Raw genomic sequence first — 115,343 nt, 5'->3', positions numbered from 1 at the left:
ATTTTCACTATCGCGGATTTCATAGAGTGGGTCTAGCAAACCTGTAGGACGGATGATTTGCTCGGCAATATGATTGCCACTAAGCTCCAATTCTTTTTGGGCTGGGGTAGCAGACACAAAAAGAAAATGCGGGGGCTTGTTGATAAACTCCTCAAACTGCAGAGGGCGATTGTCCAACGCACTAGGCAAACGGAATCCATACTCCACTAGCACTTCTTTGCGACTGCGATCCCCTGCATACATTCCTCCAAATTGAGGCAAACTTACATGGGATTCATCAACGATGACAAGATAGGGCTTCTTTTTTTGTTCAAAATAATCCAACAAACAATAAGGGGTTTCACCCGGCTTTTTGCCTGTGAGGTGGCGTGCATAGTTCTCAATCCCCTTGCAAATCCCACTTTGGCTCATCATCTCCAAATCAAACTCCGTGCGGCTTTTGAGGCGTGTGGATTCTACTTCTTTGCCTTGCAGGGCAAACTCTTTGAGGCGTGCGTCAAGCTCATCCTCAATGTCTTTGAGTGCTTGGTTTAGGCGATTGGCTCCCACGATGAACTGATTGGCAGCATAGAGGACATAGGAGGGGAGCTTTTTGAGCAATGTATTGCTGAGTGCTTCTTGAATACTGATACACTCAATTTCATCGCCAAAAAATTCGATACGAATGTATTGGGATTGATTGTATGCAGGGAATATGTCAATCACTTCGCCATTGACTCTGAAGTTCCCCCTTTCAAACGCCGTATCATTGCGTGTGTATCCCATTTCAACAAGTTTGCTCAAAAGATGTTTTTGTCCATAGCTTTTGCCCACCTCAAGCTTTTCGATGACTTCTAGATATTCTTGTGGATTGCCCAAACCATAATTAGCAGACACTGAAGCGACGACAATCACATCATCATAGGCTAGCAGTGAAGTCGTTGCACTCAATCTCAAACGCTCCAAATCCTCATTGATCGCACTATCTTTTTCGATAAACAAATCGCGTCTTGGGATATAGGCTTCGGGTTGATAATAATCAAAGTGAGAGATGAAATACTCTACGCGATTGTTTGGGAAAAACCCCTTAAACTCACTATAGAGCTGTGCGGCTAGGGTTTTGTTGTGAGTCATAATCAAAGTGGGCATATTGAGTTTGGCAATAATGTTTGCCATACTAAAAGTTTTGCCACTCCCTGTCACCCCAATCAATGTCTGATAGCGATTGCCTGCAAGGATACTCTCACAAAGCTTTTCAATCGCTTGAGGCTGATCTCCTGAAGGGGCGTATTTGCTATGGAGTTCAAATGTTTTCATCAATGCTCCTTTTGATGTATGAGTGTTTTGGCATAGGCAATGGCATTGAGATAACTTCGCGTTTTGGCTTGATTGCTATAAGCAATGTCAAAAGCGACGCCGTGATCTACAGAGGTGCGTAAAATGTCAATCCCCAAAGTGACATTGATACTTTCATCAAAATACAAAGCCTTGAGGGTGGAGAGTGCAATATCATGATACATTCCCACCCATATTTGAAACTCTTGGCGTTTGGAGGGGATAAATGCACAATCACAAGGGATAGGTCCCACAAAATAATCACCACCAAGCCAAGCATTGCTCTCTTTGATCGCCTGTGCGATGATACTATCCTCATCGCCGATAATCCCACCATCGCCACAATGAGGATTGAGTCCCATTACACAATATTTTTGTGCTTTTAAGCTCTGAAATAGACGCACAAAAAACCTTTGCAAATCCTCTTGCTTGATATGAGAAGCCACCTCTTTGAGTGGGATATGATCACTGAAAAGTGCGACAAACATTTTTTCACACCCAAGCATCATAATGCCTTTTTGCTTGTAGCGTTTGCTCAATGCTTCAGTGTGTCCAATCTCTGTGATTCCTGCGAGATTCCAAGCTTTTTTGTGGATAGGGAGCGTTGTGATGGCTTGAGCTGCATGTGTCTCACAAAGTGTGCAAGCAAGGATAAAACTTTCATAACTATACAATCCACTCTCCTTGCTGATAAGAGAGGGGGTGATTTGGGGGATTGGTGCTGGGGGTGGGAGGCAGTGCGTCGGTTTGAGAGTGTCAGGCATTGGGAGATTGAGGCGTTGGCTTGCTTGTTGGAGTAGCTCAAAATGCACACAATAAATCGGCTCTACTTGATCAAGGATTGCTTGATGGGATTTGAGCAAGATTTCCAATCCTACACCATTGATGTCCCCACAACTGATTGCGATTTTGGGGCGTGGGTGGCTAGATTGATTCATTGATGATACTCTGCATTTCTCTAATCGCTTCAAAAAGCCCTACAAAAATGGCTCTTGCGATGATGCTATGTCCGATGTTGAGTTCTCTGATTTGGGGGATTTGGGCGATGGGCTTGACATTTTGGTAGTTCAAGCCATGCCCTGCACACACTTCTAGCCCCTCTCTCTCTCCCAAAATGGCACATTCTTGAATCTGCTTGAGTGTATTGCAAATCTTGTCTTGAAGAATGGGGTAGGGGAAATCAAGCGAGGTGATTTTGTGCTGTGTGTGTTTGAGATTGCTAGAAGCCATTAGGTTGAGGTTAGCCCATTCTCCTGTGTGCAACTCAATATGTCGCACCCCAAGTGCCAAAGACTGCTCTATGGAGGGTAGATTGGGATCGATGAAAAGTGAAGTGATGATTCCAGAGTCTTGGAGTTTTTGGATAGTTTCTTGAAGTTTGGGGGATTTGAGATTTAGTCCGCCCTCTGTGGTTACCTCTTGACGCTTCTCTGGCACGAGTGTAACCTGTTGGGGTTTGAGCTCACAAGCTAGAGCGATGATTTCCTCAGAGGTGGCACACTCAAGATTGATGGGTAGTGGGCTGTTGGCGATGATGGCTTGCAAGTCATTATCGTGGATATGTCTTCTATCTTCACGCAGATGAAGTGTGATGTGTGCAGCCCCTGCGTTTTTGAGGACAAAGATCGCTTCTAATGGACTAGGTTCATTGATTTTTCGTGCTTCTCTGAGGGTGGCGATGTGGTCGATATTGATTCCAAGTTTCATTTATGTATTCCTTTTTGAGTATTATAATGCCTAAGTTTATCAAGTGGAGGAAAACTAATGAGATTGTATGAGATTTTGCAATATCTGGGGATTGGGACAGAGGGCTACAGGGATTTTGAAGTTGAGGCTTTGAGCAATATGGAGGAGGCAGGCGCTCATCATATCGTGTATCTAGATCAAGATAAATATTTGCAAGATTTGCAAACGAGCCACGCAAGTGCAGTGCTAATCCACCAAAAGCACATCAATCAAGTGCCAAAAGGTATGCAAGGGATTGTTGTCAAGAATCCACATCTAGCTTTTGCCTATCTCACAAGCTTTTTTGCCAAAGAGTTGTTTGCCAATCAGGGTGCGGAGGCGGTTTTGGGAGAGGGGGCACAAGTGATGCCCAATGCCTATGTGGGCAAAAATGTCAAAATCGGGGCAGGAAGTGTCGTGATGGCAGGGGCTGTGGTGGGCGATAGAGTGGAGATTGGCAAAGGGTGTCAGATTTTCCCAAATGCAGTGATTTATGCAGATACGCTGATAGGGGATTATGTGAGTATCCACGCAGGGAGTGTGATAGGGAGTGATGGCTTTGGCTATGCCCATACAGAAGATGGCAAACATATTAAAATCTTCCACAATGGAAAAGTTGTGATTGAAGATGAGGTGGAGATTGGGGCAAATTGCACAATCGATCGTGCCGTGTTTGGAGAAACGCGTATCAAAAAAGGAAGCAAAATCGATAATCTCGTGCAAATCGGTCATAATTGTATCATCGGCGAAAATAGCATTCTTGTCTCTCAAGTGGGGTTGGCAGGCTCTACGACGACTGGGCGTAATGTCGTGATGGGGGGACAGGCTGGGACAGGTGGGCATATCCATATAGGGGATTTTGTGCAGATTGCAGGGCGTGGAGCTGTGGGCAAAAATCTACCCCCCAATACCAAATGGGGAGGACATCCGCTAATGCCTTTGGATGAGTGGATGAAATTTTATGTTGGTTTGAAAAAAATACTAAAAAACCAACAAAAGACATTATAATTTGCGTTTAATTTTATTTAACAAGGAGACAAAATGTCAAAAGATATTTCAATCACAGAAGAAACCATCCTAGAGAAAATCAAGGAAAAAACAGGCAAACTCAAGTGTGCCTCTTGTGGTAGTGCTGAATTTGGTGTCGCTCCGGGGTTTGGTCACATGGCGTTGCAAAACAAAATCGATGGGAGCTTGGTTTCTAACGCACCATTTGTTCCTGTCGCTTACACAGTGTGCCACAAGTGTGGAGCGATGACTCCTTATTCTGTAGCAATACTTGGATTGCTCAACGCTTAATGATTTATGAGACTTTAAGTCTCATAAGCTCACTCATCTAGATTTTCTATCTCCCTTAATGTATCCTCAACTCTAGTCGCTAACAAATCCTTGCGTTGATTGTAGCAGTCAAACTTGGCGATGACATAGAATCTCTGGGCATCTACATTTTGAGTGGCAAAATTTAGGATTTCCAAAGCTTTTTGCATATTTTCACATTCTACAATCGTTCCCATTGGATTGAGGCTAAACTCAATACCCTTGTCTTTTAGGCTTTTGAGAAGCTTGGCTACTTCTTTTCTTTTGGAAACTGCACCTGCAATGCTGAAAACATTGAACTCCATTAAAACAGACATTTTTATCCTTTGATTTTGATTTGAGGCATTTTAATATCTTTTTAATTTAAAAGGAATATGATTTCAAATTTATTTTAGATTTATGGAGAATGGATGAAAAAACATAATGATTCTATCAAACAGGGTGGATTGGCTGATCGGCTTTGTCATTGGGGTGCGATGTTGCGTTCGAATTTCAAGGGAGTTTTGTTTGTCGGGGCGATTGTGGCACTTGCTTTGATACTTGCCAAAAACAAAGCGATACAAGATAGCACGCATCTTGCAGGAACTGCTTTTGCGATTTTGATTGGGGCTGTTTGCTCCCCTTTGTTTTTTAGATACAAGCATTCTTTGCAGGCTGGCGTGCATTTTAGTGCCAAAAAGCTCTTGAGGCTTGGGATCATCCTCTATGGATTCAATGTGACGCTGACAGAATTGGCAGGAGTGGGGGTCTGGGGCATTTTGATTTCAGCGATTGTGATCACAAGCGTTTTTCTTTTGGCAGTCGTTGTGGGTCCAAGGGTTTTTGGGCTGGATAGAGAAACCTCGATGCTTGTGGGGGCAGGGAGTGCGATCTGTGGAGCTGCCGCGGTTTTGGCATTGGAATCCACGCTCAAATCAGATTCTTTCAAAGGGATTGTGGCTGTTGGCACCGTTGTTATTTTCGGGCTTTTGTTTATGTTCATCTATCCTTTTGCCTATGCCAACGGGCTGTTTCCCGCTTTGGATGGTGGGGGTATGGGCGTGTTTATGGGGGCGACATTGCACGAAGTGGCAAATGTGGCAGGAGCGACAGAAATGGCAAAAGATCTCTCGCAAGGTGCCTTTAGCCAAAGTGCCGCAAACATCGCCATCATCATCAAAATGATGCGTGTGATTATGCTTGTGCCATTTTTGCTCATCGTGGCGTATTTTTTTGCCAAAAACCAAAAAACTACAGCAGAGGCTGGGGAGACATCACGCAAAAAGATAGACATCCCTTGGTTTGCTTTTGCGTTTTTGGGTGTGATTGTTTTGAACACTTATTTTGCGAGTGTTGCGGATGTGCGTATCGTGGGGGATTTGACTTTTGGCTGGATCACTGCGATGGGTCGTGAGCTGTGTGGGATTTTCATCGTGTTTGCAATGGCGGGATTGGGGTTGCAAATCGATTTCAAAAAATTCATCCAAGCGGGAGGAAAGGCATTTGGTTTGGCTTTTTTTCTTGCAATTGTGCTAATCTTTGGGGGTTATTTTTTAATCTCACTTTTTAAAGGAATCTTATGGTAGAAACAATAGATCAAGCAAAATATGCAGAAGTGATCCAACAAGGAAATGTGCTGATTGTTTTGGGGTCGGCTTGGTGCAAGGATTGCGTGCGAATCGAGCCGTTTTTGAAAGATTTGCAAGTCGAGCTAGAGGGCAAAGTCGCTATTTACAAGATTGATACACGCAGTGAGGAGGATTTGAGTGCCACGCTCAATATCCGTGCGATTCCTACTTTGGTTTGTTATCAAAACGGCAATGAGGTTGGAGAGCGGTTGGTGGAACCACAAAGCAAAGAGTTGATTGTCAATCAGCTCCATCAGGCTTTTGGGATCTAAACTGATTCTACAAAGGCTCGATGTCTTTGGCATTCTTGCTAATGGGGGTTGGGGGGGTCGTTTGCAAAGTGTGCTTTGGCAACTCTAGAATCTTTTGGATTCTCTTTTTTGGGGTTTGTTTGGCAAAAGCACAGCTTTGGGGTGATTTAAAGTTGGCTTGAAGCTTTCTTTTGGGGTTTGGTTTTGCAAAAGCACATTTTCTAGTTTCTCAAGCTTGGCTTGGAGTTTTTCTTAAGGGGGGTAAGGGGAACTTATAGCAAGCGTTCCCCTTATCCCCCTTAACAACCCCCATAACCCCAGCATTGCATTAGCAAGGCTCGTTCAAGATTATATTGACTTGGAATCTTTTGGGTTCTACAAGGTTGGTTTGGTCAGTAGTTTGCTTTGCTTTGATGACTTAGTAGGGTTTGTGTGTTTTTGAAGTTTTGATTTTGTATAATCATATTTGTGTTGGAGAAGGACGCTTCCTTGTGAAAGGAGGTGGTAAGTATGGGTTTAGTATTCCAACTTATAAGGCTTCTGCTAGCTTTGCTAGAGCTAGCAAGAGCCATCCTTGAGCTAATAGCTCATTAATATAAACCAAGAGGCATTATACTCAATCTAGCCAAAGTTTTAGTTAATCTTCAACACAGCAAACTATACAAGGAAGTAAGTCCATAAATGGAGGCTAGGTTGAGTTGGGGATCCCCAATGTCTCTCCCCCCTTGTAAATTTTTTTACGCAGTTTTTGCATTACTTGTTCTCCCATACTTCTTTTTTAAGTTGCCTTTAGCAAAACCACATTTTCTAATTTTTCAAGCTTGGCTTGGATTCTCTTTCTTTGAGTTGCTTTGAGCAAACCACCCTTTATGCAATTCTAGAATCCCCTAGGATCTCTCTTAAGGGGGGCAAGGGGAACTTATAGCAGCGTTCCCCTTATCCCCCTTAACAACCCCCATAACCCCAGCATTGCATTAGCAAGGCTCGTTCAAGATTACATTGACTTGGAATCTTTTTTGGTTCTACAAGGTTGGTTTGGGAGGCGGTTTGCATTGCCTTTTTTGAAGTAGAGGAGTTTTATATTTTTTGGAGTTTTTAAAAAATTGCAAAAAGATTCTAAAGATTCTAAGAAACCAAAGAATCAAGAATGCTTTCACAAAGATTCTAAAGATTCTAAGAAACTAGAATCAAATCAAAAAAACAAATCTAAAACTCAAAGAATCAAAACAAAGTCAAACTAATGTGGGTAACACACAAAAAGCGGGCAGGGGTTTGGGGGATTTTAAGGGGGATAAGGGGGGTGCCTCGCAATAAACCCCCTTGTCCCCCTTATAGAAAAAGCAAAGTAGGAATTGGTGACTAGAAAGTGTGCTTCTGCGAAACCAATCTCAAAAGTAAGATTTAATCAAATTTGAAAAACCAAGAATCCGTGCTTCATTCAAACCAAGTTTCAATAACCAAAGAATCACCAAATGGTATAGAGCCTCTCAAGCCAACTCCAAAAGGAAGCCCTAGAGATTCTAGAATCATCAAAGAGCGTGATTCTGTGAAACCAATCTCAAAAACTAGCAAACAAATCAAACAATACCAAAGAGCATAGATCCTCTCAAGCCAACTCCAAAAGGAAACCCTAGAGATTCTAGAATCCCAAAAGTGTGCTTTAGCGAAAGCAAGAATTAAAAAGAGAGGCAGCGAACAGCGTTCTACAAACCGCACTTTTGGCGATTCTAGAATCCTTTGGATTCTACAAGGTTGGTTTGGGAAGCAGTTGCTATGATTTTTTTGAAGTAGAGAGGGTTTTGAAGTTTTGATTTTGTATAATCATATTTGTGTTGGAGAAGGACGCTTCCTTGTGAAAGGAGGTGGTGGTGATGGATATATTTATTCTCATCATAAGGCTTTTACTAGCTTTAGCAGAGCTAGCGAAAGCTTTTCTTGAGCTAATCGCTCAAAATTAAAATTTAAACAAGAGGCATTATACTCAATCTAGCCAAAGTTTTAGTTAATCTTCAACACAGCAAACTATACAAGGAAGTAAGTCCATAAATGGAGGCTAGATTGGGTGGAGTTTATCTCCTGCCTCTCCTTGTAGGTTTATCACACCATGCACTCCCCCTCCACATTTTCAATCCCTCACAATGCCAAAGATGATGAATTTTGCAGATTCAAATAGCAGAGAGTGATAACCTGCTATAATTCTTGGTTATTTACAATCTAAGGAGTTTGGATGATCAAAAAATTATCATTATATTTTTGTGCTTTGTCGTTGGTGTTTGGAAGTGGATTCAAACTCAATGAGCATAGCCTCAACTCAATCGCCCTCAGCTCTGCCTATGTCGCAGGGGCAAATGGTGCGGATAGTGCGTTGTATAACCCCGCCAATATGGGAATGGGGAAATTCGCAGACAGGCACGAAGTCGAGGTTTCGGTCACTTGGCTGAGTGTCCCAAAGTTTGCATTCACTACAGATTTCACCAAGATCAAAAAAGAGATCGGGAGGGATCAAGGGACGCAGGTAAAATGTAAGCCAAAGAATTGGTTATTGGGTTCTTTGACTTGTTTGGGCGTCGATATATTTGCCCCAAGTGCACCCAAAGGAGCATCACAAGCTGACGGATATGCCAATGCGACAAATTTCGTCTATCCTGAGATTTTTTACAAATCCCCTACTTTTTATGGATTCAATGTAGGCTTTGCTCTCACGGCACCTTCTGGAATGACGATTGACTGGGACGGAGAGGGCGGTAAGTTTTTGGACAAAAGTTTCATCGCGATGGTCGAGGCAAACCCTGTGTTGTCTTTCAAACTAGCAGAATGGCTCTCTATCGCAGGGGGAGGACGCATTATCTATGGAATGGGCAACTTCCAAAACTCACTCTATGTGCCTTATCGCTCATCTATGGAGATCGCAGGGGCGATTGTCACAAGTCAAGGCACCACCGCAGTGGATCAAATCTCGACAACTCAAGGAATCGGCTATGGGTGGAATGCAGCCTTTACGCTCAAACCGATTTATTTTTGGACTGAGGATTTGATCATTTCAGGAGCATATCGCTCTCCCGCCCATATTGATTTCAAAGGCAAACTACAGGCAAAAGCTAGGACAGGAAGTCTCAAAAACCCAATCATCACGGCAGATATGGACGCAGATCTCGTGCTCTCCACCGATGTCCCCCCCGTGCTTCAAGTGGGTATCGCACAGCAAATGGGGAGTTTCCTAGTCGAGTTTGTCTATGAGAGAAATTTCTGGAGCTATGGAGACAAATTCGAGTTCAACAGCACCAATCAAGTGTTTAGCAATATCGGCGGAAGCCAAGCAAACAAGATGGGCACAACAGACAAAGAGAGGGCAGAAAAAGTCAAAAGTATGATGGATGGGGCAGACTATGACGCTGTGGCTATCGGTCGTGGGTGGAAAGATACCAACTCCTATCGTTTGGGCGTCACCTATGGAGTGGGGCAGAAGTTCCGTGCGATGGCTTCTATCGCTTATGATGAGACTCCTGTGCCTATCGATGGGTTTGGGATCCCAGACGCAAACGGCTATATGGTGGGCGTAGGTGCGAGATATTCGATGTTTGATGATTTGTTTGACATCGGTGCCGCCTATTCGATGACTTTCAAAGACAATCGCAAATCCCCCATCCAATCCAAAGAGGGCTGGGGCAAACTTCAACTTGTCAATGTCAGTATGGCTTGTCGATTCTAGATCGATTGCCCCCCATTTCTACTTCTCTATGGCAAAGTCCGCTTTGCTATGGAGCCTCTATCCCACGCACAGATGACGATCAAACAGGTCCAAAACTCAAGCGATCAGGCATTTTGATCAAGCAAATCCAAAAATCTTGCATTTTTATGTAAATTTTCAGCAAACATTTATTATAATAATCCTTTCAAGTTTATTTAAGTTTTGATATCAGGCATATCCTAAATTCCAATTCAAAACATGACAAGGAGAAATTATGAAAATGACGCAACGCAATCGTATGGACAAAAATCTTGTGCGGGGGGGGGGGTATTATGAGCCATTACAAGCCTCTCATCGCCACTTCGTTGGCATTGGCACTCAGTGTGAGTGTGGCAAGTGCGACAACTGCACCTTGCCCTAGCGGCAGTGCGATTTGCTATAGCACGGATGGCACAGGTTTCCAACAAACCGATGTGGTGGAAATCAAGGCAGGAAGCACAGCTCCAACTTTCAATCAGCTTTTTCAAAAAGAGGGCACAGCTCTTGAAAGCCTAACTCTCCAATTTCAAAAAGCCCCTCTTGCAACGCCCACTTTTACAGACCCCTCCACCCTCAAGCTAGGCGGCAACAATGCGGAGTTCAAGCTTACCAACAAAGACAGAGGACTTCAATTAGGAGCTAGTGGAACAGGCACTCTCACTATTTTTTTGGGTGGGAGTGGCAGTAGTCCTATAGCTACGCTAAATTTTGAAGGCAAAACAGGTAGAACCGCTCTCAAAGGTAATATTGAAATCAAGGCTGGTAGTGCTGCTGGCACAGCAGTAAATGCCACTTTCAATGGAGATATGGAGGGCAATATTAAGATTATAAATAATGGTGGTCACTTCAAAAACACTTCTCATTTCGCTTTCCAAAATGATGCAAAACTCAAAGGGAATTTGACAACAAACTACACAGAAAGAGGGCAAAACTTCACATTTGAGACCGGTGGTATTGAAGGAGATATTGGAACTTATGGGTATTATCATAAGCAAAATATTCAAAAGGCTGCAACGCAGGATGGCGTAACAAGCAATACTGAAGTCAATATCACTTTTACAGGTGCAGGTGCAAGTATCAAAAAAGGACAAGGAAGTGCAGGAAGTGCAGGACAAATCCTAGCTGATGCTGGTCCCATCAACACAACAAATTATCCCGAGGGACATAAGAACAACGCCTACAACAGAATCCTTTTTCAAAACAATGGGCAAATCGGAGAGAATGGAAATCGTATGAGCATTATTGCAGAAGCAAAAAATTGGATGACAGGTGTTTCTGAAGCTCAAAATCTGATTCAATTCAAAGGAGCAGCCACTCTCTATCTTGATAAATTGCAAGTATCAGAATTTCCGGCTAGCAATCATCGCAATATTCTTAGTCTTGAGGGTGACACAAACACTCTTGACATCACCACAATCGAATCAAGAGGTGGCAATTATGAAGGACGCAACTACATCGGTAAGGGGCTTTTGAAGCTTAATGGCGGTAGTGAAGCAAAAGATTTGACAATAGATACCGCCAAAATCGATACTATACTCGAAAGCGACTACTACAATGCAATCAAAACAGCTACACAAACCCTCAGAGCCAAAGGCACACTCACAGCTGGGAGTATCAGAACAGCACAAAATGAGCAAGGCGAAAGAACTGAAGGTGGTGGTATCAATGGAATCTTTATCGACACTCTTAATGTCACAGGTGATGATGGGATCGCATCTTGGGGTAAACAACGCAACATTATTTCTGCTAACAGCCTAACCACCAAGAGAGTGTATGCATCAAACAAGCTATCAAATGGAGTCGTGTATCACGGCACAAACATTATTTTCGCCGACACTTTGACAATCAGTGGTGGAGTGTTTTCAGATAGCAATAAAGGCAATCATATCTTTATCGATGGAAATGGCACAATCGGAGAACAAGGAATCACTAGCAGTGCTGAAACAAGTGGAAATAATCAAGACTACGCTATCTATACAAAAACAGGCGGAACCAATAACATTACCTTAGGAGATTCTGCCACCCTTACTATCAAAAAGAAAATTGAAACGGCTAGTGGTGGCACAACAACCTTCAATCTCAATGGCACCAACTCCACCCTCACACTCCAAGGTGCGACTAACACGATCACAAAGCTTACTGCCAACGCCACAGAATCCACTTTCAAGCTTGTTGCTACAAATGGGACTACTACCATCGCAACTACAGAGATTGGAAATGGAAGCACACTGAGTTTTCAATCTCCAAATGAAAAAATCAAAACAGACACCCTCAAACTCAGCACTGGTGCCAAATCAGGCAAAATCAATCTCTCAAGTAATGCTCAAACTAATCTAGGAACACCCCACAACTTCAACCTCCTAGAGATTGGAAAAACAAACCAAGCAGATTCACAAAGTGTAGGACTCTCTTCAAGCAACCTCACCTTTGTTGTCTCTGTGGATACTGCAACCAAACAAGAAGGTAGCAAAATCGGAGGCGTAAATGTAGGAGCAAGCGGTGGCACCTACGGACACGCCTACTCCGATAGAATCATCGTGCATAATGTAGGAGACAATTCTCAAGCCAAATCCGCCAACCTTGCCGTTGCTATCGACCCTAGCCAAACTTCAAGCATCCACTACACAAAAGGCAAAGGCACAGAAGCATTAGACAACATTGCCGTTGCTACAATCAAAAACAAAAATAGCACCCCTGCTGGCACAACTGATCCCCTAGTCAATCTCACCTCTATTGAAACAATCAATGGTGGAGAAAAGATTCAAGTCGAATTCGTCAAAGTAGCCACAGATGCAAATGGCAAAGTCAATGGGGCAACAGATAATGGCAAAGCACAAGCAGGTGGTGGCTACACCACCTACTTCCTAGGCAAAGCAATCAGTCTAGGAGTGGATAATACCACCCAACAAGCTCTCACTTCTGCTCTCTCTATCAATTATGATTTATACATTGCAAACCTCAATTCTCTTAACAAACGAATGGGAGAACTTAGAGACAATCCTTACACTCAAGGAGTATGGGCTAGAGTGTTTGGAGGACTCCAAGAATCTAACTTTGGATTGGGAGCACGCACAAGCTATGTGACTGCTCAAGGAGGATATGATTATGCACTAGAAACAGAGGGTGCCAAAAACTACATAGGACTTGCATTCTCTTATATGCACTCTAAGGGTGAGAGCAACAAAGCCACTCAAGCTAGCAATGCAATCAATGTGAGTGGTATCAATACTATCTATCTCTCCAATATCCAATCAAGTGGATATGAAATTGCTCTTTATAATTCTTATGTGAGCAATGTAGGTCTTTATAATGACACAATTGCCAAACTCAGCTATATCACTTCTGATTTTTCTTTGAGCAATAGTAGTGATCACAACAACACTGCAAACAATCTAGGATTCACTCTCTCCAATGAAGTGGGTTATCGTTTCATTCTAGGAGAACAACAAGATTATTTCATTGATCCACAATTAGAGTTAAGCTTAGGTTATCTCAATCAATCTGACTTCACCACCAAGATGAAAACTAGAAGTGGTAAAGGCAATCAACTCAAAGCACTCCAAGAGAGTGTGTTTTTGACTAGAACTAGACTAGGAGCTAGTTTTGGTAAAAAGATTGTAGAACAAGACAAAAACATCTCTCTTTATGTTGGAACATTCTATGAATATGATCTTGTCACAGGAGGATCCAACAAACTCACTACAAGCACAACAAAAGCTTACAATCCTGAGTTTGCTTCCAATGGTAGAGTGGTTTTAAATGTAGGAAGCAATCTAGAGCTTAATCAATCCACTAGAGTCTATGTGGATGTAGAGAAAAGCTTTGGAGACAAACTAAGGACACAACTCCAATTCAATCTAGGAGCTAGATATAGCTTTGGAGAGAAAACAAGTATTGAGAATATAAAAGCACAAACCACTGCTCCTTTGAGAGTAGGAAATACTCCTACAGAGGAAACAGAAAAAGATCAAATAGTTCCTACTATCTCCAACAAAGCCAAAGACACAAGAGCAAAAGCTGCTAATCAGTAGTGGGATACTAAAAGGGGGAGGGGGTGATTCAGAAGCAAAGGGGAAAGGGGGTGAATAAAAGCAAAGGGGGGCTAAAAGGGGATAAGGATCATCATTCCTTATAAGAAGTATCGAGCCTTTGGTGGGGCATTTGGTGTCAAATGTCCCTTAGAATGCTCCTACAGACAAATTGTGCTGTTGTTTTCATTTAGATTCTTTAGAATCTCCTTCCTGCCTATTGTCCGATAGGCAGGGGTGTTTTACAAAACTCAATACTTAACCCCCAACGCCAAACAAAACCAAAAAACACAAACCTCACTATTTCAATATAAGCACAAACAACTGCTAACCAAACCAACCTTGTAGAACCAAAAAAGATTCCAAGTCAATGTAATCTTGAACGAGCCTTGCTAATGCAATGCTGGGGTTATGGGGGTTGTTAAGGGGGATAAGGGGAACGCTTGCTATAAGTTCCCCTTGCCCCCCTTAAGAAAAACACCAAGCCAAGCTTGAAACACCAAAAGCCGTGCTTTTGCAAAAGCAACTTAAAAAGAAAACCCTTAGGGAATCTAGAATTGCTTCAAAGCTCATTTGTGCAAAACGCCATTTGTAGTCATTTTTTGCGATTGGATTCTTTTGTTGAAATTGGCTTGAGAGGCTATTTTCTTTGGTGATTCTTAATTTGTTCTATCTTGGTTTTGCCAAAGCACACTTCTTGGTTTCCAAATCCCACTTTGTTTTTTTCTATAAGGGGGACAAGGGGGTTTATTGCGAGGCACCCCCCTTATCCCCCTTACAATCCCCCAAACTCGCTTTTTGTGTGTTACCCACATTGCTTTGACTTTGTTTTGATTCTTTGGTGTTTCAGATTTAATCTTAATTCTTTAATTGTTTGGAAATTGTATCGTGTGTGATAAACCTACAAGGAGAGGCAGGAGATAAACTCCACCCAATCTAGCCTCCATTTATGGACTTACTTCCTTGTATAGTTTGCTGTGTTGAAGATTAACTAAAACTTTGGCTAGATTGAGTATAATGCCTCTTTGAATTTTTAGTTTAATTGAGCTAGAAGCTCAAGAATAGCTTCTACTAGCTCTACCAAAGCTAGTAAAAGCCTTATGATGAGAATAAATATATCCATCATCACCACCTCCTTTCACAAGGAAGCGTCCTTCTCCAACACAAATATGATTATACAAAATCAAAACTTCAAAAACACACAAACCCTACTAAGTCATCAAAGCAAAGAAAACTGCTGACCAAACCAACCTTGTAGAACCAAAAAAGATTCCAAGTCAATGTAATCTTGAACGAGCCTTGCTAATGCAATGCTGGGGTTATGGGGGTTGTTAAGGGGGATAAGGGGAACGCTTGCTTTAAGTTCCCCTTGCCCCCCTTAAGAAAAACACCAAGCCAAGTTTGAAAAACTAGAAAATGTTATTTTGCAAAACCAATCCCAAAAATAAAACCCCAATAGATTCTAGAATCACCAACAAGCAGGCTTTGGGGATTGAATGGGGGCAGAGGAGGGGAGTCTGTGTTGATACCCCTGCTCAAAGCGGTCTGTATGTATGCCTTTTGAGCATCCATTCACAGCACCAAGAGATGAGCCCACAAGCAAAAAAGCTATAACGCACATTTGAAACATCGTGGCTAAAAAGCTTTGAGGCACACGCAATGAGGATAACACTCAAAATCAGCAAAATGCCATTCAATCTCTCATAGATTCCAAAGTAAGTGGGATATTTCCAAAAAGTCCAAGATAGTAGGGACATAGAGACAACTAAGGCAAAAATATCCACATAGTGCAAGTGGTAGGCAGTGAAATACCCTTGAGTGGCAATGCCCATCACAAAATAGATACTTGTGTTGATCGATGGGCGTGCGTATGCTAGGAAAAATCCGATCCGATTCTGCAGGTTGGGGATCAAATGAAAATGCAGACTTAGCAATGGCAAGACGACAAAAGCGATCGTGCAAAATATGAGCAAAAGCAGGTAGCCAACGCCGTGAGTGATGGTTTGGGTGTTTTGCATAATAAAATCTGAGGGTTGCAGATGTTGGCGGGGTTGCCAACTTGTGAAAACAAACGCAAAAACAAAGCCGATACAACAGATCAGCACGAGGATCTGAAAGGTGAGATTGTGTTGTTTGGAGGCAGAAGTGATGAGGCTATAAAGAGAGATAGTGAAGCCCAAAAAATAAAAAACAAGCACAAAGGTGTTGAAAATCCCCCCATTTTGAGTGAAAATCAAAAAAAGCTGTGAGAATGTTGTCGAGAGTAGGGAAACAAGGATAGAGAGCATAGTAAAAGTCAGCAATGCAAAAAACACATAGCAAAAGATGAGAGCATTTGTTTGGCGTTTCATTGGTTTTTGGCGAAGTAATCATCAATCCCATCAGCAATCCCTTTGGCAAGTTTGAGTTGATAGGCGTATTGGGTGATTTTTTTTCCTTCTTTGAGATGTGAGAGGTAGCCGACTTCGACAAGCACAGAGGGCATCAAAGCCCCTGCCAAAACCCAAAAAGGACCCTCCCTCACCCCTCCGTCTGTGGCACTTGGATATGAGGGCTTGAGGGATTTGAGTATCCCGCGTTGGATGTCGATGGCTAGTTTGTTGCTTGCAATCAGTCGATGTGTGTTGAGTGCATTGAGAAAAGATTGTTTGGAGAAGTAGGTCATCACTTCGATATTGTCGCGATTTTCAATCTCTGCCACCCTCCGTGCTTTCTCACTTCTAGCAGTTGAGAGGAAGTAGGTCTCAATCCCGTTGGCTTGGTGTGATGAAGTTTTGGGGACTGAATTGGCGTGGATAGAGATAAACAAATCAGCGTTTTTGAGATTTGCCAAATGGGTGCGTTTCCTCAAATCGATATAGACATCTTTGGTGCGTGTCATATAGGTGGTGTAGCCCCTCTTTTTGAGTTCTTGTTGCAAGAGTAGGGCGATTTTGAGTGTGATGACTTTTTCACAGACTTTATAAACTCCCATCGCACCGCAATCTTTGCCTCCGTGTCCAGCGTCAATCATCACGCTTTTTTTGGGTTTCTTGGGCGTTTTGGGCGTTTTGGGCGTTTTGGGCGTTTTGGATGTTGGAGGGGGTGTGGGTTTTTGGGGTTTGGTGCCATTTGGAGACAATCTGATGTAGAGGTTTTTGTCTTTGAAATCTAGGGTATAGCTCAAGGGTTTGTGGGAGCTCAAAATGATTTTGATTGTTTTTTTGGACATTTGCAAAACGCGTATATCGCGTTTGTCATCGAAGTGAAAAGTTTTGCCTTTGGGAATCAAAATCGCAGAAATCTCCAAGGAAGTTTTGGAGGGAGAGAGTTGTGTTTGGCGTATGTCTTTGGCGGATATGGGTTGATTGAAAGTAATTTTGAGATTATCCGTGCCAAAGGGCGTGAGCTGTATGACTTTGAGCGGTTGTCCTGCCCCCAACAATGAGAGGAGAAGCAGGGTTAGGGCGATGATTCCTCTCATTGATCTTGCGTGAGTTCGGCGATGATGTCTTTGACGGATTGAATCTTTTTGATTCTGTATCCATTAGCTCCTGTGAAAAAAAGCCCATTGTGTGCATCTCCCAAATAACCCGCCCCCAAAGAATCTGCGATACAATAGCCCACAGCTTTGGCTTCCACTCCGCGATGACAAGGAGAAACGCAGTTGCTCACGCAACGCACTTTTGCCGCATTGCCTTCTTTGAGACGCGCGATCACTCCTGTTTTGATAGCTCTTGCAGGATAGCCTACAGGGGATTTGATAAGCTCAATATCATCTTGTGTGATCGTGGGCATTAATTCTCGATAAAACTTGGCATCACACTCATAGCTCCCCAAAAATCTTGTCGCCATTTGTACTCCACTTGCACCTAGAGAGATGATTTCATCGATGTCTTGCCTATCCCAGATACCACCTGCTGCGATGATGGGGAACTCTCCCCAATTTTTGACTTCTTGAGCGACTTGCGGGACGATGTTTTGCAAACGATTTTCCTCTTTGAAGCAATCCTCATAGCTAAACCCTTGATGTCCTCCGCTCAAAGGACCCTCGACAATCACAGCGTCAGGAATCTTTTTGTAGCGTTGCTCCCAGCGTTTGCAAATCACTCTTAGTGCTTTGGCTGATGAAACGATAGGAATGAGTGCGACATCAGGGAAGTTTTTGGTAAATTCGGGCATATTGGTTGGAAGTCCAGCACCTGTGATGATCATATTGGCACCTGCTTCACAAGCGTCCCGCACGACACGCCCGTATTCGTTGATCGCATAGAGGATGTTGGCACCCAATGGATTGTTGCCACAGATTTTGCGTGCATTTTTGAAAATCTCATTGAGGGCTTTTTTGGAGTAAAAATTGATTGTTTCAAAGGGTTTGGAGCCTACGAGTTTTTCTACAAACTGCATTTTGTTGTAATACCCTGTCCCCACACAGCTGATGATCCCCAAAGCCCCCTCTTTTGAAACATTTCCTGCGAGGTTGTCCCAGCTGATCCCTACTCCCATACCGCCTTGAAAAATAGGGTGCTTGATGATGTGTTTTCCGATTTTGAGTGGTTTGAGTTGCATTTTATCCCTTAATGATGAATTTGCTGAATTTGCGTTTTCCGATTTGCACGATATAGGTGCCTGATACGAGTTGGAGCTGAGCGTCTAGACATTTTTGTTGATTGATTTTCAAAGCCCCTGAAGCAATATCCCTCCTTGCTTGTGAGGTCGAATCACACATTTTGGATTCTTTGAGGGCTTGACAAATCCACATCTCTGTATCAAAAGAGAATATGGGGAGATCTTGAGGGATTTCATTGTTGGCAAAAACGCGATTGAAGTTTGCTTTTGCTATTTCTGCTTGGTGTGTGTCGTGATAGGTTTGCACGATTTCATAAGCCAAGTCTTCTTTGGCAGTTTTTGGATGATAGTCTCCGTTTTGCACTGCTTGTTGGAGGTGTTGGATCTCTGAGAGTGGTTTGGCACTCAAAAGCTCATAATATCTCCACATCAAAGTGTCTGAAATGCTTAGGATTTTGGCATACATTTGATCGGCTTCTTCGGTGATTCCGATATAGTTGTTGAGGCTTTTGCTCATTTTTTGCACCCCATCAAGCCCCTCAAGTAAAGGCATCATCATCACTGATTGCTCTTTGCCGATTTCATAGGCTCTTTGCAAGGTGCGTCCGACCAAAAGGTTGAATTTTTGATCATTGCCGCCAAGCTCAATATCGCTTTTGAGTTGGACAGAATCATAACCCTGCAAAAGCGGATAGATAAACTCTACCAGAGAGATACTTTGGTTTTGCGAGTGTCTTTTGGCGAAGTCATCGCGTTCTAACATCCTAGCCACAGAAAATTTGGAAGTGAGCTCAATCATCCCCACACTTCCTAGCTCATTGAGCCATTGTGAGTTGAAAATGATTTTGGTATGAGCGGGATCTAGGAGTTTGAACACTTGTTCTTGATAGGTTTGGGCATTGGCAAACACTTCTTCTTGAGAGAGGGGTTTGCGTGTCTGATTTTTGCCCGTTGGATCGCCAATGCGTGCTGTGAAATCCCCAATCAAAAAATAAACATCTGCTCCATATTTTTGCAATGTCGCGAGTTTGCGTAACAAAACAGAATGCCCCAAATGCAAATCAGGGGCTGTGGGATCAAAACCTGCTTTGAGGACAAAGCGTTCTTGAGTTTGGAAAAATCTTTGGAGTAAATGCGTGATGTATTCTTCACCGATGATTTCACTACTTCCACGCTTGATTTCTTGCAGTGCCTCTTGTATTTTTTCCTTCACCCTTGCTCCTTGTTATTGGTAAGCGTCTTTTATGTTTTGAAATTCTACTATGTTATATCGATGTAAAACAAAATTTTTGAGTTCTTTGACTTCTTTGTTTTCAATCTCTACGATAATCTCAAAATGCACCAAAAGTTGATCTTTGTAACCCTTATAGCTGATATTTAAAAGATTGCAGTCATATTTTGCCAAATCCAATAGGAATTTTGCAAGAGAACCACGCCTATCTTCTAGCATTGCGATGATTTTGTATTTGGCTTTGTTTTGTTCTGCCCAAGTGACATAGAGCATTTTTGTCGTTTCAGTGATTTTCACTTTTTCACATAGTTTGTGGTGGATGATGACTTTTTGATTGTCCAAAATCCCTAGGATCTCATCGCCTTGTTTGGGGTAACAACAATAATCATGCAAGATCCCATCCACATATTTGTGGCTAAGAATCTTGATGTTGTCAAATAGATATTCTTTGATAGCCCAGTTTAGAAAGCGTAGGCGTGCAAAAAGCGAGGATTTGCGACGCATTGAGGTGAGGAGCTTGACCACAGCTTCTTTGAATTGGGTGATATTGAGATGTAAGAGATTGTTGATATTGTGTTGTTGTAGCATTTGCTCGATCTTGGCGTGTTTTTGATTGAACAAAGTCGCAAGGATCTGTATGGTGATTTTGTTTTCTACGGCTTTGAGCTTGTTTTGGCAACTGATACGGATTTTGTTTTTAGCCTTTGCAGTTTGCACCAAAGGGATCCATGAGCATCGCATACCATTTCTCTCTCCTGTAATGATTCGGACAATGTCTCCACTATTGAGCCTCTCCAAAAGACTTGATTTTTGGTGATTGATGTAGGCTTCAACTGCATTATCTCCTAGCTCTGTATGCACTGCGTAGGCAAAGTCGAGTGCCACAGAGCCAGAGGGTAGAGAGTAGATGTCTCCTCTAGGAGAAAACACCGCAATATCCTCGCGATACAAATCGCTTTTGATCAGTTCATAAAACTCTCCAATATTTTGATCTTTGTATTCGATATTGAGCCAATCTAGCGAGATTTGATTGCCCATTTTGTATTTCCAATGAGCCGCCAATCCGTATTCTGCACTCTTTTGCATTTCTTGCGTGCGGATTTGCACTTCAAAAATAGAACTTGCATCAAAGATAGTGGTATGAATCGTCTGATAGCCGTTTTCTTTGGGGATGGCGATATAGTCTTTAAATCTTGAGATGATGGGCTTAAATTGGAGATGGATGGCACCTAGCACCTTGTAGCAGTCGATTTTTTCTTTCAAAATGACACGCACGGCAAGTAGATCCAAAATCTCTTCGATCCCCACGCCTTTTCTCTGCATTTTGAGATAGATCGAGTAGGGACGCTTGAGGCGTGATTGGATCTCAAAATCCTCTTGTGTGAGCCCAATCTCAAAGAGTAGGGTTTGCAATTTTTCTACAAATTCGGCAAGCTTGCCATTAAACACTAGGGCATTTTCTTTCAAAAGCGTTTGTATTTTGTGGTATTCCTCTTTGAAAATATAATAAAAGCTACGATCTTCTAATTCGTTTTTGATAGAAGCAATCCCCAAGCGATAGGCGATTGGAGCATAGACTACAAGGGTTTCTTCTGAAATTTTGATCTGTTTTTTCTCATCTAGGGCATCTAGGGTGAGCATATTGTGCAAACGATCGCAGATTTTTACAAAAATCGCACGCACATCTTGAATCGAAGCAAGCAAGACTTTGCGAAACGATAGGGCGGAGGCGAGGATTTTGGCATCAGAGATTCCTGATGGGATGTTTTCATCTCTAAGCTCTACGATTTTGGTGAGTGCATCGACAATCTCTGCGACTTCATCTCCAAACCCATCCCTCACTTCTTGAAGTGAAAAATGCGTATCCTCCACCACATCGTGCAATAGGGAAGCACAAATCATCGCCTCATCTCCCCCATAAAAAGCCACGATCGAGGCTACGCAAATGGGATGTATGACATAGGGGATACCACTTTTGCGTGTTTGTCCTTGATGAGCTTGGATAGAAAAATCAATCGCTTTTTGGATGGATGGGGTGATAGTGGCAGTCGCATTTAAAACTTCAAGAGAATCTTCAAGTGTGTCAATCTCTTGGAGTTCTTGTAAAAAAGTGACCAAATATTTTTAACCTTTGATTGGCTCAATCGAAGCAAGAGTGATTTTCTCTTCGGCAATCTCGTGCATTGCTATATCTGCAAGTTTGTGGATTTTCAAATCCATATCAACAAGAGGTTTGGCTCCATTGCTCAATTCTTTTGTTCTAGCAAAGATAAGGCTTGAGAGCATATAGCGATCATTTCCTACTTTTTCTAATGCTTTGGCTGCAATTTCTTCAATTCTCATTTATTGTCCTTTTTATTTTGGATTATACAAAAATTATTTCACAATCGATGAAATCGCATCTTCGCCACTTAGGATTTTGAGCAGATTGCCTTCTTTGAACATATTGCACACAATGATAGGCAGTTTGTTGTCCTTGGCAAGGGCGATAGCGGTGTCATCCATAACTTTGATATGATCTCTTAGAGCATCATCATAGCTCAATGCACTGAGCATTTTTGCGTCAGGATACAATTTGGGATCTTTGTCATAAACGCCATCGACTTTTGTCGCTTTGATAATCACATCAGCACCGATCTCTACTGCACGCAAAGTCGCCGCAGTGTCGGTGGTAAAAAACGGATTTCCAGTGCCCGCACTAAAAATCACGATACGCCCTTTTTGCAAATGACGGATTGCACGGCGATAGATGTATGGCTCACACACTTCGCGGATTTCCATCGCACTTTGGACACGGGCATTCATACCGATATGCTCTAGAGCCGCCTGCATTGCAATAGCGTTGATGACTGTGGCAAGCATCCCCATATGATCCCCACTTGTGCGATGGATGATTCCACCCTCACTTGCACTCACGCCACGGATGATGTTCCCTCCACCGATGACAATCCCCACTTCAATCCCGTTTTGGATCAGCGTGCGTATTTCTCCTGCGATATAGCTCAAGATTTGATTATCAATCCCAAAGCCATTGCCTCCTGCTAGAGCTTCACCTGAAAATTTCACTAACACTCTTTTGTATTTCAAAATATTCTCCTTATTTGTTTTGATTGTAGATTGTTTCAAGAGTAGAAATCCTGCTTTTGCATTCTTCTATGCCCAAAGCAAAGATTGTTTCTGCCATACCGATCCCTCCACCTTTGCCCAAAATGGCTAGACGCAAAGGTTGCAAAAAATCCCCCGCTTTTAGCCCATTTGTTTTGATGTAAGCCTTGCTTGTTTGCTCAATCTCACTCACACTTGCATTGGCTTCAAGGCTACCGATGAAGTCTTTGAGGTGCTCTATCTTTTCTTGAGTGATTTTGGCAAACATATCAGCATTGTATTCTTTTGGAGCATTGAGCACTTCCTGCACCCCAGCACTAAAGGCGAGGAGTGTGTAGTTACGCTCTTTGAGGGCTTCAAACAAAACCTCTAGCTTGGTGCTTTCAAGTGGCACGAGGACCCCATAGTCTTGGAGCATTGCTTGGAGGGTAGTGTTGGGCATTTGGCGAATGTAATGATTGTTGAGCCAATCAAGCTTGGATTGATTATAACAACTTGCAGATTTGTTGAGATTTTCAGGTGAGAACAGCTTAAGCATTTCTTCCATACTAAAAATCTCTTGATCTTTGTAGCTCCACCCCAATCGCACCAAAAAGTTGAGAAGGGCTTGGGGGAGGTAGCCCATCGTTTTGTATTCCATCACATCTGTGGCACCATCGCGTTTGCTGAGCTTTTTGCCTTGAGGATTCAAAATCATAGGAATATGGAAAAATTTCGGGATTTTGAAGCCGAGAGCTTCATATACGATGATTTGCTTTGGCGTGTTTGTTGTGTGATCATCACCCCGAATCACATCTGTGACTCCCATCAGTGCGTCATCGATTGCCACGACGAAGTTGTAAGTGGGTGTGCCATCACTTCTAGCGATGATGAAGTCATCAATCTCTTTGGCAGAAATCTCAATGCACCCCTTGACGCCATCTTCAAACTTCACGCTCCCCTCTAATGGTGCTTTGATTCTGACTACGGGTTTGACATCTTTGGGGGGAGTGCCTTGAAAATCGCGATAGCGGTTGTCATAGCGTGGGGGGAGTTTGTTGGCGATTTGCTCCTCTCTTAGAGCGTCAAGCTCTTCTTTGCTCATATAGCAATAATACGCCTTGCCTTCATCGAGGAGTTGCTGGATGTATTTGGCATACAAATCAAAGCGTTGGGATTGATAGACCACTGCATCATCATAGCTCAAGTTTGTCCATTCAAAAGCTTTGATGATTGCCTCTGTGGCTTCTTGAGAGTTTCTTTGCAAATCAGTATCCTCAATGCGTAACAAAAACTTCCCACCTTTTGATTTGGCGTATAGGTAGTTAAATAAAGCCGTTCTTAGTCCTCCAATATGTAAATATCCCGTTGGAGATGGGGCAAATCGTGTGATAACGCTCATTTATTCCCTTTGTGATGTGTAAATGTAGTCCATAATTGTATCTTAAATCAATCTATTAAGTTTGGGTAGAGAGTGTTATTTTTGCATTTTGATTGAGATTTTTGATGACATCCAAAAGGTAGTGATAAAATTAAGCAAAAAAATCGGGACATCAAAATGTTTATTGCGGCTTTGTTTTATCTGGGGATTGTTGCAGAATCAATGAGCGGGGCTATCGCAGGGGGGCGTCACAAAATGGACCTTTTTGGGGTGTTTAGCATTTCATTTGCCACAGCACTTGGTGGCGGGAGTTTGCGAGATATTTTGTTTAACCATTATCCGCTTTTGTGGGTGAAAGATCCGCATTATGTGCTTGTCGTGTTGGTTTCTTCGTTGGTGGCTACAAAGATTGCAACTTTTATCACAAGGCAGGAGCGTTTGTTTTTGATTCTGGATGCTTTGGGTTTGGCAGTTTTTAGCACTTTGGGTGCCAAGATCGTGATGGATATGGGTTATAACCTCACTTTGACGATTATTGGGGCGATTGTCACGGGGAGCTTTGGGGGGATTTTGAGGGATTTGTTTTGCAATACTTTGCCTTTGGTATTCCAAAAAGAGCTTTATGCTTCTGTGGCTTTGATATGTGGTGGAGTTTATTGGTTTTCCAATGCGTATTTGGGGCAGGATTTGGCGATTTTTGTCGCCATTGCGATAGGTTTTGGCATCAGAATGATTGCAATTTTGTATAAAATTTCACTACCTGTTTTTTCATTTCAATCACATCATAAGGATTAAAAATGGCATTGGCATTGAAGTATCGTCCTACCCAATTTTGCGATCTTGTGGGGCAAGAGAGCGTATCTCAAACACTCTCTCTAGCCCTTGATCAGCAGAGGGTTTCCAATGCCTATCTTTTCAGTGGATTGCGAGGGAGTGGCAAAACAAGTTCAGCAAGAATCTTTGCGAGAGCCTTGCAATGCGAGAAGGGACCTACGAGCAAACCTTGCGGAGAATGTGCAAATTGTGAAGCTTCTTTGAGTGGGCGACATCTAGATATTATCGAAATGGACGCCGCCTCAAATCGCAAAATCGATGACATCCGTGACTTGATCGAGCAGACCAAATACGCCCCAGCTTTTGGGCGTTATAAAATTTTCATCATCGATGAGGTGCATATGCTCACCAAAGAGGCATTCAATGCCTTGCTCAAGACGCTTGAGGAGCCACCAGAGTTTGTGAAGTTTATCCTTGCGACGACAGATCCTCTGCTCCTCCCTGCGACAATCCTTAGCCGCACCCAGCATTTTAGATTCAAAAAAATTGCGATCAAAAGTGTGTTGGCACATCTCAAAAAAATCCTAGAGCAAGAAAATGTGAAATACGAAGATGAGGCGTTGAGCGTGATTGCTAGAAGCGGTGGTGGAAGCTTACGCGATACGCTGACACTGCTAGATCAGGCGATCATCTTTGGCAATCAGTTTGTCAGTCTCCAAAGCGTGACTGAGATGCTTGGCATTATCGATCCTTTGGTGCTAGATGGGTTTTTCAAGGCTTTGTTTGTCGGCGATGAGGCAAAAGTCAATGATATTATGATAAAGATGAACGAGTATGAATGCGATATGGTTTTGGATGAAATCATTTTGTTTTTGAAAGATCGCTTGATGAGCAAAGACAGCAATTATGAGCCATTGATCCTCAATCGGTATTTTCATATTTTGACACAGAGCAAACAGCTCCTTGCTTCAAATGCCGATGCAGAGTTTGTCTTGCTTTTGACCATTCTCAAATTTCGTGAAGCCCTCAAACTCAAATCAATCACCAAGCTCATAGACACTCTGCAAGATCAGCTCAATCTCAATGAGTTGCAACTCTCCGCCCCTCTTGCTACCCCCGCTACTCCAACTACCCCCAAATCCGATCAAGAGATTCTAGCCCCAAGTGGCACCCCCAATCTGTTTCAAGAGCTACTTGTCAAGCTTTCAGATCGCAATATGGAGCTTGGGATTTGCTTTGAGAAAAACATCGCTTTTGTAGCGTTTGAAGAAAACACTTTGCGTTTGCAGAGTGGGGCAAAGGACACAGAGAGAGAGTTTTTGAAAACCCATTCTCAAATCATCAGGGAGATTGTGCGTGGGGTTTATGGTGAGGATGTGCGTTTGGAGATCATCGCAAACCAGCCCACCCAAAAGGAATATCAGCCACCCATAGCACCCCAGCCCACACCCCCCCAGCAAGAAGCTATGCCACCCCAGCAGAATCAAACAATGCCAGATTTGCCAAATGGGGTAGAGGTGGCAGAGGTGGCAGAAAAAGTAGAAGTGGCACGGGGTGTAGAGGCAGTAGAAGTGGCACAGGTGGCAGAAGTAGCGGGGGTAGCAGGACCTCAAGCCAATCAAGCCAATCAAGAGATTCAAACGACTCAAGAGATTCAGGAGACTCAAGCCCAAACCACTCAAACCACTCAAACCACTCAAACCACTCAAACCACTCAAGTGTCACCCAACGAATCCAATGCGACTCCTATGCCCCAATCCTCAAACTCCGAGAGTTTCTCTAGTCGCAATCGTGTTTTGCTCGGGCATTTGCAGAAGCATTTGGGGGTTGATTTGACGCGTGTTGAGGTGATTGATGACAATGCTTAGCGATTTGGCAGGGTTGGATGCAGTGGTTGATGTTTTGTTTGCCAAATGCCAAGCACATCCAAAAATCATCATACTTTTGAGGGGGGATTTGGCAAGTGGCAAAACCACGCTAGTGGAGCGTTTCGCACGGAGATTGAGCGTGCAGGGGGTGAGCTCTCCTACTTTTAGTTTCCAGCATATTTATGATTTTGAGGGTGGCAGGATTTTGCACTATGATTGTTACTCCAAAAGTATAATAGAGGCATTGGAATTGGGGATTTTGGAAATGTTGGATTCTGAGGGGTGGCATTTTGTAGAATGGGGGGATAGTCAGTTGGAAAAAATTTTGAGAGAGAGTGGGTTTGCAGTCATACTTGTAGAGATTGCCAAACAAGGCGATCAACGCTCTTATAGGATTGAGGAATGAATGTTTTAAAAGCGTTAAATCTAAGCAAACAAATCAAAAAAACAAAAATCGTCAATGATGTGTCTGTGGAAGTGAAAAGTGGTGAAGTCGTGGGGCTTCTAGGACCAAATGGAGCAGGGAAAACTACGACATTTTATATGATTTGTGGGTTGCTTGAGCCTAGCAGTGGCAAAGTCTATCTCAATGATATTGACATCTCACGCAAACCATTGCACCAACGCTCCAATCTCGGCATTGGCTACCTCCCACAAGAATCTAGTATTTTCAAAGAATTGAGCGTAGAGGACAACTTAATGCTCAGTGCAGAGATCTCCTATAGGGACGCCAAACAAAGACGCGAAAAAGTCGAGGAAATGCTAAGTGCGTTTAATATCGAGCCGATCCGTGCAAGAAAGGGCGTGAGCTTGAGTGGTGGGGAGCGTCGGAGGGTAGAAATCGCAAGAGCGTTAGTCAAAAACCCCAAATTCATCTTGCTAGATGAACCTTTTGCAGGGGTGGATCCTCTTGCAGTGATTGACATCCAAAAAATCATCCAAGAGCTTGTGGCGATGGATATTGGCGTTTTGATCACCGATCACAATGTGAGGGAGACTTTGTCTGTGTGTGATTGTGCCTATGTCATCAAAAACGGCACTTTGCTCACAAGTGGCAAAGCAAGTGAAATCTATGATAACGAGCTTGTCCGCAAGCATTATCTAGGCGAAAATTTCAAAGTATGAAAAACAATCTCAAACTAGCTCCATCCACTTCTGTCAAAACCAAGCTCTCCACCACTCTCAAAAGTTGGCTTCCGATTCTGCAGAGCTCCAATGATGAACTCATCGAAATGCTTACAGAGATGACCCAAGACAATCCCTATGCCAGCGTGCAAACCAATCTCATCAAAGACTTCAGCAGTCAAAGCCAATACACCAAAACCACTAGAAAATCAAGCAAACAGGCGGAGGGGTTTGAGAGCTTTTGCTTGTATGAGGATGGGCTTTTTGAGGTGTTGCTCGATCAGATTGCCCCCCCTCTTTTCCCCACTCCACGCTCACAAGAGATCGCTCAGTTGATCATTGAGGATCTCAATGAGGAGGGGTATTTTGATGGGGATTTGGAGGAGATCGCCTCTAGATGTGGGTGCGAGGTGAGCGAGGTGGATAAGATTCGCAAACGCTTTGCCTATCTTGAGCCCTGTGGCATAGGGGCGATAGATGTCGTCGAGGCTTTGGAGTTTCAGCTTGATCAAAGTGAACTTGATGGCAGTGCTTATGATTTGGCAAAACTGATTTTGCAGGATTTGCACAACCATTTCCATCACAAATCCCACGCAGAATACCCACGCGTGATGCAAGTCCTCAAAGGCTTCAAAAACCCCCCAGCTATCGATTATCTTGCCAAAGAGCAATACATCAAGCCTGATTTGTTTGTGAGCTTTGAAAACGGAGAGATCGAAGTGCGACTCAACCACGAAATGTCCCCAAGTATCAAGATTGATTCCAATATCCAAGCCCAGATCCCCAAAAGTGCAGAGGAGCAGTTCATCAAAACCAAAGTCAAAGAGGCGCGCACCCTTGTTGATGCCCTAGAGATGAGAAAAGCCACATTGCAAAAGATAGGATTGATGATCGTGGAGTATCAATACGATTTTTTCAATGGCGGAGAGATCAAGCCTATGAAACTCAAAGATCTAGCCGATGAGTTTGGACACGCCCCCAGCACGATCTCAAGGGCAATCAGCAACAAATACCTTGAGTGCGATCGTGGGATATTCTCAATCAAAAGCTTTTTCTCCACCGCCCTAGATGATGATGTCAGCAATAGTGCGATCAAAGATTTTGTGAATGATTTGGTCAAAAATGAAGATCGCAAAAAGCCTTTGAGTGATTCTAAGATTTTGGAACTCATTGAGGCGAAGTTTGGTATCAAAATCGTGCGACGCACGATTACCAAATACCGCCAAAAGCTCAATATCGCAAGTTCTAGTGAGCGTAAAAAACTCTATGAGATGAGTTTCTAACCCCATTCTACAAGGACACCTATGCCGATCCAATACACCCCAAAACCACTTGCTGATTTTCTCAAATTCTATGCCCCGCAAACCCCCTCACAAGAAACAATCCAAAGCTTCCAAGCCCAGATCGCCAAGCTTTTGGAGGAGAGTCAAAAAGGCACTGATGAAGAGTTTCAAAAAAACGAGATCAACAAGTTCCTAAGTGCAGTCTATGGCTACAACTGCAACACCAAAGGGAGCGTGGATAGTGCAATCTATGTAGATGGAGAGGCTCAAGTGCTTCTTGAGGTCAAATCCCTTGCCAACACATCAGAGTTCCCCAGATCCAGCACCCACCTCACCTCCAAAGCCCTTTGTGAATCTATCCTTTATTTCCTCCGTGAGTGTGGCAAAAACTCTATCAAACACATCATCATCTGCAATCCTTGCGAGTTTTTCGTCTTTGATGCGAGGAACTTTAGGAAGTTTGCTGAGGATTCTTATATCGATAAGCTCTACAAAAACTGCGATGACAAGCAAGGCACAGACACCACAACAAAAAAATTTTATGAGGATTTGCGATCGTATCTTGAGGGCGATTGTGCTCAAGAGCTATCTTATGCTTATGTTTCTTTGAGGGAGCCAGAGAGTTTGGTGCTCCTCTATCAGCTCCTCTCTCCTCAAGTGTTGCTCAGACAACACGCCACAATTGATGCCAACACGCTCAATCAAGGCTTCTATGAGGAGCTCCTCTACATTTTGGGGTTGCAAGAACGCACTCAAGGGGGCAAAATCACTATCGTTTCAAGCGAGATTCCCAACACTCTCTCCCACACCCTCTCAAAAACTTATGCCACGCTCAATGCAGAGGAGGTTTTCACTCTGATCACCACTTGGAACAATCGTATCCTGTTCCTAAGGCTTTTGGAATCTATGCTTTTGGGGTTTGCCCACATCGATAGAGCATTCCTTGACATCGCAATCATCAAAGATTTTGCAACCCTGCAAACTCTATTTTTTGAAGTCCTAGCCCAAAGAGAAAAAGATCGCACTAATGATATACCCCCGTTTTTGAGGCAAATCCCCTATCTCAACTCCAGCCTTTTTGACAAAACCCCACTTGAAGTCGAGGGCAAACAAATCCGACTGCTTGAGTCCGCTCCTTTGCCCCTTTTCCCACGCTCAATCCTCAAAAAAGACTCAAGATTCAAAGACAAAGGATCGCTCCCACTTTTGGAATATCTCTTTGAGTTCCTACACGCCTACGACTTCACCACCACGCCCAAAGACATTTCAGAGGGAATGAAACAAAACCACGACAAACTGATCAACTCCGCTGTGCTTGGACTTGTTTTTGAAAAACTCAATGGCTACAAAGAGGGGAGTTTCTACACCCCAAGTTTCATCACTAGCTATATGTGCCAAGAGAGTATCACCCAAGCGGCATTGGAGCGATTCAACTCCACTTATGGTTGGAAGTGCCAAAACCTAGAGGAGCTCAAACGCAAGATCGCCAAAGCAGAGGAAATCGCTGATGAGGATCTGCTCTCGACACTCCTCACTCTGCGTATCTGCGATCCTAGCGTAGGCAGTGGGCATTTCCTCGTTTCTGCCCTCAATGAAATGATCCAAATCGCCCACACTCTTGGGATCGTCTATCTCCCTAGAGGCGTGAAGCTCACCATAGAAAACGATGAGATCCTTATCACGACAAGAGATGGGATATTTGCCTACCACAAGCCCACATCATCAGATGAGGACGCACACACAATCCAAACCAAAATATTCAATCTCAAAAAATCTATCATCCAAAACTGCCTTTTTGGCGTAGATATCAATCCCAACTCTTGCGAAATCACCAAGCTAAGACTATGGATAGAACTTCTCAAATACAGCTACTATCTCTTTGATGAGCAGGGCAAAAACACCAATACCCTAGAAACCTTGCCCAATATCGACATCAATATCAAATGCGGAAATAGCTTGATCTCTCATTATCCTCTGAACTCTAGCCTAACCATAGGACAAACCAAAGAGTTTGCCACCAATCTCAAACAAGCGATCTTAAACTACAAAATGTCTGTGGGGGCTTACAAAGAGGGTATCGGCTCCAAAAGCAAAATCATCGAGCAAATTTCAGCCACCAAAAATCTCATCATCTCTTATTTGCTAGAAAGAAGTCTTGCCAAAATCCAACTCAAAGAGTATTTGAGTGCCTTTGTATCCGAATATGGCGATGCAGTTTTTGACATCGATACAGAGTTTGGTTTGGAAATGTTTAGAATCATCAAAGCAAACAAATATCGATTCACCCCCACACTCACCAGCCTAGAACCAGCCCCAATGACAGCGGAGGGGGACAAACTACTCACAAAAATAAAAAAATGCTATGAGGAACTTGAAAATATCAAAACCTCACAATCTTTTGAATGGCGTTTCGAGTTTCCTGAAGTGCTAGATGAGGAGGGGAACTTCTTGGGCTTTGATTGTGTGATAGGCAATCCCCCCTACATTCGCCAAGAGGAAATCAAAGAGCTTAAACCTAGTTTGCAAAAGAATTTTCAAATCTATGAAAATACAAGCGACATCTACACCTACTTTTTTGAGCAAGGCTACAAACTCCTAAGCCAAAATGCAATCCTCTCTTTTATCACTAGCAACAAATGGACTAGAGCAGGTTATGGAGAGAATCTAAGAGCGTTTTTACTCAAAAACACCACCTTGCAAAGCTATATGGATTTAAATGGTGAAAAAGTCTTTGAAAATGCCTCTGTGGATACCTCTATCACAATTTTTATCAAATCCACCCCAACCCCCACACATCAAATCCATTTCCTAGAATGCAAAGACATTGCCGAACTTTTCAGGATTGCCCCTACTAGCATTCCTCAAAACACTCTCTCCAAAGATGCCTTTATTTTTGCAGATAGCTCCACCCTAGCCCTCAAAGAAAAAATCCAATCCATAGGAACTCCATTGAAAGACTGGGGGATTTCTATCAATTATGGAATCAAAACAGGCTATAACGAAGCTTTTATCATCACTACAGAAACAAGGGAGGCAATACTACAAGCTTGCAAAACACAGCAAGAAAGAGAGGCAACAAGCAAACTCATAAGAAAAGTGTTAAGAGGCAGAGATATCAAAAGATACTCTTATGAATGGGCTGGATTGTGGATTATCAATATTCATAATGGATACACTAGCACCAACAAAACAAAAATGCCACCAATTGATATAGAACAATACCCAACACTTAAAGCCTATTTTAATGAGAATGCAAAAAATCATAAGGGAAAAGGAAAAGGATTTTTCAATAGAGATGACAAAGGAATCACACCTTATAATCTTAGAAATTGTGCGTATTTAGAGGAATTTGAAAAAGAAAAGATTCTGTATCCAGAAACAACGCAAGGGGCATATTTTGTTATTGATCGCAATCAAATGTTTTTAGAAAAAACAGCATTTTGTATATGTGGAAATAATCTATTGTTTTTACAAGCCCTTTTATCCTCAAAAGCAATAACTTATTATTTTAAAAACTTTTCTAATGGTTGTATTTTGGGCAAAAAAGGCTATCAATACAATAAACACGCATTAGAAAAACTTCCTATCCCTAAAATCACAGAATCTAACAAAGCAATAGCAGATAAAATCATTGCCTTAGTAGAAAAGATTCTTAAGGCAAAAGAGAATAACCCCACCACCGACACCAAACCCCTAGAATCCCAAATCGATTCTTTAGTCTATACCCTCTACAATCTCACAGAGGCAGAAATCCAAATCATCGAGGGGAAATCTTAATGACTACAACAGAACTTGCTGATAAGGCAAAACGATTGAAAAACTTTTGTGTGGTTTTGGGAATGCTAGATTTACAAGCTAAATGTAGCACCTCGCTATCTCAATCCAAGCTCCACATTTAGAATCTTTTGGCTTTGCAAATAGGATTTTGAGAGATTTTGTAAGCACATTGGGGGAAATAAATTTCTCATCATTTGGAAATAATTTTGTTTTTTTCATTTTCTCAAACCCCGTGATATTAGGGATTTTGGGATACTATTTTGGAAATAATTTTTGGATTTTTTGGAAATAAATTTTGAGAAAAGAGGCAAAATGTCAAAAATCAAGATTCCCACCCCTTCTTTTGATAGTTCTCTAGCTTCATTGATTGTTGAGTTGGAGAAATTGCGACACAAAACTCTTGGGGGCAATGTCCCTCCCTATATCTTTTTTTCAATCAAAGAAATATTCCAACTTCTTGAGACTTTGGGTTCTGCAAGAATCGAGGGAAACAACACAACGCTTTCAGATTATATTGAGGACACATTTTCTATGCAGAATCTCTCTCATCAAGAAATAGAAAATCTCAAAAACGCAATGCAGTTTATCGAAGAGCATACCGATGAGGACACACGCTTCAACCAAGCATACTTTTTTGAGCTTCACAAAATTGTGATGTTTGCACTCAAAAAAGACTGGGTATCAGGAAAACTAAGGGATACAGATGTCTCAATCCAAAAATCAAACCACACCCCTCCTAGTGCGTTTCTTGTAGCCGAACGATTCCAAGAATTTATCGATTTTATCAACACTGAATACAAGCAACAATTCCAAACAATGATGATTGCGATTGCTCATCACCGCTTTGAGCATATCCACCCCTTTGCCGATGGAAATGGCAGAATGGGGAGATTACTCACTTATGCTCTTTTGATCAAATTGGGCTTTCGCGTCAAAGATGGACGCATTATCAATCCCTCAAGTGTGTTTTATGCTGATAGGAATCGCTACTATGATATGCTTAGCAAAGCCGATAGTTTGCAAGAGCAGGATTTGCTTGAGTGGTGCGAGTATTTTTTGGGTGGGTTGAAAAATGAAATGCAAAAGATTGATTTTTTGTTGCAAAAAGACAATGTGAGAGAGGAAGTCCTTATCCCCATTATCCGCGATATTTATAAGTTGCAAATCATCAACAAAGATGAAAAAAATGTTTTGGAGCTTTTGGTAGAGCAAGAGGATATGCTGATGAAAGCTGATCGTTTGGGCAAAATAGGGATCACTGACACCAAACAGAAAACAAAGATTCTAACAATGCTTAAGGCAAAAAACATTCTAACCCCACAGCACCAAGCAAGCAGAATCTATGGGCTAAACCTGATCGAAAATCCTCTATTGCGATTGGTGATCACACAGCTTAAAGCTTTGGGATTTGTCGATGATTTTCTTGAAAAAACCACATAACACCTCAAACAAATCCCACGCAATCCCAAACCATAGAATCAAGGCACAATCCCACAAAGTCAAATTAAGCAAACTTTGTTTATAATTCCAACGAGACCAAAAATCCCTTAGGGGATTTAGCGGGGAGAGAGGCTTTGGCTTTTCTCCCTTTTTTTATGCTTTTTCACAATCCCAAATCAACACTCTACAAAACCAACTGCAAACCTATGACCCAAGCCAAATGCAGAATCATTGATGATGATCTCGTGCTTTGCAGATAAGATTTTGAGAGATTTTGTAAGCACATTGGGGGAAATAAATTTCTCATCATTTGGAAATAATTTTGTTTTTTTCATTTTCTCAAACCCCGTGATATAGGGGGCTTTGTGGTATTGTTTGGGAAATAATTTTTTGATTTTTGGGAAATAATTTTTGAGAAAAGTGGCAATACCAGTGAGCCAACAATCAAGAGACTGCACCCAAGTGATTCAGCTCCCCCCCCCCCCTTTTTTTTCATCCCTCCTCATCTCTCCCTTTTCATCCCCCACCATTCCCTCCGATCCCAATCGCCACCAACGCCCAGAATGGCACAAACTGATTCTGCGATTGTCATCATTTGTAGGTTAAATCAGATTAACCACTTTTGCACAGCAAAATCTAAGATAATCCTACGCAATCCCAAGATCTCGTTGTATAATTTACACTCTCACCCAACCCCTATCCAAAGGCTCAAAATGAAGTTGTTCTGTTCGTTGTTTCTTAGTTTCTTTGTGATTGTCATCTTGCAAGCAGGTGCCCCCAGCAGCTTCAGGGAGGCGAAACTCAAGCTCAAAGAGATGTATCGACAGCTAGGCAAAGCCTACCAAAAAGACTTCTACTGCCAAGCCCCATTCAAGATCACATCATCAGGACTCATTGTGCAGGATTCGGATAGATTTACCCCAAGAGCGACAAAGCAAAAGAAACAAAAGCAACAAAAGAAACGACGCAAAATCAAAAGGTGCAAAAGGATTGAGTGGGAGCATATTATGCCCGCACAAAACTTCGGACAGCATTTCGCTTGTTGGAGAGAGGCGAAAGCCAAAGGTATCGATAGCAGGAGATATTGCGAGAAAACTAGCCCCAAATTTGCACAAATGGAGGCTGATTTGTATAATCTCGTCCCTGCAATAGGGCAAATCAATGGAGATCGCAGTAATTTCCGATATGCCCAAGATACAGAGGGAATGACATTTGGACAATATGGGAAATGCCAAGTGAAATCAGACCCAGCCCACAAAAGATTTTATCCAGCTGATTATTCCAAAGGCTTCATCGCACGCACCTATCTCTATATGTCCAAAAAATACCATATCCCACTCTCCAAGCAAGAATACAGCTTGATGAGAGCGTGGGACAAAAAAATATCCGATGACACCACAAGAAAAACAGATCAGATTGCAGACCTCGCTCCTTATGGGAGAGGCGATTGTCTATTGATGATTTTGATTGAGGAGTTTCTAGGGGTTTGTCGATCGGTAGAGAATCAGAGATCGCCCTTGTGGGGATCACTCTGTGAGTTTGTTGTATAGCTCCTCACTTTCTTTTTGGAGTTCTTTGAGATTGTCTTTGAGGTAATTGTCATAGAAGCCTTTGGCACCCTCTTTGATGTCGGAGATGTTTTCTTTGAGGCTTTTGTTGTAGATCTCATCAGCCTTTTTGAGTGATTGTTCGTAGAGTTTTTTTGCCTCTTCTACTTGTTGTTGATAGACTTCTTGAGCTTGTTTGAGATAGGAGTCTTCTTGTGTGTATGCCAAAGTGGCAAGTATAAACAAAAGAGCGATTTTCATGTGAGATCCTTTGGATAAAAAATGCAATCATAGCAAGAGTTCAAAAATATTTTATACTCTCTCCCAAAGATACCAAACTCCAACCCATAAGCCCAAAGGTGCAGATACGATGATCCGAAGTGGTGTGCCCTCTCCTCTGTGCTCATACCATTGTCTAGAAAAGCCATAGAGTCTGTGTCGGAGCTACCATAGAGTGGATCCCCTAGTATTGGGTGCTGGATAGAGTGGAGATGTAGGCGGATTTGGTGTGTCCTGCCTGTGATGGGGCGGACTTCAAGTAGTGTGGTGTCTGTGTCGGGGTCGTATCGGAGTGGGGTGATGTGGGTTTGTGAGGGTTTGCCAAGAGGGGAGATACTAGATCTGATAGCAAGGTTTTTGGATTTTTTGTCTTTGGGTGGGACGAGGATAGGGGCGTCGATGAGCCGTGCCTCTGTGAGATGTCCCCTCACGCGTGCGATATAGGTTTTTTGCACTTGGTTGGTTTCAAACAACGCTTTCAACGCACTCTCGTATTTTTTGTCGATTCCGCACAGCACAAGCCCTCTTGTCTCAAAATCCAATCGATGAATCGGATTGGCACCATTGCCAAATTCGGCTTTGAGGCTATCACAAAGGCTTAGGTGTTGGTGGATCCCTTTGGGGTGGGTGAGGAGCTGGTGGGGTTTGTCATAGATGACAAAATAGGGGGTTTGTAGGATTTTGGGGATTTGGAGAGTTTGGGGGCGAAACTCTAGCAGTTTGACTTCTCCGCTGATGATTTGGGATTTGTGGATAGGGATCCCGTTTTGCACAAGACGGCATTTGTCTAGGATTCTTTGAGCTTCTTTTTGGGAGCATTTGAGGGTTTGTATGAGCCACAAGAAGCTTTTGGTGGGGGTGTTGATATGGTAGGTGTGCCAGATGAAAGACATTAGGGTTTGAGATGCAAGACTATGGGCTGATAGGCGTCGCGTTTGGCATAAAACCTTGCTTGTGCAAAATCCAAAGTATCAAGGGTTTGGAAAAACGCCAAAACCTTGATAGGTTTGGGGGTTTGGAGGGTGAATTGGGTGTGGTTTTTTTCTTTGCCGATGAGTTTTTGCTCAAGGATTGGGAGGGGTGGCAATGTGAAACTTGGTTGGGGGTAGCCCTCTCCATAAGGTCCATAGCGTTGCAAAAGTGCCAAAAGCTCTGCGGTGAGAAGTGTGGGGGAAATGTGAAATACAGGATCGCACCCTTGTTTGAGGGGGTGCTGGGAGCGTATGGCTTGAAACCTTGTGCAAAACTGCTCAATATCAAAAACCTCAAGCCCCACTGCCTTGCAATGCCCACCAAAGTTGCAAATGTCTTGCAAGGCATTGAGACTAGCGGGTAAATCCACTCCATCCACTCCACGCCCACTGCCTTTGTAAGATCCATCTTTTTGGGTCAAAACAAAAGTGGGCTTTTGGTATTGCTCCAAAAGTTGGTTTGCCAAGATTCCCAACACTCCCTCATGCCACCCCGTGCCATAGGCGACTACGCATTCTCGGGTCTCGTGGAGATGATGTTTGGCTTCGATGAAGAGGGCTTTTTGGATTTCTTTGCGTTGGGTGTTGAGTGCTTGGAGAGCCTCAAAATGCTTTTGGGCTTCGTGGATGTCTTGGCTAAACAAGAAATCAAGGGCTTTTTGGGTGTCTGCCATTCTGCCTGAGGCGTTTAAAAGAGGGGCGATAAAAAACCCGATACATTCCTCATCGATTGAGCCGTATTTCTGCAGGAGAAGTTGGGCAAAAGCAAAATGCGGGGCATTGAGGAGGGATAAGCCTTTTTTGAGGATTGTGCGATTGAGTGCGGTGAGGGGCATTATGTCTGAAATGGTGGCAATGCTGACAAACTCAAGAAAAGGCGTGAGATCGATTGAGCTTTGCAATGTGGCTTTGAGCCCTGCACACACATACCACGCTACGAAGCACCCACAGATTTCTTTTTGGGCAAATCCACTCACTTGAGGGTTGATGATGAGTGCGTCAGGGAGAATCTCTTTGGGGGAATGGTGGTCGGTGATGATGAGGGTTTTGCCTTGTGCTTTGCAATATTGAGCCACATCTGTGGCGGTGATACCATTATCCACGGTGATGATGAGATCTGCTTCATTGCGTTCTAAAATAGGGATAGAGATCCCATAGCCATCGTTAAATCGATGTGGAATGGTATAGGAGAAATGTTTGATCCCTATTTGTTTGAAAAAAGTAACCATTAGGGCGGTGGAGAGAATGCCATCAGCGTCATAGTCCCCCACGATTAGAATCTTTTGTTGCTTTTGGATTGCTTGCGCAATGGCTTCTGACGCTTCTTTGACATTTTCAAGCTCAAAAGGGTGGGGGAGTGAGGAGAGAGGGAGGTCGGTGATGTTTTGGAGATGTGAGGCTAGATGGGATTCTAGCTCTTGAAATGTGCCAATCATTGCTTCAAAGATTGTTTGACAAACTCTAAAATGATTGGATTGGGGCTTTGCAGTCTTGAGGTGAATTCTGGGTGGAATTGCACGGCGACAAACCAAGGGTGGTCTTGGAGCTCTACTGCCTCAATCAACCCATCACTCTCGCCACTGATGATCATCCCTGCATTTTCAAGCATTTGGCGATATTTAGGATTGGCTTCGTAGCGGTGTCTGTGGCGTTCTTTGGCTGTTGGGGCTTGATGATAGGCGGATTTGAGTTTGCTGTTTTCTTTGAGGTGGCACTCATATTCGCCTAGCCTCATCGTGCCTCCAAGTGGGGAGGTGTGGGTGCGGATTTGCTGACATCCCTCTTGATCGATGAAGTCTTCAATCATATAGATGATAGGTGAGGGGGTTTGAGGATCAAACTCGCTTGAAGTGGCGTCTTTGATACCCAAAACATTGCGCGCAAACTCAATAAGGCTAAGCTGCATACCAAGACAAATCCCAAGGAATGGGATCTGATGGACTCTTGCAAACTCAATGGCTTTGATTTTGCCCTCGATCCCACGCTCTCCAAACCCTCCGGGGATGAGGATACCATCGACTTGATGTAATGTATCTAGTGAGCCTTTTTCTAAGTCTTGACTATCAATCCATTGGATTTCGATTTTTGTATCGAGGTTTGCTCCTGCGTGGATTAGGGCTTCTGTGAGTGATTTGTAAGATTCTTTGAGGGTGAGGTATTTGCCCACAAAGCCGATTTTCACGCTTTGTTTGGGTGCGATGATTTTTTGCACCAACGCACCCCACTCTTGCATATTTGGCGAGAATGGAGGCATAGCAAAGTTGCGCGCAATTGGGGTGAGAATGTCCTCTTGCAAGAAATTGAGGGGAACTTGATAGATACTCTTTGCGTCTTCTGCGACGATGACACTATCATTGGCGATACCACAACTCAAAGCGATTTTTTGCTTCAGCTCTTGAGTGAGGGGTTTTTCAGAGCGTGCGACAATGATTTGGGGATTGATACCAATGCGTCTTAGCTCCTGCACGGAATGCTGTGTGGGTTTGGTTTTGAGCTCTTCGGCTGTTTTGATGTATGGCACAAGAGTCACATGGATATTGAGCACCCTTTGATCTCCCAAATCCTGCTTCATCTGGCGAATCGCCTCAAGATAGGGCATACTCTCCATATCACCAACCGTTCCACCGATCTCTACGACCAAAAAATCGCTTTGTTGTCCGACGGAGCGGATGCGTTGTTTGATTTCATCTACGATATGTGGGACGATTTGAATCGTTTTGCCTAGATATTCTCCACGCCTTTCTTTCTCGATGACAGAGAGATAGACTTGCCCTGTTGTGAAGTTGTTTTCTCTGCTTAGATTTTTGTCGAGAAAACGCTCATAGTGTCCGATGTCTAGATCTGTCTCTGCACCATCTTGAGTGACAAACACCTCTCCGTGCTCTAGAGGACTCATCGTGCCGGGATCTAGGTTGATGTATGGATCGATTTTTAAGATTGAGACTTCGAAGTTGGAGTGCTTGAGAAGCGTTGCGATAGAAGAAGAAGTGATACCTTTGCCAAGAGAGCTTAGCACTCCTCCGGTCACAAAAATGTATTTAGTTTTTTGATTCATTGTATTCCCTCATACCTTAAAAATAAAATCAAAAGTTTAGTGTAATGATGTTTAAAAAGTGTTTTAATTTTTGTCTTTTTTGTGTTTTGGGTAGAATTTGATTTATTTCATTGAGAGGTTTAGGGCAAATGAAACGCTATGGCGTGATTGATTTCAAGCATAAACGAGAGATTGTTTTGTTGCAGGGGAGGGGGTGTGCTTACAAAGGCTGTCGTTTTTGTGATTATTATCTTGATGTGAGCCAAGAGGCGACTTCTATCAATATGCAAGTGCTCAATCAAGTTGAGGGAAAATACGGGGTGCTTGAGGTGATCAATTCGGGAAGTTTCAATGAGCTAGATCAAGAGACTTTGGAACATATCAGAGTGGTTGCCAAAAGAGTGGGGATCCATACTTTGATTTTTGAGTGTCATTATCTCTATCGCAAGGAGATCGCAAGGCTCAAGGAGTTTTTTGGAGAATCTCAAGTGAGGATCAAAATCGGCATTGAAAGCTTTGATGTGGATTTGCGTGAGAGGGTGCTAAACAAAGGGATCAAAGAAAGTGAGCCAAGTGTCATTGCTCAAGACTTTGATGAGGCAAATCTGTTGATTGGTGTGGAGGGGCAAAGCCTAGCGATGATTGCTCAAGATATAGAATTGGGGCTTAGGTATTTTGATCGAATCTGTTTGAATGTGATGTGTGATAATTCCAAAATGCGTGCCAATCAAGCTGTGATCGCAGAGTTCAAAGCAGAGATTCTACCGATGTATTGGGACAATCCGCGTATTGATATATTGCTAGAAAATACAGATTTTGGAGTGGGTTGATGTCTAATGAGATACTTTTGATTTTGAGTGTGTTGCTGACATATTCTGCACTTTTGGCATTGCACCAATGGTGTGGCAAAGAGGGGTTGGTGGGGTTTATGGTGTTTGCAAGTATCGTTGCCAATATCGAAGTGATGATTTTGGTGCGTGCATTTGGGATAGAGCAGACTCTAGGCAATGTGCTGTTTGCCTCGACTTTTTTGATCACTGATGTTTTGAGTGAAATCTATGGCAAAGAAAGTGCCAAACGCGTGGTGAAAATCGGGATTTTTGCCAATGCTTTGTTTTTGATTTTTTCACAACTTTGGTTGTTTTATACAATGCAAGATGTGCAAAACCTCCAGCATTTTGAATCTATTTTTGCCAATACCCCACGGATCATCATCGCCTCATTGCTTGTGTTTGCTATCGCCTCTTATGTCGATGTGTGGCTCTATCATTTTTGGTGGGATTTGAGCGAGAGGATTTGGCACAATAGAAGCAGGGGGCTTTGGTTGCGTAATAATGGCTCTACGCTTATTTCCCAGCTCCTAAACACCCTTTTGTTTAGCTTTGGGGCATTTTATGGAATCTATCCTTTGGATGTGATTTTGCAAATCGCCCTCTCAAGCTATCTGATATTTTTTATTCTTTCTGTGCTAGATACCCCGATTCTTTATCTTTTTGTTTATCTAACAAAAACAAAAACTCTGTATGATTAGCCGCATAACCAAAATTTAAAGAAATATTAAACGAGGAACAAAGCAAATGTTGGAGTATTGGCTAGTTTTGGCTTATGGGGTTTTCTACCTTGCCCCTGTTTTTGTTGTCAATTATCTACAGCACAATTATATTGCACGAGAATTGCAGAATCCCCCCGTATTGATGAATGCAAAAGACTATCAACAGGCGGGAGAATACGCCCTTGCAAAATTGCGTTTCCAAAATATCGAGCATTTGTGGGGGTTTGGACTTTTTGCTTTTTGGGTGTTTTGGGGCTTGGAGTGGATCAATGATGTGATCGCTTCGTTGCATATACCCGGCGGTCGCAATCTCAACTGCGTCGCAGTGATTTTGCTGTTTGTGTTTGTGGGGCAAATCGCAACTTTGCCTTTTAGGTATTATCAAGAAATGGTGCTAGATAGGCGTTTTGGATTTAGTAAGCAAACCTTTGGCAATTTCATCAGCGATATGCTCAAGAGTGCTTTTGTGCTTTTTCTGCTTGGGAGCATTATTTTTTATCTCCTTGTTTCAGTGATTGTGCGTTTTGAGATGTGGTGGTGTCTAGGAGCTCTTGTCGCTTGGCTGTTTGTATTTCTTGCCAACTTTATCTATCCGACATTGATTGCACCTATTTTCAACAAATTTACACCACTCAAAGACCCCGTATTGAAAGAACGCATTGAGGAGTTGTTGCACAAAGTTGGATTCAGAAGTAGTGGGATTTTTGTGATGGATGCGAGCAAAAGGGACGGGCGATTGAATGCTTATTTTGGTGGATTTGGTCGCAGTAAGCGTGTGGTGCTGTTTGATACTTTGCTAGACAAGATTAGCTCTGATGGGCTTTTGGCGATTTTGGGACACGAGTTGGGGCATTATTATTATCGTGATACATTGAAAAGTCTAGGGATTATGGCTGTGTTTATTTTCGCGATTTTTTTCTTGGTAGGGCATTTCCCTGTAGAGTTGTTTGAGGAGTTGGGTTTGCATCGCCATAGTGCCAATATTTTGGTGGTTATGATGTTGGTTGCTCCGATTGTGTTTTTTTGGTTTTTGCCAATCGCTGGATTTTTCTCAAGAAAAGCAGAATATCGTGCGGACGCATTTGGATCCTCTCTAGCTTCCAAAAGGGCGTTGGGAGAGGCGTTGGTGAGGATTGTCAATGAGAACAAATCATTCCCAAGCTCTCATCGTGCCTATATATTTTTCTATTACACCCACCCACCATTGCTAGAGCGTCTAAAAGCTTTGGATTATGCCATTTAGTATCAAAGAAGCATTGAAATGGGGGGCAGATACTCTTTTGAGTGAGCGTCCGAGGCTAGAGAGTGAGATTTTACTAGCGAGTGTTTTGCAAAAAGATAGGGTGTTTTTGCATACTTTTGATGATCAGAGACTCACTCCTCAAGAATGGGAGAGATACCAAAGCTTTGTTTTACAAGCTAGGGAGGGGGAGCCCATCGAGTATTTGAGTGGCGTTGTGAGTTTTTATGATTATGAGTTTTGTATCACTAAGGGAGTGTTGATCCCAAGACCTGAAACAGAGATTTTGCTTGAGAAGGTGCGTGTTTTGGTGGATCAACATCGGCTCAAAAAAGTCTTTGAGCTAGGGGTTGGGAGCGGTGTGTTGTGTATCACCCTTGCATTGCTATGTCCTCATTTGGAGGTGGTGGGCAGTGATATTAATCCTTTGGCGATCAAGCTCACACAACAAAATATCCAGAAGTTTTCTAGCTTAGATTCCACTCTCTCATCAAGAATCACTCTGATCCAGCGAGATGTTTTGCAGGAGGAGTGTGGGTTGCAAGATATTGATTTGATCATCTCCAATCCTCCTTATATCGCTTTGGATTATCCTCTAGACAAAAAGGTTTTGCACGAGCCTAGAGAAGCATTGTTTGGTGGGGAGCGTGGCGATGAGATATTGCTAGAGATTATTGCGATGAGGGAGAGATGTGGGGTGCGATTTTTGGCTTGTGAGATGGGCTATGATCAGCGTGCAAGAATGCAAGAAGCCCTCAATGGAAGCACCGACCTTGAGTTTTTTCGCGATTTGAGCGGACACGATCGGGGGTTTGTTGCGTCATTTTAGGATAAAATGCACAATTTTGATTCAGGCTTAGTTTAAGCCAAACAGAGGAGTAAATATGGATTTGTTTTTACAACGCTTTTTTTTGATTTCATATATCCAAACGCTATTGTCTTTGATAGTGCTTTTTGGGATTTTTGGGATTTTGTTTGTTTTGAGAGAAAAACTTAGTTTTTCCAAAAGAATGTTTTTGGGGCTTTTGTTGGGTGCGTGTTTGGGGGTGGCTTTGCAATATTTTGCCAATTTCCCTCAAGGTGGCGTGACTGAAGCACAGAGTAGCATAGAACTGCATTGGTTTTTTGAAACATACACTTGGCTCAATTTCTTCGCACAACTTTTTGTGAGTTTGCTCAAATTGCTGATCGTGCCTATCGTGTTTGTGGGTGTCTTGTATGTGATGATCACCCTAAGTGCTGATGTGAAACTTCCTTCATTGTTTGGGCGTAGTTTGTTTTGGTTGCTTTTGAGCACAGGCTGTGCTTCAGCTATCGGCGTAACTTTGGCTTATTACACAGATTTGGGGCTTGGAATGATGATAGAAAATGGCGTGAAACAAGCAAGAGAGGTGCAGTCTTTCAATCAAATCCTTTTGGGTTTGATGCCCAACAATATCGTGACAAGTATGTCTTCAAATGCAGTCGTTGGGATCGTGCTGTTTGCATTGATTTTTGCAATCTCTGCACGAAGTGTGGGGGCTTCTCATCGTGGCTATGAGAGCTTTGTCGCACTTGTGGAGTTTTTCCATTCTGTGATGATGAAAACGGCGATGTTGATCATTTATTTGATGCCTTATGCAATCGTGGTGATGATTGCTGGGATTTTTATGAGATATGGTTTTGCAAGTTTGCAACCTGTGTTGTTGTTTATCGCTTTGATTTATGTGAGTGCTTTGCTTGTGTTTGTCATGCACGCTGTGATTTTGATGTTGCACGGATTAAATCCATTGCATTATTTTAGAAAAGCACTTCCTGCACTCATCACGGCTTTTACTTCGCGTTCAAGTTTGGCGATCTTGCCTTTGAGCATTCAGACTTTGCAGGGCAAAATGGGGGTGAGTTCGGTTAGCTCTTCGTTTGTTCCAACGCTTGGAGTCACAATCGGAGCAAATGGCTGTGCGGGGTATTTTGGCGGATTGGTTGGGGTGTTTGCCTACAATGCGTTGGGGATTGAGATAGGCTTGACGCAAGGGGTGATGATTGTCATCCTTTCTGTGGTGGCTTCTATTGGAATTGCCGGGATTCCCGGGATTGCGACTATGGCTGCTTCTATTGTTTTGACAGGGCTTGGGCTAGGAGAGTATTTTGGAATCTTGGCTGTGATTTTGGCGATTGATCCTGTGATTGATATGGCAAGAACGATGAGCAATGTGAGTGGGGCAATGGTGGCAAGTATCGCTACAGACAAAGAGATGGGGACTCTTGATACAGAAGCTTATCGGGCTTGAGAGAGGATTTGCTGATAAAGCTCTTGTTGATTCCCATAGACAATGTCGCTGATTGCATATATGCGATCAGGCGATTGATTGCAGTGCAGTGGCACTCCAAATTGTGTCCGATTGAAAGTGTTTTGGCGTTTGGCAAGTTGTGCTGTGTGGGTTGAGATGAGAGAACCTAGCTCCTCTAGATTTTGTGCAATGATTGTAGGTTTGGGGTTTAGCGGGGTTTGAGATAGGTATTCTATAGTTTCTTTGACTCCTATTGCATTGGCAGGTTGGATGTGGGTGCCATAGTTTCTGATGAGGTTTTGCACTTCATCAATCAGCCCATTGGCAATCATTGCTTGAGTGCGTTGAGAGATTCGCTCTCTCAACACTTGGCGTTCAAGTGCGAGGGAGTATTTTTCAATCGGATAGCAAAATGGCTTTTGTGGATTTTCTTGGAAGTATTGAGTGGGTGGGGTGTGTGTGGCAAAATAAATCTCCAAAGCCTTGCAAACCCTATAGCTGTCTTTTGGATTGATGGTTGTCTGTGAATCAATGGAGAGTAAAAACTCATAAGGGTTTGAAATCTGGGCGATTTGCTGATGGATTTCTTGTTTTTGTTGTGTCGTGAGCGTGGGCATAGCAGAAAGCCCACCAAGAATGCTTTTGAGATAAAAGCTAGAGCCCCCAATGATGAGGAGCGTATCTTTGCCTTTGTGTTTGGTTTGAGCGATGGCTTCTAGCAGAAGTGAGTGAAACAACATTGCATTGTTTTCTTCTGTGGGTTTTAGATGATTGATTGCGTAGTGGTGGATCGCTTGAAGTTCGGCTTGTGTGGGTTTGGCTGAAGCGATATCGATTTCTCGGTAGATACTTAATGAATCAAGAGAAAAAATCTCACAATCTAATTGATGTGCAAGCTCTAATCCCAATGCACTCTTGCCACTCCCACTCCCTCCCAAAATCGCGATAAGGCGTAAATCCGACAATCAGTGTGTCTTTTTTTGGGCTTTCAAAACCGCTTGATGTCCTGCTTCTTGAATGATGCCTTTGAAGGCTTTGGATTCTAGATAGGCAAGTCCTTGAGCGGTTGTCCCAGCGGGACTTGTGACAAGAGTTTTGATTTCTTGTGGAGTGTGGGTTTTGAGCAGTTTGGCAAAACCCTCAAATGTATTTTGCACCAATTTCACGCTTGTAGCATGATCAATCCCCTCACGCACTCCTGCATCGATAAGCCCCTCAGCCACAAGGGATAAAAATGCTGGCGTGCTTCCACTTGTCGCAATACTTGAATCAATCAGCATTTCATCATTAAGAAAAATCGTAGCACCAAAGCTATCTGTGAGATTTTGCAAGATTTGGGTTGCTTCTTGTGTGTCTTGATTTTGGTGTTGCAAAAAAACAGCCGTGCTTGAGTGCCCAGCACTTGCACCAACATTAGGCATTGCCCTTGCATAAAAACTTGCATTCTGAAAATATTGTTTGATTTGGGCGATTTCAACTCCTGCCATCACAGAATAGATAAGATAGGCTTGGTGGTAAAAGGTGAAATAGGATAAACCCTTTGGCTTGACACAAAGAATAATGATGGGATTGCAATCTTTGAGAATCTCAAGTGTCTCAATAGCTTGAATTTTAAGTTTTGGAAATTTATTGGCAAACTCTTGTGCTTTGTCTAGATGACGCCCATGAACAAAAAAATCATATTGGCTAATTTTGGGATTGGTAGCAAAACCTTTAAAAATCGAGGTTGCAAGATTCCCATAACCGACAATCGCAATTGTTTTCATTGTTGAGATTCCTCCGTATCATCAAAATTTCCATACGCACTGATGGGTTCTGCGATGCCGTATTGGGGGTATTTGGCACTATCTAGGACGACTTGAGCCATTGTTTTGTTTTTTACATTGAAGATCACAGGAGCGATAAAGTTGATTGTAGAATCTTTGCTAGGTGTGTGTAGCACCATAATGTTGCCTACCAAAATATCCTCTTGAGATTTAATATCAAGCAAGAGTTCTAATGCAGTGGGGATCTCAAAATCATAGGCACGCAAAGCAAATGGATTGATTAATGTAAAGATCGGGGAAGAATCTTCGCTATTTGAAAGCTTCATAAACAAATCATCGATTTTTTCAAGTCTCATTTTACTTACATCTTCAAAGCCAAGAATTGGCGATTTTACCTCAAAAACCATTGTCAAGTATCTCCTGCTAAAGTCTAAACTCAGTCATTTTATCCTAAAAAACTTTGAAAAATCAATTTTTTGCACTTCTATGAGCTATAATTTGCAGTTTTTATCATAAAAATTGCAAAAGTTTAAATGATTTTGTCAATCAAAACTAGTTTAAGTTTTTGGGTTAAAACAAAAGCATTGCTTTGATTTTATAATATCTGATTGTGCGAGAGATTGACAAAAATTGAGGAAGTGATTTGATGAGTATTAGATTGGTTGGTTTGCTCTTTGTGATGGGCATTTTTCTGAGTTCTTGCTCAAACAAGAATGATGAGTTTGATAAACCTGCAATGTATTGGTATGAAGAAATTTTCAAAGAGATTCGTTTCAATAATTTGGAGAGTGCAGACACCAAATTCGCCTCACTGCAAAGCGAACATATCAACTCTCCATTGATTGCTGATGCGATGTTGGCTTTGGGACACGCACATATGGCAGAAGATGAGTTTGTGTTGGCAGAATTTTATTTTGATGAATACCTAAAACGCTTTTCCAATCAAGCAAACTATAGCTATATCAATTATCTTAAAATTTTGGCGCGTTTTTACTCTTTCAAAAATCAATCCAAAGATCAAGAGTTTATGCTCAATTCTATCAAAGAGATCAAAGCCTATTTGGACGCCTATCCTGATGATGTCTATACGCCATTTGTTGGCTATATTCTCACCAAATTTCAATTAGGTTTAGCCGAATTGAATGCAGCCATTGCCAATGTGTATAAAAAGCAAGGCAAAGCTTATGCAGAAAAAGATTATTTGAAACGCGAGGATCTCGGGATAGAGCAGTCGTTTAGACGCATTAGCAATGCCGTGCCTTGGTATGTGATGAATGCCATTGAGCTTGAGCAGATTGATTATATTATCCCTTCTTATATTCCTTGGTATGCGTTGATTTTTAGTTGGTGATTTTGAAAGTAAGGAGTGATTGTGAGTAAGGAAATGACGATGCAAATGCCAATTATCATCGAGGAGGATTTCAATGTCTATCCTTTCATGATAGCCCCCATTTTTATTAGTAATGCCAAAAATATCCAAGCGGCAAACAAAGCACTCAAAGAAGACAAAAATCTCTTTGTCGCATTTTTCAAAGAAGGGAGCGATAAGGAGTTTTATCCTATTGGGATTGTTGGGCAAGTGATGCGTAAGGTGTCTTTGCCTGATGGACGCCTCAAGCTTCTGTTTCGTGGAATAGAACGCGGGGTGATTGCTGAGCTTATCTCGCAAGATCCACTTGAAGGGGTGATCGCTCCTTTTGTCTATCAAGAGCAAAATCCCGAAATGATTCAAGCGACTTTTGAGGTCCTAAAAGAGCAGGTCGAGCAACTTGCAAATGTGAATTCTAATATCACTCAAGAATTGTTACGCACGATTGAAGAGTCTGAGGATATCAATCGCATTGTGGATTTGATCGCCTCAAGTATGAAGCTCAAAAAATCTCAAGCCTTTGAGCTATTTGCCAAAGATGACATGCATCAAAGAATCTTGCTTTTGATTGAGTATGTGGTCGCAGATATTGCAAACCAAAAACTCCAAAAAGAGATCAAAACGCGTGTCCAAAACAAAATGGACAAGATCAACAAAGAATATTTTCTCAAAGAGCAGATTCGCCAAATCAACAAAGAGTTGGGGCTAGAGGGGCAAAAAGAGGAAGAGATACAAAGCTATCGCGACAAATTAAACCACATCAAACCCTTTGTAAGTGCAGAGATTCACAAAGAGATTAAGCGTCAAATCGATAGATTGACTAAGATGAATCAAGATAGCGGGGATGCAAGTATCGTGCAAAATTATCTAGAGTGGGTGCTTGAGATTCCTTTTGGAAAGTTAAGCCGACAAAAAATCTCAATCCAAAAAGTGCAAAAACAACTCGATAGCGATCATTATTCTCTTGAAAACCCCAAAAAGAGAATCTTGGAGTATTTTTCTGTGCAAGAATTGCTAAGTTTGCGAGGCAAAGACAAAAAAGACAGCAAGGGGACGATTTTGTGCTTCTATGGTCCTCCCGGTGTTGGGAAAACCTCACTTGCCAATTCGATTGCCAAAGCGATGGGGCGTTCTCTTGTGCGTTTGGCTTTGGGGGGGTTAGAAGATGTCAATGAGTTAAGAGGTCATCGTCGCACTTATTTGGGGGCAATGCCAGGTCGTATCACGCAAGGCTTGATTGATGCAAAAGAGATGGATCCTGTAATGGTGCTAGATGAGATTGATAAGGTCGGCAGAAGTTTTAGAGGAGATCCCACAAGCGTGTTGCTTGAGATTTTGGATCCTGAGCAGAACAAAGAGTTTAGAGACTATTATACAAACTTCAATCTTGATCTTTCCAATGTGATTTTTATCGCCACAGCCAACGATATTTCTCAAATCCCTCCACCACTTAGAGATAGAATGGAGTTCATTCAAATCTCTAGCTACACTCCACAAGAAAAAGAGCAAATTGCCAAAAAATATCTAATCCCCCAAGAGCTCAAAAAGCACGGATTGAAAAATTTTGAGGTGAGTATCTCTACCACCGCACTCAAAGAGATGATTGAAAAATACACACGCGAATCAGGAGTGAGGAATCTGCGTCGCAAAATCGCTCAAATCATGAGAAAGAGTGCCCAAAAGATTCTGTTGAATAGCACCAATGGAGAGAGTGAGAAGATTTCTATCACACAGAAAAATCTCAAAGAATTTTTGGACAAAATTGTTTTTGAGATTGATCCTGCAGACAAGGTGGATCAAGTGGGCGTTGTGAATGGCTTGGCTTGGACAAGTGTGGGTGGAGATGTGCTAAAAATCGAAGTCGTGAGGATTGCGGGTAAAGGAAATCTATCTTTGACAGGAAGTTTGGGCGATGTGATGAAAGAATCAGCGCGCATTGCCTATTCTGTAGTCAAGGTGCTTTTGAGTGAAAAGAAACTCAAATCTCAAATCCAATTTGACAAAAAAAGCACTAAGCAAGCTTATGAAGTCTATGATTTGCATTTGCATGTGCCAGAGGGTGCAACACCCAAAGACGGACCAAGTGCAGGGATTGCAATGGCAAGTGTGATCGCCTCTATTTTGACAGATTATAAAGTCAGATCAGATGTGGCAATGACAGGAGAGCTGACATTGAGTGGCAAAGTTTTGCCCATTGGCGGGTTGAAAGAAAAATTGATTGCCGCTCATAAGGCAGGGGTGCAAAAGGCACTCATTCCTCTCAAAAACTATCAAAGGGATTTGGATGAAATTCCTCAAGAGGTGAAAGAAGCGCTTGAGATTATTCCAGTTACTTGTATTGATGAGGTGATCAAAGAAGCTTTGGTGATCAAGAAATAATCTCAAAATCAATATATTCTTGTAAGCATTGATGTGGGTGGGTGAGCATAAAAAATACAATGTGTTTGTATTGCACTTTGACTTTGCAAAATGCCCCAAGGAATTTGTGCTCCAATACCTTGCCTCGAAATGTATGCCCAACCCGAATCTCTCCAGCACTAAAAATATAATTTCTTTGGATGATCCATTTGAAAAACAAATCATCGCTATCTAGCGGTTCATCGATGACATTTAGATGTGGTAAGAAAGCTTGAGATTCTTTGCTTTTTGGGTGGAAGTATAGCGATTGGGGGGTATTGCAATCAATCACGCTTCCTTGCTTCAATAGGGCGATTTTGTCTGAAAGATAATAAGCATCATCGATGTCGTGCGTCACGATGATGGCTGAAAGCCCTTGCTTTTTGATCATTTCTTTGAGGTCGCCCCTTAGAGATTCTTTGAGGTGGCTATCAAGATTGGAAAATGGCTCATCGAGCAAAAGAAGCTCACATTCCATCGCGATAGCACGAGCAAAAGCCACCCTTTGCGCCTGTCCTCCAGAAATCTCATCGATTCTTTTGTGCCTGATTGTTTCGATACCAAAGAAGCGGAGCAATTCTTGCAATCGTGCATTTCTTTGGGTTTTTGGAGAGTGCTGCAAGGCAAAAAGAATGTTATCTTCTACATTGAGGTGGGGAAACAACGCATAGTTTTGAAACATCATTGCTGTTTTTGTGGTGCAATGAAAATGCGTGAAGCTAGTGGGCTTTTCAAGTCCGACCAAGATTCGCAACAATGTGCTTTTGCCACTCCCGCTATTGCCCAAGATACTCAACACCTCTCCTTTTTTGAGGCTTAAGCTCACATCGCGAAGCACTTCTGTTTTGCCAAAATTTTTGTATAAATTTTTAATCTCTAGCATCATCTTTCCTTATCCATAGATTAATTATGAGCATACTCAAAAGAGAGAGTAGAACAATGAGAAGTGAGGGAAGTGCGGAGTTGTAGAGCCTCTCATCTGTGGCATACCAAAATGCCTTTGTGCTGAGTGTTTCAAATCCAAAGGGTGCAAGCATTCTAGTGGTTGGCAATTCTTTGATTGTGTCGATAAAAACAACTAGCAGTGCCGAAAGGATGAAGTGCTTGAGAAGTGGCAAATGGATTTTGAACCAAAGTCTGATGTATCCACTCCTAAGAGACAAACTTGCTTCATCAAGACAGGCGTGGATTTTGTCATAGCCATTTTGTATGGAATAAATCGCTGTGGCTAAAAAACGCACGATATAAGCAAAGACAAGGAGGCTTATTGAAGTGCCTAGAAGTGGAATATTGGTCAAGTTTGAAATCGCTGTGGCTAAAATCATCATGCTCACCCCTACGACTGCACCGGGGATAGCATATCCTAGAGTGCTTGTTTGTGTGAGGAGATTGCGTAGAAATGTTTGTCGCGTGATTCGTATGACAAAGCACAAAAACAAAGCACAGATGAGAGCAAAACACGCACTAAGGATCCCAACATGCAATGAGTTTAGGGCGAGCAAATAGAAATCTTTTTCAAAGAGTTTGGAATCTTGTAATCCCCAATAAAGAAGCCAAAATAGTGGTAGGAAAAAACCAAGCGTTGCGATGAGTGAGCAGAAGCAAGAAGCGAGTAATGATGGAATGGGTGGCAGAGGTTTGGGATTGATAAGGAGCTTGCAGTTTTGATTGGAGCTATATTTTTGTCTGTTTTTGAGTTTCTGTTCTACCTGCATTAACCCCAATACAAATAGCATCAAAATTGCTGTAAGTATGCTAGCAGAGTAGGGATCGCTTAAGTCATACCAAAGTTTGAAAATACCCGCAGAAAATGTATCCACTCCTAGATAGGCACTCGCACCATAATCACTCAATGTTTCCATCAAAACCAACAAAAGACCAGACAAAATCGCAGGTTTGGCAAGAGGGAGTGAGACTTTATAAAAGATTTGCCATTGTGAGCATTTCATCGTCTGTGCAACTTCATAGAGCGTTGTGGATTCTGTTTGGAAGGCATCTTTTGCAAAAAGATACACATAAGGAAAGAGTGAAAAGGTGAGGACAAAAATCACTCCACCAAGATTGAATATATCAACCCGCAAACCCAAAATTTCATAAAAAATCCCACTAAAGTCCAAGAGTCCCACATACGCAAAAGCTAAGATATAGCTAGGAATTGCAAGGGGCAAGAATAAGATTTTGTCTAAAATTTTAGAACCAAAAAAGCGATAATGAGCGACTAGATAAGCACAAGTTGTCCCAATCAATGCACTGAGTAGCAATACGCAAAACACGACGATAAAACTATCTGCAAGAAAACGCCCAAACAAAAATGTAAAGAAGTGTTTGAGGTTGGATTGGATCTCTAATGCAAGTGATGAATCTTGTTGTAGGGATTGAAGGAAAACATAGCAGGTTTCTACAAAAGTTCCAAAGATTGGAACTGCCACAATCCCTACGATAAGTAGGGCTAGGCATTGAAATATAATTCTCATCTGAATCCGACTTCATCATAGATTTTGACTGCCTCTTTGACTTTAGCAGCAATCTCATTGACAGAGGTGGGATCCTCTTTGAATGTCCCAAAGCTTTTGATTGTTTCATTGAGTTTGACATCAGAGCGGATAGGGTATTCGTAGTTTGCGTTGCTTAGCATTTCTTGAGCCTCCTTGCTGACCAAAAACTCCATAAATTTTTGAGCCTCTTTTGGGTGTTTGCTTGATTTTGTCATCGCTACGCCACTGACATTGATATGTGTGCCACGACCATTTTGATTGGGAAATATGATACCCAATGAGTTTGCCACTTCCACATCTCTTGGATCTTTGGAGTTTTTCATGAGCCCGATGTAGTAAGTATTGATGATAGCATAATCGCCATTTCCAGCATAGACTAATCTTGCTTGATCTCTATCCCCACCTTTTGGTTTGGTGGCAAGATTGTTCAAAACGCCTTGTGCCCAAGCTCTTGCTTTTTGTTCGCCTTCACTTACGATGATACTTGCCAAGAGTGTCTTGCTGTATGGAGATGTAGCACTGCGAACAAGTAGCTTTCCTTTGAGATCAGGTTTGGCAAGATCATCATAGGTTTTCACAAGGTTGGGATCAACTCCTCGATTTTTGGCATATACGACAATCCTCGCTCTTTTGGTAATCGCAAACCATTGACTATCAGAATCTCTAAGATTGGATGGGACAATGGATTGCAAAACTTGAGAGTTTGTCGGAGTGAGCAAACCAGCATTTTTGGCTTCTGTCAGATTGGAAATATCTGCCGTGATAAACACATCAGCAGGGGATTTGTCGCCCTCAAGCTGCAGTCTTTTGATGAGTTCTGCGGGTTTGGCTTGTGTGTAATTGACTTTGATTCCAGTTTGAGCTTCAAATTTGCGAAATAGCTCCAAATCTGCATCATAGTGCCTTGTCGAATATACATTGATTTCGACGCCAAATACAAGAATTTGTGACAAAACAAATAACATCAATTTTTTCATTGTTGGTCTCCTTTTTTGAAATTGATAACGATTATTATAGTCTATAAAAAACATTTGTGTATTGAAATTTTAAGAATTTTCAATCAAACTTTGTTGTGAGTTGTTCTGTTTGCACAGAATGCAAAACTTTGCTTTTTAGTGCCTCAAGCAACAAATCGTATTCCTGCAAAATGCCGAAGTTTCCGATTCTTGAAATATGCCCTTTGAGTTTATCTTGCCCTCCACTGATTTGAATGCCCTCTAGTTTGAGCATTGATCTGATTTTTTCTCCTTCATCTCTGAAGGCTATGATACCCAAGCTCGGTTTGGCACAATAGAGTGGAGCATTGAGTTGTTCCAAAAGAGTTTTAGTTTGTTGGAATCTTGTTTGGACAAGCGAATAATTGAGCTCTGGCTTGACAAGTTCAAAAAAACACTTGAGAGCCAAAAAATAATTTGATGGAAGCGAAAAAGGGATGGGATTGGAGATTTGATTTTGCAATGCTAGGTAGAGACTCTTTGGTTGGCATTGCATCAATTTGTCTTTTGCAAATTGTGAGATCCATACAAAACCTATACCCACAGGAAGCATCAAGCCTTTTTGACTTGCTCCAATCAAGACATCGATATTTGCCGTATCAAGTTTTTCTATCCCAAGAGATGCGATTGCATCGACAATGGTCATAATGTTGGGATTGAATTCTTTGATTGTTCGTGTGATTTGGGCATAGTCTTGAGAGACACCTCCGCTACTTTCGCAAGTTTGCAAACATACGCAGTTGATTTGCGGATCGTTTTTGCAAGTCTCCAAAACTTCTTGAGGCGAGTGCCATGTATTCCATTCTTTGGTGATTTGTGTGTGTGGGATTTGCAATCTATCAGCAATCACTGCCCATCTATGAGAGAATTTGCCGTGATCCAAAACCAAGATTTTGGATGGCGTAAGGCTGGAGAGTGCGGATTCCATTGCACCGGTTCCGCTGCAATTTAGGCAAAAGACATAAGGCATTTGTATCATTGCTTTGAGGTGTTTTTGCACTATTGCATAAAGCTCTGCAAATGCTTCACTGCGATGATGAATGATGGGTGAATTGAAGCATTGAAGGAGTGATGGGTGGCTTGAGCTGGGTCCTGCTGTAAAAAGCTGCATAAAATTCCTTGTCTGGCATTTTGGTTTTTGTCAAAAGGTTGGGAAGATTCTATCAAAAAGCCAAAAAATCAATGAGTTTTAAGAAAAAAAACTTATAATAAGCGGTTTAATTTACAAACACTTAAGGAGAAAATTGCAGATGGCAACAGTGATTAGATTGACTAGAATGGGAAGAAAGAAAAAGCCTTTTTATAGAATCGTTGTAACAGATAGCCGCAAAAGACGCGATGGAGGCTGGATTGAATCTATAGGGGTTTATAATCCATTGGCACAACCTGTTTATGTCAAAGTCAATGAAGAAAGATTGGCTTATTGGAAAGGTGTGGGTGCAAAAATGAGTGAGAGAGTTGAAAAACTCACAGCAAAGTAAGATAGGGTTTATCAATGGTAGAGCGTTTTATTGAGGAATATGCCAAAAAAATTGCCCTCTATCCGGAGAAAATCAGAGCAGAGAGTCGTCGAGATGGCGAAAATGTAGAAATCATTTTGTATGCGTCTCAAGAGGATATGGGGAAATTCATCGGCAAAAATGGCAAGATGATCCATTCTCTCAAAACCGTTTTGTCGGGTTGCAAAGTTAAAAATGGGTTGAGTTGCCGTATCAGTATCCAAAGTCTATGATACAAGTTGCAAAAATTGGCAAAACCACGGGGGTGTTTGGTGGAGTTAAGCTCCATCTACTCACAGATTTTCCAGAAATCTTTCAATCCCAAATTGTTTTTTATGCCAAATCCCCAACAATCAAACAAGAAGCATTGTCATTGAAACTCAAAAGCTATCATCAGCAAGTGGCTATTTTTGAGGGTTATGAAAGTGTGGAGAGTGCCAAAAAGCTTACAAATTTTGCATTGTTTGTGAGTTTGGAAGATACACGCAAATATTGCCAACTTGGTGATGATGAGGCATTTTATTTTGATGTGATTGGTTGTGAGATTGTTGAAAATGAAGAGATTTTGGGATATGTCAAAGAAGTGGAGAGGATTGCCAATACTGATTATTTGATGATTGATGCTTCAAGGGCGGATCACTCTGTGGAGGCAAAAATGCCCAAACATTTTATGATCCCATATATCGATCGCTACATTGTTGGATTGGATTTGAAGCAAAAAAAGATTTTGACAAAAGACGCCAAAGATATTTGGAAATCTAGCTAAGCAAACTTATGACTTTTACTTTTGTGACACTTTTTCCGGAATTGATTGAGGGCTATTTTGGGCAATCGATTCTTGCAAGAGCGGTTAAAAATGCATTGATTGATGTTCAGATCCTTTGTTTGAGAGATTTTGCACAAAATGCTTATGGCAAAGTCGATGAGCCTCAGATCGGTGGAGGAGCTGGGCAGGTCATTTGTGCAGATGTGCTAGATCGGGCTTTGGCAACTCTTCCAAAAGATGCTTATATTATTTTTCTCACACCTTGTGCCCCTGCTTTTAAACAAGAGGACAGCGTGCGGTTTGCGAGGGATTGTCGGCATATTGTTTTTGTGTGTGGGCGTTATGAGGGATTTGATGAACGCAGTTTGGAGGTTTGGGCCGATGAGGTGTTTTGTATAGGGGATTTTATTTTGACGGGCGGAGAATTGCCTGCTTTGTGTATGTGCGATAGTATCTCTCGACAGATTCAAGGTGTGCTTGGCAATCAAGAATCATTGTGCGGTGAGAGCTTTGAAAATCATTTGCTAGAAGCTCCTATTTTTGCAAAAACAATCAAAAAAATGCAGAAGTTTGAAGAAATTTCACCACCTTTAGAATATTCAAAGGGAAATCATAGTAGAATAAAAGTTTTAAAAAATCAACTTTCCATATCTAAGACTAAATTTCATCGCATAGATTTGTATCAGAAATGGAAGGCTAAGGACATAAAATGAAAAATAGATATATTGCAAGTTTTGAGCAAGCTCAACTTGAAGGTAAGCAAGTTCCATCTTTTAAGGCTGGAGATACTTTGAGATTGGGGATCAAGATCCAAGAGGGGGATAAGAGTAGGGTGCAAAACTACGAGGGCGTGTGTATCGCTATCCGCGGTAATGGAGTAGATCGCACTTTTACTGTTAGAAAAATGGGTGCCAACAATGTCGGAGTTGAGAAAGTATTTCCTCTTTATAGCGATGCCCTTGAGAAAATCGAAGTCCTAAGAATCGGACGCGTGAGAAGAGCAAAGCTCTATTATCTAAGAGATCGCAGAGGTAAGTCTGCAAGAATCAAAGAGCTTAGAAAATAAGCTCTTCCCCTCTTTTGATTTCAAACCTCATTTTTAATTGATCCCTTTCTTTGTGGATGACTACAAAGCCATATTTTTGATAAAGCCGAATTGCTTTTGTATTGATAGACAACACTTCTAGATCGATGTGCTTGATGTTGAGGATTTTTGTTGCACACAATAAAAGGCTTTTGAGTATTTCCTCTCCAACTTTTGTTTTGATATCAAGATTTTTGTAAAGCCCCAAAATACAGGAATCTTGTCGGTTGATTTTTAGGCTTCCCACCCCTATGATTGTATGAGTGTCCAAAAAAGCAAAAAACAAATCCTGACTTCCAAGCTGTCGCAAAAAAGCTTGATGTTGTTTGGCTGTGATTATTTGGTGGTTTAGGCTCATAGCTCTCACTCCTTCTTGATTGCGTAGCGAGAGGATGATTTGGCGTTGGCTTGGGGAGAGTAGGGAGAATGGTTTGGCTTTGAAATGGAGGCTTATTTTTTGTGCGATGATAGAGTGGATGGTGGCGATAAGGAACCCATCGAGTTTGCTTCCAAATCGACATCGTGTCGGTCTGTGGTGTTGGAGTGATTCAAGGTGAGCAAGAAGCTGTGTTTTGAGAGATTGTTGGGGGTCTAGGATCGCTTTGATCCAAGAGCGATTGAGGCAATAGTTGATCGGATTGGTTTGGTTGGAGCTAATGCGTATGGCAATGATTTTTTTGCCTCTGCTTAGAATCTCGCCAAGATGTCCCCCACCAGCACAAATCACATATTCACACTCATCAATCAGAGTAGAGAGTTTGGAGGGCTCAAGATGCTTATAGATGTGGTGTTTGGGATTGGAATAATACGGGCTAACGATATGAAACACAAAATCTTTTTCTTGCAAGCTCTCTAAAATCTCATCAATGAGTTGGTTTTGATTGCTTCCGCCAAGACTGATGAGGATATGGTTGGGCTTTGTGCTTGTTTGTTTGGGTTGCAAAAAGGCTTCATTGATGATTAGATAGTCTTTGCCACTATGTTTATTTTTGTAGGGATAGCCTAGCGTTGGAGCAAGGATGAGTGATGTGGGTGGATAGACTTTGCCTCCCAAATCATCAAGACAAATCAGCAATATAGCCTTCTCCTGCAGTCGTGCATAGCAAGACAAATCAGCGATATAGCTATCAATAATGATGAGATCTGATGATTCGTCAAAATGCTCACAAGAATCTATGCGATGAAAATGGATTTGAAAATCTATGAAACCAAACAAGGATTGGATCTTTTGTGCCAAATTTTGACAACGCATCCAATGCCCTAAGCCTATTGATTCTCCATAGTCATAGAAAATATCAATTTTCACCAAATAGCACCTTGTATTTTAATTTTGCAATTTCCAAATCCTCCAAAGTATCAATGTCTTGCACTTGATGGCTTGGGAGCACGATGGCGTAACTATCTTGGCTAAAAATCGGAGTATGATCAAGAAAGGTTTGGGCTTTTGCGAGATAGAATTGCCCTGCATCGTGGAATACTGGGGCGAGATCTTGACTTCTTGTGTGTTGGTGCTGTGGGTAGAGCATTGTGGGTTGTGAATCTTGCAACAAAAATGCGCGCATTGGGTTGAAGTCGTATTGTGTCGCACAAAAAACATAGCCCTTGGTGTGCTTGATTGATTTGAAGGCTTGTTGGAGTGTAGAGATTTGTAGGAGTGGAGCGGTGGGATAGATACAGCAAATGATGGATTGTGGGTGTATATCACATTTGCGGATCGCATCAATAATGACTGATAGGGTGGGGGTGTGGTCATCGCTGAGTGAGGCTTCCCGTTTGAATGGAACACTCGCGCCGTATTGTTCTGCGATTTGAGAGATTTGAGGGCAGTCTGTGCTAACAATCACGGCATCAAATAAGCGACTTTGGATTGCTTTCAAAATAGAGTGAGCAATGAGAGGTTTGCCTAAAAAATCACAGATATTTTTTTGTGGAATGCGTTTGCTTCCACCCCTTGCGGGGATGATGGCGTATTTTTTAGAATGGGTATGTATCATTGATGGCTTGTGTGGCTTGCTTTTGTGTTGTAGTTTGGCTGATTGCACCGACACTCTTAAATTCTATACGAGCATCGGCAATATATTTAGAATCAATGGAATTATCACGCGAAATGTCATAGGGTCGAATCACTCCACTAACTTTCATAATCTGCTTTTCTCCATCAACCAAAATTTCTTTGTTGCCATAAATGAAATAGTTTCCATTTTCTAGCACCTTAATCACTCTGGCTGTGAGTGTGAGTTTGGTGCTTTGGCTTCTGTTTTGTTTCCCTCCACCTTGAAAATTGGAAGTGTCGTTGGATTTTTGGAGGTTGAAGTTGGATTGATTGTTGAGATATTCTACAGCCTCTTTTTGTGCCTCATCATTGCCATTATAAGAAAGAATAGGAGGGGTGACATTTCCACCGGAAGCCCCGTTGAAAGTTTTGTTGGTGCTAAATGATGATTCTGAATTCTCATTGATTAGAATCGTGATGAGATCATCAGGACGCATCGCACGCCTATCTGAAAAAAGCGGACGATCCCCCTGCCCAAACAAACTTCCTGCTTTGTTGAACTCTGGGATGAATTCTTTTTCTGGCATGTTTTCTACATACTCTGGTGGAGCAAAATCAATATCAGGCTCAACTGCCCATAGGCTACCAAAGGCAATGAGTGTCAAAAATATTTTTTTCAATATATATCCTTTCAAAATTGAATTTGAGGGATATAAAGCAAGTTGCATTCCAATTTGGAATCCAAAGCGTTTCGGGAATGCTTATCGCTAATTGTTTGTATTTTTATGAATTTATGCAATGATACAAAAAACAATCATAAGGAGTTTGAAATGAGTGCGATCAAAGAAAAAATGGCGTTAGATTTGAAAGAAGCGATGAAAAATGGCGAACATTTCAAGCGTGATGTGTTGCGACTTCTCAATGCTTCGCTCAAGCAAGTGGAGGTCGATGAACGCATCGTGCTTGATGATGATAGGGTGATTGGCATTTTGAAAAGTGCATTGAAACAAAGAGAGGATTCTCTAGAAGCTTATATTTCTGCAGGTCGTGAGGATTTGGCAGACCATGAACGCGGAGAAATTGATGTGATTTTGTCGTATTTGCCTAGACAGCTTGAAGATCACGAACTTAAGCAAGAAGTGGTAAGTATTATCCAAGAAGTTGGAGCCAGTGGCATCAAGGATTTGGGCAAAGTAATGGCTGCTGCCAAAAGGTTGGCACAAGTTGCTGATGGCAAGAGAATCAGTGCATTTGCTAAAGAGCTTTTGAGCTGATTGGTGGTATCAATATAGCCTTAAGTATTGTGTGGGAATTCAAAAAAAAGTTTTTTTTGGAATTTTTATACTACAATATTTGTCAAGTGTAAAGTACTTAATTCTTTATTAAGGAGTGTTTATGCAAAAGAACTTGACTTGGACAAAGTTTGACACAAGGTGGATGTTGTCCTTATTTGGCACTGCAGTGGGTGCAGGAATCTTGTTTTTGCCCATTCGTGCTGGGACAGGAGGGTTTTGGCCTATTGTGATAATGGCATTGCTTGTTTTTCCGATGACTTGGCTTAGCCATCGTGGGCTTAGTCGTTTTGTGTGTGCTTCGACTGCTGCAGAAAAAGACATCACACAAGCTGCAGAAGAGCATTTCGGGCGTGGAGTGAGCTTGTTGATCACTATTTTGTATTTCTTTGCGATTTATCCGATTTGTTTGGCTTATGGGGTAGGGATTACCAACACAATGGATAGCTTTTTGGTCAATCAAATGGGCTTTGGGCATCCAAATCGCATCGTACTTGCGACAATTATGGTGAGTGCGATGATGTTTGTGATGACATTGAGCGAAGAGCGTATCACAAAGGCTTGTGAAATGTTGGTTTATCCTCTTTGCTTGGTTTTGTTTGCTTTTTCAGTCTATTTGATTCCTGAGTGGAAACTTGGATTGCTAAAAGAAGTGCCAAGTTTCAAGAACTTTGCAGGTGTGATTTGGCTCACTTTGCCTGTTCTTGTGTTTTCTTTCAATCATTCTCCTGCAATTTCTACATTTTCTGTTGCAATGCGTAGAGAATATGGAGATTTGGCACCTTACAAAGCATCTCAAGTGCTGTTTAGGACTTCAGGAATGTTGCTTTTCTTTGTGATGTTTTTTGTGGTGAGCTGTATTATGTGTCTTGATGCACAAGATTTCCAAGCAGCAAGAGAGGCAAATATCCCCATTTTGTCTTATTTTGCCAACAAATTAAACAATCCTGTGATTTCTTATGGTGCCCCTGTTGTGGCATTTTTGGCGATTGTTAGCTCATTCTTTGGGCATTATTTTGGTGCGAGAGAGGGCTTAAATGGGATTTTGCGCAAAGCGATCAAAATGGCTGGTAATGAAAATCCAAACCTCAAAGCGATTAGCCTATTTACGAGTGTCTTTATGTATGTCACGATCATCATCGTCGCATATATCAATCCTAGTATTTTGGGCTTTATTGAAGATTTGGGCGGACCTGTGATTGCTGTGATTCTCTTTTTGATGCCTGTGTATGCAGTCTATCGTATCAAATCTATGGACAAATGGAAAAATCCCGCCCTTGATGCATTTGTCGTGATCACAGGATCGCTTGCAATCTCTAGCATTGTTGCGAAGTTTTTTCTGTGATTTTTGAGTGAGTTTGTATGAGTGATGAGAGTAATTTAAGTATTTTTAAAATCGGGGTTGGACCATCCAGTTCCCACACTGTTGGTCCGATGTTGGCGTGTAATTTGTTTGGCGAGGCATTGGAGGGGGAGATTGACAAGGTGTCTCGCGTTTTGGTTGATTTATATGGCTCGTTGTCCTTGACGGGCAAGGGGCATTTGAGCGATTTGGCTTGTATTATCGGGCTAAATGGCGTGAGAGCCAAATCTCTGACTTCACAATCCAAAGAAACAATACTTGAACTTGCATTGACAAAACATACTATCAAACTTGCAGGACGCAGGGAGATCGGCTTTGTTTATGAAAGAGATGTGTTGTTTCATCAAGAGTTTTTACCATTGCACGAAAACGGAATGCGTCTTAGTGCGTTTGATCAAAACGGCACTCTCATCATCTCTCAAGTTTATTATTCTGTCGGAGGCGGTTTTGTAGCGACTGAAGAAGAGCTCAAAAATCCTGTTGCAAAAACTAGCAATCCGAATCTGGAGCTACGATTTTCCAATGCCAAAGAATTGATCGCTCTGTGTGAAAAATACCAAAAAACCATTCCAGAAATTTCGATGGAATACGAAAAACAATTTCACTCAGAGGAGCAAATCATCGCTTATTGCCTAGAGATTTGGGAGGCGATGCAAGAATCTTATCATAATGGTTGCCACCCTAGAAATAATCTCTTGCCGGGTTCTTTGAAGCTCAAAAGACGCGCTCCAGAGTTGTTGAAGCTTCAAGGGGGTAAAAATGATACTTTTGCTTTTATTGATTCTTTGTCTTTGTTTGCGATTGCGATTGCCGAAGAAAATGGTGCAGGTGGCAAGGTTGTCACTGCTCCTACCAATGGGGCTTGTGCCGTTGTCCCTGCGGTTTTGCTCTACCTACAAGAACAAATGCAAGAGAAATTTGATGAAAAAATGGTGGTGGATTTTTTGCTCACAGCAATGGTGATTGGCTCCCTCTATCGGAAGAATGCTTCTATCAGTGGAGCAGAGGCAGGTTGCCAAGCTGAAATCGGATCGGCAAGTTCAATGGCTGCAGGTGCGATGGCTTGGGCGATGGGTGGGAATACTTTGCAGATTTGCAGTGCAGCTGAAATTGCTATGGAGCATCATTTGGGATTGACTTGCGATCCTGTGGCGGGTCTTGTGCAAATCCCCTGTATCGAGCGTAATGCGTTTGGAGCAATCAAAGCTGTGAGTTCTGCAAGAATGGCTTTGAGTCGTCAAAGCGATCCTGTCGTGGGGTTGGATGAAGTCATTGAGACAATGTATCAGACAGGAAGAGATATGGATCTCAAATACAAAGAAACTTCTTTGGGTGGTTTGGCGAGAACGATTGGCAAAACTTATTGTTGATGAGGAATGCAAAACTTCTGTGGTAGAATTGTGCGGTTTTCAAATTTCAATGCAAGGTTAGAGTGATGTCTGTATTAGAAAAACTCGTGAGCAAAGTTGAGGAACTTTGCAAAAAAATAGAAACCCAAAAAGAAGAGCTCAAAAATCTTAAAATCAGCAACGAAGAGCTGAAACACAGATTGGAACAAAAAGAGGAGGAGCTATCAAGGTTGTTGATCGCACAAAGTGGTGAAGAGCAAAAGCTTGAAGCGATTTTCCACAGAATCGATGATGCGTTAGTCGATTTGCATAATGACTGATCAAATCCAAGTCGCTGTCAAAACCAAAGACGGCACAAGAACTTTTGGTTTTTCGATCGCTTCTTGCACCACACGCACCAAAGAGATTTTGTATGCCAAACTCAAACCCAAAAGTGGCTATGTCGGGATTGAGGATCTGCTATTTTTGTATGTGACGCAGGTGGAGCAAGAAAGTAAATTGCTTGAAAAGAACGCTTCTTTGCAGTCTGAGCTTCGGATTTTGCGTGAAGAACACAATGGGCTTGAAGAGTTGGATGAACAATTAGAAAAGAAAATACAGCATTTAGTGTGAAATACTACCTTCTTGCTCCGATTGGTTTAAACACCCCGTCTTTGACTTATAGCGCATCTGCTGTGGTGCAAGAGGGGCGTATCGTAGAGATTGACATCAGAAACAAAAGTGTGATGGCTGTGGTGCTTAGTGAAGTGCAAAAGCCAGAATTTCCGTGCAACGAGATGAATATCACAGAGGAATTTTTGCTCCCTCATCAGATCGCATTGGCTCAATTTGTCACACAATATTATTGTGCCACCCTGTCTCAAACTTATGCCCTGTTTGTGCCTTGTCAATCTCAAGCCCCTATCCAATATCCCACAACCCAACCCCCCACATTTCAACCCATCTTGCCACTCTCTCAACAGCAACAAGGGGCTTTTGAGTTTATTCAGTCTAGAGAGTGTGCTTTGCTTTTTGGTGCCACAGGAAGTGGCAAAAGCGAAGTGTATATCCATTGTCTGGTTGATGTGTTAGCCTCTGGTAAAACTGCATTGCTTTTGATTCCTGAGATTGGTCTCACTCCGCAAATGCACAAGCGTTTGGAGAAAGTGTTTGGGGCGAGTATGGGTGTGTGGCATTCCAAAATCTCCAAAAAACACAAACAAAAGCTTCTCAATGGAATCCAAGATGGCACAATCCGCCTTGTGATAGGCACACGCAGTGCTTTGTTTCTACCTTTGCAATCTTTGGGGATGATCATCGTGGATGAAGAGCACGATGATTCTTATAAATCCCAACAGGCACCACGATACAATGCGCGTGATTTGGCAATCTATCTTGGCAACAAGATAGGTGCCAAAGTGCTTTTGGGTTCAGCCACTCCAAGCCTCAAAACCTACTACCAAATGCGAGAAAAGCAGGGGATTTATCGACTTAAAAAGCATTTTGATACGCGCGTGGAAATATTGTTTCTAGATGAGCCAACATCATTGAGCGCAAGGGTTTGCCAATCCATTGAGCAAGAGCAGAGGGAGGGTAGGCAAATTATGATTTTCACCCCCACTAGAGCGAATTTCAAAAGCTTGATGTGTGGAGATTGCGGGTATAGTTTTGCCTGTCCTTTTTGTAGTGTTTCAATGAGTGTGCATTCTCGCAAAAATCTATTGCGTTGCCATTATTGCCATTTCACTCAAGCTTTGCCCATCTCTTGCCCACAATGCAATGGAGGGCATCTGCACTCTCATCGCATCGGGACTGCACAGATCTCACAAGAACTGCAAGAGCGGTTTCCCTCGATGCAAATTGGTATCTTTGATCGCGATCACATCAAAACGCAAAAAAAACTAGAAGAAACGCTAGGGCAGTTTGAGCGATCAGAAATAGATTGTTTGGTTGGCACACAAATGCTCAGCAAGGGGCACGATTATCCCAATGTCGGCTTGGTGGTGATTATGGGTTTGGATTATGTGTTGCATTCAGCCGATTACAAAGCCAAAGAAAAAGCAATGTCCCTGCTTTTCCAAATCAAAGGGAGGTGTGGGAGGTATAAGAATGGAAAAGTGCTGATACAGACGCAAAATCAAGGGCTATTTGAGCAATACTTGGAGGATTATGAGGCATTTTTGCAATCAGAGCTTCAGTATGTGCGTGATTTGTATCCGCCTTTCAAAAAACTCGCCACTCTGACTTTTGTCAATGCAAATGCCAGTAAAGCTCAAGCACAAATGCACAAAGTTTTGGAGATTTTGAAAAAGTTGGATGACATAGAGGTCGTTGGCGGGGGTCGTGCCTGTATCGAGCGTATCAAGGGCAAATATCGCTTTGTGATTTTGTTGCGTTCAGATAGAAGTGTGGCTTTGATTCGTGCAATCTCAGCATCACTCATCTATGAAAAATTTGAAATCGATATAGATCCATTGAATATTGTGTAGAATCCCATATTTGTTTGAAAGGATATGATTTGAAAATCGCTCTAGAATGCCAATCCCTGCTTTTGCAAGACACTTTGAAGTATTATCTCTCCTCTTATTTGTGTGATATCAATGATTGTGATTTTGTGTTGAGTGATTATCTCACGCATTCTCACAAACCTCTTTTTGACATCAGTTTGGAGAAAGAAACTCTGCCTTTCAATCCTCAAGCTTTGCTGGTGCGTCTGGAGGAGTTTGCCAAATCTTTGCACAAAGAACCTAGCAACAGAGATGATGTCAAAGCAGAGGTCCAAGCCTTGCTGATAGAATTCACAGAACGCTTCGTGCAAATCATCAAGAAGCACAAATGATCAAAGGTCAAAAAACGCTCAAAATCCTTGCGGGGCGTTTCAAAGGGCTGTGTCTGGAAATGCTAGATCGTGCGACAACACGCCCTAGCAAATCAATCCTCAAAGAATCATTATTCAATGTGCTGCAAACTGATATTGAGGGGGCTGTGCTGATTGAGGGCTTTGGGGGGAGTGGCTCTATCGGGCTTGAAGCGATGAGTCGTGGAGCCAAAGAAGCGATTTTTGTAGAAAAAGATCCTGATGCTTACAAAGTGCTAAAGCACAATCTTGCAAAATTGCACCAAAAAGATGAGAGTTTGCAAATGCGGTGCATTTTGGGCGATACTTTTGAGGTTTTGCCGACATTGCTAGAAACGCTAAATGGGGCAAGTGTTTTGTATTTGGATCCACCTTTTGCGATCAGAGAGGGGATGGAGGGGATTTATGATGCCTGTTTCAAACTTGTAGAGGCAATCAAAAATCCTTTGGTTTTTTTGATTGTTTTTGAGCATTTTGCAACGCAGGAGATGCCCCAAAGGCTCGGGCGTTTTGCTTTGCACAAGCAAAAGAGATTTGGCAAAAGTGCATTGAGTTATTATGTCGTTTCTTAAGGGGGAGGGGGGAGGGGAGGGGGAGGGAGGCTCAAGTACCTTTGGCATCTTGAACTAAACGGATTCTAGAATCTTGTTGCAAATTCAAAAACAAAAACCTCAAAAACCCTACTATTTCATACAATCACGGCAAACTGCTGACCAAACTAACCTTGTGGAAGCCAAAGGATTCTAAAATTGCCAAAAGTGCGGTTTTGCAAAACACTGTTTGCTGTCTCTCTTTTTAATTCTTGCTTTTGCCAAAGCACACTTTTGGTATTTTTGGAATCTCTTAGATTCTCTTTTGGAGTTGCTTTTGCCAAAGCACACTTTTGAGTCATTGAAACTTGTTTTGCTTTTTTTCTATAAGGGGGACAAGGGGGTTTATTGCGAGGCACCCCCCTTATCCCCCTTAAAATCCCCCAAACCCCTGCCCGCTTTTTGTGTGACAACTCAACGATAGGGTGCAATATTTTTGTTTTATTGTGTTTGGTGGTTTTATTGTTTTTGATTTGATTTTAGATTTATTGATTTGAAACTAGATTCTAGTTTCTTGTTTTTGTTTAGATTCTTTAAATTCTCAGAATCTTTGGAATCTTTATGAAAGCATTTTTGATTCTTTGGATTCTTAGAATCTTGTTTCAATTTTTTAAAAAATCACAAAAATATAAAAAACCTCACTATTTCAATATAAGCACAAACAACTGCTAACCAAACCAACCTTGTAGAACCCAAAAAGATTCCAAGTCAATGTAATCTTGAACGAGCCTTGCTAATGCAATGCTGGGGTTATGGGGGTTGTTAAGGGGGATAAGGGGAACGCTTGCTATAAGTTCCCCTTGACCTCCTTAAGAAAAACTCCAAGCCAAGCTTGAAAAACCAAAAGCCGTACTTTAGTCAAGTAAAGCCTAAAAGAAAGTTTCAAGCAAAACTCAAAAAAAACCTAAATCCGTGATTCTCTCAAGCCAAACCAAAAAGAGAGAATCTTAGAGATTCTAGAATCACCAAAAAAGCATAACTCCCAACAAACCAACCTCAAAAGAAAAACTCCAAGCCAAGCTTGAAAAACTAGAAAATCTGCTTTTGCAAAAGTAAACCCCAAAAAGAATCCTAAGAGATTCTGGCTCCCCCAAAAAAATCACCCTTTTGCAACAGTAAGATTAAAATAGAACGATGCCCTCTATTGTGGTTAGCGTAGTTTGAAACGCCAAAGGCGACGAACTTCTACACTTAGGACAAAAATATAGCTCATTATTGTATAATGCAGGATTTTAAACAAAAACAAAGGAAAAATTATGGCTGAAGAAGAAGAGGTAAAAAGCAATAAAGGTGGCAAGGGGCTGATTATCGCGATCGCAGGGATTGTTGTTTTGCTTGTGATTGTTATTGCGATTGTTGTTGTTTTGTTGCTTGGTGGAGGTGAGGAGAAAAGCCAAGAGGGTGTGCAAGAAGCTCCGCAAGAAATGCAAAAATCTCGCAAATCTCAAGCGATGAAGTCAGATTTGGCAAAGCCCGGTCCAATTTTTGCAATCCCACAGCCATTTATTGCAAACCTTATGGGTGACAATGGGCGTAGATATATCAAAACTTCTATTTCCCTTGAGCTTAGTGTGCCAGAGATGCAAAAAGAAATCACAGCAAAACTTCCGATTATCCAAGATACAATCAACAAGATTTTGTCCTCCAAAACTTTTTTGGAGATTTCATCACCCAAAGGCAAACTCAAGCTACAAGAAGAGATTGCTCAAGAAATCAATGCCTATATGTCTGATGGCTACATCAAGAGTGTGTTTTTCACAGAGTTTGTGATTCAATGATAGGAATTGATGTCGTTGGCATTGAACGCATTAGGAAGGTGTGCGAACGCTTCCCTCAGAAGTTTGTCCCATATTTTTTGTCTGAAGCAGAGCAAAAGCTTTGCCAAAGTGGAGGTGTGTGGAATCATCAACGCATAGCGGGGTTTTGGGCGATCAAAGAGGCGGTGTCCAAGGCTTTGGGGGTGGGTATCTCCCAAGAATTGGGATTTTTGGATATTTGTATTACCAAAGACGCGAGAGGAAGACCTATCGTCTGTCTAACAGAAGAGAAATGCAAGGCTTTTGCTATCTCCCGTATCGATGTGAGCGTGACCCACGATTGTGGTGTGAGTATCGCAGTGGCTCATATTTTCTAGTTTTTGCGACTTTGATTTTTGGAATGCAACTTTTTGGTTTTGATCTTGAGGATTTGATAAATCGCCAAAACGACAACAACAAAAAGCACTGGAAATAAGTAAGAATACTCTTGCCATTCTTCAAAGAGATTGATGATGAAGTGTGAGGTGAAATACCCAAGCATTCCGATACAAACCGCCCAAAGTATCGCAGCAAGTAGATTGAAAAATCCAAACACTTTGATGGGATATTTGCTTAACCCCACCGCAAGAGGTAGAATCGTCTTGAATCCATAGATGAATTTGTTGATGAAAAAGAGCCAGATTCCATAACGCTTGAGCCAAATATGGGCAATGGCGATTTTACGCCGATGTTTGTGGAAATAAGCTCCGAACTCCTTTTTTTGGAATCGTGCAAGATAAACAAGCAATAAACTTCCGACAAAATTGCCACATATTGCAACAACAATACACAAAAACAGATCGAGTTTGCCTATACCAGCCAATACTGAAGCACAGATGAGAGGGATTATTCCTCCACCAAATGTGGAAAAAAACAAAAGGATATAGCCATAAGTTTCAAGATTGCTCAAAGTGTCTTGCATTTTCTTGCCCCAAGCCTCATTGTTGAGGCTTTAGATCAGGTTGGTGTGGGTTGCCATTAGGATTGCCGTGTGGGTTTCCGTGTGGATTGCCTGTGATACCGATATGCTCGACTTCCCCATTTTCTTTAAGAATGTAGGCTTGACCAAATCCTTTGACAAAACGCCCACTCCCAAAGGAAAGCTCAATCAGATAAAAATCACTAAAATTGCGAATGGTTTTGATACCACCACTTCCACCCATACTAGATTCAAGATGATCTAGGGCTTTTTCAAACTCCTCGCAACCACGCTCGACAAACCTTGCTTGTGCTTTGTAGCGGAGTCTTTTTCTCACGATGATAGATTTTGCCTTGCATTCATCTTCTAGAAACATCACCTCGATTTTATCGGGATTGGTTTTGATGTTGTCAAAATGCTCTGCAGTCGCACTGATGTAAATGTAGTTTTTGCCCTCCATTTGAATGAGCGGAGAATATGAGCTGAGGGGGAAGCCCTCTTTTGTAAGGGTTGCAAGTATGCAAGAGCCAAACTCTTGTTTGAACTCTGCGATTTCTTGCTTCACCTTGTCAAACTCAAGAGTTTGAGGCACGCTTGTGCAAAGATCAATGATTGCTTGTTTGATTGTTTGAGCGTCGGCTTTTTGAGGGAACTCCACTCTGAGCTTCTGCCCATCATAGACAAGATCCAACCCCCCAAAATCCACGCTCTCTAGCTCCACTTTTTGCACCTCTTTGGCATTGCCAAACTTTTTGCAAAGCCCAATCATCTCTGCTTGATGATGATCGTTCATATGTTTAATAATGCTTGAAAAATCCATTTCCAACTCCTTAAAATAAAATTTGCTAACTGCCTAAAATTTGTAGTGTCCTTCTAGGAAGTAGCTACGCCCTTGTGCAATTAGGAAGGCATAACCTACGATTTCATCGCTTTTGTCTTTGTTGTAAAAATCATAGTAAAAACTATCAAAGAGATTGCGAATACCAAAGCTTAGAGAAAAGCTTTGATGGTTGAAATTAAACCCAAAATCTGTAAGGTTATAGGCAGGTATCGTGTTTTGTGCTGTGTCTTTTTGGCTACCCACAAAGGATTGATTGATCCAAAATGTCCAGTTTGGCACGAAGGTATAATTGAGACCCAATGTCGCTTTGTAATTGCTGACATAGGGAATGAGTGTGTTGTTTTGCACGCTTGCAATCCCAGAATCCAAAATCCTTGCATCAACATAAGAAAAACTCTCAATCAATCGAAGTCTTTCATCAAAAAATCCTTGTTCTCCAACAATCTCTGCTCCCGCTCTTTGAGTGAGTTTGTAGTTACCAACTTTGAAACCATTTCCTGAGTGTGCGCTGCCAATGGTGTAAATCTCGTTTTGAGTGAGCGTGTAGTATCCAGCAAGGGAGAAAAATGCAAAATCCCCAGCAAAGAGTTTGCTCCCCACCTCAAAAGTATGATAATCCTCGGATTTGACATTGGTGTCTAGATATGGATGACTTTTGCCACTTCCACTGCGACTTGTGAGGTTGTCGGGACTAGGAGAGCGGAAGCCTTTTTCATATTTGACATAGACATTTCCTGCTTGAAAATAAAAAGCAGGAGTAAGCTCTAGAGCGTAGTTATGTGTTATTTGAGAAAATTCTTTATTTAAGGTGTATGGGGTGCGGGGAGAACTCGCTCGTTCTCCATAGGAAGGAGTTCCTAAATGGCGTTGAGATAAATGACTTCTAGTTGTTTGAGGATGCTCGATTTGCTCTCCTCTAGATCCAGCAGCAGGTTTCATACCTATATTCATACCTATATTCATATCATTATAAAGATTTCGATGTCCACTGTAATATGCTAATTCATATCTTCCTCCTGCAGTGAGAGAAAAAGATTGAGTAAAATCGTATTTTTCGATCAAAAATAGAGAGTTGCTCCATTTATTGGCATTGACTTTGGTTTGTATGAGATGCTTGTAGCTAGAGAGTTGCATTATGAGTTTTGGTGGTATTGGTATTTTGATATCGCCTTTCCAATCAATATCAAAATTGAGATTTCTTTCACCAGTGTTATAAATGCTGTCTAGTCCAATGATTAGATTCCCGTTTTCGTGTTTGAGGTTGTATTGCATCTCCAAACCTATTTTGCGATCTAGAAATTGGCTACCATCTTGATTGATGTGCGTATTGGGTAAGTTGAAAGACGCATAATGATAATCCATAATTTGCAAATTATCTTGATACTTTAAATTATAGTTTTGAAAGAAGGCTTTGATATTGAGCTTTTGTGAACTAGAAAGGGATAAATCATAGTTTGCCCCAACGCTTATACGATTTTGTAGGGTTTTGATTTTGCCATTGCCAGCTTTGAAACGATCTTTTTTTGTGGGATTAGCAATGTCTGCAAAATGTAAGAGTGGAGTAGTGTTTTCTTGGCTGCCAAAGTAGTCTAGATCAATACCAATTGAGTTGGATGGATTGATATCCCAAGTGAGATTCCCTGAAACATTTCCTAGGTTTTTGATATCACCATCACGATAGCCTTGGGTAAAAGTATAGTTGCCTCCAGCACTCAAATAAAGCCCTTGTCCTATCTTACCTCCAATTTTTGCATTTAGATCTGCACCAGAGCCATTGCTATAGCTATAGCCTCCGCCGACACTTCCGGATAATGTCTCATAGCGTTTTTTGGTGACAATATTAACCACCCCACCGCGTGTTCCACTGCCATACATTACCGCACCTCCTCCGGGCAAAATCTCTATATTTTCAATCTCGCTAAGTCCTATACTCTCCAATGGGGTCACACCGTGTGAAGAATCGAGTAGATTGAGACTGATGCCATTGAGTCGAATCTGCGTATTGACATTGGCGCTATTTCCCTGTCCTCGTATATCGATATTGCTCCCTGTGCCAACATTGCTAAAGCTGATAAAGGGCATATATGAAAAAACTTGATGCAATGAAGTGTAGCCTTTGCTATTAATCATCTCTTGATCGACATTGTAGATATTGCGATTGAGCTCATCGAGCCCAGTTTTGACTCCAATTGTTATGATTTTGTTTAATTCTTGCTCATCACTTTGTGTATTTTGAGCTACAGCGAAGTGAGATAAAAGCAAAAAGACAGATAGGTGTCTTATAGAATTATTGTATAAGATCATTTTTTCTCCTAGTAATATTTGTCTAGAATAATATCACAATTATAATAATAATTCTTAAAACTATTATTATTTTTTTGCAAAGTGGTAAGAAATTGGAACTTTGATTCTTACTCTGCGTGTGGGTTTTGGGAAAGATTTGGAGGCTTTGGAAACTGCTTTGAGGGCTGTTGTGTTGAGTAGAGTGTCTGCTGTGCTTTGCAAGATTTGTAATTCTTCTAAGCTTCCATCGATATTGAGACAAAATCCTATGATCACATCACCCTCCAATCCTCTAATTTTTGCAATGCGTGGATAGGAATTGTTGTTGGAAATAGCTTGATGAATTTTGGACAAAAAGTCATCTGTGACCCCTTGATTGTAAGCTAGTGCTTCAATCTCTTGTTCTGCTTGTGTGTCTGCTTTTGTGTTTGAAGATATGTCTTTGGGTGGGGTGTTTTGTGCTACTTCTTTTGTTTGTTCAAGTGCGTTTTGGGGGGTTATTTTTTGAGTTTGTTTGATTGTTTTGTTTTCTGCTTTGCGAATGTTTTTTGGAATCGGGGTTTGTTTTGGCTTTGGGGGGTTGGCTAGGCTTTTTTCTTGTTTTGTCTGTGCTTTGATACTAGATTTGGTGAGTTTGAGGGTGAAAGTTTGGTTTCCATTTTCTTGGATTGAGATTTTGTGGTCTTGAGTGCTAAGCAATGCAAAAAAGAGCAATGCGTATAATGCCAAAGCACAGCAAAAACCAAAGAGAGTGGGGTTAATTTTTTTTGGTCGAAATATCAAGGCTTTCATATTGCTTGTCTTTGAGAATGTCTAGAATCTGGACAAAAATTTCAAATCTTGATTCTTTGTCGCTTTGAAGTTTTATCGATGTGTTGGAATCTATATGTGCAAAAGATTGCTTGAGTTGGGCGATTGTTGTTGGGGTGTTGTCAAGATAGATTTGATTATTAGAATCTACAGAGATGACAATCTGCTTTTTTGGCTGATGGCTTTGGGTTGTAGAATCTGCTTGTGGGACTGCTATTTTGATATGCCCTTGTGCTATGAAAGTCGAAACACTCAAAACAATCGCAAGCAAAACAAGCATTACATCAATGAGCGGAATGATATTTAGCCCATCTCCTCTTTTTATTCTCATCGTTCTGCCTTGTAGCGATTGAGAATGAGATCGATTTTTCTTAGCAGTGCGTTATAGGAGATGAGGGTGGGGATAGCGACCAATAGCCCAGCCCCTGTTGCCTCAAGAGCCAAAGAAAGATCTGCCATTATTTTCTTGGCATCAATCTCTGTGCCTAGGCTCATTCCATAAAAAGTTACGATGATTCCTCCAATCGTCCCCAATAGTCCTACATAAGGTGCATTGGAATAGATGATATAGAGGGTGGTTATATGTTTGGTGAGGGATTCTTCTAGAGAATCTAGCGTTTTGAAATCCTCAAGTTTGATTTGTTTGAAATATACAATGCGTTCAATGCTAAGCCATATAGACACAAAGCCCATTAATCCCAATGTAGAAAAAATCATATAATCAAGATATGTGCGTAAAAATTCCATCCAAATCCTTGTAGATCACAAAATAAAGTTGTAAGCATAATACTTTAATGATAACAATTCTTAATATTTGAGCATTTGTATATCTGCTATCTTGAATCATCAAAAAGGAACGATTGTTGCTTTAAGACTTGAAATTTATTACACGGAGCAAAGGAATGCAAAGCGGATATTATAGTGCGACAGGTGGAATGGTGACGCAGTTCAATCGTCTTGATGTGATTGCAAACAATCTTGCCAACCTTAATACAAATGCTTACAAAAGAGATGATGTAGCAATTGGTGATTTTATGCGTATTTTGAAAGGAGAGCGTGATGAGCTTCCTATAGAGGACAACACAAGAGAGGCGGCTCAATATTGGAATCGTGCAATGGATAAAGTGCCTATTGTGACCGAGGAATTCACAGATAGGGCTTTGGGTGCGATGAGCAAAACAGACAATCCATTAGATTTTACACTCAAGAAAGAAAACGCATTTTTTGCAGTGCAGACGCCTGATGGCGTGAGATATACGCGAGATGGGAGTTTCAACCTTGATGAAAATGGAAATGTCGTCAATAAAAGAGGGATGAAAATCCTTAGCCGTAATTGGATAGATAGCGAAGGAGGGATTGTGCTGAATGCCTCTGGAGATGTGGCTGTCACACCAAGTGGCAATGTATTTGTCAGAACTCCTGCGGGGGAAAATGTCCCAGCTGGAGCACTTGCAATCGTGTCTTTTGCAGATATGAGATATCTCAAAAAAACTGCAGATGGTTTGTATGAGTATGTTGGCGATGATTTGGCTCGAGACAGAGAGATGTATGAAAACAATGTGGATGTCTTGACGCAGGGCTATTTGGAAAAAAGCAATGTGAATGCAGTGCTAGAGATGACTAGTTTGATTGAAACCAATCGCCTTGTGGATATGTATCAAAAGGTGATGAAAACCCATACCGATGATCTCAATACTGAAGCGATTCAAAAATTAGCCGTTAGGGCATAAGGAGTAAAAAATGATAAGAGCATTACATACAGCAACTACAGGAATGCTAGGGCAACAAATGCAGATTGATACCACATCTAACAACATTGCCAATGTGAATACTATCGGATACAAAAAGCAAAGAGCAGAATTTAGCGATTTGCTCTATCAAACAATGCAATATGCAGGGACAAATACAAGTGACAATACGCAATCTCCTACAGGCATTGAAGTGGGGCTTGGGGTGCGTCCAATCGCTGTGGCAAAAATGTTTTCTCAAGGGAGCTTGAAAGAGACAGATAACAATCTTGATGTGGCGATTACAGGAAATGGATTTTTCCAAATCCAACTCCCTGATGGCAATATCGGCTACACTCGTAGCGGAAGTTTCAAAATCGATGCCAATGGTGCAATCGTCAATTCTGATGGTTATCCACTTGTGCCAGAGATCAATATCCCAGAGGGGACGACTCAAATCAGCATCGGCACAGATGGCACCGTGAGTGCTTTGTCAGGGAATCAAACTGATGTGGCAGTATTGGGGCAGATTGAGATTGTGAATTTTATCAATCCTGCGGGGTTGCATTCTTTGGGAGACAATCTCTATATCAATACCAATGCTTCAGGGGATCCAATCGCAGGGGTAGCAGGGCAAAATGGAATGGGGCAATTAAGGCAAGGATTCATCGAGCTTAGTAATGTCAAGCTTGTGGAGGAGATGACAGATTTGATCACAGGGCAAAGGGCTTATGAGGCAAACTCAAAAAGTATTCAAACCGCAGATTCGATGCTCCAAACCGTTAATCAACTCAAGCGTTAATCATTTTTGATTGGCTTGGGCGATTTGGGTGGTATCAAAGCTAATAGCGATTGTTTGCAAGATTTGGAAATGGGGGATTTGCTCTTTTGGAATGTATTTTTTCAACACTTCTTTGCCCAAAGCGATCTCAAGAAGCACTTCATCTGTGCGATTTGCAAGAGTGCGTATTCCGATAATAACCGCTTCAAACGATGGGTGTTGATCGCAATGCAACAAAATGTGGTCTTGATGGATGAAAATCCCCTCTCTCAAATCGATTTCTTTGCTTTGGGGGAGTTCTAGTATCGCCCCATTGCCAAAATCATAATATTTTTCGCCATTTTGATTTTTGCTCCAATTGTGTGATAGGAGATTGGCTTCTTTTTGATTGATGAGTTCTCCAAAGTGGAGCTTGAGCAGTTTTTGGGAGTTTTTTTCAAGCCATTTTTTGTCGTGGCTGATTGTGATGATTGTTGTGTTGTATTCTTGATGACACCATTGAATCGCTTCGGACAAGGTTTTGAGTCCTAGATGATCTAGGCTGTTGGTTGGCTCATCAAGGAGTAATACTTTGGGTTCCAGCAATAGGCGTTGGGCTAATCCCACTCTTTGCTTCTCTCCACTGCTAAGCTCATAGTGTTTTCTTTCTAGAAATGTCTTTGGCTCCAAACCTGCGAGTTTTAGCACATCGGCGATTTTTTGAGGATTGGGGGGTTGATGACGGATTTGGAGGATGTATTCTAGGTTGGCTCTGACACTTCTAGAGAGGAGCTGAATCTCAGGCAAAAGTATGGCAATTTGTGTGCGTGAAGTGCCGAAGTATTTGACTTCGCCAAAAGTAGGGGACTCTAGAAAGGCGAGCAGACGCAAAAGTGTGCTTTTGCCACTCCCGTTTTTGCCACTAATGCCAATGATTTCTCCTTGGGAGATTTGCAGGGAGTTGAAATCTAGGACTATTTTGTTTTCATAGTAGTGTTTGATGTGCGTTAGTTGATAGAGCATTAGGATTTGTATTCCTTCAAAAGTGATAATGCAAGATTGATGAGAAGTGCGACGATGACTAGCACAATGCCAAGAGCGATAGCAAGGGCAAACTCGCCTTTGTTGGTTTCTAGTGAGATCGCTGTGGTGATGGTGCGTGTGTGCCATTTGATATTGCCTCCAATCATCATTGCAATACCAATTTCACTGATGATTCTAGAGTATGCGGTGATGATGACACTTAGGAGCGAGTGTCTAAGCTCCCATAGTGTTGTTTTGATCATTTGTGCGTGAGTGAGGTTGAAGGATTTGAGCGTCAGACGCAAAAGGGGATTCATGTTTTCAACTACAGAGGAGCTAAGGGCGATGACAATAGGTAGTGCAAGGATTGTTTGCCCGATGATGACTCCTGTATTGCTAAATAGCAATCCATAGTGCCCCAATGGTCCTTGAGCGTTGATGAACGCATAGACAATCAGCCCCACAACGACTGTGGGAAAAGCTAGAAGTGTATCGCAAATAATCTTGAGAGTTTTTTTGCCCCTAAAATTAAAATAGCCCAGCCCAAAGCCAAGTGGCAAACCGACAAAGGTGGCAATGAATATAGAGAGGGTGGAAGTTGAGAAAGTATTGTAGATGGCACTAGTGGTTGCACTATCAAGATGATAGAGCAACAAAAACGCCTCGTAGAAACCATTTAGAATAAAATCCATAAAGAATCCAAAGTATAATTAGTTTTTCAAGATTTTACCAAAAATAAGGAGTGAAGATAAATGGCGAAGTTTCTGTCTATAGCGTTGGGTTTTGTGGTTTTTGTATTTGGTGGAGAGCCGTTGAAAATGGCAACAACGACTAGCACGGACAATACAGGTTTGCTTGATGTATTAGCACCAAAGTTTCAGAAAGCGACAGGGATTGAGTTGCAATGGGTGAGTGTGGGGACGGGCAATGCACTCAAGCTCGGACAGAATTGTGATGTGAGTGTTTTGCTCGTGCATTCTCCAAAAGTAGAGGAGCAATATGTAGCCGATGGCTATGGTGTGGATAGAAAAGCGGTGATGTATAATGATTTTGTGATCATTGGAGAAGAGGCTTATCTGAAAGATTTGAAGGGCAAAACAATCCAAGAGGCATTTGCTTGGATCAAGCAACACAAAATCCCTTTTGTTTCTCGTGGTGACAAGAGTGGGACGCACAACAAAGAAGTGGCGATTTGGAAAAAAGTCAATGGCTCTGCTCCTAGTCGTGAAGATAGTTGGTATCAAGAAAGCGGTCAAGGAATGCTTGCAACAATCAATATTGCAAATCAAAAAAAGGCTATCACTCTTAGCGATCGTGGGACTTTTATCAAATATCGCACAAGTTTGAAGGGGCAAAAAGGCTTGGTGATTTTGGTGGAAGGTGATGATGTGCTTAAAAACTTCTATTCTGTGATGGCTGTCAATCCCAAGCGTTGTCCAAAGGTGGATTATCAAGGTGCGATCAAATTCATCGATTGGATCACAGGCAAAGAGGGGCAAAAAGCGATCAAGGACTTCAGGCTCCAAAATCAACAACTCTTTATCCCAAATGCAAAATAATCTCCCAAAAGTCTGTGTCATTGCCACCGGTGGCACAATCGCTGGTGGAGGTGGAGGTGGGCTTGATAGCACACACTATCAAGCAGGGACACTTGATGTCAGCTCATTGATCACGCAGGATTTACAGACAAATGTCATCATCGATACAAAAGTCATCGCTCAAATCGATAGTGTGGAAATCCAAAAAGAGATTTGGGTGGCAATCCTTGATTTTTTATCCCAAAACAATGCAAATTATGATGGTTTTGTGATCACTCACGGGACAGACACAATGGAAGAGAGTGCTTTTGCTCTTGATATGTGTTATCGTGGGGATAAGCCTGTGGTATTGGTTGGAGGGATGCGACCTCCTTGTGCTCTAGGAAGCGATAGTCTCAAAAATCTCTCAAATGCTCTAGCACTCGCTGCATCAAATCTAGGTGGGTTTGTCGCTGTGGTGATGAATGACAAAATCTTTTCACCCAAAACAATTTACAAAGCACACACCTACAATGTCGATGCCTTCGCTTGTCGCAATGGTGGGGAGATGGGCTATATCCTAGATAGACAGATTATTGGTTTCAATGCTGCTAATCCTCGCAATCACCCTGTGTTTGAAAGCAAAGAGCTTTTGAGCGGAAAACGCGTAGAGATTGTTTATATCTATGCTGGAATCAAAGTAGAAAATATTGCTTGGCTTGCTGATTGTAATGTCTCGGGCATAGTTGTCGCAGGGTGTGGTGCTGGAAATATGCCCGATTCTATCAAAGCTTTTTTGAGCGATTTGTATCAAAAAGGGGTGATGGTAGTCGTTGGCAGTCGCGGCAGTCACGGGTTTGTCGCAGAGAGTGATTTTGTTCCAGCGTTTGGGCTCAGTGTGCCAAAGGCTAAGATTTTGCTTGAGTTGTGTTTGGCTAGGAATCTATCTCCAAAAGAGATTCAGGAAATTTTTGCTTATTTTTGATCGGGTGGGAGCGGCTTATCCTGCCCTTGAATCGAATAGCTGATTTGATAATATTTGAAATCTTCAAGGATCTTTTTACGCTTAATCTCGTCATTGAGAAACACAACAAGCTGGATTGTTTTGCCCTTGCGATAATAGGCATATTCGACTTGATTGTTGCTCAAAACTTGATTAAGGCAATAAAAACGATATTCACTTAAATCATCAACAATCAAACGCAACGGATCTTCTTGGTTGCTTTTGAAATTGAACTTCATCATCAACTCATTTGTGGGGTAGATGTAACTTTTTTGCTTTTGATTGGCGATAGCGTCTATCCACCCTTTCTCTGTCGTTTGTTGTGTTGTCTGATTGTTTGGTTCTAGGGTTTCTAAATGAGGGGGGTGTGTGTCATTGAGGATGAAGTATGCGATCGCAACAAAAAGCCCCGTAATCACCAACAAAAAGACAGCAGTGATTAGGGCTTTGTAATGTTTCATTGGGATTATAGTTTGATTTTGTCACCAAGCGTCATTTTTGTATCCTCATTGTAGTCTTTGAGGTGTTGCAATTCTTTAATGCGTTCAAGCTTCCTTACTGACGCTCGAATCTTGTCGTAATTTTTGTCAATAAAAGCTATCGCACAAGCAATCTTGTCGCCAACTTGCAATTCTTCTTTTTTGAGTGGATGCAAATCTTCATCACGAATGAGTGCTTCAACTTTGTCTCCCAAATCTATAAACACTCCAAAATCTTTGATGGCAAGGATTGTGCCTTCAACTTGATCATCGACCTGATGTGTTTTGGCGAAAAGTTTAATAGGTGATTCTGTGAGTGCCTTGATAGACAAAGAGATTTTTTCTTTGTCTTGATCGATTTTGATGATTTTGGCTTGCACATTTTCACCTGCTTTGAAATCTTTGCTTGTTTTTTCTCTAGCCCAACAAATATCTTCATTGTGGATCAGTCCATCGACTTCGCCAAGATTGACAAACAAACCAAAATCTGCAATTTTGGCGATTTTGCCCTCAACCACATCGCCTACTTGATGTGTATTTTTGAAGTTTGTGAATGGTTTTGGCAACAAGCGTTTGAGAGAAACTCTAAGACGCTTGTTTTGAGAGTTCATTTCGATAATCTCGACATTGATCTCTTGTCCTTGTGTGAGTATATCTGCAGGGTGCTTGAGATTTTTGTTCCAAGAAATTTCTGAAATATGCAAAAATCCTTCGGCTCCATTGCCAAGATCCACAAAAGCACCATAGTTCTCAATATTGCTTACAACGACTTTGATTTGATCGCCAAGATCGAGTTGGCTTTCAATCTCTTTCCAAGGATCTTCACTTGCACCTTTGACAGAGAGAGAGAGGCGATGTTTTTCTGCATCGTATGCGAGAATTTTGACAAGTGTTTTTTCTCCAACTTTGAAAAGTGTGGTTGGATTGATAGGTCCACGATGACTGAGCTCTGTGTAGTGAGCTAAGCCCTCGATTCCATCAATTTCGACAAAAATACCAAAGGGAGTGATTTTGCTAATCACACCTTCTCTGACATTATCACCTTCAAGAAGCTTTTTGACTCTTTCTTCTCTGCCGCTGCGATCCAAATCCAAAAATCTTTTGCGTGATACATAGATGGTTTGCTCTTCTGGCTTGATGTCGGTAATGCACACTTTGAAAGTTTTGCCAATGTTTTTGTTGTCCTCTTTGAGGGCTGATGCAAAGCGTGGCAAAAATGCTTCTGCACCATCAAACTCAACGATATAACCACCTCGATTTTTTTTGATGATTTTGCACTCAACAATTTTGTCTTGATAATCACCTTGGAGAGCTTGAATCTTTGCCTCGATGTTTTTCATTTTGATGACTTTTTTGTAAGAGATGTTTGGACGCTCATTGAAAAAAGTCGTATAGACTTCTATTTTGTCGCCTTCTTTAAACAATAGTTTGCCATCGTCATCTGTAATCTCTGCAGTTGATAATCGCCCCTCTTGTTTTGCTCCATTAACGGCAATTAGTGTAAATTCTGGATCAATTTTTACGATCATACCTTCTTGAATCCCACCACTTGTAACCCTTCGCTCATTTGCAGCAAACATTGAAGCAAAATCGCATTCTTCTTCTAGGGGTGTTGATTCGATCAGTTCAGGATTGGTTATCATAGCGAGTCCTTAGTTCTTTGATTGGGGTATCCCTTAGGTTTAAAACGACTGATTATAGCATTATCCTAAAGATTTTAGAGTAGAAATCTTATTTTTGACATTTTGGATAATCCAATCAGGTGTAGAAGCCCCTGCCGTGATGCCACAAAAGGTTTTATTGGCAAACCATAGAGGATTGAGATCGTTTTCATCTTCGATTAGGTAACTATCTTGGCAATACATTTTTGCGATTTCAAAGAGTTGCTTGGTATTTGAGGAAGCCAATCCTCCAACGACGATCATTATATCAGCCTCTTGTGCAAGTTCTCTTGCGGAGTCTTGATTCTCAAAAGTCGCACTGCAAATCGTGTTGAAAACCCTCACTTCATAGCCATAATCAATCAGATAATTGGCAATTTGAAAAAAATGCTCTCTTTGTTTTGTGGTTTGGGAAATGAGGGCGATTTTTTTGGGGATTTTGTAGCTTTTGAGTTCTTCAAGGCTTTTGATGACCCAAACTGGTGTGGAGGCATAGCTCACGACCCCTTTGACTTCGGGATGTTGTGCATCTCCAAAAATCACCACTTGATACCCCTCCTCACTCATTTTTTCTGCAATTTTTTGAGGTTTTTTGACATAGGGGCAAGTCGCATCGCTGATTTGCACCCCCTGTTGCTGGAGCTTGAGGAGATCGTCTTTTTGAATGCCGTGTGTGCGGACAATCACTGTGTCTGTCGATTTGATTTCATCAAGAGATTCGGCGAGTTTGACACCAAAATCTTGTTGCAATCGATTGATTTCTTTTTGGTTATGGATGAGTGCTCCAAAAGTAATGCTGTGTGGTTGTTTTTCGGCGATTTCGATTGCGCGTTTCACTCCAAAGCAAAAACCGCAATTTGTAGCAATTTTTATTTTCATTGTAACTCCACGAAATGTTCTAAAATTTGATAAAAATTTGGGAGAGAGATATTAACACATTCTGTATTTTCTATCCAAACTTGCGTTTTGATCCCCACAAGTGAAAACGCCATAGCGATACGATGATCCCCAAAGCTTTGCAGTTTCGCATTTTGCTGGAATTCTCCTCCTGTGATTTTGAGCCCATCGTCATATTCCTCCACTTGGATTCCTAGTGCTTGGAGGTTGTGGGCGATAGAGGCAAGGCGATCGCTTTCTTTGATTCTAAGCTCGCCTGCATTTCTGATGATACTCTCTCCGTTGGCACAGGCAAAGGCGATGCAAAGGGCTGGAATCTCATCGATACACCAAGCGATTTGTGAGTTAAGGGTGGTGGCAGATAGAGTGCTAGAACGCACCTCTATGGTGCCGATTTCTTCGATTTGGGAAGAGGTGGTGTGCCAAGTGATATTTGCACCCATTTGTTTGAGAATGCTTAGGGCGTAGATTCGGGTTGGATTGAGCAAGACATTTGTGAAGATACAATGGGATTTGGGAGAGATAAGACACGCAACGATGAAGAAAAAGACGCTAGAGGGGTCGTTGGGGATTTCAAAATCAAGGCTTCTGAGTTTGTGGCGTAGTGGGTGGATTGTGAGCTGGTAGCCTGTGTTTTGGGTGATTTTGATTTGTGCCCCCATTGCAAGTAGCAATCTTTCGCTATGGTCGCGACTTTTGTAGGGTTCAGAATAGAAGCTTGTGCCTTGAGCCTGCAGGGCTGCGAGGATGAAGGCACTTTTGCTTTGTGCTGAAGAGATGGGGGAAATGTGATGGAGTGCGGAGAGCTTGGAGCCTTGGAGACAAAAGGGTGGGTAGAGTGGAGTGGAGCCATCAGCAAAAACTGCACCCATCGGCTCAAGAAAATCTCTAATGCGTTGCATTGGGCGTTTTTGCAACGAGGAGTCTCCATCAAAATAGAATCTATTTCCATCAAAACCAGAGAGCAGTCCCATATACAAACGCATCGTGGTGCCTGAATTGTGGCATTGCAGATTCACATCAGAAGCGAGGCATTTGGATGTGGGGGGCGTGATGATGAGTGTGTGACCTTGCCGCTGCATCTCTGCTCCTAGCTGATGAGCAATGTGGAGGGTTGCGAGTGTGTCTTGTGCGTCAAGGCAATGGTGGATATAAGTGGGCGTATCAGCAAGAAGGGCAAAAATGATTGCCCGATGAGAGAGGGATTTGTCTCTGCCTATCTCATCAAAAACCAAAGTTTCTTGGATGGAATGTTTGGGACATATTTTGATCATCGTAGCGTTGCATTGAATGTTTGATCAAGCAGTGTGAGGATTTGCTGGATACTATGTTTGACTTCTTCTTCCTGTAGTGTTTTGTCTTGAGCTTGGAATTTTAGGCGTAGGCTTAGTGCGATTTGAGAGCCTAGAGACTCGTGGGAATACAAATCTATGGGGTAAATCTCGATGAGGAATGGAATCTGCTCACGCAAAATTGCGGTTTTGATTTGATCAAAAGTGGTATGTGTGTCAATAAGTAGCGTGAGATCTCTCAAGCTTGTTTGGTGTTTTGAAAAAGCAGAGGCTTTTTGCTGATTGATAGTGATGTCATTTAGGTTGATTTCGCAAATAAACCCCTCAAAAGAATAGCCACTCATTGGGTTGATTTTTGCAACATAACCAATCTGCTTGTGATCTTGGACAATCAGGGCTTTTTGGTATGGGTGTGTGAGTAGGCTTGAGGAGAATGGGTATTCTTGCAATGTGAAATTTCCGATAATTTTGGAGAGCTGGTCGCAGAATCGATAAAAATCCCATTTGATTCCTTTGGGATAAGGGAAGCGTTCCTCTTGCTGGAGTGCATTGACAGCAAATGCAAGTCTTTCTATTTCATTTCTTGCAGAGTCATAGCAAATCCCAATCTCACACAACGCAATGCTCTCTATCCCATAGCACAGATTGCGTTCAATCGTGTCAAGCATAGCTGGAATCAATGAGCTTCGCAATGTGTTGAGCTCGTTGTTGATAGGGTTGATGAGATCTAGTGTGTCTGGCAAAGTTAGGAGATTGAGTGCTTTGAGCTTGTCTTTGTCATAAAACACATAATGGATGCTTTCTGTGAAACCAATCGCACAGGCTTTTTTGATCAACTCTCTTTTGTATTTGTAGAATTGATATTGCTCATTGCACGCCTGTGGATATTCTTGAAAAGTCAGTGGAATCGAAGTGACTTTGTTGATTCTGTAGATACGCAAAATCTCTTCGGCAATGTCTTGAGGCATTTTGATGTCGTGGCGATATTCTGGAGGGGTTGCCATAAAAAAGCTTTCATCAAAGCTTGCTTCAATTTTGAAACCAAGCCGTTTGAGAATGAGTGCTATATCCTCTTTGCAGATTTGCTCACCTAGTAATTCCAAAATATAAGAAAAAGTTGTTTTGATACCGATGTTTTCTTCTTTGGTGGAGAGATGATGACTGCTTGAATAAATCTCGACATGTGCGTATTTGATCAGCAAATCACACAGGATTTGCATTCCTAAGAGGAGGTTGGGGTTGCTTCCACGCGTTGTTTTGTATGTGAGTTCAGAATCTTTTTGGATCTCTTTGTGTGTGTGCAAAAGTTGCGAAAGTACTTCAGGATTGACATAACTTGCCTCCAAAATCACGCTTTCGTTGCCAATGTCGTTTTTGGGGTAAAACACACCAATGCGTGCAAGCTTGTTTTGATTGTAGGTGCAATCAAATCCTTCTTCGTCTTGTTTGATGATGATTTGTGCTTCTGCATTGTTGATGAGATTGCTTTTTGAAAAATCGCCAAAGCGATAAGGCTTGAGAATCACTCCGCTTAGATGTGAGGCAAACGAGAGGAAATTTTGCAATCCACTTTGCAGGGCAATGTCGCACATTAGCAAAGAAAGCTGGATATTGAGTGGAGTGTGGATTGAAATGATGTTTGCAACTTTGTAGAGCAGGGAGGCATTGTTTTTGCCTTCATTTGCCATCTGCAGCACTCTACCAATACCCAAAGCCGTGTTTTCATCTTGATAGCTTTTGAGGCTAAAAGGAACGCCAAGAGCGACACTTAGATCCCTTGCCACTCCTATGACGCTAAGACAATCTCCACGATTGGGGGTGATGCCAATTTGGATGATAAAATTATTAAAAATAGGATAAGTATTGAGGGCTCGACCCAATTTGAGTTCCCCGATACTAGAATCTAGCACCATAATTCCTTCGTTGGTTTGGGGCAATCCAAGCTCGACACTAGAGCAAATCATACCCTCGCTACGCACCTCTCTTAGAGTAGTCGGAGCGATACAAAGCTCACCTTTTGGGGTATTGAGTTTTGTGCCTTGTGTGGCAAGGGCGATGTATTGTTCTGTTGCGACATTTGATGCCCCACAGACGATTTGCAGGGTTTGGCTTCCAATATCAACTTGACAAACACTGAGTTTGTCTGCATTTGGGTGTTGGGCTTTGTCGATCACTTTGCCCACAACGACTCCATCAGGAATCTTGATTGCCTGAAATGATTCTACTTCTAGTCCAATTTGGCTCAAAGTGTCACACAAGGTTTGGGGTGCAATATCGCCGATTCGTATAAATTCTTCTAGTAGGTGTTTTGTAACTTTCATTTATTTCAATCCTCTCAAATCCATTTCAAAAAAACTACGCAAATCATTGACTGCATAATAAAGCATAGCAAAGCGTTCAACCCCAAGCCCAAAGGCATATCCACTGACATTTTCATACCCCACAGAATCAAAGACATTTTGATTGACCATTCCACAACCCAAAACCTCTAGCCATCCTGTTTGGGAGCAGATGCGACAACCATCACCTCCGCAAAAAACACAGCTCATATCAACTTCAGCACTAGGCTCTGTAAAAGGAAAGAAGCTAGAGCGAAAACGGATTTCCACTGCCCCAAAAATATGGCGAATGAAATTTTCCAAGATAAACTTGAGGTTTGCAAAAGTCACTTTTCCTTTTTGATCCACGACCAATCCCTCGATTTGATGAAACATCGGCGTGTGTGTCAAATCATAATCCCTACGGAATACCGCCCCCGGAGCAATGATCCTTAGCGGGAAGCTTTGGGTTTGCATTGTGTGGATTTGGACAGGGGAGGTGTGTGTCCTTAGGAGCTTTGAATCTGCAAAATAAAAAGTATCTTGCATATCGCGTGCTGGGTGAAATGATGGGATATTGAGTGCTTCAAAATTATGGAAATCATCTTCTATCAGCGTTTTGTTTTTGATTTCAAAGTTCAATAGAGCAAAGTAATCTACAATCTTTTCAATCATCAAATTGACATAATGAACCCTGCCTTGATGATTGGAGCTAAAAAGAGTGATGTCAATCTTTTCTTGTTCTAGCTTTTGTAGCATTTCTTGGTGAAGTAATTCTTGCTTTTTGAGTTCAAACACACGCTCAAACTCTTGTTTGGCTGTGTTGAGTTCTTGGGCTTTTTGTTTTTTTGCCTCTCCTTGCAAATCTTTGAGTTGTGCAAAGGCAAGTGTCAAAACACCCTTTTTGCCATTGATCTGGACTTTGAGATGTTCAAGTTCTTGGAGATTTTGAGCTTGATTGATTTGTGTGATAAGGTTTTGCATCGATATTCCTTGCTATGACTGCGATTTTTGATATTGTAGTAAAATATTTTAAAGACATTATGATTTTGGAGAGGGAAGTAGAATGCAAAAAAATATTTTTGAAAAAATTATTGATGGCGAGATTCCAAGCAAAAAGGTTTTGGAAAATGAGAATTTTTTGGCTTTTGAAGACATCAATCCACAAGCCCCGATACATATCCTAATCATTCCAAAGCAATCGATCAAAGACTTTCAACAAGCACATTGTATTGATATGCAAGGGATGACACTTTTTATCCAAGAAGTTGTGAAGCATTTGGGGATTGAGCAAGAGGGCTATCGCTTGATTACCAATGTCGGGACAAATGGCGGTCAGGAAGTGCCACATTTGCATTTTCATCTGCTTGCGGGAGCCAAGCTCAAATGGGGCAAGATGTATTAGCTTAGAAAAAGTGCGATCTCATCTGCGAGAAAGTAATCATTGGCAACTAGCCTATTGTGGTTGATGTGGCATTTGTTTTCTTCCAAAAGATAGCTGATTTTTTGTGAATCTAGATCTGCAAGATCCACTCCCACTTCACACCTAAGCCCCAAAAATAGCCTCTCTAGCCGCTGATCTTGAGGGGTGAGAAACTCTTTTTGTTTGTGCGTTGGGTTTTTGATATAAGTGTGGATATTGTTTGAGCCTTGCATTCTTGTGCCATCGATACAGCCCACTCCTCCAGCACCACAGCCCAAATAATCCAAACCTTGCCAATACGCAAGATTGTGTTTGGATTTTGCTTTGCAAAAGAAGTTTGAAACTTCATATTGCGTGAAGTTAAAATCGTGGAGAATGTGTCTGAGATAGAGGGAGTGATCGTTGTTTGGGAGTGATGGGGGGTTTTTGTAAAATGCTGAACCTTTGTCAATGCTAAGAGTGTATGCTGAGAGATGATACAAATCAAAAGATTGCAGTTGTGTGAGTTCTTGCAACAAAAATTGTTCATCATCAAAGGGTGTGCCATAGATTAAATCCAAACTGATGTTTTGGATTTGGGCTTTGCGGATAGCTGTGATGCTAGATTGAATATCATAAGACTGATGGTCGCGTTGCAAAAATTGCAATTTGGCATCATTGAAGCTTTGCACCCCAAGACTTACGCGATTGATACCAAAGCTTTTGAGATCTGACATCCATTCTAGGGAGATGAGGTTGGGGTTGGCTTCTATCGTGATTTCACAATCTGCTTCTAGCGAGGCATACAGGTTGATGCATTCAAAAATTTTTGCATAATGGCGGGAGGCAAGTGTGTTTGGAGTGCCTCCACCAATATAAATGCTAGAGAGCTGGTAAGAATGATTTTGAAGCTGTGCGGTGATGTCGGCGATGAGTGCGAGAGTGTATTGTTGTTGCACTAGAGAATCATATTGCGCACTTGAGTTGAAAGCACAATACCCGCATTTGCTGGTGCAAAATGGGATATGAAGATACAGGGTCATTTTTGCTCCATTTTTTGAAGCAATTTTAGCAGGAATGGGGTTTGAAATGCTAGTTTTATATTTACAAAGAAACCTGCAAAGTGTTGTATGATAGTCATTTTATTTTCTATTAAAAAAGGAGTAAAAATGAGTTTGTATGATCGAGATTATTCTCAATCGTTTGCTTATGCAAGAGAAGGGGCTTTGGTCGAGTTTGTCAAAACGACTTATAAGTTTTTTGCAGGTAGCTTGTTGCTTGGCACGATTGGTGCATTGCTAGGCTTTGCATTTTTTGAGGCGGTAGTGACTTATCGCTGGGTGTTTTTCATCGCAGAGATTGGTGCGTTGTTTGGTTTGATGTTTTCAAAGAGTAAGCCCGGTCTCAATCTAGCGATGTTGTTTCTTTTTACGACATTGAGCGGAATCACTCTTGTGCCATTGCTAGGTTTTGTCATTGCCAAAAGTGGCGTTTTGGCAGTAGCACAGGCTTTTGGAATGACAACAATCATTTTTGGGATTATGAGTGCTTATGCCATCAAAACCAAAGCTGATCTTTCAAGCTGGGGCAAATGGCTTTTTATCGCATTTATTGTGATTTTTATTGGATCAATTATCAATATATTCTTGGGTTCTTCGCCATTACAGGCAGTGATTGCTGGAGCAGGGGCATTGATTTTTAGTGGTTTTATCGCTTATGATACGCAGAATATCATTCGTGGTGCGTATGATAGTCCGATAGATGCAGCTATTGCTTTGTATTTGGATTTTTTAAATCTCTTTGTTTCGCTTTTGCAGTTGATTGGAATCTTTGGCAATCGCCAAGAATAATTGTGGGGGTAGGGGGAAGCCGATTAACTATCGGCTTTTGAGCGTTGTAGCATCATATAAATTTCATCTTTGAGCTTTAGCTTCTCTTTTTTGAGCAGATTGACTTCTGTATCTGTAGCAAAAAGAATCCCTTTTTCTATGTTTTCTAGTTTTTGATCTAGCTCATTGTGCTCATCAAAAATCTTGGCAAAGTGTGCATTGCTCTGTTTGAGCTGCTTGATTTCCTCTCTATACTCGTGTAACATCAAAACCTCCTTTATGTAAGTTGGTAATGATGATGCCCTAAAAACTTTAATAAATCAAAAGGTGAAGCTCCCGCCCACCTTAAGTGTTACAAAATTTGGCACTTTGTAACCTTTGATATCAAACATTTCTGTTGAGACTTGGGCGGCTATATCCAAAAATCCTAGTAGATTGATCCCCCCAGTAAGAATCGCACCTTGTGCAAAAGAGTTTGCCATATCGCCCATCACGCCAAAACGCAAATCGATATAACTAAAATCCATCAAAAACCCTGTTCCAATCATTTGTGTTTTGGGGGAGTTGTCAAAAAGTATATGATTGGGTGCCAAATCCGTATCAAAGGTAAGTGCAAAATAATCTGCAAACTCATAAGAAAGCCCTAGTCTAAATTGAGGCATAACCCTCACTTTTTGATTCCACAAATCAAACTGAGGGGCATTGATATTTTTTGCCACAACGCCCACATTGAGACCATAGATAGAATACAACAAGCCCAAATCAATCCCAAACCAATGAGATGTTTGATCTAGCGTGGGTAGATTGATTGTTTTGCTTAAATTTTGCTGATCTTGCGAGATTGTTCCAGAAATATTTGCATTCACTCCATTGAGCCCCATGTATTTGATAGTTGTTCCTATGCTAATATCACCTGCACTTGTTTCAAACCTCCATCCCCAAGCCACAGGAATCTCTACAAGGGCTACACCCGCAGGGTTTGTCGCTACGCTAAGTGTTGGGTTTGCATTATTGTTGTTGTAAGTAGCTTGTATGTCTCCATACAAAAAAGTGGAGGCAAACATTGCCAAAGTAAAAGCCCCATAAGGATTGCGTTTCTCAATCATTTCCCCTGTTTCTTTGCCATTTTCATCAAGCTTTGGCACCTCATAGCCTCCACCCGTGATTTGTATCACTAAGCCATTTTGAGAGCTAAGGGAGATTGAGTGCTTTTTGTGCTGATTGAAGCTGTTCCATAAACTTTCAGGGCTCAAGTCTGCTTGATTTTGGAGAACACTTGAAGCAAGTGCTCCGATCCCTTGCTGATCCACATTGACTCCAAAGCTATAGCCAAATTTACCACGATTGTCCGCTGCCAAAAGTGCAGGGTTATAATAAACCCCCCAAGCTGATTTAGTCAAAGCCACACCGGTATTACCAAGTCCTGCAGAAGTATTTCCCATATTTCCAAAACCCAAAGCATTGAGACTTCCCAAGACCATACAAGAAGCTAAGATAAGTTTTTTCATTTTAACTCCTATAATCTGAATTGATTTTGACATATTGATGCCCTAAATCACAAGCATAAGCTGTGAAGCTCGCATCTCCCACTCCCAAATCACAAGTGATGTGAAAAGAATCTTTTTGCATTATTTTTGAAGCCTTTTCTTCGGTTGCGGGATCAAATAATATTGTTCCACAATCAAACACGCAAATATCTTCAATCAAAATTTTCAGCCTCTCCTCATACGCTTGAACCCCTGATGCACCGATTGTCGAAGCGATTCTCCCCCAATTAGGATCGCTTCCAAAAAGTGCAGTTTTGACAAGGAGGGAGTTGGCTAGAGCTTTACTTGCACAAATGGCGTCTTGTTGGTTTTTGGCACCTTTGATTCTAAAAGCTACAAGTTTTTGTGCTCCCTCTCCGTCTTTGACAATATCTGTTGCAAGTTTTTTCATAATGATTGCCAAGGCATTGTCAAAGGCTTGTTTGTGGTATGCCCCACTTTTGCCATTGGCAAATACAAACAAAGAATCATTGGTGCTTGTGTCGCCATCCACGCTGATAGCATTGAAAGTCGTATGGAGGTTTTTGTCTGTAAGTTCTTTGAGATCTGTTTGGGGGATTTGTGCATCGGTGGTGATGAAGCAAAGCATCGTTGCCATTGAGGGCTCAATCATTCCTGCACCCTTTGCCATCGCACCAATATGAAATGATTCTCCATTTTCTAGTTCAACTCTTAGGGCAATTTGTTTGGCAAACGAATCTGTGGTGCGAATCGCCTCTGACGCTCTGGTAGCTGATTGTGTAGAATGGTTTGAGAGTGTAAATTTCTCAAAACTATTGATGAGCTTTTGAGTGTCAAGTCTCACTCCAATCACTCCGGTGCTTGATGAGATGGGGTTTTGTATTTGAGGGAATTGTTGTTTGAGTGCTTCAAGGACTAGGTGGATGTCCTCTATACCTGCCTTTCCTGTCATTGCATTGGCATTTTTTGTATTGATTAGCACGAAATTGCTTTCTTTGCCTGATACTTCTTGCAGATAATGCCTGATAGGTGCGGCTTGAAAGCGGTTGGTGGTGAAAACTGCGTAAGGCTCACAAGGGGTGTCCATATAGATGAAGGCAACATCTAGTTTTTCATCAGGTTTGAACCCCGCACTCACGCCATCAGCATAAAATCCACAAGGAGCACAAACACCTCCCTCAATGGGAAAAATATCATAAGTTAGCGTATCCATTATTTATCCTGTTTTTTGATTTCATCGGGTTTTTCACGACGCAAAATCAGGCGTTTTGTTTCGCGTATTCCCTCACTTGTGCCAATCATTAGGAGTTTGGATTCACTTGGGACGATTGTTTCGCCTGTAGGCATTGTGATGTATTTGCCATCTTTTTGTGTAATCCCGACAATAGAAACTTGTGTGACTGCCCTGAAATGTGCATCTTTGAGTTTTTTGAGGACAAGCCAACTATATTTGGGCACCACCACTTCTTCTAGATCGAGTTGTGTGTCTTTTTTGTAAGCAAATTGCTCTAGTAGATTTTCCATATCTGGTCTGATCGCCATTGCACTTACGCGTTGAGCCATCAGTTTGGTTGCCGATACGACAGAGTTTGCTCCCAATTTTTTGAGGCGATCGATGTCTTCTTGAGAATCAGCACTCGCAATCACATAGTATGCCTTGCGTCCAAGCTCTTTTTCAAACAAACGCACTGATACGATAAGGGCGATATTGTCTGCTGGGATTTTTGAAAAGCTCACAATCCCTTTGGCACTTGCAAGATGTGTTTTGAGGATCGCTGTATCCGTATGAGGATCGCCGACGATGTAATAAGGATATTTATGCTTTTTTGCTTCCTCTTCAAAGTTTGGCTGATTATCGACCACCACAAAAGGAATCTGTGCTTCTCGAAATTGTCTTGCCAACTCGATTGTGTATTCGTTGTGATAACACACGACATAGTGATTTCTCAATCTGACGATTTTCTGCACCATTTTTTTCTCCCGTATTAACCTAATCAATCTCCCATCATTGATGATACTGACAACCGTTGCAACGCTAAAAGCAATCACACCCGCTCCAGAAAACATAATAATTGTTGTAAAAATAATAGATAACGGAGTGAATTCTTCTTCTTTGAGTGAGCCAAAGCCGGTATTTGTAAAAGTATATGCAGCTTGGAAAAAAGCATCCATCAAATTATAATCTTCTAGCCACAAATACCCCAAAGTCCCGATTAGAAGAAAGATTTGAATGAGAACTAAAGGAAGGCGGAAGTATTTGAGTTGCTCATAAAGCGCACTGCTCAAATCAACTTCAACTTGTTGTTTTTGATCCCTCCAATGAAGAATTTTCTTGATTTTTTTTAGCAAAGGCTTACGCCTCTATCACTTGATTAAGATCTCTTTTTCATTGTTCTTAAAGTAGAGGCAGCGACTTTGATTTTCATCGTAGTGCCATCTTCAAGTCTTACACGCACGCTTCTTAGATTAGGGAGAGAGCGTTTTTTGTTTTTGTTGTTTGCGTGACTTACATTGTTGCCCACCATTGGACCCTTGCCTGTAAAAAAACATTTCCTTGCCATTTGAAACCCTTTAATTGAATAAAATAAACCTAGGATTATATTTGAGACAACCCTAAAAAAAACTTAAAACTAGATTCTTTTTGCAATTTCTTGTGCAATGATATAGGCTTGATTCAAGCCGATTGCGATTGATCCTCCACTTTGCAAAGCAATATCTCCTGCGATGAAAAGATTGGGGATACTAGTTTCGCATTGAGCGTTGCTGATTGGCGTATTACTCTCATCAAGTTTGAGTTTGCATTTTTGCAAAAAATCTAGAGGAGTTGCTCCGCCGATTGCATAGATGAGGCGATCAAAAACCTCTTGACTCCCATCTGCAAACTGCACTCCTACTTTTCCACCCTCATCACTTAGAGTAACAATATCTACTCCCAATTTTGTTTGCAATTTGCCATTTTTAATCACCTTGTTGAGTTCTTCTGCGTTGGTGTCATTGATTCTGGCAAATTCTGTGCGACGATAGTTGAGCGTTGTGGGGTTGGTATTGCACAAATCATAAGCGTATTCTACAGCTGAGTTTCCGCCACCGATGATGAGTAGTTTTTCTCCTGCTTTGACGCTGTTGGCATTGAAATTGACAATCGAGCGTATAGTCAATGGGATCGCATAGCTTGGTTTGTTGGGCTGCCCCATTTTTCCGATACTAATCACTGCAAACTTGCTTTTGAACACTTCTCCACCGCTTGTATGGATTTCAAACCCCTCTGCAACTTCTTGGATTTTTTCGACATCACAATTTGTTTTGAGATCTAGCCCATTTGAAGCAATGAGTGAATCAAAAAGCTCCAATGTGCTTTCTTTGTTGCCATCAACAAACTTGATAGAGCCTTGCAGATCCACCTCTTGCCCTTTGTAATCTTTATCCACCCTTTTCCCGTCTTTGTAGAATTTGCGAATAGTCATTGAATGGTTGTCACCCTTTTCTAGCAAAATAATATTGCCAATTCCCAATGCCTTTGCCTCAACAGCCACCGCAATACCTGTTGTCCCAGATCCAATAATTGCTAAATCAAACATTTTTTCTCCTTGAATTTTCTTCTTTTTGTTTTGCAAGGTTGAGTTCTTCTTCTCCGTCATACAAAACGCCTTGCAACATTTTTTTTTCATCGCTGAATTGATGATTTTTGATTCCCCAAAGAAATGCAACTAGCCCAATAAAACCCAAAAAAAGAGATACATACAACATCACTCCTAGGATTCCTACGCTCATCATTCTCCCTTTAAGATTTGGTCAGCATACATTTGAGCTTTTTGCAATGCTTCTTGAAGTCGGTGGGTGTCTTTGCCACCAGCTGTTGCAAAATCATCTCTTCCACCGCCATTGCCACCAACTACTTGCGCAATTTCTTTGACCCATATTCCTGCTTTTAATGGGAGATTTTTTACGCCAGCCACAAAAGAAACTTTGTCTTCAGTTTGTTGGAATAGAAGTATAGCAATTTTGTCATTTTGGTTTTTGAGTTGATCAATGATTTCTTTACCATTTTCTTTGGTTTCTGCAATAATGACTGAAGCATCGCCGATTTTTTGAATCTCAAAATCCAAAGAAGCTTGATTTTGCCCCATTTTTTTGAGCCTTTTGTTTTCTTCTGTGAGTTTTTGGATACTAGCAGAAAGATCTTGGGTTTTGAGTTGCTCTTTGAGTGTTGCCATCTCTAGGATTAGATTTTTGGCATAGAGATAGGCACTCTCTCCGCAAACTGCTTCGATCCTTCTCACCCCGCTGCTCACTCCACTTTCTTTGAGGATGTAGAAGCTTCCAATCTCTCCACTATTTGCGATATGGATGCCTCCACACAACTCACAACTTACATCTCCAAACTGAACCACACGCACTTTGTCTGCATATTTTTCACTAAACAAAGCAATCGCCCCTTGTTTTTTTGCCTCATCAAGTGATGTTTCTTGGGTTTGCATAGGGATACAGGTGGCAATCAAAGTATTTACGCGATCTTGCAGATCTTGAAGCTCAAAAGAAGTGAGTGCTCTAGAAAAAGTAAAATCAAATCTCAAGCGGTGATTTTCTACCAAACTTCCCGCTTGTGCCACTTGCTCTCCTAGCAAATCACGCAAGGCGGAGTGGAGTAAATGCGTCCCAGAGTGATGTTTGGCAATCTCTTTTTGACGCATGGTATCCACTCTTGCTTCTAGGCTGTCTCCGACTTTGAGATCACAATGAGCCAAAACCTGATTGAGCGTGATCTCAGCATATTTGCGAGAATCCAAAACATCTGCTGCTAGCTGATCTCTTGTAAAAAACCACCCACTATCCCCGATCGCCCCACCGCCTTGAGGATAGAAAGGATTGTTATCCAAAACGATCCACCCCTTTTGCCCCTCTAGGATTTCTGTGATTTGCCTGAAGTTTTCATCAAATGCCATCGTGATTTTGCTTTGAGTGTAGCAGGGTTGCTCAAGATAGGAATTCTCTTGTGTGATTTGTGTGACATTGCCCAAATCTCCACCTTTGAACTCACCACCACTGCCTTTCCAAGAAGCTCTTGCCATTTCTTTTTGTTTGGACATGCATTGATCAAAAGTTTGCATATCAATTTCTAGATTTCTATCTCTCAACATATCAAGGGTGAGATCCAAAGGGAAGCCATAAGTGTCATAAAGTTTAAATGCGACTTCTCCGCTAAAAATCACAGAGGTTTGGGAGAGTTCTTTGTTGAAAAGCTGCATTCCTGATTCTAGGGTTTCAAAGAAGCGTTCCTCTTCGTTTTTGCATTCTTGTATCATAATGTTTTGGCGTTCAAGTAGATAGGGATAAATCCCTCCCATTTGCAAACAAACTTCTTGGATGATCTCAAACAAGAATGGCTCTTTGATACCTAGCAAATAGCCGTGTCTCACGGCACGCCTAAGAATGCGTCTCAACACATAGCCTCTGCCCTCTTTGTCAAAATGCACACCCTGAGCAAGTAAAAAAGCCACCGATCTTGCGTGATCTGCGATCACTCTGTAGCTCGCACCCTTATCATAATGATAGGGTTTGCCACAGATAGAGGCAACTTTTTGGATGAGTGGCATAAAAATAGAGCTATCAAAGTTACTCCTTTTGCCTTCCAGCAGTGCGACTACACGCTCTAGCCCCATACCTGTATCGATACTAGGTTTGGGCAATGGAGTGAGGTTGCCCAGTGCGTCTCTTTGGTATTGCATAAAAACAAGATTCCAAATCTCCAAAAATCTATCTCCATCCCCTCCAAAATAATCTTCACTTCCGCAAAAATGCTCTGCCCCCTGATCGACAAAAATCTCACTACAAGGTCCGCAAGGTCCGGTATCCCCCATTTGCCAGAAGTTGTCTTTGTCACCTAGTCTTTTGATTCTTTGAGGATCGATGTGTTTGCTCCAAATCTCAAAAGCCTCATCATCGCTTTGATGCACCGTGACATAAAGGACGCTTTTGTCAAATCCCAAAACTTCGGTGACAAATTCCCACGCATAAGCGATTGCTTGTTCTTTGAAATAATCTCCAAAACTGAAATTGCCCAGCATTTCAAAAAGCGTATGGTGGCGTGCCGTATAGCCGACATTTTCTAGATCATTGTGTTTTCCACCAGCTCGCATACAGAGCTGTGAGCTAGTGGCACGAGGGGTTTGTGGTGCAGGAATCTCCCCTGTAAAAACATCTTTGAACTGCACCATTCCTGCATTGGTGAAAAGCAATGAGTTGTCTTCAGGCACTAAGGGCATACTTGCATAAACTTGATGCCCTTTGGAGGAAAAAAACTCCAAAAATTTTGATCGTATATCCATTTGTGTATCCTTTGAAAAAATTTTATTTTATCAATCTAATCTCAATCTTGCAAAATTCTTAGCTTGCGGTAGAAACTTGGCAAGTGTGAGAGACTTGGCTAGGGTTCGCCAAGTGTCGCTCTTGCTTGATCAAAGTTGCGAGGCTTCAAGATTGATGATGATTTTGATTTTGTCTTTGATCATACTATCAAGCACATTTTTGCCGATGCCAAAATCTTTGCGATTGATTTCCCCTGTAATCTCAAAACCTATGATTTTTTTCTTGGTTTTGGGGTGTGTCGCTGTATCGCTCATCTCGATTTGAAACACAACATCTTTGCTCACTCCAGCAAGGGTGAGGGTGCCAAAAATCTGATTCCCGGATTGTTTGGTCATTTTGAAATAAGCTTTTGGATTTTTTGCAACATCAAAAAAATCTGCACTTCTAAGGTGGTCATCGCGCTTTTGATTATTGGTATCAATAGAGGCGATATCGATCTCTCCTTCAAGCTTTTTGAGCATTTTGCTTTGCCAATCAAAATCAATCTTTCCGGCAAACTGCTTGAAATCGCCCTTGACATTACTCACCAATAAATGCTTGGTGCTAAAAGCAACGCTAGAATGCGTTGTGTCAATCTTGAGCTCATCAGAGAGGAGCAAAAGCGTAGAGGCAAGTCCTAGTGTGAGAAAAATTTTACGCATTGTCAGTCCTTTGTAAGTGATTAATAAAGCAAATCAAACTTTATTTTGATGATTGTAGTGTAAAGAGTTAAAAAATAAAAATTTGAGAGGCAATCGATCTGTCATCTGACAAAAGCGTGTGGTGATTCAGCTTTTTTTTAGAAAAAATGGATAGAATTGCACTTTGGCTTGGACCGGTGGGTGAGTTGGCTTAAACCACATCCCTGCTAAGGATGCGTAGCCGCAAGGTTACCGAGGGTTCGAATCCCTCCCTGTCCGCCATTAGTGCTTCTTGAATTTCAAATCAATATCTTTAGATACTTCGTTGTAATTTAGGTTTGTTTATACTTATGTTTTGTGAGATAAAAGTGACATAAATGCATTAAAATATCAAGATGATAAATCATTTAGCTTAAGGTTTGCAATGTTTTCAGTTAGATTGATGGGTGGGCTTGGAAATCAAATGTTTATTTATGCATTTGCCAAGGCAATAAAGGCTCAAGGTTATCCTGTGAGGCTGTTTTATTATGATACCGATTACAATGTGCCTCAAACGCACAATATTCGCAATTTGGAGATAGTGGATTTTGGGATTGCTATGTGTATAGAAACAATGTGTTATGAAGAACCCCAAATCAAAAAAAGTTTCTTTGAGAGGGCTCTTGGGTTTATAAAACGCAAGTTGAAAATACATTCGCCCCATTCGTCTAGTTTGATTTCTGATCATTGTGAGATTGCACTTACAAAAGATTTTCTAGATACTCTTAATCCTAATGCAATGTTTAATGGCTATTTCCAAAATGTTGTATTTTTCGATCATCTCAGAGAATCGTTGTTGCGGGATTTTACACTCAAAAGACCTCTCACACCTGCCAATGAGGCTTTGAAACATCAAATCTTGCAAACCCCCAATTCTTGCTTTCTGCATATTCGTCGTGGTGATTATTTGCAGATTCCTATATATGTTAAACTCGGCTCTACATACTACAACAATGCAATCAAGGCACTAAAAGATAAGATCTCAAAGCCCCATATCTTTGTTTTTAGCAATGACATTGCTTGGTGCAAGGAATTTTTCTTGGATTCTTTGGATCCGCTTGTGATTGAAAATGTGACATTTAGCTTTATAGAAAACAATGATGAAGGTAATGCGATTGAGGAAATGGAACTAATGCGTTCGTGCCAACACGCCATTATTGCTAATTCTACCTTTAGCTGGTGGGCTGCTTATTTGATTGACTCTGCACAAAAACTCTGCATTATGCCAAAACACTTTTTCAACGATCCGCAACAAGAAGTCGCCCACAAACTGATTCCCCCCCCCCTCCATTCTTTGAGTCAAACAATAGTAATTGGCTAATGATTGACTATGTTTGGTAATTAACCAAAACGCACTATGATAAGTTCAATATTATTTGATTGGATAAGGAAAATATGCTTATGACTCATATACCCCCCCCCCTCACATTTGTAGTCCCAATTCACACACATCTCTTTCAGACAATCACACTATCCATTCTATGAATCCCTTTTTCTCTATCATTATTCCTGTTTATAATGTGCAAGAATATATTGCAAGATGTTTGAATTCTTGTATCAATCAAACTTTCAAAGAGATAGAAATCATTATTATTGATGATTGTGGAAGCGATGATTCTATGGAGATTGCAAGAGAATTTGCCAAACAAGACAAGAGGATTAGAATCCTTACTAATGCAGAAAATCTAGGATTATTTCATACAAGAATTGTGGGTGAGAGAGAGGCAAGGGGGGAGTATATTATGCCTCTTGATTCTGATGATTATATTGATTTGGATGCTTGTGAGAGGATTTATAATCTTTTAACTCAAGATTACAGCGAAAGAGGGGAGTGGGTGGATGTGTTGTGTTATATTTCACTCTCACTTACAAAGAAAAATAAAAAAATGGACAAAAAAATCATCAATTTTGACAATTGTAACTTTTATCAAGAAATAACAAAATTTTCAGGTTGGAATATTTGTGGCAAAATTTATAAACAATCAACTCTAAAAATCACCCATCAGTTCATCAAACAACATCTTCCCAATCTACCCAAAATCAATATGGCTGAAGATGCTCTTAAATTCTTTATATTTTCTCTATTTATCAAAAGAGGCATAGGCGTTAGAGATAGCTTTTATCATTATTGTGATAATCCAAAATCTATAACACGCAATTTGCACAAAGAAACTTATGAAGACTTCCATCAAATCATTACAATACTAAACACAATACCTTGTGCCAATCTCAGTGATTATGCAATTCATTTGGAAAATAAAGAAAAACTTCAAAAAAAATTATTTATTCATAGCTATAAACTTGCTAAAGCCATTGGTAAAAAATCTAAAAGCAAGATCCCGTATTTATTCATTCATAATTATCAGCTTGTCAAAGATCTTGGTATCAAACGATCTTTTTTGGCACATCTAAAATCATTTTTACTTTTATATTGTCGTCGATCTTGGAAAATTTATATTCGATTTTTTTTGTATATTTTTAGTTTTGGAATTTTAAAATGTAAATATCTTTAAGATAAATGATCGTTGTAATAAAGTTCAATATTATTTGATTGGATAAGGAAAATATGCTTATGACTCATATACCCCCCCCCCCTCACATTTGTAGTCCCAATTCACACACATCTCTTTCAGACAATCACACTATCCATTCTATGAATCCCTTTTTCTCTATCATTATTCCTGTTTATAATGTGCAAGAATATATTGCAAGATGTTTGAATTCTTGTATCAATCAAACTTTCAAAGAGATAGAAATCATTATTATTGATGATTGTGGAAGCGATGATTCTATGGAGATTGCAAGAGAATTTGCCAAACAAGACAAGAGGATTAGAATCCTTACTAATGCAGAAAATCTAGGATTATTTCATACAAGAATTGTGGGTGAGAGAGAGGCAAGGGGGGAGTATATTATGCCTCTTGATTCTGATGATTATATTGATTTGGATGCTTGTGAGAGGATTTATAATCTTTTAACTCAAGATTACAACGAAAGAGGGGAGTGGGTGGATCTCTGTTGTTTTGCCTACTTTGACACAAACAAAGAAGATTTGAATTATCAAAAAATACATTTTAATGGCAAAAATTTATGGGAAGAAATGATAAAGTTTTCAGGATGGAGCATTTGGAACAAAGCTTACAAAAAAAGTCTTTTGGACAAAACCAATGCCTTTATCCAAGAGGAATGCCAAATCCCAAAGCTTAGTGCAGCCGAAGATGCTCTTAAACTTTTCATCATCTCCCTTTTTGCTCAAAATGCCATAGGTATGCATGATAAATATCATCACTATTGCGATAATCCACAATCTATCACTCGCACAGATGACAAAGAAAAGCTACAAAAAAACTACTTTGATCATCTAGCTATCATTAAGACTTTGGATTCTATCCCTGCATATCTACTGAACAGCAAAAACAATGGTGTCAAAGATAGAGACTCTCTTCAAAAATACTTGCGTAAGGAAGGTGAGGTGTTTAGATCGCAAATCGATCGCAAAAATCGCAAAACAAATTTTTTTGTATATGTTTTTAGGCTTATACGCATTTTGGGTCCTTACAAATTCTGCGTCAGGGCATTTTTGTATATCTACAAAAGATTATTGTCTTAGAAATAATCTTTGCTTTGTGGAAAGTTTCCATAAAGTCCTTAGGACGCAGTAATACAAAGTTTTAATCAAATTGAGTATGACATTTTCTCTAATCCTTATCTTTGGCTAGATAAACACCTAGCAAAATCACTCCGATGCCAAAGATCTCAAGCATACCTAGTTTTTCGCCAAGGCATACAAATCCTAAGATTCCTGCAATGATTGGGGAGAGCAAGAGAATCAAAGAAGCGACTTGTGTCTGGATTTTGCCCATAATGTAGCTAAAAAATCCTTGACCGACCACTTGTCCCAAAAGCACCACAAGCAGAATGGTTGAGATGTCAGAATAAGAGCGTGGGATTTGGACTTGCCCTCCAAGCAGTGCGATGATGAGTAGAGTGCAAGAGGAGCCGATAGAGGCAAAAAACATCAGCAGACTCGCAGAGTAGGTTTTGCGTAATCCATGAATTACTGCCAAAAAACAAGCATAACAAACCATACTCATCACAGCCAAAAAATCCCCAAAGATACTTGCCGTTTGTGAATCTTGCCCTCCAGAGAGCAGGAAGCCTATCCCTATGATTGCTACCAACGCTCCTATAAAAAATCGAGGATTGACTTTTTCGTGGAAAAAGAAAATGCCGATTGGGACAAGCACGAAGCAAACTAGAGAGCCGAAAAGATTGACATTGGCGACACTTGTATGATGGAGTGCAAAATTGAAAAATGCCAAATCCAAGCCAAAGAGCACCCCAGCAAACAGAATCAAAAAAAGATCTTTTTTGGCAATACTTGAGATTTCTTGGCGTGCAAGGTAGAGGAAAAAGGGTAGAGCCAAAAATACGCGATAAAAACCCACCATAATAGGAGAGATTTCTAGCGTTTTGACCAAAACACTAGCATAGATGATGCAGGTTTCAGCTAGAAAAGCCAAAGCGATAAATCTCCATTGTGTCATTGAAGTCCTTTGATTTTTTGTAGCCATTGATTGAGGGTTTGCTCAAAGCCCTTGTGTGTTTGCTCAACGAAGCAAATCTCTTGGGGCAGGTATGTTTGATTGACCCAGCCACCAAAATCGTGCGGATAGAGATAGTTTGGATTGTTGGGTGTGATGGCTTGTGGGATTGGGAGTGGAGGGTGGGTTTTGATGTAATCCATCGCTTTTTTGATGGCAGTGTAGGCTGTATTGCTTTTGGGGCTTGAGGCTAGGTAGATGACGCATTGGGCAAGGATGATTTGGGATTCTGGGTAGCCGATTTTGCTGACTGCTTGCATTGTGCTTGTGGCGATGTTTAGGGCATTTGGATTGGCGTTGCCGATGTCTTCACTCGCCAAGATGACAAGGCGTCTTGCGATAAAATCCGCACTTTCTCCCTCATTGATGAGGCGTGCAAGGTAGTAGAGACTTGCGTTTTCATCACTACCGCGGATTGATTTGATCAAAGCACTCGTGAGATTGTAGTGCGTGTTGTCTTCGCTTGTGCCATCACCGAGTGCATTGGGGCGGATTTTCTTGAGAGTTTGGAGCGTGATTTCTCCTGTGTTGGAGGCAAAATCTAGGAGATTGAGCATCGCGCGTGCATCGCCATTGCTAGAATAGATGAGATAGTCTGTGGCTTCTTGGGTGATGTTGATCGCATAACGCGTGATGGCTCTGTGCAGAAGCGTTTTGAGATCTTTTGGGGTGAGCGGATAAAACTCAAACAAAAAGGCTCTTGAGCGGATTGCGTTGGTGAGTGCATAGTATGGGTTTAGCGTGGAGCAACCGATGATGTAGGCTTGATTCTCCTCCATTATGGGCAAAAGTGCTTCTTGCTGTGTTTTGCTCAGTCTGTGAATCTCATCGATAAGAATAGTGGGGGTGAAAAGTGAGCTAGAGGAGAGGATTTGGCGTAATTGTTCAAGTTTGAAATGCGTAGCATTGAGGAGGTGAAAATCACTCTGCACACTTTGGGCTAGGATTTTGGATAGGCTGGTTTTGCCACTTCCGGGAGGTCCAAAGAAAATCAAATGCGGGAGCTTGCCTTGTTGCAATGAGGCATAGAGTGCAGAATCGGCATTGATGATGTGTTGTTGCCCAACGAAGTCTTGGAGGGTGCTTGGACGCAAAAGGGAGGCGAGGTTTTTCATTTTTTCAAAATAATTTCATAGGAGCTTTGTTTGATTGTTTTGATTTGGCTTTTTGGGGCTTGAGCGTGGAATTGTTCCATTAGAGAATCAAGCTCATCAAGACGCTCTTTGAGACGCAAGATGATATCCACTCCTGCAAGATTGACCCCCAAATCACGCGTGAGACGCAGGATTGTTTTGATTTTGTCGATATCTCTTTGGGAGTATAGACGCATTTTGCCATCTGTGCGTCCTGGCTGGATTAGCCCTTCTTTTTCGTATTGTCTTAAGGTTTGAGGGTGGATCTCAAGGATTTTTGCCACAACGCTGATGAGATAAACGGGTTCATCATAACTATACATTTTAAAGCTCCTTTTCCAACAAATCTTTGAGTGTGTCGCTTAGGCTTTCAATAGGGGGCAAAATAACATTTGCTTGGAGATATAAGTCGCCCTTGCTGTTGTTTTTGCGATTGAATGCTCCGTATTCTTTGATTCTGAATTTTTGATTATTTTTGACTCCTGAGGGGATTTTGAGCTTGACTTCTTTGTGGAGTGTTGGCACTTCAAGGCTACCGCCAAAGAGGGCGATTTTGAGCGGAATGTCTATGGTTTTGATGAGATCGTCTTGTTGGCGTGTGTATTCTGGGCTTGGGGCAACTTGGACTTTGAGAAGGAGGTCTCCATTGATACCATTGTGTGTGCGTCCTTTGCCTTTGAGACGGATTGTTTCTCCGTCTTTGATACCTGCGGGGATTTTGATGTCCAAGCCTTGATAGTGGTATTTGCCCCCAAGGATTGAGGTTTCAAAGGCAATAGTGATATTGCCTTGAATGTCTAGATCTGGCATACGATCAAAGGGATGTCCCCCAAACCCTCCAAAGTTTCCAAATCCTCCAAACCCCCCTCCTGTGCCTTTGCCATATCCACCACTCCCAAAGATTTGGCTCAAGATGTCATTGAGATCGACACCGGCTCCCGCTCCTCTTGTGAAGTCGCTGAAATTTTGTCCCCCAAACATACTATCTCCAAACTGATCGTATTGTGCTTTTTTGTTGGCATCGCTTAGGATTTCATAAGCGGCATTGATTTCTTTGAATTTTTCTTCTGCATCTTTTGCTTTGTTGATGTCTGGGTGGTATTTGCGTGCAAGACGCCTATAGGCTTTTTTGATTTCATCACTACTTGCGTTTTCGCTGACTTCAAGTGTGGTGTATAGACTTTTTGCCATTTTGGATCCTTTTGTTCATCAAAATGATTGTTATAGTTTAGTGCATTTTATCATAAAACTTTAGTATATGGACATCAAGTTTGGGATGATGACGCATGGACAGAATCAGAAAACTTTATGAGATGTTTTGGTAACATTATGAGAATTCTATAAGATGATATGGTTACTCAAGTGGTGAATAAAGAAAAGCAATTTTTAGTTTTGGAAGCTTCGGCTGGTAGTGGTAAAACCTATGCACTCGCTCTGCGTTATGTTTATCTGTTGTTACAGGGGGCAAAAATCGGAGAGATTTTGTCGCTGACTTTTACAAACAAAGCGGTCGATGAGATGAAAGAGCGTATCGCACGATTTCTTAGGATTTTGGCAGGTGCAAACAATGCAGAGCAACAAGGACTTTTGGAATCTTTGCATAATGAATACGGGCTAGATGCTAAGGAAGTGAGAGCCAAAGCCCCTCAAATCCTCAAAGAGTTTTTGAGGCAAAAGGTTAGGATTTCTACGATTGATTCTTTTTTGAATGCCGTGATCAAGAAGTTTTGTTGGTATGCAGGTGTGCCATTTGGCTTTGAGATTGCTCCGTTGGATGTTGAAGCACTTGGTGCTAGATTTTTGCAAAAGCTAAATCCAAAGCAAAAAAACGATTTTTTGTTTCTTTGTTTGTCTCATAACTATAGTATCGATCAGACTCTTGAGCATTTGCATCAAATCGCTATTGATTATTTGGACGCATTGCCCAATATCACCAAACCCATTGCAGAGGATTTGTATGCCCAACAGATTGCAGAGCTTGTGCAACAGATCCAAAGAGACATAGAGGCAAATCCCAAAAGCAGTGATACAGCTAGAAAGGCGTTGCACTATCAAAAGATCGAGGATCTTGTGAGCAAAACTGCAGTGCAAAAAGGGACAGAATATCGCTCTTTTAAGTCTTTGGGGCTCAATGAGGCAGATTTTGATGCGTTGCATCGTTTGCTCAAAGGGTATTTGAAATGGAAATCTGAATCTTATCTCTATGAAATCAAAGAATTTTGCGATTTGTTTCAGCAAAGTCGCAAGGAGTTGATTTGCTCTTTGGGGGTTTTGGACTTTGCAGACATCACGAGCAAAGCCTATGAGTTGTTGTGCAAACAAAATGCACATTTTGATGATTTCAAAGATTTTTTCTATTTCAGGCTTGATGATAAGATTTCTCATATTTTGCTAGATGAGTTTCAAGATACGAGTGTGATTCAGTATAAGCTTCTTGCTCCTTTGATTGATGAGATTGTCTCAGGTGTCGGCAGAATAGGGGAGAGGAGCTTTTTTGCAGTGGGGGATCAAAAACAAAGTATCTATCGTTTTAGGGGTGGATATGGGCGTTTGATGCGTATGATTGTCAAAAACGGCATACAGAGAGAGAGTTTGCAGAGTAATTATCGATCTTGCGGTGAGGTCGTGGCGTTTGTGAATGCCGTGTTTGCCGAGCCTTATGGTGATTTGTATGTCCCACAAAAGACTGAAAAATCTGGGGGGTATGTCAAGATTGAAAAACCTCTTGCAAAAGCAGACAAAGCAGAGGGCTTGGAGAGTATTTTTGGTGCAGTGCTTGAGAAAATAGACACACTGCATTCTTGTGGTGTTGGATTTGAGGAAATCGCGGTTTTGGTTTTTACCAATGCAGAGGTTGCAAATCTAGGAAGCTTCATCAAAGAGAAACGCCCAGAGATTCGCGTGGTGCTAGAGGAGCAGGTGAGCCTAGCAGAAAAGTGGGAGGCAAAAATCATTATCAATGCTTTGAAATGCAGTCTTGCCAAGCACGATCCCAAAACTTTTGAGTTTTATCGCGATTGCCTGTGTAAGTTGCTAGGGCATAAAATCGGAGAAGAGATCGAGATCATTCCATTTGAGCAGATCGCAGAATTTGTGTTTTTGGTGATCAAGACTTACAAACTTGGAACATTTGTGGCACAAAAAGTTTTGGAGATCGCGTGTGAGAGTGCCGATGAGATGGAGTTTTTGGAGAAAATGAAGAGTGCAAGTTGCCAAGAAATCCAAGAGGAGCAAGAGGGGCTAAAAATCTTGACAATCCACAAATCCAAAGGTTTGGAGTTTGACCATTTGATTGTTTTGGATCGCACACGACAGGCTAGAAGTAGTGGGGGAATGTTTTGCGATTATGATGATTCTTTGGAGGGGCATATTTATCTACGCACTAGCCACAGAGAAGTGTTTGATAGTGAATATGCCAGTGTTTTGCAACGACAAAAAGAGCTAGAGAGCCTAGAAAAAATCAATCTACTCTATGTGGCTCTCACTCGTGCCAAAACATCGCTCTGGATTTTGCCCACACAACAGGGCAAGGAGTTTGAACGCATCGGTTTGGTGGCGGGAGACGAGGTGCTTGTGCAACAAGAGTGGGGGGAGTTTGGCATAGAGAGAAGCACAAAACCCAAAGTGAGTGCCAAAGAGTTTTATCCGCTCAAACAAGAGGGGTTTGGGAAGCAGGAGGGGTTTATCAGGTATGAGCAAATCGCCTATCAGCCCAATGAGATTGAGGCAATCAAAAGGGGGGAGGCGTTTCATAGTGCTTTGGAGTTGGCTCTAGGCTATGGTGCCAAGCAAGAAGAGATTTTGGATTTTTTGAGCAATAGATATGGAGCCTTTTTGGCTATTGAAAAACTTGAAACAATCCCTTTGATTGTTGAAAAAGTGTGCCAAAAGATTCAATCTAGCTTTGCCTATTGTCGCCTGGAGAGTGAAGTTGCGTTTTTGCTAGAAAACAAAATCTATCGCATGGATTGTGTGTTGTTTTTGCAGGATCAGAATCAAAAATTGGAAGAAATTGTGGTGCTTGATTACAAAAGTGGTAGAAAACAGGGGTATTATGATGAACAGATAAAACAATACACTTTCTATATTCAAAAACAATATCCGCAAATCAAAACAAGTGGTTATCTTGTTTATTTGGATCAGCAGTTTGAGATGGTACGAGTTGTATAAGGAGTATTGATGGAAAAAATGAAAAAAATTGTGATGTCAGAGAGTTTTGGCGGAGTTTTTTTGTTTTGCTGTGCGGTGCTTGCAATGATTGTAGCAAATAGCGGATTGAGTGAGTGGTATTTTCATCTGTGGCATGAGCAGGTGGGACTAAGCATCGCTGGGAAATTTTATGGCTTTGACTTGCATTTGTGGGTGAATGATGTTTTGATGTCTTTGTTTTTTTTGATGGTGGGGCTTGAAATCAAAAGAGAGTTTCTTTTTGGTGGATTATCAGGATTCAAAAAAGCAGCGTTTCCTGCAATCGCAGCGATTGGGGGAATGATTGTCCCTGCAGGAATCTATCTTGCATTTAATATGGGGACAGAAACATCTCATGGATTTGGGATCCCTATGGCAACAGATATTGCTTTTGCTTTGGGTGTGGTGTTGATGCTAGGCAAACGCGTGCCGCCGGCTTTGAAGCTTTTTTTGGTAACTTTGGCAGTGGTTGATGATTTGGGTGCGATTGTGGTGATTGCGATTTTTTATAGTAGCGGGATTGCGTGGGAATGGCTTGGAGTTTCAGCGTTTTTGACCGGTGTGCTTTTTGCGTTCAATTATGGAGGCGTGAGAAATCTCATCCCTTATCTTTGTGTGGGGGTTGCATTGTGGTTTTGTATCCACGAAAGTGGGATCCACGCGACAATTTCAGCTGTAATCTTGGCTTTTACCATTCCTGCAAAGCCCAAGATTTTCACTCAAGATTTTTTGAGAGATGTGCAAAAAGATCTCCTTGATTTTAACAAAGCCGAAGAAGAACGCAAAGATATTTTGCTCACCAATGGGCATTTTGATGCTGTGCATCAAATCACCAAGCGTCTCTCCTATGTGCAAAATCCTCTCTTGAAACTAGAGCATTCTCTCCACTCTCTATCGACTTATTTGATCATGCCTCTTTTTGCTTTTGCCAATGCTGGGGTGAGTTTGAGTGGAGGTGTGGATTTTGCAAGCATGCATCTAATGCTTGGTGTGATTCTTGGATTGTTGATAGGCAAACCTCTTGGAATCTTGCTTTTGACTTTTTTGTGCGAGAAACTTGGTATCGCGACGCGACCGACAGGAATCGCTTGGAGTCATATTTTGGGGGCTGGGATTTTGGCAGGGATTGGATTTACGATGTCGATTTTTGTCGCAAATCTTGCTTTTACTCAAGCCTCTTTTGTCGAAATCGCCAAAATTTCTATTTTGTCTGCTTCACTTTTGGCAGGAATCTTAGGAAGTCTGTTTCTTTTGGTTTTGGGTAGAAAAAGTAATGTGGTAGAATTTTGACTTTAAATTTTTCAGAAGGATTGTTTGATGGAACAAAGTGGTCTTACAAATATTTTAGGGACAATTTTGCCTTTTGTGGCGATTTTTGTCATTTTTTATTTTTTGTTTATTCGTCCGCAAAAAAAGCAACAGCAAAAGCACAAAGAAATGCTAGAGGCTCTAAAGGTTGGAGATAAGGTTGTGACTTATGGTGGAGTGATGGGCGAAGTGACAAAAAAAGAAGAAGGGTTTTTTCTTGTGCGTTCTAGTGAAAGCACTATCAAAATTGCTAAGGAATACATTGCCTACAAAGTTGAGCAATAAAGAATGAATTGGCGTTTAATCATTTTTGGCATTTCTGCCATTTTTGGATTGGTTTTTAGCGTTCCGTCGTTTTTCCAAAATGTCGGAGGTCCCAAAATCAATCTTGGTCTTGATTTGCAAGGGGGACTCACTCTACTACTAGATGTCAAAACCCAAAACGCAGTTGTTGCCAAATACAAGGCAATCGCAACGATGGTTGCCTATGAGGCGAAAGAACAAAAGATCCTCCTAGATCATTTGAAAGCAAGTGAAGAGAGTGTGAGCTTTGAGCTTTTGGACACAGATGATGTGGGTAAGATGATGGAGCTTTTGCAACAGAATCAGGGGCTAGAAATCACGCAAAATAGCAATCAGTTTGTAGGGGTTTTCACTCAAGAGGAACAAAACAAGATCAAGCAATCAGCGATTGATCAAGCCATCAGCACGATTCGCAATCGTTTGGATCTATTTGGTCTTGCAGAGCCTAGCGTGACGCGTCAGGGCAAAGAAAATATTTTGGTGCAATTGCCTGGGATCAAAACTCAAGAGGATGAAAAACGAGCGATTGATTTGATTTCTAGATCAGCACATTTGGAGATGATGGCAGTCGATGAAGAACGCAATATGCGTGTCGATCAAATGAGTGAGAGCGAAGCACAAAGATATGGGGATGTGATTTTGCAATATGTGGGTTCTCCCTCAAAACTTTTGCTCAAAGCAGTTCCAATCATTGATGGTGCGATGATTACAGATGCCAATGTCGCTTATGATCAAAATTCTCAACCCATTGTGGCGTTCAGTCTTGATTCAAAAGGTGCGAAACTCTTTGCGGAATTTTCAGGCAACAATGTCGGCAAACGGATGGCGATCGTGTTGGATAGGCAGGTGTTTTCTGCACCTGTGATTCGTGAGAGGATCGGAGGAGGAAGCGGGCAGATTAGCGGCAACTTCACGCCTCAAGAGGCTGGGGATCTAGCGATTGCCTTGCGTAGTGGGGCACTTTCTGCTCCTGTTGAGATTGTTGAGAAAAGAAGTGTGGGACCGAGTTTGGGTGCAGATAGTATTCGTGCGAGCATGATTGCACTTTTTAGTGGTTTTGCGTTAGTGTTAGCATTTATGATTGTTTATTATTCTGTTGCGGGTGTGATCGCTGTGGGTGCATTGCTTGTGAATATTTTGCTTATTGTGGCGATTATGGCGATTTTGGGTGCAACGCTCACTTTGCCCGGAATGGCAGGGATTGTATTGACCGTGGGAATGGCAGTAGATGCAAATATCATCATCAATGAGCGTATCAGAGAGGCTCTCTATGAGGGCAATTCAATCAAACAAGCGATTGCTTTGGGATATGAGAATGCCTCAAGGGCAATTTTTGATTCCAATATCACGACTTTGATTGCAGCATTTTTGCTCTATGCTTATGGGACAGGCACTATCAAAGGGTTTGCGATCACAATGGCGATTGGGATCATTGTATCAATTTTGACTGCCATTGTTGGGACACACGGGATTTATGAGGCTTTGTATAAAAAAATGCAGAAAAATCCTAGCTTTTGGTTTGGTGTGAGGAGGAATATCAATGGAACTCATTAGAAATCAAAGAATCATCAATTTTGCACAATACAATCGCTATACATTTCTAGTGTCTGTGGTGTTGATTGCATTGTCTTGTGCTATTTTGTTTTTCAAGGGCTTTAGCTATGGCGTGGATTTTGATGGTGGGACAATCGTGCAAATACGCTATGAGCAAAATGCTCCTATCTCTACGATTCGTATGCTTCTAGAAAAAAATCAAGCGTTCAAAGGTGTGCAAGTGAGCGAGTTTGGCTCAAAAGATGAGGCGTTGCTCAAAATCCCTTTCAACGCCAAACTTCCTTTGACACGCATCAATGAAGAAGTGATCAAAGCGTTGAAGGGAAGTGGGCAGTTTGAATTGCGTCGCGTAGATTCTGTGGGACCTAAAGTAGGACAGGAGCTCAAAGAAAAAGGTATTTTGGCATTGAGCCTTGCTTTGATTGCGATTTTGGTATATGTGTCGTTTCGATATGAGTGGAAGTTCGCTTTGTCGGCAGTTTTTGCTTTGTTTCATGATGTGCTGATTTGTGCAGCTTCTGTGGTTGTGTTTGGGATTGATTTGAATCTTGAAGTGATTGCAGCATTTCTAACGATTATTGGCTATTCGATTAATGACACGATTATCATTTTTGATCGTATTCGTGAGCAGACAATGAAAGAGAGCAACGCTTCACTCAATGATGTCATCAATGAGGCACTCTCAAGCACTCTTTCAAGGACATTGCTGACTTCTTTGACCGTGCTTTTTGTGGTTTTGACACTTTACCTATTTGGTGGAGAAATCATCGTGGGCTTTAGTTTGCCTATGCTTGTTGGCGTGATTATTGGGACATATAGCTCTATGTTTTTTGCTCCTAGAATGATTGTGTTGCTAGGTTTTGATTTGTCGCAATATCGAGATAAGTTGGCAGAAAAGAAAAAAAGAGAGCGAGAGCGTGAGAAAATGCGTCAAATGTATCAAAATGGACAAGTTTGATTTGGAAATATATTAAGGAGGAATAAATGGATTGGGGTCGTGTTTTTTTTATTTTTTTTAGTTTGATGAGTTTAACTTCTGTTGTTGGGTATTTGTATGATCCTAATCTGGTGATGTTATTTGTGGCAGCATCTGTGAATTTTATCTCCACCACACTCAAAATCGGAGTCAAGAATCTGCTTTCTTCTGAAATGCTTGCAAGTTCTTTGGTGGTGGATTTGCATTTGATCCCTGCGTTTTTCTTTTTGCAAATTGGAGATCATTGGGAACTTGCAAATGCTCTAGCAGTCGGTGCTTTGGCAGCCAACATCTTCGCAGCGATTTTGATGCTCATTGAGAGCACAAAAACAAGAGATGCGGATTATTGAGGTGTGAGCAATGGAGGAATACAATCACAAAATCATAGAATCTCAGTGGCAAAAAAAGTGGCTTGAAGACAAAGAGTTCGAGCCAAAAGAGGATTTTTCACTTCCCAAAAAATATATTTTGAGTATGTTTCCCTATCCTAGTGGATCAATCCACATGGGGCATGTGAGAAACTATTGTATCGGTGATGCGTTGGCAAGGTATTATCGTCAGAGGGGATTTAATGTCTTGCACCCGATTGGGTGGGATTCGTTTGGAATGCCTGCAGAAAATGCAGCCATCAAGCATCGTTTGCACCCAAAAGATTGGACTTATAGCAATATTGATGCGATGAGAAAAGAACTTGCAAGTCTTGGGCTTTCATTTTCCCTTGAGCGTGAGTTTGCTACAAGCGATGAGGATTATACGCGTTGGGAGCAAGAGTTTTTTGTCAAGATGTGGGAAGCAGGTCTGATTTATCGCAAAAAAGCTTATTTGAATTGGTGTGAAAATGATCAGACGGTGCTAGCAAATGAGCAAGTCATCGATGGGAAATGTTGGCGTTGCGATACTCCTGTGGTGCAAAAAGAGATGGAGCAATACTATATCAAGATTACAGATTTTGCTGAAGATTTGTTGCAAGATCTTAATCTTTTGGAGGGAAAATGGCCCCAACAAGTGCTGAATATGCAAAAAAATTGGATTGGCAAATCCAGTGGATTGCAATTTGCATTTGAGATTGAAAAAAAATGGGCTGAAAAGCTTGGGATAGATGAAGTGGAGGTTTTTACCACGCGTCCAGAGACGATTTTTGGCGTGAGTTATTGTGCGATTGCTCCAGAACATCAGCTTGTCCAAGCAATGATGCCCTATCTCAACAAAGAAGAGCAAGATAAAATCCTTGAAATGACTAATATGAATGCAAGAAGTCGTGCCATCGCACAAAAAGAGGGTGTCAAGCTGGGGATTTCCCTCATCCATCCATTGAGCAAGGAAGGGATTCCTGTGTGGGTGGCAAATTTTGTTTTGGCAGATTATGGAAGTGGTGCATTGATGGGGGTCCCAGCTCACGATGAGAGGGATTATGAGTTTGCATCATTGTATTCTCTCCCCATACGCAAAGTTATCGAATGTGAGGATTTGCCATTTTGCGATGAGGGGATTTTGTGCAATAGCTCGACTTTTGATGGACTTCCAACGCAAGAGGCACGCCAAAAAGTCATCGCTTGGTTTGAGGAGCACCAAAAAGGCAGAGGAGTGGTGAATTATCGTCTCAAGGATTGGGGGATTTCGCGTCAGCGTTATTGGGGGACGCCGATTCCATTGGTGCATTGCTCTACCTGTGGCATCGTGCCTGAAAGCAATCTACCTGTGACTCTCCCCTATGATGTTATCATCGATGGGGAAGGCAATCCATTGCAAAAACATCTTGAATGGAAAAAATGCCTTTGCCCAAAATGCCACAAAGAAGCGGTGAGAGAAACAGACACGATGGATACTTTTATGGAATCTAGTTGGTATTTTTTGCGTTATACCACTCCCAAGGCAAAACGCAATGAGACTGCCCTAGATCCACAATCAATGCGATATTGGCTTGGGGTTGATGAATATATTGGTGGAGTTGAGCACGCAATTTTGCATTTGCTGTATGCAAGGTTTTGGACCAAAGTGCTTGATCGCTTGGGAGAAATAGAGCTAAAAGAGCCATTTGAGCATTTGCTCACTCAAGGAATGGTGCTCAAAGATGGGGTGAAGATGAGCAAGAGCAAGGGCAATATTGTAGATCCAAATGGAATTGTTAGGGATTTTGGGGCAGATAGTGCTAGATTGTTTATCCTTTTTGCTGCACCGCCGACAAAAGAGTTGGAGTGGAGCGATAGTGCGCTTGAGGGGGCATATCGTTTTTTGAAAAGACTTTGGGAGAGAAGCAAAAATATCAAGCCCTCCGATTCGATCCCTTGTGTGCAAACACAGGGGCTAAGCCAAGAATCAAAACTCGCACGCAAAAAAGTCTATGAGGCTCTCAAGAAAAGTCAAGAGATTTTTGACAAGCAGATGGCTGGCTATCCTTTCAATACCCTCATTAGCTCTTGTATGGAAGCACTCAATGCGTTAAGTCATCAAGACAATCAAGAGGTTTGGAGCGAGGGGTATTATATCTTGCTCAATCTTTTAGAGCCGATCGTGCCTCATTTGTCTCATCATTTGAGTGAGAAATATTTTGGGCGTAAAAATTTTGGGATTTTGGAGATTGATGAAGGGGCTTTGGAGGATGAGAGTTTGCATATCGTTGTGAGTGTGAATGGCAAAAAGCGTGCAGAGGTCGAAGTCCCCAAAACAGCCTCCAAAGAGGAAATACTACTGATTGCAAAAGAATCTGTGGATAAATGGATAGATAAAGAAGTGAGCAAAGAGATTTATGTGCCTTCAAAACTTGTCAATTTTGTTTTAAAATGAGAATTTGTGCTTTAGTGTTTGCTTTGATTTTTGCTGGGTGTGGCTATAAGCCATTGGCACATTTTGCACGCTCTGCCTTTGGTGAGAGTGTGTATGTGGAAGCCCAGATCAACCCTGAATTCCCCAAACCCTCATCTGCACTCAAAGATATGCTCAATCAAGCCATCATCTCTAGACTCCATCTTTTGCTTGTCCCAAAAGATGAAGCAACAAGTATCATACGCATCGGATTTAGC

At 41.6% G+C, this 115,343-nt stretch carries 110 protein-coding genes and 1 tRNA gene (2 of these 111 cut by a window edge); 56 read left to right on the top strand and 55 right to left on the bottom strand.

Translation table 11 applies throughout. The features are described from left to right. The 3 genes in view from uvrB to BBW65_RS03180 are tightly spaced (each overlapping or abutting the next) and all read right to left on the bottom strand, a layout consistent with a single transcriptional unit that may run on beyond the window. Window positions 1–1,296, bottom strand: partial view of an excinuclease ABC subunit UvrB gene (gene uvrB / locus BBW65_RS03190; RefSeq protein ID WP_066339609.1) — the 5' portion only. 684 nt of this gene lie to the left of the window's left edge; 1,296 of the gene's 1,980 nt are visible here — the first part of the coding sequence; its start codon is at window positions 1,294–1,296; its stop codon lies beyond the left edge, outside the window. Next, window positions 1,296–2,252 (bottom strand): 4-hydroxythreonine-4-phosphate dehydrogenase, encoded by a 957-nt coding sequence (pdxA, locus tag BBW65_RS03185; protein ID WP_066339607.1) that lies wholly within the window; start codon window positions 2,250–2,252, stop codon window positions 1,296–1,298. Before pdxA ends, uvrB begins: the two co-directional genes overlap by 1 nt. Then, entirely contained in the window at window positions 2,239–3,021 is a 783-nt protein-coding gene (locus tag BBW65_RS03180) for a pyridoxine 5'-phosphate synthase (protein WP_066339605.1), read from the bottom strand. Before BBW65_RS03180 ends, pdxA begins: the two co-directional genes overlap by 14 nt. A 57-nt stretch (window positions 3,022–3,078) precedes the next feature. Between BBW65_RS03180 and lpxD the strand changes: the two genes are divergently transcribed. Both lpxD and BBW65_RS03170 read left to right on the top strand, forming a co-directional pair. Continuing rightward, window positions 3,079–4,047 (top strand): UDP-3-O-(3-hydroxymyristoyl)glucosamine N-acyltransferase, encoded by a 969-nt coding sequence (gene lpxD, locus BBW65_RS03175; protein ID WP_066339596.1) that lies wholly within the window; start codon window positions 3,079–3,081, stop codon window positions 4,045–4,047. A gap of 33 nt (window positions 4,048–4,080) precedes the next feature. Continuing rightward, window positions 4,081–4,338, top strand: a complete 258-nt coding sequence (locus BBW65_RS03170; RefSeq protein ID WP_066339594.1) for a hypothetical protein — start codon at window positions 4,081–4,083, stop codon at window positions 4,336–4,338. 29 nt (window positions 4,339–4,367) lie between these two features. On the opposite strand, the gene BBW65_RS03165 is transcribed toward BBW65_RS03170, so the two are convergent. Beyond that, window positions 4,368–4,673: a thiamine-binding protein gene (locus BBW65_RS03165; protein ID WP_066339591.1), complete on the bottom strand. Its 306-nt coding sequence runs from the start codon at window positions 4,671–4,673 to the stop codon at window positions 4,368–4,370. A 93-nt stretch (window positions 4,674–4,766) separates the two neighbouring features. Here BBW65_RS03165 and BBW65_RS03160 point away from each other — a divergent pair, with 93 nt between their 5' ends. The 5 genes from BBW65_RS03160 (at window position 4,767) to BBW65_RS03140 (ending at window position 13,972) form a co-directional block, all read left to right on the top strand. Beyond that, complete coding sequence (locus tag BBW65_RS03160; protein WP_083986024.1) at window positions 4,767–5,921, top strand: YeiH family protein; 1,155 nt, start codon at window positions 4,767–4,769, stop codon at window positions 5,919–5,921. Continuing rightward, window positions 5,915–6,235 (top strand): thioredoxin family protein, encoded by a 321-nt coding sequence (locus tag BBW65_RS03155; protein ID WP_066339589.1) that lies wholly within the window; start codon window positions 5,915–5,917, stop codon window positions 6,233–6,235. Before BBW65_RS03160 ends, BBW65_RS03155 begins: the two co-directional genes overlap by 7 nt. A gap of 2,206 nt (window positions 6,236–8,441) precedes the next feature. Continuing rightward, on the top strand, window positions 8,442–9,923 hold the full coding sequence (locus BBW65_RS03145) for an OmpP1/FadL family transporter (protein WP_066339585.1): 1,482 nt from the start codon (window positions 8,442–8,444) through the stop codon (window positions 9,921–9,923). 253 nt (window positions 9,924–10,176) lie between these two features. Continuing rightward, on the top strand, window positions 10,177–10,323 hold the full coding sequence (locus BBW65_RS08010) for a hypothetical protein (RefSeq protein WP_233702102.1): 147 nt from the start codon (window positions 10,177–10,179) through the stop codon (window positions 10,321–10,323). Between the two features lie 424 nt (window positions 10,324–10,747). Then, a complete protein-coding gene (locus tag BBW65_RS03140; protein ID WP_324609207.1) occupies window positions 10,748–13,972 on the top strand; it encodes an autotransporter outer membrane beta-barrel domain-containing protein in 3,225 nt (1,074 codons plus the stop codon). Between the two features lie 1,532 nt (window positions 13,973–15,504). On the opposite strand, the gene BBW65_RS03135 is transcribed toward BBW65_RS03140, so the two are convergent. Genes BBW65_RS03135 through gltX form a run of 8 tightly spaced genes read right to left on the bottom strand, consistent with a single transcriptional unit; the run spans window position 15,505 to window position 24,234 of the window. Then, window positions 15,505–16,320 (bottom strand): hypothetical protein, encoded by an 816-nt coding sequence (locus BBW65_RS03135; RefSeq protein WP_066339580.1) that lies wholly within the window; start codon window positions 16,318–16,320, stop codon window positions 15,505–15,507. Continuing rightward, complete coding sequence (locus BBW65_RS03130; RefSeq protein ID WP_066339569.1) at window positions 16,317–17,432, bottom strand: N-acetylmuramoyl-L-alanine amidase family protein; 1,116 nt, start codon at window positions 17,430–17,432, stop codon at window positions 16,317–16,319. Before BBW65_RS03130 ends, BBW65_RS03135 begins: the two co-directional genes overlap by 4 nt. Beyond that, entirely contained in the window at window positions 17,429–18,517 is a 1,089-nt protein-coding gene (locus BBW65_RS03125; protein ID WP_066339567.1) for a nitronate monooxygenase, read from the bottom strand. Before BBW65_RS03125 ends, BBW65_RS03130 begins: the two co-directional genes overlap by 4 nt. A 1-nt stretch (window position 18,518) precedes the next feature. Beyond that, window positions 18,519–19,730: a tyrosine--tRNA ligase gene (tyrS, locus tag BBW65_RS03120; protein WP_066339565.1), complete on the bottom strand. Its 1,212-nt coding sequence runs from the start codon at window positions 19,728–19,730 to the stop codon at window positions 18,519–18,521. A 12-nt stretch (window positions 19,731–19,742) separates the two neighbouring features. After that, window positions 19,743–21,866, bottom strand: a complete 2,124-nt coding sequence (locus BBW65_RS03115; RefSeq protein WP_066339564.1) for a RelA/SpoT family protein — start codon at window positions 21,864–21,866, stop codon at window positions 19,743–19,745. A 6-nt stretch (window positions 21,867–21,872) separates the two neighbouring features. Further along, a complete protein-coding gene (locus BBW65_RS03110; protein ID WP_066339562.1) occupies window positions 21,873–22,091 on the bottom strand; it encodes a DNA-directed RNA polymerase subunit omega in 219 nt (72 codons plus the stop codon). A 33-nt stretch (window positions 22,092–22,124) separates the two neighbouring features. After that, the gene (pyrH, locus tag BBW65_RS03105) at window positions 22,125–22,835 is read right to left on the bottom strand and encodes a UMP kinase (protein WP_199919473.1); all 711 of its coding nucleotides are present in this window, start codon (window positions 22,833–22,835) and stop codon (window positions 22,125–22,127) included. A 10-nt stretch (window positions 22,836–22,845) separates the two neighbouring features. Next, complete coding sequence (gene gltX / locus BBW65_RS03100; RefSeq protein ID WP_066339559.1) at window positions 22,846–24,234, bottom strand: glutamate--tRNA ligase; 1,389 nt, start codon at window positions 24,232–24,234, stop codon at window positions 22,846–22,848. Window positions 24,235–24,390: 156 nt separating this feature from the next. Between gltX and BBW65_RS03095 the strand changes: the two genes are divergently transcribed. The 8 genes from BBW65_RS03095 (at window position 24,391) to BBW65_RS03065 (ending at window position 34,480) form a co-directional block, all read left to right on the top strand. Next, on the top strand, window positions 24,391–25,008 hold the full coding sequence (locus BBW65_RS03095; RefSeq protein WP_066339557.1) for a trimeric intracellular cation channel family protein: 618 nt from the start codon (window positions 24,391–24,393) through the stop codon (window positions 25,006–25,008). Window positions 25,009–25,010: 2 nt separating this feature from the next. Further along, window positions 25,011–26,855, top strand: coding sequence for a DNA polymerase III subunit gamma/tau (locus BBW65_RS03090; protein WP_066339555.1), 1,845 nt, complete (start codon window positions 25,011–25,013; stop codon window positions 26,853–26,855). Next, window positions 26,842–27,261: a tRNA (adenosine(37)-N6)-threonylcarbamoyltransferase complex ATPase subunit type 1 TsaE gene (gene tsaE / locus BBW65_RS03085; protein WP_066339553.1), complete on the top strand. Its 420-nt coding sequence runs from the start codon at window positions 26,842–26,844 to the stop codon at window positions 27,259–27,261. The genes BBW65_RS03090 and tsaE overlap by 14 nt, the downstream gene beginning before the upstream one ends. Next, a complete protein-coding gene (gene lptB, locus BBW65_RS03080) occupies window positions 27,258–27,980 on the top strand; it encodes an LPS export ABC transporter ATP-binding protein (protein ID WP_066339550.1) in 723 nt (240 codons plus the stop codon). Before tsaE ends, lptB begins: the two co-directional genes overlap by 4 nt. Further along, the gene (locus BBW65_RS03075; protein ID WP_066339536.1) at window positions 27,977–29,263 is read left to right on the top strand and encodes an RNA polymerase factor sigma-54; all 1,287 of its coding nucleotides are present in this window, start codon (window positions 27,977–27,979) and stop codon (window positions 29,261–29,263) included. The genes lptB and BBW65_RS03075 overlap by 4 nt, the downstream gene beginning before the upstream one ends. Window positions 29,264–29,284: 21 nt before the next feature. Beyond that, window positions 29,285–33,040 (top strand): type IIG restriction enzyme/methyltransferase, encoded by a 3,756-nt coding sequence (locus BBW65_RS03070; protein ID WP_066339533.1) that lies wholly within the window; start codon window positions 29,285–29,287, stop codon window positions 33,038–33,040. After that, on the top strand, window positions 33,040–33,162 hold the full coding sequence (locus BBW65_RS08080) for a hypothetical protein (protein ID WP_267886405.1): 123 nt from the start codon (window positions 33,040–33,042) through the stop codon (window positions 33,160–33,162). The genes BBW65_RS03070 and BBW65_RS08080 overlap by 1 nt, the downstream gene beginning before the upstream one ends. 190 nt (window positions 33,163–33,352) lie before the next feature. Next, window positions 33,353–34,480 carry a Fic family protein gene (locus tag BBW65_RS03065; RefSeq protein WP_066339531.1) on the top strand — a complete coding sequence of 376 codons (1,128 nt, stop codon included), beginning with the start codon at window positions 33,353–33,355 and terminating at the stop codon, window positions 34,478–34,480. Between the two features lie 176 nt (window positions 34,481–34,656). Here BBW65_RS03065 and BBW65_RS08005 read toward each other — a convergent pair whose 3' ends face one another. Beyond that, window positions 34,657–34,938 (bottom strand): hypothetical protein, encoded by a 282-nt coding sequence (locus BBW65_RS08005; protein ID WP_066339529.1) that lies wholly within the window; start codon window positions 34,936–34,938, stop codon window positions 34,657–34,659. Window positions 34,939–35,193: 255 nt separating this feature from the next. On the opposite strand from BBW65_RS08005, the gene BBW65_RS03055 reads away from it, so the two are divergent. Beyond that, window positions 35,194–36,030: an endonuclease gene (locus BBW65_RS03055; protein WP_083986022.1), complete on the top strand. Its 837-nt coding sequence runs from the start codon at window positions 35,194–35,196 to the stop codon at window positions 36,028–36,030. Here the strand turns inward: BBW65_RS03055 and BBW65_RS03050 are convergent. From BBW65_RS03050 to pyrG, 4 genes are read right to left on the bottom strand one after another with little or no spacing between them, the layout of a single operon-like run. After that, window positions 36,007–36,288 (bottom strand): hypothetical protein, encoded by a 282-nt coding sequence (locus tag BBW65_RS03050; RefSeq protein WP_066339524.1) that lies wholly within the window; start codon window positions 36,286–36,288, stop codon window positions 36,007–36,009. The genes BBW65_RS03055 and BBW65_RS03050 overlap by 24 nt on opposite strands. Beyond that, a complete protein-coding gene (locus tag BBW65_RS03045; RefSeq protein WP_066339521.1) occupies window positions 36,285–37,199 on the bottom strand; it encodes a pseudouridine synthase family protein in 915 nt (304 codons plus the stop codon). Before BBW65_RS03045 ends, BBW65_RS03050 begins: the two co-directional genes overlap by 4 nt. Continuing rightward, window positions 37,199–38,713 carry a single-stranded-DNA-specific exonuclease RecJ gene (gene recJ / locus BBW65_RS03040; protein WP_066339518.1) on the bottom strand — a complete coding sequence of 505 codons (1,515 nt, stop codon included), beginning with the start codon at window positions 38,711–38,713 and terminating at the stop codon, window positions 37,199–37,201. Before recJ ends, BBW65_RS03045 begins: the two co-directional genes overlap by 1 nt. After that, the gene (pyrG, locus tag BBW65_RS03035) at window positions 38,710–40,332 is read right to left on the bottom strand and encodes a glutamine hydrolyzing CTP synthase (protein ID WP_066339514.1); all 1,623 of its coding nucleotides are present in this window, start codon (window positions 40,330–40,332) and stop codon (window positions 38,710–38,712) included. Before pyrG ends, recJ begins: the two co-directional genes overlap by 4 nt. A gap of 128 nt (window positions 40,333–40,460) precedes the next feature. Here pyrG and BBW65_RS03030 point away from each other — a divergent pair, with 128 nt between their 5' ends. The 5 genes from BBW65_RS03030 to BBW65_RS03010 are packed head-to-tail and all read left to right on the top strand — an operon-like array spanning window position 40,461 to window position 45,373. Continuing rightward, the gene (locus BBW65_RS03030; RefSeq protein ID WP_066339512.1) at window positions 40,461–41,141 is read left to right on the top strand and encodes a radical SAM protein; all 681 of its coding nucleotides are present in this window, start codon (window positions 40,461–40,463) and stop codon (window positions 41,139–41,141) included. Then, the gene (locus BBW65_RS03025; protein WP_066339510.1) at window positions 41,141–41,842 is read left to right on the top strand and encodes a queuosine precursor transporter; all 702 of its coding nucleotides are present in this window, start codon (window positions 41,141–41,143) and stop codon (window positions 41,840–41,842) included. The genes BBW65_RS03030 and BBW65_RS03025 overlap by 1 nt, the downstream gene beginning before the upstream one ends. Window positions 41,843–41,888: 46 nt before the next feature. Then, window positions 41,889–43,106, top strand: coding sequence for a M48 family metallopeptidase (locus BBW65_RS03020; RefSeq protein WP_066339508.1), 1,218 nt, complete (start codon window positions 41,889–41,891; stop codon window positions 43,104–43,106). Beyond that, window positions 43,096–43,932 carry a HemK/PrmC family methyltransferase gene (locus BBW65_RS03015; protein ID WP_066339504.1) on the top strand — a complete coding sequence of 279 codons (837 nt, stop codon included), beginning with the start codon at window positions 43,096–43,098 and terminating at the stop codon, window positions 43,930–43,932. Before BBW65_RS03020 ends, BBW65_RS03015 begins: the two co-directional genes overlap by 11 nt. Window positions 43,933–43,987: 55 nt before the next feature. After that, window positions 43,988–45,373, top strand: a complete 1,386-nt coding sequence (locus BBW65_RS03010; protein WP_066339503.1) for a dicarboxylate/amino acid:cation symporter — start codon at window positions 43,988–43,990, stop codon at window positions 45,371–45,373. Here the strand turns inward: BBW65_RS03010 and miaA are convergent. From miaA to fliW, 3 genes are read right to left on the bottom strand one after another with little or no spacing between them, the layout of a single operon-like run. After that, a complete protein-coding gene (gene miaA / locus BBW65_RS03005; protein ID WP_066339502.1) occupies window positions 45,361–46,338 on the bottom strand; it encodes a tRNA (adenosine(37)-N6)-dimethylallyltransferase MiaA in 978 nt (325 codons plus the stop codon). The two genes, BBW65_RS03010 and miaA, sit on opposite strands and share 13 nt — an antisense overlap. Next, window positions 46,339–47,139 (bottom strand): pyrroline-5-carboxylate reductase dimerization domain-containing protein, encoded by an 801-nt coding sequence (locus tag BBW65_RS03000; protein ID WP_066339501.1) that lies wholly within the window; start codon window positions 47,137–47,139, stop codon window positions 46,339–46,341. Next, the gene (gene fliW / locus BBW65_RS02995) at window positions 47,136–47,546 is read right to left on the bottom strand and encodes a flagellar assembly protein FliW (protein ID WP_066341783.1); all 411 of its coding nucleotides are present in this window, start codon (window positions 47,544–47,546) and stop codon (window positions 47,136–47,138) included. Before fliW ends, BBW65_RS03000 begins: the two co-directional genes overlap by 4 nt. Window positions 47,547–47,785: 239 nt before the next feature. Here fliW and bamD point away from each other — a divergent pair, with 239 nt between their 5' ends. Then, window positions 47,786–48,490, top strand: coding sequence for an outer membrane protein assembly factor BamD (gene bamD / locus BBW65_RS02990; protein ID WP_066339498.1), 705 nt, complete (start codon window positions 47,786–47,788; stop codon window positions 48,488–48,490). A 39-nt stretch (window positions 48,491–48,529) separates the two neighbouring features. Continuing rightward, window positions 48,530–50,887 carry an endopeptidase La gene (lon, locus tag BBW65_RS02985; protein ID WP_233702100.1) on the top strand — a complete coding sequence of 786 codons (2,358 nt, stop codon included), beginning with the start codon at window positions 48,530–48,532 and terminating at the stop codon, window positions 50,885–50,887. Here the strand turns inward: lon and BBW65_RS02980 are convergent. The 4 genes from BBW65_RS02980 to BBW65_RS02965 form a co-directional block, all read right to left on the bottom strand. Further along, the gene (locus BBW65_RS02980) at window positions 50,877–51,788 is read right to left on the bottom strand and encodes an ABC transporter ATP-binding protein (protein WP_066339496.1); all 912 of its coding nucleotides are present in this window, start codon (window positions 51,786–51,788) and stop codon (window positions 50,877–50,879) included. The two genes, lon and BBW65_RS02980, sit on opposite strands and share 11 nt — an antisense overlap. Continuing rightward, on the bottom strand, window positions 51,775–53,379 hold the full coding sequence (locus BBW65_RS02975) for an ABC transporter permease (protein ID WP_066339494.1): 1,605 nt from the start codon (window positions 53,377–53,379) through the stop codon (window positions 51,775–51,777). Before BBW65_RS02975 ends, BBW65_RS02980 begins: the two co-directional genes overlap by 14 nt. Beyond that, window positions 53,376–54,377: a Fe(3+) ABC transporter substrate-binding protein gene (locus tag BBW65_RS02970; protein WP_066339492.1), complete on the bottom strand. Its 1,002-nt coding sequence runs from the start codon at window positions 54,375–54,377 to the stop codon at window positions 53,376–53,378. The genes BBW65_RS02975 and BBW65_RS02970 overlap by 4 nt, the downstream gene beginning before the upstream one ends. A gap of 79 nt (window positions 54,378–54,456) precedes the next feature. Further along, the gene (locus BBW65_RS02965; RefSeq protein ID WP_066339490.1) at window positions 54,457–55,506 is read right to left on the bottom strand and encodes a pyridoxal-phosphate-dependent aminotransferase family protein; all 1,050 of its coding nucleotides are present in this window, start codon (window positions 55,504–55,506) and stop codon (window positions 54,457–54,459) included. A 139-nt stretch (window positions 55,507–55,645) separates the two neighbouring features. On the opposite strand from BBW65_RS02965, the gene rpsP reads away from it, so the two are divergent. From rpsP to rplS, 5 genes are read left to right on the top strand one after another with little or no spacing between them, the layout of a single operon-like run. Continuing rightward, window positions 55,646–55,876: a 30S ribosomal protein S16 gene (gene rpsP / locus BBW65_RS02960; protein WP_066341781.1), complete on the top strand. Its 231-nt coding sequence runs from the start codon at window positions 55,646–55,648 to the stop codon at window positions 55,874–55,876. A gap of 14 nt (window positions 55,877–55,890) precedes the next feature. After that, entirely contained in the window at window positions 55,891–56,127 is a 237-nt protein-coding gene (locus BBW65_RS02955; RefSeq protein ID WP_066339486.1) for a KH domain-containing protein, read from the top strand. Continuing rightward, on the top strand, window positions 56,100–56,660 hold the full coding sequence (gene rimM, locus BBW65_RS02950; RefSeq protein ID WP_199919471.1) for a ribosome maturation factor RimM: 561 nt from the start codon (window positions 56,100–56,102) through the stop codon (window positions 56,658–56,660). The genes BBW65_RS02955 and rimM overlap by 28 nt, the downstream gene beginning before the upstream one ends. Before the next feature lie 8 nt (window positions 56,661–56,668). Further along, window positions 56,669–57,373, top strand: a complete 705-nt coding sequence (trmD, locus tag BBW65_RS02945; protein WP_066339482.1) for a tRNA (guanosine(37)-N1)-methyltransferase TrmD — start codon at window positions 56,669–56,671, stop codon at window positions 57,371–57,373. Further along, window positions 57,370–57,726: a 50S ribosomal protein L19 gene (rplS, locus tag BBW65_RS02940; RefSeq protein WP_066339480.1), complete on the top strand. Its 357-nt coding sequence runs from the start codon at window positions 57,370–57,372 to the stop codon at window positions 57,724–57,726. The genes trmD and rplS overlap by 4 nt, the downstream gene beginning before the upstream one ends. Here rplS and BBW65_RS02935 read toward each other — a convergent pair. Genes BBW65_RS02935 through flgH form a run of 3 tightly spaced genes read right to left on the bottom strand, consistent with a single transcriptional unit; the run spans window position 57,716 to window position 60,465 of the window. Beyond that, entirely contained in the window at window positions 57,716–59,050 is a 1,335-nt protein-coding gene (locus tag BBW65_RS02935; protein ID WP_199919470.1) for a bifunctional UDP-2,4-diacetamido-2,4,6-trideoxy-beta-L-altropyranose hydrolase/GNAT family N-acetyltransferase, read from the bottom strand. The genes rplS and BBW65_RS02935 overlap by 11 nt on opposite strands. Beyond that, the gene (pseF, locus tag BBW65_RS02930) at window positions 59,040–59,786 is read right to left on the bottom strand and encodes a pseudaminic acid cytidylyltransferase (protein ID WP_233702095.1); all 747 of its coding nucleotides are present in this window, start codon (window positions 59,784–59,786) and stop codon (window positions 59,040–59,042) included. Before pseF ends, BBW65_RS02935 begins: the two co-directional genes overlap by 11 nt. Continuing rightward, window positions 59,719–60,465 (bottom strand): flagellar basal body L-ring protein FlgH, encoded by a 747-nt coding sequence (gene flgH / locus BBW65_RS02925; RefSeq protein WP_066339467.1) that lies wholly within the window; start codon window positions 60,463–60,465, stop codon window positions 59,719–59,721. Before flgH ends, pseF begins: the two co-directional genes overlap by 68 nt. A gap of 102 nt (window positions 60,466–60,567) precedes the next feature. Between flgH and BBW65_RS02920 the strand changes: the two genes are divergently transcribed. The 10 genes from BBW65_RS02920 (at window position 60,568) to acpS (ending at window position 69,301) form a co-directional block, all read left to right on the top strand. Next, window positions 60,568–61,011, top strand: a complete 444-nt coding sequence (locus BBW65_RS02920; protein WP_066339465.1) for a GatB/YqeY domain-containing protein — start codon at window positions 60,568–60,570, stop codon at window positions 61,009–61,011. 121 nt (window positions 61,012–61,132) lie between these two features. After that, window positions 61,133–62,374 (top strand): aromatic amino acid transport family protein, encoded by a 1,242-nt coding sequence (locus BBW65_RS02915; RefSeq protein WP_066339462.1) that lies wholly within the window; start codon window positions 61,133–61,135, stop codon window positions 62,372–62,374. Window positions 62,375–62,391: 17 nt separating this feature from the next. Beyond that, a complete protein-coding gene (locus BBW65_RS02910; protein WP_066339461.1) occupies window positions 62,392–63,762 on the top strand; it encodes an L-serine ammonia-lyase in 1,371 nt (456 codons plus the stop codon). A 65-nt stretch (window positions 63,763–63,827) separates the two neighbouring features. Further along, window positions 63,828–64,061 carry a hypothetical protein gene (locus BBW65_RS02905; protein ID WP_066339460.1) on the top strand — a complete coding sequence of 78 codons (234 nt, stop codon included), beginning with the start codon at window positions 63,828–63,830 and terminating at the stop codon, window positions 64,059–64,061. Beyond that, a complete protein-coding gene (locus BBW65_RS02900; protein WP_066339458.1) occupies window positions 64,054–64,353 on the top strand; it encodes a hypothetical protein in 300 nt (99 codons plus the stop codon). The genes BBW65_RS02905 and BBW65_RS02900 overlap by 8 nt, the downstream gene beginning before the upstream one ends. Then, the gene (locus BBW65_RS02895) at window positions 64,350–66,209 is read left to right on the top strand and encodes a primosomal protein N' (protein ID WP_066339456.1); all 1,860 of its coding nucleotides are present in this window, start codon (window positions 64,350–64,352) and stop codon (window positions 66,207–66,209) included. Before BBW65_RS02900 ends, BBW65_RS02895 begins: the two co-directional genes overlap by 4 nt. 29 nt (window positions 66,210–66,238) lie before the next feature. Continuing rightward, a complete protein-coding gene (locus BBW65_RS02890; RefSeq protein ID WP_066339454.1) occupies window positions 66,239–66,559 on the top strand; it encodes a hypothetical protein in 321 nt (106 codons plus the stop codon). Beyond that, window positions 66,556–67,149, top strand: coding sequence for a 16S rRNA (guanine(966)-N(2))-methyltransferase RsmD (gene rsmD, locus BBW65_RS02885; protein WP_066339453.1), 594 nt, complete (start codon window positions 66,556–66,558; stop codon window positions 67,147–67,149). Before BBW65_RS02890 ends, rsmD begins: the two co-directional genes overlap by 4 nt. A gap of 1,274 nt (window positions 67,150–68,423) precedes the next feature. Then, entirely contained in the window at window positions 68,424–68,945 is a 522-nt protein-coding gene (locus BBW65_RS02875) for a flagellar basal body-associated FliL family protein (protein WP_066339451.1), read from the top strand. Continuing rightward, window positions 68,942–69,301 carry a holo-ACP synthase gene (acpS, locus tag BBW65_RS02870; RefSeq protein WP_066339449.1) on the top strand — a complete coding sequence of 120 codons (360 nt, stop codon included), beginning with the start codon at window positions 68,942–68,944 and terminating at the stop codon, window positions 69,299–69,301. Before BBW65_RS02875 ends, acpS begins: the two co-directional genes overlap by 4 nt. Here the strand turns inward: acpS and BBW65_RS02865 are convergent. From BBW65_RS02865 to exbB, 6 genes are all read right to left on the bottom strand, one after another. Further along, window positions 69,298–69,885 carry a DedA family protein gene (locus tag BBW65_RS02865; protein WP_066339448.1) on the bottom strand — a complete coding sequence of 196 codons (588 nt, stop codon included), beginning with the start codon at window positions 69,883–69,885 and terminating at the stop codon, window positions 69,298–69,300. The genes acpS and BBW65_RS02865 overlap by 4 nt on opposite strands. A 16-nt stretch (window positions 69,886–69,901) precedes the next feature. After that, complete coding sequence (locus BBW65_RS02860; protein ID WP_066339446.1) at window positions 69,902–70,702, bottom strand: HugZ family heme oxygenase; 801 nt, start codon at window positions 70,700–70,702, stop codon at window positions 69,902–69,904. Window positions 70,703–70,735: 33 nt separating this feature from the next. Then, entirely contained in the window at window positions 70,736–73,027 is a 2,292-nt protein-coding gene (locus BBW65_RS02855) for a TonB-dependent receptor (RefSeq protein WP_083986018.1), read from the bottom strand. Between the two features lie 66 nt (window positions 73,028–73,093). Next, window positions 73,094–73,798 carry an energy transducer TonB gene (locus BBW65_RS02850; protein ID WP_066339440.1) on the bottom strand — a complete coding sequence of 235 codons (705 nt, stop codon included), beginning with the start codon at window positions 73,796–73,798 and terminating at the stop codon, window positions 73,094–73,096. After that, window positions 73,764–74,147 carry a TonB system transport protein ExbD gene (gene exbD / locus BBW65_RS02845; RefSeq protein ID WP_066339438.1) on the bottom strand — a complete coding sequence of 128 codons (384 nt, stop codon included), beginning with the start codon at window positions 74,145–74,147 and terminating at the stop codon, window positions 73,764–73,766. Before exbD ends, BBW65_RS02850 begins: the two co-directional genes overlap by 35 nt. Continuing rightward, the gene (gene exbB, locus BBW65_RS02840) at window positions 74,144–74,563 is read right to left on the bottom strand and encodes a TonB-system energizer ExbB (RefSeq protein ID WP_066339432.1); all 420 of its coding nucleotides are present in this window, start codon (window positions 74,561–74,563) and stop codon (window positions 74,144–74,146) included. Before exbB ends, exbD begins: the two co-directional genes overlap by 4 nt. A 155-nt stretch (window positions 74,564–74,718) precedes the next feature. Between exbB and BBW65_RS02835 the strand changes: the two genes are divergently transcribed. Together BBW65_RS02835 and flgG are read left to right on the top strand one after the other, a co-directional pair. Further along, on the top strand, window positions 74,719–75,546 hold the full coding sequence (locus BBW65_RS02835; protein ID WP_066339429.1) for a flagellar hook-basal body protein: 828 nt from the start codon (window positions 74,719–74,721) through the stop codon (window positions 75,544–75,546). A 10-nt stretch (window positions 75,547–75,556) separates the two neighbouring features. Continuing rightward, window positions 75,557–76,345, top strand: a complete 789-nt coding sequence (gene flgG, locus BBW65_RS02830; RefSeq protein WP_066339424.1) for a flagellar basal-body rod protein FlgG — start codon at window positions 75,557–75,559, stop codon at window positions 76,343–76,345. Here flgG and BBW65_RS02825 read toward each other — a convergent pair whose 3' ends face one another. Together BBW65_RS02825 and BBW65_RS02820 are read right to left on the bottom strand one after the other, a co-directional pair. Beyond that, window positions 76,346–77,326, bottom strand: a complete 981-nt coding sequence (locus BBW65_RS02825; protein WP_066339422.1) for an ABC transporter ATP-binding protein — start codon at window positions 77,324–77,326, stop codon at window positions 76,346–76,348. Then, window positions 77,326–78,018 carry an ABC transporter permease gene (locus tag BBW65_RS02820; RefSeq protein ID WP_066339420.1) on the bottom strand — a complete coding sequence of 231 codons (693 nt, stop codon included), beginning with the start codon at window positions 78,016–78,018 and terminating at the stop codon, window positions 77,326–77,328. The genes BBW65_RS02825 and BBW65_RS02820 overlap by 1 nt, the downstream gene beginning before the upstream one ends. A 60-nt stretch (window positions 78,019–78,078) precedes the next feature. Here BBW65_RS02820 and BBW65_RS02815 point away from each other — a divergent pair, with 60 nt between their 5' ends. Both BBW65_RS02815 and BBW65_RS02810 read left to right on the top strand, forming a co-directional pair. Further along, entirely contained in the window at window positions 78,079–78,885 is an 807-nt protein-coding gene (locus tag BBW65_RS02815) for a substrate-binding domain-containing protein (protein WP_066339412.1), read from the top strand. After that, window positions 78,875–79,828: an asparaginase gene (locus BBW65_RS02810; protein WP_066339410.1), complete on the top strand. Its 954-nt coding sequence runs from the start codon at window positions 78,875–78,877 to the stop codon at window positions 79,826–79,828. The genes BBW65_RS02815 and BBW65_RS02810 overlap by 11 nt, the downstream gene beginning before the upstream one ends. Here BBW65_RS02810 and BBW65_RS02805 read toward each other — a convergent pair. Genes BBW65_RS02805 through pheS form a run of 6 tightly spaced genes read right to left on the bottom strand, consistent with a single transcriptional unit; the run spans window position 79,819 to window position 87,477 of the window. After that, window positions 79,819–80,307: a hypothetical protein gene (locus BBW65_RS02805; protein ID WP_066339408.1), complete on the bottom strand. Its 489-nt coding sequence runs from the start codon at window positions 80,305–80,307 to the stop codon at window positions 79,819–79,821. The two genes, BBW65_RS02810 and BBW65_RS02805, sit on opposite strands and share 10 nt — an antisense overlap. Window positions 80,308–80,312: 5 nt before the next feature. Then, on the bottom strand, window positions 80,313–81,968 hold the full coding sequence (locus tag BBW65_RS02800) for a 30S ribosomal protein S1 (RefSeq protein ID WP_066339405.1): 1,656 nt from the start codon (window positions 81,966–81,968) through the stop codon (window positions 80,313–80,315). Between the two features lie 60 nt (window positions 81,969–82,028). Beyond that, the gene (locus BBW65_RS02795; protein ID WP_066339402.1) at window positions 82,029–82,865 is read right to left on the bottom strand and encodes a 4-hydroxy-3-methylbut-2-enyl diphosphate reductase; all 837 of its coding nucleotides are present in this window, start codon (window positions 82,863–82,865) and stop codon (window positions 82,029–82,031) included. Beyond that, on the bottom strand, window positions 82,862–84,157 hold the full coding sequence (aroA, locus tag BBW65_RS02790; protein ID WP_066339400.1) for a 3-phosphoshikimate 1-carboxyvinyltransferase: 1,296 nt from the start codon (window positions 84,155–84,157) through the stop codon (window positions 82,862–82,864). Before aroA ends, BBW65_RS02795 begins: the two co-directional genes overlap by 4 nt. Beyond that, on the bottom strand, window positions 84,154–86,496 hold the full coding sequence (pheT, locus tag BBW65_RS02785; protein ID WP_066339397.1) for a phenylalanine--tRNA ligase subunit beta: 2,343 nt from the start codon (window positions 86,494–86,496) through the stop codon (window positions 84,154–84,156). The genes aroA and pheT overlap by 4 nt, the downstream gene beginning before the upstream one ends. Continuing rightward, entirely contained in the window at window positions 86,497–87,477 is a 981-nt protein-coding gene (gene pheS / locus BBW65_RS02780) for a phenylalanine--tRNA ligase subunit alpha (RefSeq protein ID WP_066339394.1), read from the bottom strand. Between the two features lie 82 nt (window positions 87,478–87,559). Here pheS and BBW65_RS02775 point away from each other — a divergent pair, with 82 nt between their 5' ends. After that, window positions 87,560–87,898: a histidine triad nucleotide-binding protein gene (locus BBW65_RS02775; protein ID WP_066339390.1), complete on the top strand. Its 339-nt coding sequence runs from the start codon at window positions 87,560–87,562 to the stop codon at window positions 87,896–87,898. On the opposite strand, the gene hemW is transcribed toward BBW65_RS02775, so the two are convergent. Beyond that, on the bottom strand, window positions 87,895–88,938 hold the full coding sequence (gene hemW, locus BBW65_RS02770) for a radical SAM family heme chaperone HemW (RefSeq protein ID WP_066339388.1): 1,044 nt from the start codon (window positions 88,936–88,938) through the stop codon (window positions 87,895–87,897). The two genes, BBW65_RS02775 and hemW, sit on opposite strands and share 4 nt — an antisense overlap. Before the next feature lie 126 nt (window positions 88,939–89,064). On the opposite strand from hemW, the gene BBW65_RS02765 reads away from it, so the two are divergent. Next, a complete protein-coding gene (locus BBW65_RS02765; RefSeq protein ID WP_066339385.1) occupies window positions 89,065–89,745 on the top strand; it encodes a Bax inhibitor-1/YccA family protein in 681 nt (226 codons plus the stop codon). Window positions 89,746–89,768: 23 nt separating this feature from the next. Here the strand turns inward: BBW65_RS02765 and BBW65_RS02760 are convergent, their stop codons facing one another. From BBW65_RS02760 to BBW65_RS02720, 9 genes are all read right to left on the bottom strand, one after another. Beyond that, window positions 89,769–89,990: a YdcH family protein gene (locus BBW65_RS02760; protein ID WP_066339382.1), complete on the bottom strand. Its 222-nt coding sequence runs from the start codon at window positions 89,988–89,990 to the stop codon at window positions 89,769–89,771. Between the two features lie 54 nt (window positions 89,991–90,044). Beyond that, window positions 90,045–91,232, bottom strand: coding sequence for a conjugal transfer protein TraF (gene traF / locus BBW65_RS02755; protein WP_066339379.1), 1,188 nt, complete (start codon window positions 91,230–91,232; stop codon window positions 90,045–90,047). 1 nt (window position 91,233) lies between these two features. Continuing rightward, window positions 91,234–92,445 carry a bifunctional glutamate N-acetyltransferase/amino-acid acetyltransferase ArgJ gene (gene argJ / locus BBW65_RS02750; protein WP_066339378.1) on the bottom strand — a complete coding sequence of 404 codons (1,212 nt, stop codon included), beginning with the start codon at window positions 92,443–92,445 and terminating at the stop codon, window positions 91,234–91,236. After that, window positions 92,445–93,581 carry a potassium channel family protein gene (locus BBW65_RS02745; RefSeq protein ID WP_066339376.1) on the bottom strand — a complete coding sequence of 379 codons (1,137 nt, stop codon included), beginning with the start codon at window positions 93,579–93,581 and terminating at the stop codon, window positions 92,445–92,447. Before BBW65_RS02745 ends, argJ begins: the two co-directional genes overlap by 1 nt. Window positions 93,582–93,604: 23 nt before the next feature. Continuing rightward, the gene (gene rpmB, locus BBW65_RS02740; protein ID WP_066339374.1) at window positions 93,605–93,793 is read right to left on the bottom strand and encodes a 50S ribosomal protein L28; all 189 of its coding nucleotides are present in this window, start codon (window positions 93,791–93,793) and stop codon (window positions 93,605–93,607) included. Between the two features lie 69 nt (window positions 93,794–93,862). Next, on the bottom strand, window positions 93,863–94,810 hold the full coding sequence (locus BBW65_RS02735; protein WP_066339371.1) for an NAD(P)-binding domain-containing protein: 948 nt from the start codon (window positions 94,808–94,810) through the stop codon (window positions 93,863–93,865). Beyond that, window positions 94,803–95,003 (bottom strand): cbb3-type cytochrome oxidase assembly protein CcoS, encoded by a 201-nt coding sequence (ccoS, locus tag BBW65_RS02730; RefSeq protein ID WP_066339362.1) that lies wholly within the window; start codon window positions 95,001–95,003, stop codon window positions 94,803–94,805. The genes BBW65_RS02735 and ccoS overlap by 8 nt, the downstream gene beginning before the upstream one ends. Then, entirely contained in the window at window positions 95,003–97,558 is a 2,556-nt protein-coding gene (alaS, locus tag BBW65_RS02725) for an alanine--tRNA ligase (protein ID WP_066339359.1), read from the bottom strand. Before alaS ends, ccoS begins: the two co-directional genes overlap by 1 nt. A gap of 129 nt (window positions 97,559–97,687) precedes the next feature. Next, complete coding sequence (locus tag BBW65_RS02720; RefSeq protein ID WP_066339356.1) at window positions 97,688–98,239, bottom strand: YceI family protein; 552 nt, start codon at window positions 98,237–98,239, stop codon at window positions 97,688–97,690. A gap of 170 nt (window positions 98,240–98,409) precedes the next feature. On the opposite strand from BBW65_RS02720, the gene BBW65_RS02715 reads away from it, so the two are divergent. The 4 genes from BBW65_RS02715 to BBW65_RS02700 all read left to right on the top strand — a co-directional run bounded on the left by BBW65_RS02715 (window position 98,410) and on the right by BBW65_RS02700 (window position 101,867). Continuing rightward, a tRNA-Ser gene (locus BBW65_RS02715) sits at window positions 98,410–98,500 on the top strand. Window positions 98,501–98,642: 142 nt separating this feature from the next. Next, window positions 98,643–99,578, top strand: a complete 936-nt coding sequence (locus BBW65_RS02710) for an alpha-1,2-fucosyltransferase (RefSeq protein WP_066339349.1) — start codon at window positions 98,643–98,645, stop codon at window positions 99,576–99,578. A gap of 160 nt (window positions 99,579–99,738) precedes the next feature. Continuing rightward, a complete protein-coding gene (locus BBW65_RS02705) occupies window positions 99,739–100,770 on the top strand; it encodes a glycosyltransferase family 2 protein (RefSeq protein WP_066339347.1) in 1,032 nt (343 codons plus the stop codon). A 59-nt stretch (window positions 100,771–100,829) separates the two neighbouring features. Further along, the gene (locus tag BBW65_RS02700) at window positions 100,830–101,867 is read left to right on the top strand and encodes a glycosyltransferase family 2 protein (RefSeq protein WP_199919468.1); all 1,038 of its coding nucleotides are present in this window, start codon (window positions 100,830–100,832) and stop codon (window positions 101,865–101,867) included. 88 nt (window positions 101,868–101,955) lie between these two features. On the opposite strand, the gene BBW65_RS02695 is transcribed toward BBW65_RS02700, so the two are convergent. The 4 genes from BBW65_RS02695 to BBW65_RS02680 are packed head-to-tail and all read right to left on the bottom strand — an operon-like array spanning window position 101,956 to window position 105,185. Next, the gene (locus tag BBW65_RS02695) at window positions 101,956–102,804 is read right to left on the bottom strand and encodes a DMT family transporter (RefSeq protein WP_199919467.1); all 849 of its coding nucleotides are present in this window, start codon (window positions 102,802–102,804) and stop codon (window positions 101,956–101,958) included. Then, window positions 102,801–103,976 carry a replication-associated recombination protein A gene (locus BBW65_RS02690; RefSeq protein WP_066339336.1) on the bottom strand — a complete coding sequence of 392 codons (1,176 nt, stop codon included), beginning with the start codon at window positions 103,974–103,976 and terminating at the stop codon, window positions 102,801–102,803. Before BBW65_RS02690 ends, BBW65_RS02695 begins: the two co-directional genes overlap by 4 nt. After that, window positions 103,973–104,317: a heat shock protein transcriptional repressor HspR gene (locus tag BBW65_RS02685; protein ID WP_066339334.1), complete on the bottom strand. Its 345-nt coding sequence runs from the start codon at window positions 104,315–104,317 to the stop codon at window positions 103,973–103,975. Before BBW65_RS02685 ends, BBW65_RS02690 begins: the two co-directional genes overlap by 4 nt. Window position 104,318: 1 nt before the next feature. After that, a complete protein-coding gene (locus tag BBW65_RS02680) occupies window positions 104,319–105,185 on the bottom strand; it encodes a DnaJ C-terminal domain-containing protein (protein WP_066339331.1) in 867 nt (288 codons plus the stop codon). Between the two features lie 171 nt (window positions 105,186–105,356). Between BBW65_RS02680 and BBW65_RS02675 the strand changes: the two genes are divergently transcribed. The 8 genes in view from BBW65_RS02675 to lptE are tightly spaced (at most 27 nt apart) and all read left to right on the top strand, a layout consistent with a single transcriptional unit that may run on beyond the window. Beyond that, entirely contained in the window at window positions 105,357–108,164 is a 2,808-nt protein-coding gene (locus BBW65_RS02675) for a RecB-like helicase (protein ID WP_233702093.1), read from the top strand. Between the two features lie 9 nt (window positions 108,165–108,173). After that, entirely contained in the window at window positions 108,174–109,472 is a 1,299-nt protein-coding gene (gene nhaA / locus BBW65_RS02670; protein WP_066339327.1) for a Na+/H+ antiporter NhaA, read from the top strand. A gap of 27 nt (window positions 109,473–109,499) precedes the next feature. Continuing rightward, entirely contained in the window at window positions 109,500–109,775 is a 276-nt protein-coding gene (gene yajC, locus BBW65_RS02665; RefSeq protein ID WP_066339324.1) for a preprotein translocase subunit YajC, read from the top strand. Between the two features lie 3 nt (window positions 109,776–109,778). Beyond that, on the top strand, window positions 109,779–111,347 hold the full coding sequence (gene secD / locus BBW65_RS02660) for a protein translocase subunit SecD (protein WP_066339322.1): 1,569 nt from the start codon (window positions 109,779–109,781) through the stop codon (window positions 111,345–111,347). Further along, window positions 111,334–112,305, top strand: a complete 972-nt coding sequence (gene secF / locus BBW65_RS02655; RefSeq protein ID WP_066339321.1) for a protein translocase subunit SecF — start codon at window positions 111,334–111,336, stop codon at window positions 112,303–112,305. Before secD ends, secF begins: the two co-directional genes overlap by 14 nt. 26 nt (window positions 112,306–112,331) lie before the next feature. Next, window positions 112,332–112,673, top strand: coding sequence for a DUF6394 family protein (locus BBW65_RS02650; RefSeq protein WP_066339318.1), 342 nt, complete (start codon window positions 112,332–112,334; stop codon window positions 112,671–112,673). A 10-nt stretch (window positions 112,674–112,683) separates the two neighbouring features. After that, window positions 112,684–115,107: a leucine--tRNA ligase gene (gene leuS / locus BBW65_RS02645; protein WP_066339315.1), complete on the top strand. Its 2,424-nt coding sequence runs from the start codon at window positions 112,684–112,686 to the stop codon at window positions 115,105–115,107. Then, window positions 115,104–115,343: the start of an LPS assembly lipoprotein LptE gene (gene lptE / locus BBW65_RS02640; RefSeq protein WP_066339312.1), read on the top strand. It continues 282 nt past the right edge of the window; the window shows 240 of its 522 coding nt (coding positions 1–240); its start codon is at window positions 115,104–115,106; its stop codon lies off the right edge, out of view. The genes leuS and lptE overlap by 4 nt, the downstream gene beginning before the upstream one ends.

Origin of the sequence: Helicobacter enhydrae, from assembly GCF_001693335.1 — a bacterium.
Lineage (GTDB): Bacteria > Campylobacterota > Campylobacteria > Campylobacterales > Helicobacteraceae > Helicobacter_G > Helicobacter_G enhydrae.
This window is presented reverse-complemented; position numbering and strand designations above follow the sequence as displayed.

What these genes read in the sequence shown, in the direction of transcription:
- pdxA (WP_066339607.1), bottom strand. Translation starts at nt 2,252, where the DNA reads ATGAATCAATCTAGCCACCCACGCCCCAAAATCGCAATCAGTTGTGGG.
- BBW65_RS03180 (WP_066339605.1), bottom strand. Translation starts at nt 3,021, where the DNA reads ATGAAACTTGGAATCAATATCGACCACATCGCCACCCTCAGAGAAGCA.
- lpxD (WP_066339596.1), top strand. Translation starts at nt 3,079, where the DNA reads ATGAGATTGTATGAGATTTTGCAATATCTGGGGATTGGGACAGAGGGC.
- BBW65_RS03170 (WP_066339594.1), top strand. Translation starts at nt 4,081, where the DNA reads ATGTCAAAAGATATTTCAATCACAGAAGAAACCATCCTAGAGAAAATC.
- BBW65_RS03165 (WP_066339591.1), bottom strand. Translation starts at nt 4,673, where the DNA reads ATGTCTGTTTTAATGGAGTTCAATGTTTTCAGCATTGCAGGTGCAGTT.
- BBW65_RS03160 (WP_083986024.1), top strand. Translation starts at nt 4,767, where the DNA reads ATGAAAAAACATAATGATTCTATCAAACAGGGTGGATTGGCTGATCGG.
- BBW65_RS03155 (WP_066339589.1), top strand. Translation starts at nt 5,915, where the DNA reads ATGGTAGAAACAATAGATCAAGCAAAATATGCAGAAGTGATCCAACAA.
- BBW65_RS03145 (WP_066339585.1), top strand. Translation starts at nt 8,442, where the DNA reads ATGATCAAAAAATTATCATTATATTTTTGTGCTTTGTCGTTGGTGTTT.
- BBW65_RS08010 (WP_233702102.1), top strand. Translation starts at nt 10,177, where the DNA reads ATGAAAATGACGCAACGCAATCGTATGGACAAAAATCTTGTGCGGGGG.
- BBW65_RS03140 (WP_324609207.1), top strand. Translation starts at nt 10,748, where the DNA reads ATGGAGGGCAATATTAAGATTATAAATAATGGTGGTCACTTCAAAAAC.
- BBW65_RS03135 (WP_066339580.1), bottom strand. Translation starts at nt 16,320, where the DNA reads ATGAAACGCCAAACAAATGCTCTCATCTTTTGCTATGTGTTTTTTGCA.
- BBW65_RS03130 (WP_066339569.1), bottom strand. Translation starts at nt 17,432, where the DNA reads ATGAGAGGAATCATCGCCCTAACCCTGCTTCTCCTCTCATTGTTGGGG.
- BBW65_RS03125 (WP_066339567.1), bottom strand. Translation starts at nt 18,517, where the DNA reads ATGCAACTCAAACCACTCAAAATCGGAAAACACATCATCAAGCACCCT.
- BBW65_RS03110 (WP_066339562.1), bottom strand. Translation starts at nt 22,091, where the DNA reads ATGAGAATTGAAGAAATTGCAGCCAAAGCATTAGAAAAAGTAGGAAAT.
- gltX (WP_066339559.1), bottom strand. Translation starts at nt 24,234, where the DNA reads ATGAGCGTTATCACACGATTTGCCCCATCTCCAACGGGATATTTACAT.
- BBW65_RS03095 (WP_066339557.1), top strand. Translation starts at nt 24,391, where the DNA reads ATGTTTATTGCGGCTTTGTTTTATCTGGGGATTGTTGCAGAATCAATG.
- BBW65_RS03090 (WP_066339555.1), top strand. Translation starts at nt 25,011, where the DNA reads ATGGCATTGGCATTGAAGTATCGTCCTACCCAATTTTGCGATCTTGTG.
- tsaE (WP_066339553.1), top strand. Translation starts at nt 26,842, where the DNA reads ATGACAATGCTTAGCGATTTGGCAGGGTTGGATGCAGTGGTTGATGTT.
- lptB (WP_066339550.1), top strand. Translation starts at nt 27,258, where the DNA reads ATGAATGTTTTAAAAGCGTTAAATCTAAGCAAACAAATCAAAAAAACA.
- BBW65_RS03075 (WP_066339536.1), top strand. Translation starts at nt 27,977, where the DNA reads ATGAAAAACAATCTCAAACTAGCTCCATCCACTTCTGTCAAAACCAAG.
- BBW65_RS03070 (WP_066339533.1), top strand. Translation starts at nt 29,285, where the DNA reads ATGCCGATCCAATACACCCCAAAACCACTTGCTGATTTTCTCAAATTC.
- BBW65_RS08080 (WP_267886405.1), top strand. Translation starts at nt 33,040, where the DNA reads ATGACTACAACAGAACTTGCTGATAAGGCAAAACGATTGAAAAACTTT.
- BBW65_RS03065 (WP_066339531.1), top strand. Translation starts at nt 33,353, where the DNA reads ATGTCAAAAATCAAGATTCCCACCCCTTCTTTTGATAGTTCTCTAGCT.
- BBW65_RS03055 (WP_083986022.1), top strand. Translation starts at nt 35,194, where the DNA reads ATGAAGTTGTTCTGTTCGTTGTTTCTTAGTTTCTTTGTGATTGTCATC.
- BBW65_RS03050 (WP_066339524.1), bottom strand. Translation starts at nt 36,288, where the DNA reads ATGAAAATCGCTCTTTTGTTTATACTTGCCACTTTGGCATACACACAA.
- BBW65_RS03045 (WP_066339521.1), bottom strand. Translation starts at nt 37,199, where the DNA reads ATGTCTTTCATCTGGCACACCTACCATATCAACACCCCCACCAAAAGC.
- recJ (WP_066339518.1), bottom strand. Translation starts at nt 38,713, where the DNA reads ATGATTGGCACATTTCAAGAGCTAGAATCCCATCTAGCCTCACATCTC.
- pyrG (WP_066339514.1), bottom strand. Translation starts at nt 40,332, where the DNA reads ATGAATCAAAAAACTAAATACATTTTTGTGACCGGAGGAGTGCTAAGC.
- BBW65_RS03030 (WP_066339512.1), top strand. Translation starts at nt 40,461, where the DNA reads ATGAAACGCTATGGCGTGATTGATTTCAAGCATAAACGAGAGATTGTT.
- BBW65_RS03025 (WP_066339510.1), top strand. Translation starts at nt 41,141, where the DNA reads ATGTCTAATGAGATACTTTTGATTTTGAGTGTGTTGCTGACATATTCT.
- BBW65_RS03020 (WP_066339508.1), top strand. Translation starts at nt 41,889, where the DNA reads ATGTTGGAGTATTGGCTAGTTTTGGCTTATGGGGTTTTCTACCTTGCC.
- BBW65_RS03015 (WP_066339504.1), top strand. Translation starts at nt 43,096, where the DNA reads ATGCCATTTAGTATCAAAGAAGCATTGAAATGGGGGGCAGATACTCTT.
- BBW65_RS03010 (WP_066339503.1), top strand. Translation starts at nt 43,988, where the DNA reads ATGGATTTGTTTTTACAACGCTTTTTTTTGATTTCATATATCCAAACG.
- BBW65_RS03000 (WP_066339501.1), bottom strand. Translation starts at nt 47,139, where the DNA reads ATGAAAACAATTGCGATTGTCGGTTATGGGAATCTTGCAACCTCGATT.
- fliW (WP_066341783.1), bottom strand. Translation starts at nt 47,546, where the DNA reads ATGGTTTTTGAGGTAAAATCGCCAATTCTTGGCTTTGAAGATGTAAGT.
- bamD (WP_066339498.1), top strand. Translation starts at nt 47,786, where the DNA reads ATGAGTATTAGATTGGTTGGTTTGCTCTTTGTGATGGGCATTTTTCTG.
- lon (WP_233702100.1), top strand. Translation starts at nt 48,530, where the DNA reads ATGCAAATGCCAATTATCATCGAGGAGGATTTCAATGTCTATCCTTTC.
- BBW65_RS02980 (WP_066339496.1), bottom strand. Translation starts at nt 51,788, where the DNA reads ATGCTAGAGATTAAAAATTTATACAAAAATTTTGGCAAAACAGAAGTG.
- BBW65_RS02975 (WP_066339494.1), bottom strand. Translation starts at nt 53,379, where the DNA reads ATGAGAATTATATTTCAATGCCTAGCCCTACTTATCGTAGGGATTGTG.
- BBW65_RS02970 (WP_066339492.1), bottom strand. Translation starts at nt 54,377, where the DNA reads ATGAAAAAATTGATGTTATTTGTTTTGTCACAAATTCTTGTATTTGGC.
- BBW65_RS02965 (WP_066339490.1), bottom strand. Translation starts at nt 55,506, where the DNA reads ATGCAGCTTTTTACAGCAGGACCCAGCTCAAGCCACCCATCACTCCTT.
- rpsP (WP_066341781.1), top strand. Translation starts at nt 55,646, where the DNA reads ATGGCAACAGTGATTAGATTGACTAGAATGGGAAGAAAGAAAAAGCCT.
- BBW65_RS02955 (WP_066339486.1), top strand. Translation starts at nt 55,891, where the DNA reads ATGGTAGAGCGTTTTATTGAGGAATATGCCAAAAAAATTGCCCTCTAT.
- trmD (WP_066339482.1), top strand. Translation starts at nt 56,669, where the DNA reads ATGACTTTTACTTTTGTGACACTTTTTCCGGAATTGATTGAGGGCTAT.
- rplS (WP_066339480.1), top strand. Translation starts at nt 57,370, where the DNA reads ATGAAAAATAGATATATTGCAAGTTTTGAGCAAGCTCAACTTGAAGGT.
- flgH (WP_066339467.1), bottom strand. Translation starts at nt 60,465, where the DNA reads ATGCAACTTGCTTTATATCCCTCAAATTCAATTTTGAAAGGATATATA.
- BBW65_RS02920 (WP_066339465.1), top strand. Translation starts at nt 60,568, where the DNA reads ATGAGTGCGATCAAAGAAAAAATGGCGTTAGATTTGAAAGAAGCGATG.
- BBW65_RS02915 (WP_066339462.1), top strand. Translation starts at nt 61,133, where the DNA reads ATGCAAAAGAACTTGACTTGGACAAAGTTTGACACAAGGTGGATGTTG.
- BBW65_RS02910 (WP_066339461.1), top strand. Translation starts at nt 62,392, where the DNA reads ATGAGTGATGAGAGTAATTTAAGTATTTTTAAAATCGGGGTTGGACCA.
- BBW65_RS02905 (WP_066339460.1), top strand. Translation starts at nt 63,828, where the DNA reads ATGTCTGTATTAGAAAAACTCGTGAGCAAAGTTGAGGAACTTTGCAAA.
- BBW65_RS02900 (WP_066339458.1), top strand. Translation starts at nt 64,054, where the DNA reads ATGACTGATCAAATCCAAGTCGCTGTCAAAACCAAAGACGGCACAAGA.
- rsmD (WP_066339453.1), top strand. Translation starts at nt 66,556, where the DNA reads ATGATCAAAGGTCAAAAAACGCTCAAAATCCTTGCGGGGCGTTTCAAA.
- BBW65_RS02875 (WP_066339451.1), top strand. Translation starts at nt 68,424, where the DNA reads ATGGCTGAAGAAGAAGAGGTAAAAAGCAATAAAGGTGGCAAGGGGCTG.
- acpS (WP_066339449.1), top strand. Translation starts at nt 68,942, where the DNA reads ATGATAGGAATTGATGTCGTTGGCATTGAACGCATTAGGAAGGTGTGC.
- BBW65_RS02865 (WP_066339448.1), bottom strand. Translation starts at nt 69,885, where the DNA reads ATGCAAGACACTTTGAGCAATCTTGAAACTTATGGCTATATCCTTTTG.
- BBW65_RS02860 (WP_066339446.1), bottom strand. Translation starts at nt 70,702, where the DNA reads ATGGATTTTTCAAGCATTATTAAACATATGAACGATCATCATCAAGCA.
- BBW65_RS02855 (WP_083986018.1), bottom strand. Translation starts at nt 73,027, where the DNA reads ATGATCTTATACAATAATTCTATAAGACACCTATCTGTCTTTTTGCTT.
- BBW65_RS02850 (WP_066339440.1), bottom strand. Translation starts at nt 73,798, where the DNA reads ATGAAAGCCTTGATATTTCGACCAAAAAAAATTAACCCCACTCTCTTT.
- exbD (WP_066339438.1), bottom strand. Translation starts at nt 74,147, where the DNA reads ATGAGAATAAAAAGAGGAGATGGGCTAAATATCATTCCGCTCATTGAT.
- exbB (WP_066339432.1), bottom strand. Translation starts at nt 74,563, where the DNA reads ATGGAATTTTTACGCACATATCTTGATTATATGATTTTTTCTACATTG.
- BBW65_RS02835 (WP_066339429.1), top strand. Translation starts at nt 74,719, where the DNA reads ATGCAAAGCGGATATTATAGTGCGACAGGTGGAATGGTGACGCAGTTC.
- flgG (WP_066339424.1), top strand. Translation starts at nt 75,557, where the DNA reads ATGATAAGAGCATTACATACAGCAACTACAGGAATGCTAGGGCAACAA.
- BBW65_RS02825 (WP_066339422.1), bottom strand. Translation starts at nt 77,326, where the DNA reads ATGCTCTATCAACTAACGCACATCAAACACTACTATGAAAACAAAATA.
- BBW65_RS02820 (WP_066339420.1), bottom strand. Translation starts at nt 78,018, where the DNA reads ATGGATTTTATTCTAAATGGTTTCTACGAGGCGTTTTTGTTGCTCTAT.
- BBW65_RS02815 (WP_066339412.1), top strand. Translation starts at nt 78,079, where the DNA reads ATGGCGAAGTTTCTGTCTATAGCGTTGGGTTTTGTGGTTTTTGTATTT.
- BBW65_RS02810 (WP_066339410.1), top strand. Translation starts at nt 78,875, where the DNA reads ATGCAAAATAATCTCCCAAAAGTCTGTGTCATTGCCACCGGTGGCACA.
- BBW65_RS02805 (WP_066339408.1), bottom strand. Translation starts at nt 80,307, where the DNA reads ATGAAACATTACAAAGCCCTAATCACTGCTGTCTTTTTGTTGGTGATT.
- BBW65_RS02800 (WP_066339405.1), bottom strand. Translation starts at nt 81,968, where the DNA reads ATGATAACCAATCCTGAACTGATCGAATCAACACCCCTAGAAGAAGAA.
- BBW65_RS02795 (WP_066339402.1), bottom strand. Translation starts at nt 82,865, where the DNA reads ATGAAAATAAAAATTGCTACAAATTGCGGTTTTTGCTTTGGAGTGAAA.
- aroA (WP_066339400.1), bottom strand. Translation starts at nt 84,157, where the DNA reads ATGATCAAAATATGTCCCAAACATTCCATCCAAGAAACTTTGGTTTTT.
- pheT (WP_066339397.1), bottom strand. Translation starts at nt 86,496, where the DNA reads ATGAAAGTTACAAAACACCTACTAGAAGAATTTATACGAATCGGCGAT.
- pheS (WP_066339394.1), bottom strand. Translation starts at nt 87,477, where the DNA reads ATGCAAAACCTTATCACACAAATCAATCAAGCTCAAAATCTCCAAGAA.
- BBW65_RS02775 (WP_066339390.1), top strand. Translation starts at nt 87,560, where the DNA reads ATGCAAAAAAATATTTTTGAAAAAATTATTGATGGCGAGATTCCAAGC.
- hemW (WP_066339388.1), bottom strand. Translation starts at nt 88,938, where the DNA reads ATGACCCTGTATCTTCATATCCCATTTTGCACCAGCAAATGCGGGTAT.
- BBW65_RS02765 (WP_066339385.1), top strand. Translation starts at nt 89,065, where the DNA reads ATGAGTTTGTATGATCGAGATTATTCTCAATCGTTTGCTTATGCAAGA.
- BBW65_RS02760 (WP_066339382.1), bottom strand. Translation starts at nt 89,990, where the DNA reads ATGTTACACGAGTATAGAGAGGAAATCAAGCAGCTCAAACAGAGCAAT.
- traF (WP_066339379.1), bottom strand. Translation starts at nt 91,232, where the DNA reads ATGAAAAAACTTATCTTAGCTTCTTGTATGGTCTTGGGAAGTCTCAAT.
- argJ (WP_066339378.1), bottom strand. Translation starts at nt 92,445, where the DNA reads ATGGATACGCTAACTTATGATATTTTTCCCATTGAGGGAGGTGTTTGT.
- rpmB (WP_066339374.1), bottom strand. Translation starts at nt 93,793, where the DNA reads ATGGCAAGGAAATGTTTTTTTACAGGCAAGGGTCCAATGGTGGGCAAC.
- BBW65_RS02735 (WP_066339371.1), bottom strand. Translation starts at nt 94,810, where the DNA reads ATGTTTGATTTAGCAATTATTGGATCTGGGACAACAGGTATTGCGGTG.
- ccoS (WP_066339362.1), bottom strand. Translation starts at nt 95,003, where the DNA reads ATGAGCGTAGGAATCCTAGGAGTGATGTTGTATGTATCTCTTTTTTTG.
- alaS (WP_066339359.1), bottom strand. Translation starts at nt 97,558, where the DNA reads ATGGATATACGATCAAAATTTTTGGAGTTTTTTTCCTCCAAAGGGCAT.
- BBW65_RS02720 (WP_066339356.1), bottom strand. Translation starts at nt 98,239, where the DNA reads ATGCGTAAAATTTTTCTCACACTAGGACTTGCCTCTACGCTTTTGCTC.
- BBW65_RS02710 (WP_066339349.1), top strand. Translation starts at nt 98,643, where the DNA reads ATGTTTTCAGTTAGATTGATGGGTGGGCTTGGAAATCAAATGTTTATT.
- BBW65_RS02705 (WP_066339347.1), top strand. Translation starts at nt 99,739, where the DNA reads ATGAATCCCTTTTTCTCTATCATTATTCCTGTTTATAATGTGCAAGAA.
- BBW65_RS02700 (WP_199919468.1), top strand. Translation starts at nt 100,830, where the DNA reads ATGACTCATATACCCCCCCCCCCTCACATTTGTAGTCCCAATTCACAC.
- BBW65_RS02695 (WP_199919467.1), bottom strand. Translation starts at nt 102,804, where the DNA reads ATGACACAATGGAGATTTATCGCTTTGGCTTTTCTAGCTGAAACCTGC.
- BBW65_RS02690 (WP_066339336.1), bottom strand. Translation starts at nt 103,976, where the DNA reads ATGAAAAACCTCGCCTCCCTTTTGCGTCCAAGCACCCTCCAAGACTTC.
- BBW65_RS02685 (WP_066339334.1), bottom strand. Translation starts at nt 104,317, where the DNA reads ATGTATAGTTATGATGAACCCGTTTATCTCATCAGCGTTGTGGCAAAA.
- BBW65_RS02680 (WP_066339331.1), bottom strand. Translation starts at nt 105,185, where the DNA reads ATGGCAAAAAGTCTATACACCACACTTGAAGTCAGCGAAAACGCAAGT.
- nhaA (WP_066339327.1), top strand. Translation starts at nt 108,174, where the DNA reads ATGGAAAAAATGAAAAAAATTGTGATGTCAGAGAGTTTTGGCGGAGTT.
- yajC (WP_066339324.1), top strand. Translation starts at nt 109,500, where the DNA reads ATGGAACAAAGTGGTCTTACAAATATTTTAGGGACAATTTTGCCTTTT.
- secD (WP_066339322.1), top strand. Translation starts at nt 109,779, where the DNA reads ATGAATTGGCGTTTAATCATTTTTGGCATTTCTGCCATTTTTGGATTG.
- secF (WP_066339321.1), top strand. Translation starts at nt 111,334, where the DNA reads ATGGAACTCATTAGAAATCAAAGAATCATCAATTTTGCACAATACAAT.
- BBW65_RS02650 (WP_066339318.1), top strand. Translation starts at nt 112,332, where the DNA reads ATGGATTGGGGTCGTGTTTTTTTTATTTTTTTTAGTTTGATGAGTTTA.
- leuS (WP_066339315.1), top strand. Translation starts at nt 112,684, where the DNA reads ATGGAGGAATACAATCACAAAATCATAGAATCTCAGTGGCAAAAAAAG.